At 59.4% G+C, this 113,924-nt stretch carries 112 protein-coding genes (1 of these 112 running past the window's edge); 62 read left to right on the top strand and 50 right to left on the bottom strand.

Annotation, left to right across the window (positions count from 1 at the left end; all coding sequences use genetic code 11):
- Positions 1–1,244: the 5' portion of an ABC-F family ATP-binding cassette domain-containing protein gene (locus LQ215_RS03065; protein ID WP_230147377.1), read on the bottom strand. The gene continues 340 nt to the left of window position 1, outside the view; 1,244 of the gene's 1,584 nt are visible here — the first part of the coding sequence; it begins with the start codon at positions 1,242–1,244; the stop codon falls past the left edge of the window.
- Between the two features lie 283 nt (positions 1,245–1,527).
- On the opposite strand from LQ215_RS03065, the gene LQ215_RS03060 reads away from it, so the two are divergent.
- From LQ215_RS03060 to LQ215_RS03050, 3 genes are read left to right on the top strand one after another with little or no spacing between them, the layout of a single operon-like run.
- Positions 1,528–2,772 carry an exonuclease SbcCD subunit D C-terminal domain-containing protein gene (locus LQ215_RS03060; RefSeq protein ID WP_230147376.1) on the top strand — a complete coding sequence of 415 codons (1,245 nt, stop codon included), beginning with the start codon at positions 1,528–1,530 and terminating at the stop codon, positions 2,770–2,772.
- Positions 2,769–6,410 carry an SbcC/MukB-like Walker B domain-containing protein gene (locus LQ215_RS03055; RefSeq protein ID WP_230147375.1) on the top strand — a complete coding sequence of 1,214 codons (3,642 nt, stop codon included), beginning with the start codon at positions 2,769–2,771 and terminating at the stop codon, positions 6,408–6,410. Before LQ215_RS03060 ends, LQ215_RS03055 begins: the two co-directional genes overlap by 4 nt.
- Positions 6,407–7,009 carry a glutathione S-transferase gene (locus tag LQ215_RS03050; protein ID WP_230147374.1) on the top strand — a complete coding sequence of 201 codons (603 nt, stop codon included), beginning with the start codon at positions 6,407–6,409 and terminating at the stop codon, positions 7,007–7,009. The genes LQ215_RS03055 and LQ215_RS03050 overlap by 4 nt, the downstream gene beginning before the upstream one ends.
- 171 nt (positions 7,010–7,180) lie before the next feature.
- Here the strand turns inward: LQ215_RS03050 and LQ215_RS29480 are convergent, their stop codons facing one another.
- The 7 genes from LQ215_RS29480 to LQ215_RS03020 form a co-directional block, all read right to left on the bottom strand.
- Positions 7,181–7,306 carry a hypothetical protein gene (locus LQ215_RS29480; protein ID WP_003180680.1) on the bottom strand — a complete coding sequence of 42 codons (126 nt, stop codon included), beginning with the start codon at positions 7,304–7,306 and terminating at the stop codon, positions 7,181–7,183.
- A 173-nt stretch (positions 7,307–7,479) separates the two neighbouring features.
- Positions 7,480–7,659: a hypothetical protein gene (locus LQ215_RS03045; RefSeq protein ID WP_003202673.1), complete on the bottom strand. Its 180-nt coding sequence runs from the start codon at positions 7,657–7,659 to the stop codon at positions 7,480–7,482.
- A gap of 156 nt (positions 7,660–7,815) precedes the next feature.
- On the bottom strand, positions 7,816–8,991 hold the full coding sequence (locus LQ215_RS03040) for a lactonase family protein (protein ID WP_230147373.1): 1,176 nt from the start codon (positions 8,989–8,991) through the stop codon (positions 7,816–7,818).
- Positions 8,978–9,274 carry a DUF5629 family protein gene (locus tag LQ215_RS03035; protein WP_230147372.1) on the bottom strand — a complete coding sequence of 99 codons (297 nt, stop codon included), beginning with the start codon at positions 9,272–9,274 and terminating at the stop codon, positions 8,978–8,980. The genes LQ215_RS03040 and LQ215_RS03035 overlap by 14 nt, the downstream gene beginning before the upstream one ends.
- 237 nt (positions 9,275–9,511) lie before the next feature.
- Complete coding sequence (locus LQ215_RS03030; protein WP_230147371.1) at positions 9,512–11,092, bottom strand: aldehyde dehydrogenase (NADP(+)); 1,581 nt, start codon at positions 11,090–11,092, stop codon at positions 9,512–9,514.
- Between the two features lie 12 nt (positions 11,093–11,104).
- A complete protein-coding gene (gene araD1, locus LQ215_RS03025) occupies positions 11,105–12,097 on the bottom strand; it encodes an AraD1 family protein (RefSeq protein ID WP_230147370.1) in 993 nt (330 codons plus the stop codon).
- Positions 12,098–12,312: 215 nt separating this feature from the next.
- On the bottom strand, positions 12,313–13,635 hold the full coding sequence (locus LQ215_RS03020; protein WP_230147369.1) for an MFS transporter: 1,323 nt from the start codon (positions 13,633–13,635) through the stop codon (positions 12,313–12,315).
- 193 nt (positions 13,636–13,828) lie between these two features.
- On the opposite strand from LQ215_RS03020, the gene LQ215_RS03015 reads away from it, so the two are divergent.
- The 3 genes from LQ215_RS03015 (at position 13,829) to LQ215_RS03005 (ending at position 21,354) form a co-directional block, all read left to right on the top strand.
- Positions 13,829–15,565: an IlvD/Edd family dehydratase gene (locus tag LQ215_RS03015; RefSeq protein WP_230147368.1), complete on the top strand. Its 1,737-nt coding sequence runs from the start codon at positions 13,829–13,831 to the stop codon at positions 15,563–15,565.
- Positions 15,566–15,819: 254 nt separating this feature from the next.
- A complete protein-coding gene (locus tag LQ215_RS03010) occupies positions 15,820–16,539 on the top strand; it encodes a FadR/GntR family transcriptional regulator (RefSeq protein WP_230147367.1) in 720 nt (239 codons plus the stop codon).
- Between the two features lie 138 nt (positions 16,540–16,677).
- On the top strand, positions 16,678–21,354 hold the full coding sequence (locus tag LQ215_RS03005; protein WP_230147366.1) for a dermonecrotic toxin domain-containing protein: 4,677 nt from the start codon (positions 16,678–16,680) through the stop codon (positions 21,352–21,354).
- A gap of 197 nt (positions 21,355–21,551) precedes the next feature.
- Here the strand turns inward: LQ215_RS03005 and LQ215_RS03000 are convergent, their stop codons facing one another.
- From LQ215_RS03000 to LQ215_RS02965, 8 genes are all read right to left on the bottom strand, one after another.
- Positions 21,552–23,927 (bottom strand): efflux RND transporter permease subunit, encoded by a 2,376-nt coding sequence (locus LQ215_RS03000; protein WP_230147365.1) that lies wholly within the window; start codon positions 23,925–23,927, stop codon positions 21,552–21,554.
- Positions 23,928–23,970: 43 nt separating this feature from the next.
- Positions 23,971–25,023 carry a WD40/YVTN/BNR-like repeat-containing protein gene (locus LQ215_RS02995; RefSeq protein WP_230147364.1) on the bottom strand — a complete coding sequence of 351 codons (1,053 nt, stop codon included), beginning with the start codon at positions 25,021–25,023 and terminating at the stop codon, positions 23,971–23,973.
- A gap of 405 nt (positions 25,024–25,428) precedes the next feature.
- A complete protein-coding gene (pepN, locus tag LQ215_RS02990; protein ID WP_230147363.1) occupies positions 25,429–28,086 on the bottom strand; it encodes an aminopeptidase N in 2,658 nt (885 codons plus the stop codon).
- A 13-nt stretch (positions 28,087–28,099) separates the two neighbouring features.
- Entirely contained in the window at positions 28,100–28,930 is an 831-nt protein-coding gene (locus LQ215_RS02985; RefSeq protein ID WP_230147362.1) for a DUF2797 domain-containing protein, read from the bottom strand.
- On the bottom strand, positions 28,927–29,187 hold the full coding sequence (locus tag LQ215_RS02980) for a YeaC family protein (protein ID WP_003202701.1): 261 nt from the start codon (positions 29,185–29,187) through the stop codon (positions 28,927–28,929). Before LQ215_RS02980 ends, LQ215_RS02985 begins: the two co-directional genes overlap by 4 nt.
- 46 nt (positions 29,188–29,233) lie before the next feature.
- On the bottom strand, positions 29,234–30,106 hold the full coding sequence (locus LQ215_RS02975) for a rhomboid family intramembrane serine protease (protein WP_230147361.1): 873 nt from the start codon (positions 30,104–30,106) through the stop codon (positions 29,234–29,236).
- Entirely contained in the window at positions 30,103–31,077 is a 975-nt protein-coding gene (locus LQ215_RS02970) for a metallophosphoesterase (RefSeq protein WP_172436021.1), read from the bottom strand. The genes LQ215_RS02975 and LQ215_RS02970 overlap by 4 nt, the downstream gene beginning before the upstream one ends.
- On the bottom strand, positions 31,074–31,964 hold the full coding sequence (locus LQ215_RS02965) for an NAD(+) kinase (RefSeq protein ID WP_003202709.1): 891 nt from the start codon (positions 31,962–31,964) through the stop codon (positions 31,074–31,076). The genes LQ215_RS02970 and LQ215_RS02965 overlap by 4 nt, the downstream gene beginning before the upstream one ends.
- A gap of 105 nt (positions 31,965–32,069) precedes the next feature.
- Here LQ215_RS02965 and LQ215_RS02960 point away from each other — a divergent pair, with 105 nt between their 5' ends.
- Positions 32,070–33,038: a DUF1853 family protein gene (locus LQ215_RS02960; RefSeq protein ID WP_230147360.1), complete on the top strand. Its 969-nt coding sequence runs from the start codon at positions 32,070–32,072 to the stop codon at positions 33,036–33,038.
- Positions 33,039–33,159: 121 nt separating this feature from the next.
- On the opposite strand, the gene LQ215_RS02955 is transcribed toward LQ215_RS02960, so the two are convergent.
- Entirely contained in the window at positions 33,160–34,443 is a 1,284-nt protein-coding gene (locus LQ215_RS02955; RefSeq protein WP_230147359.1) for an arsenic transporter, read from the bottom strand.
- Between the two features lie 282 nt (positions 34,444–34,725).
- Complete coding sequence (locus LQ215_RS02950) at positions 34,726–35,283, bottom strand: NADPH-dependent FMN reductase (RefSeq protein ID WP_230147358.1); 558 nt, start codon at positions 35,281–35,283, stop codon at positions 34,726–34,728.
- A gap of 185 nt (positions 35,284–35,468) precedes the next feature.
- Between LQ215_RS02950 and LQ215_RS02945 the strand changes: the two genes are divergently transcribed.
- Together LQ215_RS02945 and LQ215_RS02940 are read left to right on the top strand one after the other, a co-directional pair.
- Positions 35,469–35,732: a hypothetical protein gene (locus LQ215_RS02945; RefSeq protein WP_230147357.1), complete on the top strand. Its 264-nt coding sequence runs from the start codon at positions 35,469–35,471 to the stop codon at positions 35,730–35,732.
- 87 nt (positions 35,733–35,819) lie between these two features.
- Positions 35,820–36,713, top strand: a complete 894-nt coding sequence (locus LQ215_RS02940) for a LysR family transcriptional regulator (RefSeq protein ID WP_230147356.1) — start codon at positions 35,820–35,822, stop codon at positions 36,711–36,713.
- Here the strand turns inward: LQ215_RS02940 and LQ215_RS02935 are convergent.
- The 4 genes from LQ215_RS02935 to LQ215_RS02920 all read right to left on the bottom strand — a co-directional run bounded on the left by LQ215_RS02935 (position 36,679) and on the right by LQ215_RS02920 (position 39,906).
- Positions 36,679–37,293 (bottom strand): GNAT family N-acetyltransferase, encoded by a 615-nt coding sequence (locus LQ215_RS02935; protein WP_230147355.1) that lies wholly within the window; start codon positions 37,291–37,293, stop codon positions 36,679–36,681. The two genes, LQ215_RS02940 and LQ215_RS02935, sit on opposite strands and share 35 nt — an antisense overlap.
- 330 nt (positions 37,294–37,623) lie before the next feature.
- Positions 37,624–38,385: a DNA polymerase III subunit epsilon gene (dnaQ, locus tag LQ215_RS02930; protein ID WP_230147354.1), complete on the bottom strand. Its 762-nt coding sequence runs from the start codon at positions 38,383–38,385 to the stop codon at positions 37,624–37,626.
- A gap of 224 nt (positions 38,386–38,609) precedes the next feature.
- Positions 38,610–39,062, bottom strand: coding sequence for a ribonuclease HI (gene rnhA, locus LQ215_RS02925; RefSeq protein ID WP_058544565.1), 453 nt, complete (start codon positions 39,060–39,062; stop codon positions 38,610–38,612).
- A gap of 85 nt (positions 39,063–39,147) precedes the next feature.
- Positions 39,148–39,906 carry a class I SAM-dependent methyltransferase gene (locus tag LQ215_RS02920; RefSeq protein WP_230147353.1) on the bottom strand — a complete coding sequence of 253 codons (759 nt, stop codon included), beginning with the start codon at positions 39,904–39,906 and terminating at the stop codon, positions 39,148–39,150.
- Positions 39,907–39,971: 65 nt separating this feature from the next.
- Here LQ215_RS02920 and gloB point away from each other — a divergent pair, with 65 nt between their 5' ends.
- The 8 genes from gloB to fabI all read left to right on the top strand — a co-directional run bounded on the left by gloB (position 39,972) and on the right by fabI (position 50,775).
- Positions 39,972–40,739, top strand: coding sequence for a hydroxyacylglutathione hydrolase (gloB, locus tag LQ215_RS02915; protein WP_230147352.1), 768 nt, complete (start codon positions 39,972–39,974; stop codon positions 40,737–40,739).
- A 99-nt stretch (positions 40,740–40,838) separates the two neighbouring features.
- Entirely contained in the window at positions 40,839–42,287 is a 1,449-nt protein-coding gene (locus LQ215_RS02910) for a transglycosylase SLT domain-containing protein (protein ID WP_230147351.1), read from the top strand.
- 280 nt (positions 42,288–42,567) lie between these two features.
- Positions 42,568–44,400: an extracellular solute-binding protein gene (locus tag LQ215_RS02905; protein ID WP_436839554.1), complete on the top strand. Its 1,833-nt coding sequence runs from the start codon at positions 42,568–42,570 to the stop codon at positions 44,398–44,400.
- The gene (locus LQ215_RS02900; RefSeq protein ID WP_230147350.1) at positions 44,397–46,250 is read left to right on the top strand and encodes an extracellular solute-binding protein; all 1,854 of its coding nucleotides are present in this window, start codon (positions 44,397–44,399) and stop codon (positions 46,248–46,250) included. Before LQ215_RS02905 ends, LQ215_RS02900 begins: the two co-directional genes overlap by 4 nt.
- A 4-nt stretch (positions 46,251–46,254) precedes the next feature.
- A complete protein-coding gene (locus tag LQ215_RS02895) occupies positions 46,255–47,328 on the top strand; it encodes a microcin C ABC transporter permease YejB (RefSeq protein ID WP_230147349.1) in 1,074 nt (357 codons plus the stop codon).
- A 1-nt stretch (position 47,329) separates the two neighbouring features.
- Entirely contained in the window at positions 47,330–48,349 is a 1,020-nt protein-coding gene (locus LQ215_RS02890; protein WP_046062782.1) for an ABC transporter permease, read from the top strand.
- A gap of 1 nt (position 48,350) precedes the next feature.
- Positions 48,351–49,961: an ABC transporter ATP-binding protein gene (locus tag LQ215_RS02885; protein WP_230147348.1), complete on the top strand. Its 1,611-nt coding sequence runs from the start codon at positions 48,351–48,353 to the stop codon at positions 49,959–49,961.
- A 19-nt stretch (positions 49,962–49,980) separates the two neighbouring features.
- Positions 49,981–50,775, top strand: coding sequence for an enoyl-ACP reductase FabI (fabI, locus tag LQ215_RS02880; RefSeq protein ID WP_025213267.1), 795 nt, complete (start codon positions 49,981–49,983; stop codon positions 50,773–50,775).
- A 195-nt stretch (positions 50,776–50,970) separates the two neighbouring features.
- Here fabI and LQ215_RS02875 read toward each other — a convergent pair whose 3' ends face one another.
- Entirely contained in the window at positions 50,971–51,933 is a 963-nt protein-coding gene (locus LQ215_RS02875) for a sensor domain-containing diguanylate cyclase (RefSeq protein ID WP_230147347.1), read from the bottom strand.
- 137 nt (positions 51,934–52,070) lie between these two features.
- On the opposite strand from LQ215_RS02875, the gene LQ215_RS02870 reads away from it, so the two are divergent.
- Complete coding sequence (locus LQ215_RS02870; RefSeq protein WP_230147346.1) at positions 52,071–52,895, top strand: helix-turn-helix transcriptional regulator; 825 nt, start codon at positions 52,071–52,073, stop codon at positions 52,893–52,895.
- 171 nt (positions 52,896–53,066) lie between these two features.
- Here LQ215_RS02870 and LQ215_RS02865 read toward each other — a convergent pair whose 3' ends face one another.
- Complete coding sequence (locus tag LQ215_RS02865) at positions 53,067–53,654, bottom strand: LysE family translocator (RefSeq protein ID WP_230147345.1); 588 nt, start codon at positions 53,652–53,654, stop codon at positions 53,067–53,069.
- 142 nt (positions 53,655–53,796) lie between these two features.
- Here LQ215_RS02865 and LQ215_RS02860 point away from each other — a divergent pair, with 142 nt between their 5' ends.
- Entirely contained in the window at positions 53,797–55,251 is a 1,455-nt protein-coding gene (locus tag LQ215_RS02860; protein ID WP_230147344.1) for a TrkH family potassium uptake protein, read from the top strand.
- Positions 55,252–55,329: 78 nt separating this feature from the next.
- Here LQ215_RS02860 and LQ215_RS02855 read toward each other — a convergent pair whose 3' ends face one another.
- Complete coding sequence (locus LQ215_RS02855) at positions 55,330–55,827, bottom strand: hypothetical protein (RefSeq protein WP_230147343.1); 498 nt, start codon at positions 55,825–55,827, stop codon at positions 55,330–55,332.
- A gap of 145 nt (positions 55,828–55,972) precedes the next feature.
- Between LQ215_RS02855 and LQ215_RS02850 the strand changes: the two genes are divergently transcribed.
- The 3 genes from LQ215_RS02850 (at position 55,973) to LQ215_RS02840 (ending at position 58,383) form a co-directional block, all read left to right on the top strand.
- Positions 55,973–57,055 carry a bifunctional transcriptional activator/DNA repair enzyme AdaA gene (locus LQ215_RS02850; protein WP_230147342.1) on the top strand — a complete coding sequence of 361 codons (1,083 nt, stop codon included), beginning with the start codon at positions 55,973–55,975 and terminating at the stop codon, positions 57,053–57,055.
- 23 nt (positions 57,056–57,078) lie between these two features.
- Positions 57,079–57,696 carry a DNA-3-methyladenine glycosylase family protein gene (locus tag LQ215_RS02845; RefSeq protein ID WP_230147341.1) on the top strand — a complete coding sequence of 206 codons (618 nt, stop codon included), beginning with the start codon at positions 57,079–57,081 and terminating at the stop codon, positions 57,694–57,696.
- Between the two features lie 198 nt (positions 57,697–57,894).
- A complete protein-coding gene (locus tag LQ215_RS02840; RefSeq protein ID WP_230147340.1) occupies positions 57,895–58,383 on the top strand; it encodes a GFA family protein in 489 nt (162 codons plus the stop codon).
- 130 nt (positions 58,384–58,513) lie between these two features.
- Here LQ215_RS02840 and LQ215_RS02835 read toward each other — a convergent pair whose 3' ends face one another.
- A complete protein-coding gene (locus LQ215_RS02835) occupies positions 58,514–59,119 on the bottom strand; it encodes a tRNA-(ms[2]io[6]A)-hydroxylase (RefSeq protein ID WP_230147339.1) in 606 nt (201 codons plus the stop codon).
- A gap of 178 nt (positions 59,120–59,297) precedes the next feature.
- Here LQ215_RS02835 and LQ215_RS02830 point away from each other — a divergent pair, with 178 nt between their 5' ends.
- A complete protein-coding gene (locus LQ215_RS02830; protein ID WP_230147338.1) occupies positions 59,298–60,161 on the top strand; it encodes a universal stress protein in 864 nt (287 codons plus the stop codon).
- Positions 60,162–60,240: 79 nt separating this feature from the next.
- On the opposite strand, the gene LQ215_RS02825 is transcribed toward LQ215_RS02830, so the two are convergent.
- Complete coding sequence (locus LQ215_RS02825) at positions 60,241–60,711, bottom strand: DUF1289 domain-containing protein (RefSeq protein ID WP_230147337.1); 471 nt, start codon at positions 60,709–60,711, stop codon at positions 60,241–60,243.
- Between the two features lie 408 nt (positions 60,712–61,119).
- Between LQ215_RS02825 and acnB the strand changes: the two genes are divergently transcribed.
- Positions 61,120–63,729: a bifunctional aconitate hydratase 2/2-methylisocitrate dehydratase gene (acnB, locus tag LQ215_RS02820; RefSeq protein WP_230147399.1), complete on the top strand. Its 2,610-nt coding sequence runs from the start codon at positions 61,120–61,122 to the stop codon at positions 63,727–63,729.
- A 208-nt stretch (positions 63,730–63,937) separates the two neighbouring features.
- Entirely contained in the window at positions 63,938–64,063 is a 126-nt protein-coding gene (locus tag LQ215_RS29475; RefSeq protein WP_256211728.1) for a hypothetical protein, read from the top strand.
- Between the two features lie 1,297 nt (positions 64,064–65,360).
- Here the strand turns inward: LQ215_RS29475 and LQ215_RS02815 are convergent.
- From LQ215_RS02815 to LQ215_RS02775, 9 genes are all read right to left on the bottom strand, one after another.
- Positions 65,361–66,641 (bottom strand): serine/threonine transporter, encoded by a 1,281-nt coding sequence (locus tag LQ215_RS02815; protein WP_230147336.1) that lies wholly within the window; start codon positions 66,639–66,641, stop codon positions 65,361–65,363.
- A gap of 829 nt (positions 66,642–67,470) precedes the next feature.
- Positions 67,471–67,833, bottom strand: coding sequence for a Mor transcription activator family protein (locus LQ215_RS02810; RefSeq protein WP_230147335.1), 363 nt, complete (start codon positions 67,831–67,833; stop codon positions 67,471–67,473).
- 31 nt (positions 67,834–67,864) lie between these two features.
- Positions 67,865–68,185, bottom strand: coding sequence for a hypothetical protein (locus tag LQ215_RS02805; RefSeq protein WP_230147334.1), 321 nt, complete (start codon positions 68,183–68,185; stop codon positions 67,865–67,867).
- 1 nt (position 68,186) lies between these two features.
- Positions 68,187–69,368 carry an ExeA family protein gene (locus LQ215_RS02800; protein ID WP_230147333.1) on the bottom strand — a complete coding sequence of 394 codons (1,182 nt, stop codon included), beginning with the start codon at positions 69,366–69,368 and terminating at the stop codon, positions 68,187–68,189.
- Complete coding sequence (locus LQ215_RS02795) at positions 69,368–70,519, bottom strand: hypothetical protein (protein WP_230147332.1); 1,152 nt, start codon at positions 70,517–70,519, stop codon at positions 69,368–69,370. Before LQ215_RS02795 ends, LQ215_RS02800 begins: the two co-directional genes overlap by 1 nt.
- Before the next feature lie 6 nt (positions 70,520–70,525).
- Positions 70,526–71,122, bottom strand: coding sequence for a hypothetical protein (locus LQ215_RS02790; protein ID WP_230147331.1), 597 nt, complete (start codon positions 71,120–71,122; stop codon positions 70,526–70,528).
- A gap of 3 nt (positions 71,123–71,125) precedes the next feature.
- Entirely contained in the window at positions 71,126–72,052 is a 927-nt protein-coding gene (locus LQ215_RS02785; RefSeq protein WP_230147330.1) for a hypothetical protein, read from the bottom strand.
- Between the two features lie 9 nt (positions 72,053–72,061).
- Entirely contained in the window at positions 72,062–72,364 is a 303-nt protein-coding gene (locus tag LQ215_RS02780; RefSeq protein WP_186642575.1) for a helix-turn-helix domain-containing protein, read from the bottom strand.
- Between the two features lie 217 nt (positions 72,365–72,581).
- The gene (locus tag LQ215_RS02775) at positions 72,582–72,818 is read right to left on the bottom strand and encodes a DNA-binding protein (protein WP_204126644.1); all 237 of its coding nucleotides are present in this window, start codon (positions 72,816–72,818) and stop codon (positions 72,582–72,584) included.
- A 97-nt stretch (positions 72,819–72,915) separates the two neighbouring features.
- On the opposite strand from LQ215_RS02775, the gene LQ215_RS02770 reads away from it, so the two are divergent.
- The 3 genes from LQ215_RS02770 (at position 72,916) to LQ215_RS02760 (ending at position 74,509) form a co-directional block, all read left to right on the top strand.
- Positions 72,916–73,359: a helix-turn-helix domain-containing protein gene (locus tag LQ215_RS02770; protein ID WP_230147329.1), complete on the top strand. Its 444-nt coding sequence runs from the start codon at positions 72,916–72,918 to the stop codon at positions 73,357–73,359.
- A 16-nt stretch (positions 73,360–73,375) separates the two neighbouring features.
- Positions 73,376–73,783, top strand: a complete 408-nt coding sequence (locus LQ215_RS02765; protein WP_230147328.1) for a hypothetical protein — start codon at positions 73,376–73,378, stop codon at positions 73,781–73,783.
- A gap of 75 nt (positions 73,784–73,858) precedes the next feature.
- Positions 73,859–74,509 carry a hypothetical protein gene (locus tag LQ215_RS02760; protein ID WP_230147327.1) on the top strand — a complete coding sequence of 217 codons (651 nt, stop codon included), beginning with the start codon at positions 73,859–73,861 and terminating at the stop codon, positions 74,507–74,509.
- 48 nt (positions 74,510–74,557) lie between these two features.
- Here LQ215_RS02760 and LQ215_RS02755 read toward each other — a convergent pair whose 3' ends face one another.
- Positions 74,558–74,965, bottom strand: coding sequence for a DUF6896 domain-containing protein (locus LQ215_RS02755; protein WP_230147326.1), 408 nt, complete (start codon positions 74,963–74,965; stop codon positions 74,558–74,560).
- A 279-nt stretch (positions 74,966–75,244) separates the two neighbouring features.
- Between LQ215_RS02755 and LQ215_RS02750 the strand changes: the two genes are divergently transcribed.
- Positions 75,245–76,099, top strand: coding sequence for a hypothetical protein (locus tag LQ215_RS02750; protein WP_230147325.1), 855 nt, complete (start codon positions 75,245–75,247; stop codon positions 76,097–76,099).
- A gap of 200 nt (positions 76,100–76,299) precedes the next feature.
- Here the strand turns inward: LQ215_RS02750 and LQ215_RS02745 are convergent, their stop codons facing one another.
- A complete protein-coding gene (locus LQ215_RS02745) occupies positions 76,300–76,896 on the bottom strand; it encodes a hypothetical protein (RefSeq protein ID WP_230147324.1) in 597 nt (198 codons plus the stop codon).
- 232 nt (positions 76,897–77,128) lie between these two features.
- Between LQ215_RS02745 and LQ215_RS02740 the strand changes: the two genes are divergently transcribed.
- The 9 genes from LQ215_RS02740 (at position 77,129) to LQ215_RS02700 (ending at position 83,375) form a co-directional block, all read left to right on the top strand.
- A complete protein-coding gene (locus LQ215_RS02740; protein WP_230147323.1) occupies positions 77,129–77,629 on the top strand; it encodes a structural protein in 501 nt (166 codons plus the stop codon).
- Entirely contained in the window at positions 77,626–77,832 is a 207-nt protein-coding gene (locus tag LQ215_RS02735; RefSeq protein ID WP_230147322.1) for a hypothetical protein, read from the top strand. Before LQ215_RS02740 ends, LQ215_RS02735 begins: the two co-directional genes overlap by 4 nt.
- Positions 77,833–77,858: 26 nt before the next feature.
- Positions 77,859–78,164, top strand: coding sequence for a DUF2730 domain-containing protein (locus tag LQ215_RS02730; RefSeq protein WP_186642568.1), 306 nt, complete (start codon positions 77,859–77,861; stop codon positions 78,162–78,164).
- Positions 78,161–78,454: a VpaChn25_0724 family phage protein gene (locus tag LQ215_RS02725; RefSeq protein WP_230147321.1), complete on the top strand. Its 294-nt coding sequence runs from the start codon at positions 78,161–78,163 to the stop codon at positions 78,452–78,454. The genes LQ215_RS02730 and LQ215_RS02725 overlap by 4 nt, the downstream gene beginning before the upstream one ends.
- Positions 78,455–78,456: 2 nt before the next feature.
- A complete protein-coding gene (locus tag LQ215_RS02720; RefSeq protein WP_230147320.1) occupies positions 78,457–79,008 on the top strand; it encodes a phage protein Gp27 family protein in 552 nt (183 codons plus the stop codon).
- Complete coding sequence (locus LQ215_RS02715) at positions 79,005–80,609, top strand: hypothetical protein (protein WP_230147319.1); 1,605 nt, start codon at positions 79,005–79,007, stop codon at positions 80,607–80,609. The genes LQ215_RS02720 and LQ215_RS02715 overlap by 4 nt, the downstream gene beginning before the upstream one ends.
- Positions 80,606–81,988 (top strand): DUF935 domain-containing protein, encoded by a 1,383-nt coding sequence (locus tag LQ215_RS02710; protein ID WP_230147318.1) that lies wholly within the window; start codon positions 80,606–80,608, stop codon positions 81,986–81,988. The genes LQ215_RS02715 and LQ215_RS02710 overlap by 4 nt, the downstream gene beginning before the upstream one ends.
- Before the next feature lies 1 nt (position 81,989).
- On the top strand, positions 81,990–82,790 hold the full coding sequence (locus LQ215_RS02705) for a phage head morphogenesis protein (RefSeq protein ID WP_230147317.1): 801 nt from the start codon (positions 81,990–81,992) through the stop codon (positions 82,788–82,790).
- A gap of 108 nt (positions 82,791–82,898) precedes the next feature.
- Positions 82,899–83,375 carry a phage virion morphogenesis protein gene (locus LQ215_RS02700; protein ID WP_230147316.1) on the top strand — a complete coding sequence of 159 codons (477 nt, stop codon included), beginning with the start codon at positions 82,899–82,901 and terminating at the stop codon, positions 83,373–83,375.
- An 87-nt stretch (positions 83,376–83,462) separates the two neighbouring features.
- On the opposite strand, the gene LQ215_RS02695 is transcribed toward LQ215_RS02700, so the two are convergent.
- The 3 genes from LQ215_RS02695 to LQ215_RS02685 form a co-directional block, all read right to left on the bottom strand.
- Positions 83,463–84,506, bottom strand: coding sequence for a DUF4238 domain-containing protein (locus tag LQ215_RS02695; protein ID WP_230147315.1), 1,044 nt, complete (start codon positions 84,504–84,506; stop codon positions 83,463–83,465).
- A 142-nt stretch (positions 84,507–84,648) separates the two neighbouring features.
- Positions 84,649–85,686: a hypothetical protein gene (locus LQ215_RS02690; protein WP_230147314.1), complete on the bottom strand. Its 1,038-nt coding sequence runs from the start codon at positions 85,684–85,686 to the stop codon at positions 84,649–84,651.
- Positions 85,687–85,865: 179 nt separating this feature from the next.
- Positions 85,866–86,750 (bottom strand): pentapeptide repeat-containing protein, encoded by an 885-nt coding sequence (locus LQ215_RS02685; RefSeq protein WP_230147313.1) that lies wholly within the window; start codon positions 86,748–86,750, stop codon positions 85,866–85,868.
- Positions 86,751–87,116: 366 nt separating this feature from the next.
- Here LQ215_RS02685 and LQ215_RS02680 point away from each other — a divergent pair, with 366 nt between their 5' ends.
- Positions 87,117–89,090 (top strand): restriction endonuclease, encoded by a 1,974-nt coding sequence (locus tag LQ215_RS02680; RefSeq protein ID WP_230147312.1) that lies wholly within the window; start codon positions 87,117–87,119, stop codon positions 89,088–89,090.
- A gap of 130 nt (positions 89,091–89,220) precedes the next feature.
- Here the strand turns inward: LQ215_RS02680 and LQ215_RS02675 are convergent, their stop codons facing one another.
- The 3 genes from LQ215_RS02675 to LQ215_RS02665 are packed head-to-tail and all read right to left on the bottom strand — an operon-like array spanning position 89,221 to position 90,715.
- Positions 89,221–90,054 (bottom strand): hypothetical protein, encoded by an 834-nt coding sequence (locus LQ215_RS02675; protein ID WP_230147311.1) that lies wholly within the window; start codon positions 90,052–90,054, stop codon positions 89,221–89,223.
- Positions 90,042–90,323: a hypothetical protein gene (locus tag LQ215_RS02670; RefSeq protein WP_230147310.1), complete on the bottom strand. Its 282-nt coding sequence runs from the start codon at positions 90,321–90,323 to the stop codon at positions 90,042–90,044. Before LQ215_RS02670 ends, LQ215_RS02675 begins: the two co-directional genes overlap by 13 nt.
- A gap of 14 nt (positions 90,324–90,337) precedes the next feature.
- A complete protein-coding gene (locus LQ215_RS02665; protein ID WP_230147309.1) occupies positions 90,338–90,715 on the bottom strand; it encodes a hypothetical protein in 378 nt (125 codons plus the stop codon).
- Positions 90,716–91,163: 448 nt separating this feature from the next.
- Between LQ215_RS02665 and LQ215_RS02660 the strand changes: the two genes are divergently transcribed.
- From LQ215_RS02660 to LQ215_RS02625, 8 genes are read left to right on the top strand one after another with little or no spacing between them, the layout of a single operon-like run.
- Positions 91,164–91,991: a phage protease gene (locus LQ215_RS02660; protein WP_230147308.1), complete on the top strand. Its 828-nt coding sequence runs from the start codon at positions 91,164–91,166 to the stop codon at positions 91,989–91,991.
- A gap of 8 nt (positions 91,992–91,999) precedes the next feature.
- Positions 92,000–92,368 (top strand): head decoration protein, encoded by a 369-nt coding sequence (locus tag LQ215_RS02655; RefSeq protein WP_230147307.1) that lies wholly within the window; start codon positions 92,000–92,002, stop codon positions 92,366–92,368.
- 12 nt (positions 92,369–92,380) lie between these two features.
- Positions 92,381–93,361 carry a major capsid protein gene (locus LQ215_RS02650; RefSeq protein ID WP_230147306.1) on the top strand — a complete coding sequence of 327 codons (981 nt, stop codon included), beginning with the start codon at positions 92,381–92,383 and terminating at the stop codon, positions 93,359–93,361.
- Positions 93,362–93,364: 3 nt separating this feature from the next.
- The gene (locus tag LQ215_RS02645) at positions 93,365–93,796 is read left to right on the top strand and encodes a gp436 family protein (protein ID WP_230147305.1); all 432 of its coding nucleotides are present in this window, start codon (positions 93,365–93,367) and stop codon (positions 93,794–93,796) included.
- Positions 93,796–94,278, top strand: a complete 483-nt coding sequence (locus LQ215_RS02640) for a Gp37 family protein (RefSeq protein WP_230147304.1) — start codon at positions 93,796–93,798, stop codon at positions 94,276–94,278. Before LQ215_RS02645 ends, LQ215_RS02640 begins: the two co-directional genes overlap by 1 nt.
- The gene (locus LQ215_RS02635; RefSeq protein ID WP_230147303.1) at positions 94,275–94,517 is read left to right on the top strand and encodes a hypothetical protein; all 243 of its coding nucleotides are present in this window, start codon (positions 94,275–94,277) and stop codon (positions 94,515–94,517) included. Before LQ215_RS02640 ends, LQ215_RS02635 begins: the two co-directional genes overlap by 4 nt.
- A gap of 3 nt (positions 94,518–94,520) precedes the next feature.
- The gene (locus tag LQ215_RS02630; RefSeq protein ID WP_230147302.1) at positions 94,521–95,942 is read left to right on the top strand and encodes a phage tail sheath subtilisin-like domain-containing protein; all 1,422 of its coding nucleotides are present in this window, start codon (positions 94,521–94,523) and stop codon (positions 95,940–95,942) included.
- On the top strand, positions 95,943–96,467 hold the full coding sequence (locus LQ215_RS02625; protein WP_230147301.1) for a phage major tail tube protein: 525 nt from the start codon (positions 95,943–95,945) through the stop codon (positions 96,465–96,467).
- Positions 96,468–96,684: 217 nt separating this feature from the next.
- On the opposite strand, the gene LQ215_RS02620 is transcribed toward LQ215_RS02625, so the two are convergent.
- Positions 96,685–97,392 (bottom strand): hypothetical protein, encoded by a 708-nt coding sequence (locus tag LQ215_RS02620; protein WP_230147300.1) that lies wholly within the window; start codon positions 97,390–97,392, stop codon positions 96,685–96,687.
- 83 nt (positions 97,393–97,475) lie between these two features.
- Complete coding sequence (locus LQ215_RS02615; protein WP_230147299.1) at positions 97,476–98,201, bottom strand: HNH endonuclease; 726 nt, start codon at positions 98,199–98,201, stop codon at positions 97,476–97,478.
- A gap of 179 nt (positions 98,202–98,380) precedes the next feature.
- Between LQ215_RS02615 and LQ215_RS02610 the strand changes: the two genes are divergently transcribed.
- Positions 98,381–99,130: a hypothetical protein gene (locus LQ215_RS02610; RefSeq protein WP_230147298.1), complete on the top strand. Its 750-nt coding sequence runs from the start codon at positions 98,381–98,383 to the stop codon at positions 99,128–99,130.
- 119 nt (positions 99,131–99,249) lie between these two features.
- Here LQ215_RS02610 and LQ215_RS02605 read toward each other — a convergent pair whose 3' ends face one another.
- Positions 99,250–100,314, bottom strand: coding sequence for a hypothetical protein (locus LQ215_RS02605; protein WP_230147297.1), 1,065 nt, complete (start codon positions 100,312–100,314; stop codon positions 99,250–99,252).
- A gap of 1,159 nt (positions 100,315–101,473) precedes the next feature.
- Here LQ215_RS02605 and LQ215_RS02600 point away from each other — a divergent pair.
- Entirely contained in the window at positions 101,474–101,839 is a 366-nt protein-coding gene (locus tag LQ215_RS02600; RefSeq protein ID WP_192261387.1) for a DUF6124 family protein, read from the top strand.
- A gap of 328 nt (positions 101,840–102,167) precedes the next feature.
- Here LQ215_RS02600 and LQ215_RS02595 read toward each other — a convergent pair whose 3' ends face one another.
- Positions 102,168–102,455, bottom strand: coding sequence for a hypothetical protein (locus LQ215_RS02595; RefSeq protein ID WP_230147296.1), 288 nt, complete (start codon positions 102,453–102,455; stop codon positions 102,168–102,170).
- 159 nt (positions 102,456–102,614) lie between these two features.
- Here LQ215_RS02595 and LQ215_RS02590 point away from each other — a divergent pair, with 159 nt between their 5' ends.
- Complete coding sequence (locus LQ215_RS02590; protein ID WP_230147295.1) at positions 102,615–102,929, top strand: phage tail assembly protein; 315 nt, start codon at positions 102,615–102,617, stop codon at positions 102,927–102,929.
- A gap of 59 nt (positions 102,930–102,988) precedes the next feature.
- Here LQ215_RS02590 and LQ215_RS02585 read toward each other — a convergent pair whose 3' ends face one another.
- Positions 102,989–103,249 (bottom strand): hypothetical protein, encoded by a 261-nt coding sequence (locus LQ215_RS02585; RefSeq protein ID WP_230147294.1) that lies wholly within the window; start codon positions 103,247–103,249, stop codon positions 102,989–102,991.
- Positions 103,250–103,270: 21 nt separating this feature from the next.
- Here LQ215_RS02585 and LQ215_RS02580 point away from each other — a divergent pair, with 21 nt between their 5' ends.
- The 5 genes from LQ215_RS02580 to LQ215_RS02560 are packed head-to-tail and all read left to right on the top strand — an operon-like array spanning position 103,271 to position 108,462.
- A complete protein-coding gene (locus LQ215_RS02580) occupies positions 103,271–105,787 on the top strand; it encodes a phage tail tape measure protein (RefSeq protein WP_230147293.1) in 2,517 nt (838 codons plus the stop codon).
- Entirely contained in the window at positions 105,787–106,668 is an 882-nt protein-coding gene (locus LQ215_RS02575) for a phage tail protein (RefSeq protein ID WP_230147292.1), read from the top strand. Before LQ215_RS02580 ends, LQ215_RS02575 begins: the two co-directional genes overlap by 1 nt.
- Positions 106,668–106,874, top strand: coding sequence for a tail protein X (locus LQ215_RS02570; protein WP_030132023.1), 207 nt, complete (start codon positions 106,668–106,670; stop codon positions 106,872–106,874). Before LQ215_RS02575 ends, LQ215_RS02570 begins: the two co-directional genes overlap by 1 nt.
- Positions 106,862–107,914 (top strand): phage late control D family protein, encoded by a 1,053-nt coding sequence (locus LQ215_RS02565; RefSeq protein ID WP_230147291.1) that lies wholly within the window; start codon positions 106,862–106,864, stop codon positions 107,912–107,914. Before LQ215_RS02570 ends, LQ215_RS02565 begins: the two co-directional genes overlap by 13 nt.
- Positions 107,911–108,462 (top strand): phage baseplate assembly protein V, encoded by a 552-nt coding sequence (locus LQ215_RS02560; protein ID WP_230147290.1) that lies wholly within the window; start codon positions 107,911–107,913, stop codon positions 108,460–108,462. The genes LQ215_RS02565 and LQ215_RS02560 overlap by 4 nt, the downstream gene beginning before the upstream one ends.
- Before the next feature lie 9 nt (positions 108,463–108,471).
- On the opposite strand, the gene LQ215_RS02555 is transcribed toward LQ215_RS02560, so the two are convergent.
- Positions 108,472–109,101, bottom strand: a complete 630-nt coding sequence (locus LQ215_RS02555) for a hypothetical protein (protein WP_230147289.1) — start codon at positions 109,099–109,101, stop codon at positions 108,472–108,474.
- A gap of 189 nt (positions 109,102–109,290) precedes the next feature.
- Here LQ215_RS02555 and LQ215_RS02550 point away from each other — a divergent pair, with 189 nt between their 5' ends.
- The 7 genes from LQ215_RS02550 (at position 109,291) to LQ215_RS02520 (ending at position 113,773) form a co-directional block, all read left to right on the top strand.
- Positions 109,291–109,668 (top strand): GPW/gp25 family protein, encoded by a 378-nt coding sequence (locus LQ215_RS02550; RefSeq protein ID WP_230147288.1) that lies wholly within the window; start codon positions 109,291–109,293, stop codon positions 109,666–109,668.
- Complete coding sequence (locus LQ215_RS02545; RefSeq protein ID WP_230147287.1) at positions 109,652–110,806, top strand: baseplate assembly protein; 1,155 nt, start codon at positions 109,652–109,654, stop codon at positions 110,804–110,806. Before LQ215_RS02550 ends, LQ215_RS02545 begins: the two co-directional genes overlap by 17 nt.
- Complete coding sequence (locus LQ215_RS02540) at positions 110,766–111,311, top strand: phage tail protein I (RefSeq protein ID WP_230147286.1); 546 nt, start codon at positions 110,766–110,768, stop codon at positions 111,309–111,311. Before LQ215_RS02545 ends, LQ215_RS02540 begins: the two co-directional genes overlap by 41 nt.
- Positions 111,311–112,255, top strand: coding sequence for a glycine-rich domain-containing protein (locus LQ215_RS02535; RefSeq protein WP_230147403.1), 945 nt, complete (start codon positions 111,311–111,313; stop codon positions 112,253–112,255). Before LQ215_RS02540 ends, LQ215_RS02535 begins: the two co-directional genes overlap by 1 nt.
- Before the next feature lie 119 nt (positions 112,256–112,374).
- Positions 112,375–112,758, top strand: a complete 384-nt coding sequence (locus LQ215_RS02530) for a DUF4376 domain-containing protein (protein ID WP_230147285.1) — start codon at positions 112,375–112,377, stop codon at positions 112,756–112,758.
- Between the two features lie 2 nt (positions 112,759–112,760).
- A complete protein-coding gene (locus tag LQ215_RS02525) occupies positions 112,761–112,961 on the top strand; it encodes a Com family DNA-binding transcriptional regulator (RefSeq protein ID WP_230147284.1) in 201 nt (66 codons plus the stop codon).
- The gene (locus LQ215_RS02520; RefSeq protein ID WP_230147283.1) at positions 112,922–113,773 is read left to right on the top strand and encodes a DNA cytosine methyltransferase; all 852 of its coding nucleotides are present in this window, start codon (positions 112,922–112,924) and stop codon (positions 113,771–113,773) included. The genes LQ215_RS02525 and LQ215_RS02520 overlap by 40 nt, the downstream gene beginning before the upstream one ends.
- Positions 113,774–113,924: the final 151 nt, after the last annotated feature.

Here is a 113,924-nt window from a genome sequence, read left to right as displayed (position 1 = left end):
GTGCGGTCGGGGTACTGCAATCCAGCGTGTTGATCCAGCCACCCGATAGCGCAACTGCGTATCAGCTCACCTTGCTGCGCCGGCAGTTGCCCGGCGATGACCCGCAGCAGGGTTGATTTCCCGCTGCCATTGGCGCCCAGAACCGCCAGACGCATCGGCCCCGTCAACGTCAGATTGACAGGCGTAGCGCAACCAAACGGCAACACGACGTCATTGAGCTGCAATATCAGCTTGCCGTTAGGCACCGTGCTTTCCGGCGACAGCATCATGCGCTGAATCTCCGGCGCACACCGCGCACGGGCCTCGGCAATCCGTCGCTGCTGCTGCTCACGGGCAACCTGTTGATTGAGGCGCAATTTCCCCTGACTGTTTTCACTGCGCTCTTTCTGGGCGTTGGTAATCAGCTTGGTCTGATTGCCTTCACGGGTCTGACGGTCGCCGCGGGCATTGCGCCGTTGCTGACGCTCCATCTGCACGACCATCTCACGCTGCTCACGCTTGGCCTGCGCCCGCTCCCCTTGCAACGCCGACTGGAACGACTGCTGCTCCTGCTCGCGTGCCGCCGCATACTGACTGTAGCTGCCGCCATAAACCGCCAACCCCAACGGTGACAGCTCGACAATTTCGTTCACGTGCTCCAGAAGTCCGCGGTCGTGGCTGATCAGCACCAGGCCGTTGGGCCAGCGATCGATCTGCTGCGCAAGCTTGTGTTGCTGATCACTATCCAGATGGTTGCTGGGCTCATCCAGAATGAGCCAGTCAGCCCTGGATAACCACGCCCCCAGCAGCGCCACCCGTTGCCGTTCGCCACCACTGAGTGCATCGGTACATGCGTGGGCATTCAAGTGTCCTAGGCCGATCTGCTGCAGTTGCGTCTCAAGGCGTGCTGCGCAATCCCATTGGTCGACCACTAACAAATGGTCGTCATCATCGACACTGCCTTGGGCAATACGATCCAGTGCCGCCAGGATGTGGTCGACCCCGGCCAGCGCGGCGACGCTGGGATAGCGCTCAGGTTCCAGTAATTGCGCCACAGCGTAAACCCGTCCTTCTCGACGGATGTTGCCACTGGTGGGCCGTTGTTCCCCCGCCAGCAGCCGACCAAGCAACGACTTGCCGCAGCCATTGGCACCCACGATGCCTGTGGCTCTGGCGCTGAAGGTATGGTTCAAGTGATCGAACAGAACACGCCCGTCGGGCAGATTGAACGACACTTGGTCAAGTTGGAGTAATCGTTGGATCATGAAGCCTCCTTAAACATCCCTCCAGATGGGCACTGAATCACTCCGTGAGCGTGCGCAACAACGTCTGGAAGATGGACAACAACCGTGGAAGCGGCACCTGCCCATAGTTGGAACATTCTTCAAACATCAGTCAAACATCATGCAGGATAGACAAACGTCAAGAGATGTTGTGTCAGCCGATCTTTCAAGGCCTTCAGCATCGTCAGGCTTTTCCCAGTAAACTCTCCCTCTTTTAGCCGCCCTTCTCTTCACTGCGGCCATCATCTGTTTCCTGGAGTTCACCTTGCGTCTGTTTCACACCTCCGACTGGCACCTGGGGCAAAACCTGCACGGCCAGGAACGCGATTTCGAACACGCCTGCTTCCTCGACTGGCTGCTGCGTCAGCTGACCCACGAAAAGCCCGATGTGCTGCTGATTGCCGGCGACATCTTCGACACCGTCAACCCACCGGTCAAAGCCCAGGAGCGGCTGTACGACTTCATCGTCAGCGCCCATGAACAAAACGCCAACCTGACCATCGTGATGATCGCCGGCAACCACGACTCCGGCTCGCGTATCGAATTGCCTGCGCCGCTGATGCGACGCTTGCGCACCCACGCCCTGGGCAGGGTGCTGTGGCTGGACGACGGCCAATTGGACGTCGAGCGCCTGTTGTTGCCGTTGCCCGATGCCAAGGGCAAGGTCAAGGCGTGGTGCCTGGCCCTGCCGTTTCTGCGCCCTGCCGAAGTCACTGGTGCGCAGCTGGGCGACGATTACCTGCGGGGCATCGGCCAGGTGCATGAATGGCTGATCGCCGCGGCCAACAGCAAGCGCAAGAAGGGCCAGGCGCTGATTGCCATCAGCCATGCGCACATGGCCGGCGGTTTGGTGTCCGAGGATTCCGAGCGCAGCCTGATCATCGGCAACGCCGAGGCCCTGCCCGCCAGCCTGTTCGGCCCGAGCATCAGCTACGTCGCCCTCGGCCACTTGCACAAGCCGCAGAAGGTCAACGGTGAAGAGCGTATCCGCTACAGCGGTTCGCCGATCCCGCTGTCATTTTCGGAGATCGGCTATCAGCATCAAATTCTCGACATCACCCTGGACGGCGAAACCCTGGTCAAGGTCGAGCCTCGCCTGATCCCACGGGCCGTCAACCTGCAACGCCTGGGCCCGGCGCCGCTGGCCGATCTCCTGGTGCAACTCAAGGAGCTGCCCGACATCGACCTGCTGGCCGATGTCCAGCGCCAACCCTGGCTGGAAGTGCGGGTGCGCCTTGATGAACCGCAGCCGGACCTGCGTCACCAGGTGGAAACCGCACTGCAAGGCAAGGCCGTACGCCTGGTGCGGATCGGCGCCGAATACGCCGGCAACGGCGGCGTCGGCAGTGCCGATGATGGCAGCGCGCTGGTGGAGCTGGATCAACTCAGCCCGCAGGAGTTGTTCAGCCGCGCCTGGCAGGACACCTACGGCAACGAAGTGGACGAACAGACCCTCAAGGACTTTGCCGTGCTGTTGCAAGACGTGCAGATGGAGAGCGAGCAGCCATGAAGATCCTCGCGATCCGCCTCAAGAACCTGGCGTCCCTGGCCGGGCCTTTCGAAATCGATTTCACCGCCGAACCCTTGGCCAGCGCCGGCCTTTTCGCCATTACCGGCCCCACGGGCGCCGGCAAGAGCACGCTGCTCGACGCCTTGTGCCTGGCGCTGTTTGGCGCCGTGCCGCGCCTCAATAACACCGGGCGCGACGCCAAGGTGCCGGACGTCGATGGCGACATTGCCACGGGCGATCCGCGCACGTTGTTGCGCCGTGGTACTGGCGATGGCTATGCCGAAGTGGATTTTCGCGGCATCGACGGACGCCGCTATCGGGCTCGCTGGGAAGCCAATCGCGCCCGGGAAAAGGCCGGCGGCAAGTTGCAAGCCAGCCGCCAGAGCCTGCGGGACCTGGACAACGATCAACTGCTGGCGAGCCAGAAAGGCGAATACAAGACTCAGCTCGAAGCGGCCCTGGGCCTGAACTTCGAACAGTTCACTCGTGCCGTGCTGCTGGCCCAGAGCGAGTTCAGCGCATTCCTCAAGGCCGATGACAACGATCGCAGTGAACTGCTGGAAAAACTCACCGACACCGCTCTTTATACCCGCCTCGGTCGCCGCGCCTTCGACAAGGCCAAGCAAGCCAAGGACAGCCACCGGCAGTTGCAAGACCAGGCCACCGGCGTTACACCGCTGGCCCCCGAGGCCAGGGCCGAGCTGGACCAGCGCTTCAACGACGCCCAGCAACAACTCAAGGCCCAACAGGCGCAACTCAAGCAACTCGAGCAGCAACACACCTGGCTGCGCGACCTGGGCCTATTGCAGGATGAACACGCCAGCGCCGCCGAACAGCTGCAACAGGCCCAGGCCGATTGGAACGCCCTGGCCGACGAGCGCCTGAAACTGGTTCGCCTGGAGCAACTGGCGCCCCAGCGCCATCAGTTCATTCGCCAGGCCGAACTGAGCCGACAGCTCGACCCCTTGGCCGCGCAGATCCAGCAACTCACCCAGCAGCAGATCGACCTCCATGAACAACAGGCCGAACTGGAAAAAGGCCTGGGCGCCGCGCAACTGGCGCTGGCCGCAGCCCGGCAACACAGCAGCGACAGCGCGCCGTTGCTGCGCCAGGCCTTTGAAGAGCAAAGCACCCTGGCCCGCCTCGCCAGCGACGCCAGCCAGGGCGCCGAGCGCCAGGAACAGGCGCAACAGGCCTGCACCGAAGGCCAGCGCACCATCGACACCTTGCTCGAACAGCAACGGCAGGTGGCCGAGCGCTTGCAGCGCATCGCTGGCGCGTTGGAACAAAGCACGCACCTGGCCCCACTGAGCGATGCCTGGAACGCCTATCGCGATCGCCTGCAACAGCTGATGCTGATCGGCAATCGCCTGAACCAGGGCCAGGCCGAACTCGCCACACTGGAACAAGGCGCCACCCGCGCCGCCGAGGAACTGGCCACCCGCCGGCAAGACCTTGAAGTGCTCTACAAGGAAGCCGGCGCCGAGCCGGAGGCAGTGGCCGAGCAGATCCAGTTGCTCGGCACCCTGCTGCAAGACAACCGCAAGCAATTGCGTGCTTTCGAAGACCTGACCCGGCTGTGGGCCAGTCAGCAAGAGCTGGACAAACGCGGCGCCGAGCTTGAACAACGCCAGCAACGGGCGTTGCAGGAACGTGACCGGTTGGTGCGTGAGGGCGGCGAAGCCAAGGCCGAACTGACCATCGCCGAACAGACCCTGACCGTTACCCGCGAACTGCTGGAGCGCCAGCGCCTGGCCCGCAGCGAAAGCGTCGAGCAACTGCGCGCACAGTTGCAGGATGAACAGCCCTGCCCCGTGTGTGGCAGTGTCGAGCATCCTTATCATCAGCCCGAAGCCCTGCTGGAAAACCTCGGGCGCTTTGACGAAACCGAAGAAGCCAACGCCCGCAAGGCCGTCGACTTGCTCAATGAAAAAGTCATCGACTTGCGGGCGCAATACAGCGGGGTCATCGCCCAGCTCAAGGAACTCAAACAGCAGCAGGAACAGCTCGCCAGCCAGCAACAGAGCCTGGCGCCCAGCCTTGAAGCCCACCCGTTGTCGGCGCAATTGCTGGCCCAGGATGCAAACAAGCGCGACGCCTGGCTGACTCAGCAGAACAGCCAACTGAACCTGCGCATCAGCCAGGACGAACAACGGCAAACCGCCCTGCTGACCCTGCAGCAAGACGCCGCGCGCATGGCGCAGCGGCTGCGGGAAGCCGAGGCAGCCAGCCAACAGGCGTCACAGCACCTGGGCAACCAGCAGCAGGAGCTGGCCCGCGACCGCCAGCGCCTGGACGAGGAACTGAGCCACTTCAGCGCCCTGCTACCCGCTGACACCTTGCAGGCCTTGCGCAACGAACCGGCCGCAACCTTCTTGCAGCTTGACCAGCAGATCGCCCAGCGCCTGGAGCAACTGGAACAGCAGCGCGACGAACTGGGCGAACAGCTCCAGCGCCAGCAGACCCTGGAGAAAGAACAGGACCGCCAGCAGACCCGCCTCCAGCACCTGGAAGCGGCCCGCCTGCAATTCAGCGCCCTGAGCGAGCAACAACAGGCCTGCCAGGAGAAACTCACGCAACTGCTCGGCGAGCACACCAGCGCCGAACACTGGCAGCAACAACTCGACCAGCGCCTGGAACAGACGCGGGATGCCGAGGCGACGGCCAATCAGCAGTTGCAGCAATTGCGCAACGACCTGGTGCAACTGGCCGCCGAACTCAAGGCCCGCCAGGAACAGGCCCAAGCCCTGGACCACGAACTTCAGGCGCTGACCACAGGTATCGCGCAGTGGCGCACCGGACATCCTGAACTGGACGATGCCGCCCTCGAGGCCCTGCTCGGCCTGGACGAGCAACACGTCAGCCAGCTGCGCCAGCGCTTGCTCAACAGCGAAAAAGCCATCGAACAAGCCCGCGTCCTGCTCACCGAACGCGAACAGCGCCTGCAAAACCACCAAGCCCAGCACAACGGCAACCTGACGCCCGAGCAACTCACTCAAGCCCTCACCGAACTGCAGGGCCAATTCGCCGCCAGCGAACAGCGCTGTGCCGAACTGCGCGCCGAACAGGCCGAGGACCAGCGCCGGCAGAACGCCAACCAGGCCCTGGCCCAGCAGATCGAACAGGCCTACGCCGAATACCAGCGCTGGGCACGCCTCGATGCCCTGATCGGCTCGGCCACCGGCGACCGCTTCCGCAAGCTGGCCCAGGCCTACAACCTCGATTTGCTGGTGCACCACGCCAACGCCCAACTGCGGCAACTGGTGCGCCGCTACCGGCTCAAGCGCGGCGGCAGCATGCTCGGGCTGCTGGTGATGGACACGGAAATGGGCGATGAACTGCGCTCGGTACATTCGTTGTCCGGCGGCGAAACCTTCCTGGTTTCCCTCGCCCTGGCATTGGGCCTGGCCTCGATGGCGTCCAGCACACTGAAGATCGAATCGCTGTTCATCGACGAAGGCTTCGGCAGCCTCGACCCCGAATCACTGCAACTGGCGATGGACGCCCTCGACGGCCTCCAGGCCCAGGGCCGCAAGGTCGCGGTGATTTCCCACGTGCAGGAAATGCACGAGCGGATCCCGGTGCAGATCCAGGTGCGTCGCCAGGGCAACGGCTTGAGCACGGTGGAGGTGAAATGAGCCACGCCACCCTCTATTCCTTCCGTCGCTGTCCCTACGCGATGCGGGCGCGCATGGCCTTGCGCTACAGCGCGGTCGAGGTGGCGATTGTCGAAGTCAGCCTGAAGGCCAAGCCAGCCGAGATGCTCGCGCTTTCCAGCAAAGGCACGGTGCCGGTGTTGCAGGTCGATGGCCGGGTGATCGATGAAAGCCTGGAGATCATGAACTGGGCCTTGGCCCAGCACGATCCGCAAGACTGGAGACTACGGGACGACCCTGAAGGCCAGGCGCTGACGGCGGCGCTGATCGAAGAAAACGACCAGGTGTTCAAGCTGCACTTGAATCGCTACAAATACCCCGAACGCCATCCCGAGTACCCAAAGGAACATTACCGTAGCGAGGGTGAACGCTTTCTGCGCAGGCTGGAGGCCTTGCTTGAAACCCGGCCGTTTCTGGCGGCGCATCATCCGAGTCTCGCCGACATAGCAGTAATGCCCTTCATACGGCAGTTCGCCCACGTCGACCGCGACTGGTTTGCCCAGGCGCCCTACCCTCGGCTACAGGATTGGTTGCAGAGGTTTCTGGGGTCCGAGTTGTTCGTGGCGATCATGGCCAAGTAACCATTGCTTTGCGAGCACGCTTTTTTTGCGGCTAAAGACGCTTTTGTGGCGAGGGAGCTTGCTCCCGCTCGATTGCGCAGCAATCGCAAAAAAGGGTCCGCTGCGCGGCCCAGCGGGAGCAAGCTCCCTCGCCACAAAGTAACCATGCAACCCCATTGTTGCCCAATCCGATCAGTCGCTAAGCAAACTCAACAATCGCTCACGCGCCACCTCAAGCTCGCCGGAATCCGGCTGCGCCGCAGAGACAATCGGGGTGGAATAGAGAAACAGCAACATCACTGCCAGACGCATCGCCATGGTTCGATCCTTATCGGCAAAGGAGTCAATTTGTCAGCGTCAAATTTAAACACATGGCCAAGTGATATTACAGCGGGATTTCTCCAGAAACGGCGAAGCCTGCGATCTTTTCTCTTGCACCTGTGGGTCGGTGAAGATGAAAAGATCGCAGGCTTCGGTCGTTGCGCGAGATTTCAGTGTTGGGTCTTGTGGTCCAGCGCCGCATAGAAGTTGGCGCTTTGTTGCAGGTATTTCTCGGTGTAGCTCTGGGTGCGATTTTTCTTGTCGCTGATCTCGACGCTGGCACTGGCGGGCAACGCCACGGTGGCAGAGATAGCGGAAGCGGCGATCACGGAAAACAGATTCAGATTCATGGCGGTAGACCTCGGATTCAGTTGGCTGACTTGCCCGGTTGGGCCGTGAAGCAAACTTACGCGCCGAGGCGTCCTGCGTTGAAATGCTTTACATCACTTGCGAATATCAGTCTCGTTGATACAACGGCGCAGGCCCCGAAAAACGGGGCCTGCGCTCTATTGCCGGACGATGAACTTCAAATCGCTGGGCGCATCCATCGGCATTTTCTGCACGGTTTTACCCAGCAGGCCGGTCTTCGGGTCGCGCTCGATCACCACGATCTGGTTGCTCTTCTGGTTGGCAACCAGCAGGAATTTCCCGCTCGGGTCGAGGCTGAATTCCCGTGGATGATCGCCTTCCACCGAGCGCCGCTGCAGCTCTTTGAGCGTGCCTGCGGCCGGGTCGATGGCGAACACCAGCACTTCGTTGGTGGTGCCACGGTTGCTGACGTAAAGGAATTTGCCATCCCTGGACGCATGCAGCGCAGCCGCCGCCCTGCCCGGCTGCGGCTTGCCGGCCGCCAGGTCGACCAGTTGACGCTGGGTCAATCGCCCGTCCTGATAGTCGAACACTGCCACTTGCGCGCTCATTTCCATGGTCAGCCAGGCGTGCTTGCCATCAGCGCTGAACAGCAGGTGACGCGGGCCGCTGCCAGGCGGCAACTGTACGAAGGCTGGATCGGCGGCGGTCAATGGCAGCTCTGGATTGGCCTTGGGGTCGTAGCGGTAGATGAACACCTTGTCCGCCCCCAGGTCGTTGGCGAACACGTACTTGCCATCGGGCGAGGACACTGCGGCGTGCACATGGGCCGACATCTGCCGCTCGGGGTTGACCTTGCTCGGCTGGTGACTGCTCAACTGCACCACGGGAGCCAGCTTGCCATCGGCGTCCACCGGCAATACCGCCAGGGCGCCGCCCGGGTCTTCCACCACCGAGTAGTTGCTGACCAGCAGATGCCGGCCATCACCGCTGAGGCTGGAATGGGTCGGCTCGTTGCCCAGGGACTGCACCTGGTTGATCAGGCTCAGTTCATGGGTCTTGGGGTCGATGGCGTAGCTGCTGACCTTGCCCACCGGGTCTTTCTGGCCCGGCCCGTTTTCGTTGACCACGAACAGCCGGGTCATGTCCTTGGAAAGGGTCAGCCACGACGGGTTGTCGGTCTTGATCACTTGCAACGGCTTGGCATCGAGCTGGCCGGTGCGGCTGTCGAATTGCATCCGGTAGATGCCCTGGCTCTGGCCGGCGGTGTAGGAACCCACCAGCAGTTGATGGCGCTCATCGGTGCCTGCCTGGACGCCCATGGCGCCCACGCTGCCGGCCATCAGCAACGGCCAGAGACTACGCATTTTCATCTTCGTCGTCCTCATCGTCGTGGCCGCTGGTGGCTTCCACGCACTCCAAGTGGTGATCGCCCGAATCGCTGGTGATGATCCAGTGGTTCAGGGTTTTATCGAATGTCGCGACCTGCATCTGCACTGGCGTGAAACGCCAGTGCTCGAGGGTGCGGCCGTTCATGCACTCGACGTGCAATTGGTCCTGCTCATCGAGAGAGAAATCGAATGCGTGCAGCCCGTCGATAATCAACATGTCGCAGGATTCGAGGGCTAGCAGCAGGGTGTCGGTTACGGCAGTCATGGTGATCAGTCGGTCGTTGGGAAAGTCGTCATGATAACCCAATGTGGGCGTGGGCCTTGGGCCATAAGGTTCGAAAGCGATTTCGGCTGGAAGATCGCCATCGCGAGCAAGCTCGCTCCCACAGTTGGATTTTCAGCGAACACAAATTCTGTACTCACCAAAGCCCCCTGTGGGAGCGAGCTTGCTCGCGATGAGGCCGGCACATTCAACTTGAATGCAACGGCCTCACCGAAACCCTCAGAGCGCCTCGCGCCCCGGCACGCCATCCACCAACCGCAGGAGCCCCAACGGGTTGGCGTTCTTCAGCGGCTCGGGCAGCAGGCTGTCCGGGTAGTTCTGGAAACATACCGGACGCAGGAAACGATCGATCGCCAGGGTGCCCACCGACGTACCACGGGCATCGGACGTCGCCGGATAAGGCCCGCCGTGCACCATCGAATCACACACCTCCACCCCGGTCGGATAACCGTTGAGCAGGATGCGGCCAACCTTCTGCTCCAGCAGCGGCGTCAGTTCGCTGAACCGTTCGAAGTCCGCCGGCTCACCGATCATCGTTGCCGTCAGTTGGCCGTGCAGGCCGTTCAGCGCGGCGGTCAGTTGCGCCTGGTCCGCGACTTCGACAAACACCGTGGTCGGACCGAACACTTCTTCCTGCAACGCCTCGTCACCGTTGATCAGCAGGCTGGCGTCGGCCTTGAACAACTGCGGCTGGGCCTGGTTGCCCTGCTGCTCGCGCCCGGCCAAATGCTCGATGCCCGGGTGAGCCAGCAACTTTTGCAGGCCCTTGCCGTAGCTTTGCAGCGTGCCGGCGTTGAGCATGGTTTGGGGCGCCTGGTCGCCAATCAACGCCGCCACCTGCTGGGTGAAGGCGGTGAACTGCGGCGAACGAATCCCGATCACCAGGCCAGGGTTGGTGCAGAACTGACCGCAGCCCTGCACCACCGAGGCGGTCAGGTCACGCGCGACGCTCTCGGCGCGGGTTTGCAGCGCCTGCGGCAACACGATCACCGGGTTGATGCTCGACATCTCGGCAAACACCGGGATCGGCTGCGGCCGTGCGGCGGCCATGTCGCACAGGGCACGCCCGCCCTTGAGGGAACCGGTGAAACCCACGGCCTGGATCGCCGGATGCTTGACCAGCCATTCGCCAACGCCACCGCCGTAGATCATGTTGAACACACCCGCCGGCATCGCGGTCTTTTCAGCCGCACGGATGATCGCATCGGCCACGTGCTCGGCGGTCGCCATGTGGCCGCTGTGGGCCTTGAACACCACCGGGCAACCGGCCGCCAGGGCCGACGCCGTGTCGCCACCGGCGGTGGAAAACGCCAGGGGGAAGTTACTGGCGCCAAACACCGCCACCGGCCCCAGGCCGATGCGGTACTGACGCAAGTCCGGACGCGGCAACGGCGTGCGCTCAGGCAGCGCACGGTCGATGCGCGCACCGTAGAAATCACCACGGCGCAAGACCTTGGCGAACAAACGCATCTGGCCGCTGGTGCGACCGCGCTCGCCCTGGATCCGTGCCGCCGGCAACGCGGTTTCACGGCAGACCACGGCCACGAACGCATCGCCCAAGGCGTCCAGCTCATCGGCAATGGCCTCGAGGAACTCGGCCCGGCGCACCGCACTCAGGCTGCGGTAGGCCGGATAAGCCGCCGCAGCGGCCTTGGCGGCGGCGTCGACTTCTTCGGCCGTGGCCTGGACGAAGTCGTGGGGCAAGGCCTCGCCGGTACTGGCGTCGACGCTCTGCAGGCGCGTCTGGCCGGCCGCGCTGCGCGCCCCGCCGATGTAGTTGTGGCCAAGGATCTGGTTCATCGCAAGTCTCCTTTAAAGTGTGCCGATAGTACCCGGGTTGAACACCGCGTCCACCGGGGCAATGCCATTGACCAGCGGCGCGCCGAATTCAGCCTGGCTGATTTCGAACACATCCCCCGGCTGCGTGCGGATGCCATCGGCGAACGACAGGGTCGCGGTGCCGAAGAAGTGAACATGGACATCCCCCGGGCGCAGGAACTGACTGTACTTGAAATGGTGGAACTCCAGGTTTTCGAGGCTGTGGCACATGTTCGCCTCGCCGCTGAGGAATTCGTTCTGCCACAGCACTTCGCCGTTGCGCAGGATACGACTGGTCCCGGACAGATGTTGAGGCAGTTCACCCACGCGAAGTTCCGGGCCAAAACTGCAACTGCGCAATTTCGAATGGGCCAGGTACAGGTAATTCTTGCGTTCCATCACGTGGTCGGAAAACTCGTTGCCCACGGCAAAGCCCAGGCGATAGGGCTTGGCGTCGTGGCCGATGACATACAGGCCGCTGATTTCAGGCTCTTCGCCAGCATCTTCGGCAAAGGGCGGCAACGGGAACGGATGGCCCGGGCGGACCACGATGCTGCCGTCGCCCTTGTAGAACCATTCCGGTTGCACGCCAGCCTGCCCGGCCTGGGGTTTGCCGCCCTCCACGCCCCACTTGAAGATGCGCATGGTGTCGGTCATGGCCGCTTCGTCGCCCGCCTGCTGGTGCATCTTGTCCCGGGCCGAGGCGCTGCCCAGGTGGGTCAGGCCGGTGCCGCTGACCAACAGGTGCGCCGGGTCCGGGTGGTCCAGTGGCGGCAAGATGCGCAGCTCACCGAGCAACCGAGCGTAGTCATGGCTCGCCCCCAGGCCCAGGCTGTCGACCTGTTGCTCAAGCTTCACGCCCGCTTCGATAGCCGCCAGCGCCAGCTCGCGTACGGTGCGAGCGCCCTGCACTTCGCGCACCTGATCGCCCTCGACCACGCCGACGCGGCGTTCGCCGTTACTCAATTCGAACTGAACTAAACGCATATCTTTCTCCTTGTAAGCAAAACTTGAATAGGCGTAGCAGGCTTTTGTGGTGTAGGAGCTGCCGAAGGCTGCGATCTTTTGATCTTTCGCTCAGGACTCAATTGTCTGGAACAAGATCGCAGCCTCGTTGCACTCGACAGCTCCTACACAGCTCCTACACGCAGTCGAGCGGGAGCAAGATCCCTTGCCACAAAAAGCTCGCTCCCACAGTGACCTCAGGTACGTGTCGCCCCGCGGGCGCTGGCCGCGAACTGGTCCGCCGGCAGCACGTGCTTGCGCTCCAGCAGGCGATAGACCACGCCGGTCAACACCAGGCCGAATACCATCACACACGACAGGAAATACAGCCCCGAGGCCAGGTTGCCGGTGTACTCCTTCAGCGCACCGATCACGAACGGGCCGATGTAGCCGCCCAGGTTGCCCACCGAGTTGATCAACGCGATGCCCGCCGCCGCACTGGCGCCGGCAAAGAAGCGCCCCGGCAAGGTCCAGAACACCGCCGTGCAGGAAAACAGCGCGAACGCCACCAGGCACAGCGCCGCCAATTGCAACACCGGCACCGACAACCAGGCGCTGAGGAACAGGCCGATGGCGCCCAGCACGTACAACACGGCCAGGTGACCGTAGCGGTCGTTCAAGCGGTCGGAGCTGCGGGGAATGATCAGCAAACCGACGATGCCGAAGATGTAGGGCACCGACGACACGAAACCGGTCACCAGGTCGCTGCCGCCGAACTGCTTGATCAGCGTCGGCAACCACAGGCCCAGGCCGTAGATACTCAAGGTCACCGGCAGGTAGAACAGCGCCAGCAACAAGACGCGTTTGTCTTTCAGGGCATGCAGCGGATTGCCGTGACGGGTCTGGCCGTATTCCTGCAGGTCTTTATTCAGTTCACCGGTCAGCCAGTCCTTCTCGGCCTGGTCCATCCATTTCACTTGTTGCGGGCCGTCCGGCAGGTAGCGCAGCACCGGCCAGGTCAACAGCACCGCGGGCAGGCCGATGACGATGAACAGCCACTGCCAGCCGTGCAGGCCAAGGATGCCGTCCATGCCCAGCAAACCACCGGACACGGGACCGGTGATCATCATCGCGATGGGTTGGGAAAGAATGAACAGGCCCAGGATCTTGCCGCGATGGCGCACCGGGAACCACTGGGTGATGTAGTACAGCACGCCCGGGAAGAACCCGGCTTCAGCCGCGCCGAGCAAAAAGCGCATCACATAGAAGCTATGCGGGCCTTGTACGAACGCCATGCCAATGGTGATGGCGCCCCAGGTGATCATGATCCGGGCGAACCAGCGCCGGGCACCGAAGCGTTCCAACATCAAGTTGCTGGGGATCTCCAGCAGGAAATAACCGATGAAAAACAACCCTGCACCCAGGCCGTAGGCGGCGTCGCCGATACCCAGGTCGGCACCCATGTGCAGCTTGGCAAAGCCCACCGCAGAGCGGTCCACATAGGCGATCAGGTACAGCAGGATCAGGAAGGGAATCAGTTTCAGCGTGATGCGACGTATAAGCCGCAATTCCTGGCTCATGGGACCGGTCTCCGATTGTTGTTGTTATGGAACCTCGGGGGATTTCTCTCGCGAATGACCGCCAGGACAATCCCTCCATCGAATTGGACTATATAGTAATACTATTTACCCAACAACACTTCCAAACCGCACAAATTGCGCTTATGTTACGCTTCAGCTAGAACAATATAGTCATACAATAAGAGAATCGATCATGTCTGATAAGAAACCCTCCCTGCGCTCGGCCCAATGGTTTGGCACCGCCGACAAGAACGGCTTCATGTACCGCAGCTGGATGAAAAATCAGGGCATCGCCGACCATCAGTTCCATGGCAAGCCGATCATCGGCATCTGCAACACCTGGTCGGAGCTGACGCCGTGCAACGCGCACTTCCGGCAAATCGCCGAACACGTCAAGCGCGGTGTGATCGAGGCCGGGGGCTTCCCGGTGGAATTCCCGGTGTTCTCCAACGGCGAATCGAACCTGCGCCCCACCGCCATGCTGACCCGCAACCTGGCGAGCATGGACGTGGAAGAGGCGATTCGCGGCAACCCGATTGACGGCGTGGTGCTGCTCACCGGTTGCGACAAGACCACCCCCGCCCTGCTGATGGGTGCCGCCAGTTGTGACGTACCGGCCATCGTCGTGACCGGTGGGCCGATGCTCAATGGCAAGCACAAGGGCCAGGACATCGGCTCCGGCACGGTGGTCTGGCAATTGAGCGAACAGGTCAAGGCCGGCACTATCACCATTGACGATTTCCTCGCGGCCGAGGGCGGCATGTCCCGTTCGGCCGGCACCTGCAACACCATGGGCACCGCCTCGACCATGGCCTGCATGGCCGAAGCCCTCGGTACTTCGCTGCCGCACAACGCAGCGATTCCGGCCGTGGACGCACGGCGTTATGTGCTGGCCCATATGTCCGGCATGCGCGCCGTGGAAATGGTCCGTGAAGACCTGAAACTGTCGAAGATCCTGACCAAGGAAGCCTTCGAAAACGCCATCCGCGTCAATGCGGCCATCGGCGGTTCGACCAACGCGGTGATCCACCTCAAGGCCATTGCCGGCCGCATCGGTGTGCAATTGGACCTGGACGACTGGACCCGCATCGGTCGCGGCATGCCGACCATCGTCGACCTGCAGCCGTCCGGGCGCTTCCTGATGGAAGAGTTCTACTACGCCGGCGGCCTGCCCGCCGTGCTGCGCCGCCTCGGCGAAGCCAACCTGATTCCCCATCCGAACGCCTTGACCGTCAACGGCAAGAGCCTCGGCGAGAACACCAAGGACGCACCGATCTACGGCCAGGATGAAGTCATCCGCACCCTGGACAACCCGATCCGCGCCGACGGCGGTATCTGCGTACTGCGCGGCAACCTGGCGCCACTGGGCGCAGTGCTCAAGCCGTCCGCCGCCACCGCCGAACTGATGCAGCATCGCGGACGTGCGGTGGTGTTCGAGAATTTCGACGAGTACAAGGCACGGATCAACGACCCGGAACTGGACGTGGACGCCGACTCGATCCTGGTGATGAAAAACTGCGGGCCGAAGGGTTATCCAGGCATGGCCGAAGTCGGCAACATGGGCTTGCCGGCCAAGCTGCTGGCCCAGGGTGTGACGGACATGGTGCGGATTTCCGACGCCCGCATGAGCGGCACCGCCTACGGCACGGTGGTGCTGCACGTGGCACCGGAAGCCGCCGCCGGCGGACCTCTGGCGGCAGTGAAGGAAGGCGACTGGATCGAACTCGATTGCGCCAGCGGCCGCCTGCACCTGGACATCCCGGACGCCGAACTCGCGGCGCGCCTGGCCGACCTGCCGCCACCGCAGAACCTGTTGGTGGGCGGTTACCGGCAGTTGTACATCGACCACGTGCTGCAAGCGGACCAGGGCTGTGACTTCGACTTCCTGGTCGGTTGCCGCGGTGCCGAGGTGCCGCGTCACTCTCATTAACCCTACCCATCCCCTTGCGGGTACCCCCTGCGGGAGCAAGCTTTTGTGGGAGCTGAGCTTGCTCGCGATAGCGGTGTAACAGACAACAGAGATGTTGACTGCAAGTGCCTCATCGCGAGCAAGCTCAGCTCCCACAAAAAAGCCCGCTCCCACAATGGGTCTGCATCCAAATCAAAAATCGCATTAGCGACCCGCCATCGCTGCGCCTGCTATGATGCGCAGCACTCCCTCCGCACAGGATCGCGCCACGCCCCATGGATTACCGCAAACCCTCCGACCGCAAAAGCATGCACGCGCGCATCGTCCAGGAACTGGGCATGCAGATCGTTTCCGGGCGCTTCAAACCGGACGATAAACTGCCCGCTGAAGCCTTGCTATGCGAAGAGTATGCGGTCAGCCGCCCGGTGCTGCGCGAAGCCACGCGAGTGCTGGTCGCCAAGGGCCTGGTGTATTCGCGCCCGCGCGTGGGCACGGTGGTCAAGCCCCGGCGGGAATGGCACATGCTCGACCCGGATGTGCTGCATTGGCTGATGCAGAGCAGCCCGCAAAATGAATTTTTCAACCTGCTGACCAGCGTGCGCAGCATCATCGAGCCGGCGGCCGCTGCCCTGGCCGCACAGTTCGCCAACGAGGACGACATCGCTTCCATCCGCGAGGCCTACCAGCGCATGGAAGCGGCCCCGACCCCCGAGGCCGTGCTGCAACCGGACCTGGACTTCCACAGCCGCATCGCCGACGCCACCCACAACGACCTGCTCGCCAACCTCTGCAACATGTTGTCAGTGGCCATCGCCGAGGCGCTCAAGCATTCCAACCAACGGCCCAACCTGCATGAACTGGCGATGCCGCGACACAAGGCGATCCTCACCGCCATCGAGAACCGCGATGCCCTCGGTGCCCGCCATGCCACGCTGGTGCAGCTGGACGATGCCCGCAGCGCGCTGAATGTAGTGCTGGGCAGCGATCCAGCCTGATACTTCCCGTTGCCAGTCGCCTCGCCAAGACTCGCGCTCAACAGTGCGGTAACTATGTACCGCACAGCGCATTGAAGAAATTCCGAAACTGGCGTGGTCGTCATCCCGATGACCACGACCCCAGGAAAAGGATTTCTTATGACCTCTCCCTCTCCGGCTGACAGCCCTTGCGCATTTTCGCAAAACATCAGCCAGCGATTTGCCGGACGCCCGACGTTCGAGCAGGTCGCGCAACAAACACTGCAACAGGCGATCCAGAAAAAATTTCCCACCCTGAACATCGACCTGTCCAAAACCAAACTGGCAACCCCGGATGTGGCCGCTCGCGGTTGGCGCTTTCAGCCTTTCATGCGCCTAGTGCTCGATTACCTGAGCCTTGGCACCCCCCTGGACTTCAAGCCACGAGGGAACTTCGACTGTTATCTTTCCGATGCCCCGCCGCGCCGCCTTAAATCAGGCGGTTACAGCCTGGACATGAAGGTTATCGAAAAGCTCGTGCTTGAACTGCCCTTGACGGTACCGATCGAGCTGGAAGATGCCCTGACCCGCTATTGGAACACCGACATTGATGACGCCACCCAATCCGATGCCGGCTTGTCCACCAACCGCTGGCAATGGCTCAGCGACACCCTGCGCAACATGCTGCATATCCAAGGGCTGCAACAAACCGGATTGAGTGAGCCGGTGCGCAACGCCCTGGACCAGATCGTCCGTTGGCCCGACCGCGAACAGCGTTTCAAAGACAATGTCCCGCCCGTCTACGCTTACAGCTTGCAAAGCGCCGTCACCTACGGTGCCTCCACGGCGCAATTGCCAAGCAGCGAGATCCTGCTGTTGCATTACACCCCCGACGGCCTGGTCATCATGCTTTGCAGCCCTGACAGCGCCGTGCGGACCTTCGATTCACTGGAGGCCTTCAATGAAGATTGGGCCGAGCGGATTGCCAACGCCTACCTCGTCGACAGCGTTACCTGCCAACGCTACGAAATAGGCGGCAACGCCTTCGATACCCAGGCGCAACTGATTCTGGAACAGCAACTGGCGGACCTGAGGGCTGTGCAATTGCCCTCGCGGATCGGCCCGCAGAAGCTGGGGATGCTCTATAGCGAGCTGAGCGATCCGGCTCGCGCCATGGACGGGGCCACATGCCTGGCGCCGCAGGCAGCGGCACAACTGCGGCCGATACTGCCCGCCTGGCTCAAAACAGCGGCCAGCGTCGACCAGGCGAGGTTCCAGCGCTACAGCCTGGCGATGGCCAGCGTCAAGAGACGCAGCCAAGTGCGGCTCCCTTTGAGCGACATCAGGGCTTTCGCGGCTGACGCGTTGCTCAGCCAGATGAGTAAGACCAACGACAATGACAAGGCCAAGGCTGAGCCCAACCGCTTCCAACCGGACGATGTGGAACTGATCTTCACGGTCTCCGCCGGGTATCCCGGGGCTGTCGGCATCAGCGAGAAAAGGACAATGAGCCTGACGCAACTGGCCATCGACAACCTCATTGCGCGCCCCAGTGGAAACCTGGTGCTCAGCCATCGCCGCGGTTTGACACTGCCTGCATGGTTGACGCCGGACTACATCACCCGTCGGGGTGGGCTGATCGAACAAGTCGACATTGGCACGACCTACCCTCGCTACCTGCAACAGGAGTTGTTGGGCGACTCGCCTCAAGCGCTTGACTACCAACGGATCTTTGCGGAACAGGTCCCGGCGCAGCTACCGCTCGAAGCGCTGCAGCAAGTACTCGGCAACGAAAACGGCATGACCCGTCAAGGGCTGCGCCTGATTGAGGCGCTGCTGCAACCCGACGCAAGCGACCAGCAGGTCAATGGTCGCCCCGTGGCCATCCAACACTTGGCCTTCCTGAGCAAGCCCCTGGCCCGGCCCGACATCGTGAGCAATATGTTCATTATCGAGGCGCAGGACACCCGCGCCGGTCCGCACGTGTTGTATCGCCCCCTGTATACGCCCGTACTGATGGAGTTCCCGACGCGTCAGGCGCTGTTGCAGTCTGTCGTCAGCGACACCGAACTGCAGAAAAGCGTCCTGACCTGGATGTCCGACGACGCCCGCCCGGTGTACGCCAATGGCGGCTTCCTGCAGCCGCACATCGTGCACTTTTTCCAGGGCGACGAGTTCAGCGTTCCTGAAGTGCCCGCCCCCGCGACGCTCGCCATCCAGGCCGATAGCGATGAACTGCTGCAATACCTGCGCAACGGCAAGCTGATGCAATACCTGTATGGCTGCAACGCCCAAGCCTTGATCACCCAGGCCGACCGCGCTTCGGTTTCCAACAGCGAAAGCCGCTGGGCGGCGCTGCTCAAGGGTGGGAGCCTGTTGTTCAATACGTTGCTGTTCCCATTGCTACGCGGTCCGACCATGACCGTCGCTTGGCTATGGAGCCTGATGGCCGCCGCCAGCCATGACATTCCGGACCTGGGCAGTGCCGATCCCGTGACGCGGGAACTGGCCGCTGTCGATTTGCTGGTCAACCTTGCCATGTTGGTGACCCAGTTTCCTTCCATCCAGGCACCTGTTCGCCCTTCCGTGCCCATATCGATCAAGGAACAAGCGATGCACGCCCCCGCGCCGCGCCTCGTTGCACAGCAATGGCCCGCACCCGACCTGCCGAGGATCCGCCAGGGATCCATTGGCTTGCCTGGCGCCCCCCCCAACACCTTCCTCGATTTCAGCTTCAGCAATCCCCAGAACCGGCTGACGCAGGAACAACGCACCCGTATCCAGCGCATGCAGGTACCACGCCCCGCATCATTGCCTACGCCGATCCCGTACGGGCCGTTAAAGGGTTTGTATTTGATCGCCGGAAAGTGGCATGCGTTGGTCCAGGACGGCCTGTATCGAGTCGACTCGGATCCGGAAGGCCAGGTCACGATTATCGACCCGCTTGATCCGGCACGGACGGGCCCCGCCCTGCGAGCAGATCCCGATGGCAACTGGTCCCTGGACCTGCGCTTGCGCCTGCTCGGGGGCGCACCGCCCAAACGCATGGCCGACCTCCGTCGCCAGAATGCCCGCAGAACCGACGAGCTGACCCAAGAACTGAACAATTTCGTCACCCAGCAGGTCGACCAACAACGCGCCATCGACGTTGCCCAACAGGTGATGACCCTGTTCCAGGAAGGAAGCCGCTATTCCGAAGAACAACGCGCGCCGAAGCGAAAAATTTATTACGAGCTGCTCAATGAACAGACCGCCATTTATCTAAAGCTGTTGGACAGCGCAGAGGAGCGCGCGCGGCTGAAAATTGAGCTCCCGTCTGTAATGCGGCGCGCGCTGATGGAAAATGTGATCAACAATGCCCGCAAATCTGCCGCGGTCATCGAGACGGATATGGATGCCATCATTGCCGCCAATCCAGGGTTTGGGCTAAAGCCTGTGGAAGAAGTGGTGACCAGAGATATGGAGGGCTATATGAGGTACCTGAATGTCCTCTGTGAACTCAATGATCGCGCCATTCATTGGCTGGAACTCAAGGACGGCTATCTGGAGAAGCTGCTGAACCTGGATTCCGCCGGAGTGCAAGCGTTCGAACGCCTGACCAGCGACCGACTGGGAGAAAAAAACGCAATAGGCGTCAAGGCCTTTCAGCTGTCCTTGCTCACGTTGCTGGCGATCAAGAGGCTCGGAACCAGCTTATCGAATAGTTTGTATCTCGTCGTCAAACGACTGGACGAGTCGATGCGCTCCCATTCGAACCTGCAATTGTACGAACTGTCCCCCTCAGACCAGCTTGAGGTGTTGACCAGTCTGACCGAGCATTATGGTGAAGCACTGGACGCCCTGCAGGGCATGAAAACCCTCTATGCCGACGACATCCAGGAAGCCAACTTCGACAGGTTGATCAAACTGGTTGAGAGCATGTATCAGGATACGTCCGGCAAATTGGCAGCAGAAGTCAAACCGGAACCGACACCACGCAAACGTGCGCCCAGGCGTACGAAAGCGCCCAGCGGCCAGCCTCAGAAAAAAGTGATCAAGACTCGAAAGAATGGCGTGCTGATCGGCGATCTGAAACCGGCCGGCACCTCACTGCCGATTGAAGTTGTCGAGTTGCGTTCCCAGGTCGACGATAAGGTGATTGCCACCTATTCGCAGCATGGCGAAGTGTGGGACCCCGTCGACGTACGCCGGCCGACACCCGCGCCAAAAACCCGGTCGGTCAATGCCATCAAGCGCGACGCAAAAGAGTTGCTCGACCAACTGGACGTCCGTCTGCGCCGTGCCGAAGGCTACAAGAGTCGCTGCCGTCACCCTCAGGAAATCGAAGAGATCATGAACAATGAGGCGAGTCGCTTTCGCACGATCTCGGAAGAACTCGACAGGGCCTACGCTGCCAGGCAAACCGAACGGACCCAGGCGGATCAAGCCTTGAGTCAAAGCCTTTCAGAGGCCATTTCCACGCTCACAGCCAAGGGCACTGCCTTGCGCATCGAACTGAGCATGCGACTGCCGCCTACCGACGGCAACCTTAGCTACCTGTTCGACAAAAATCTCATCCAGGTCGCGCGGCTCGGCGGGCGCAAGGCACTGAAAGGGACTCGAAAGGATTTTCTGCAGGAATACGCCGTCAACGACCGTAACGGGGCTGCCCTGTGGTATGCCCATTTCCACTACGAAAAAATCGATACGCCGAAGGCTAACTACAGCGTCGCGCATCTGAAAACCAAGGAACAGCGTCGAGAAGACTATTATTCCCTGCTCTCCAAGGCTAATAGCCCTTATGCGGTAGTGAATGTGCATCGAGGGACAATCGGCAAGCCCCTGGCGCAAAGCAAATTCTTGCCGTTGGCGACCTGATTACAACACAAGCGCAAGGATAGTGATGCCGCTCCCCCGGCTCCCGCTGGCTGTGGAGCTGTGTAGGAGCTGACGAGTGCAACGAGGCTGCGATCTTTCCCTTGACCATTGAGTCGAAAGTGAAAGATCAAGATCAAGATCAAAAGATCGCAGGCTTCGCCAGCTCCTACAGGGGCCAGGGGGAGCAAGCTACCCAATCAATGAGCAAACAACGAATTGCCCTTCTGCCCCGCCAGTTTCTCAGGCTTGATCAGGAACCGCGCCAGCGCTGGCAGCAGCCACAACGCGCCGAACATGTTCCACAGCAACATGAACGTCAGCATCAGGCCCATGTCGGCCTGGAACTTGATGGCCGAGAAGATCCAGGTGCACACACCAATGGCCAGGCACAAACCGGTGAACAGCACCGCCTTGCCGGTGGACTTCAGCGTCTGGTAGTACGCTTCCTGCAACGGCAGCCCGGCGCGCAGGAAACTCTCCAGACGACTGTAGATATAAATCCCGTAGTCCACGCCAATCCCCACGCCCAGGGCCACCACCGGCAAGGTCGCGACCTTCACGCCAATGCCCATGAACGCCATCAGGGCGTTGCCCAGCACCGAGGTCAGCACCAGCGGCAGCACGATGCACAGCGTCGCCGCCCAGGAGCGGAAGGTGATCATGCACATGGTTGCCACGCAGATGTACACCAGGATCAGGATGGTCAGCTCCGATGCCTTGATCACTTCGTTGGTGGCCGCTTCGATACCAGCGTTACCGGCGGCAAGGATGAACTCCAGGCCATCGCGGTTGTTTTGCTTGGCGAAATCCTGCACCGCCTTCACCGCGCGGTCCAACGTCTCGGCCTTGTGGTCGTTGAGGAACACCAGCACCGGTGCCAGGGAGCAACTGTTGTTGTACAGGCCATCGGCCCGGGCGATGGAGTTGTTCAGCACGTCAGGGTTGCGCGACAGGGTTTCCCATTTCAGGTTGCCCTCGTTCATGCCCTTGATCATTTGCTTGGACACGGTCACCAGGGAAATCGCCGACTGCACGCCCTCGGTGTTCTGCATCTTCCACATCAACTCATCGATGGGGGCCATGGCTTCATAGCGCGAACAGCCTTCGGCCTTGGTCTTGACCATCACCACCAGTACATCGGAGCTGGTGGAGTAATTGCTGATGATGAAGTTGTTGTCCTGGTTGTAGCGCGAGTCCGGACGCAGTTCCGGCGCGCCCTGGTCCAGGTCGCCGATCTTCAGGTTCTGGCTGTACCAGAGGCCACCGCCAAAGGCGATCACCGCCAGGGCAATGGACACCGGCGCGACCTTGGCGCTGGCGAAGTTCGACAGCAGGCGCCAGAACGGATGTTCGCGGGTCGCGTCTTTCTTGCTGCGCTCGACCGCACGCTTGCTGATGCCGGCGTAGGAGATCGCCACCGGTAGCAGGATCAGGTTGGTGAACACGATCACCGCCACGCCGATGGAGGCGCCAATGGCCAGTTCGCGGATCACGCCGATGTCGATGATCAGCAGGGTGATGAAACCCACGGCGTCCGCCAGGATCGCGATCATCCCCGGCAGGAACAACTGCCGGAAGGTTCGCCGCGCCGCCGTCAGGGCATTGTCCGCATCGCTGGACTGCAAGGCGATGCCGTTGATTTTCTGCACCCCATGGGAAATGCCGATGGCGAAGATCAGGAACGGCACCAGCATCGAGTACGGATCCAGGCCGAAACCGGCCGCGTGCATCAGCCCCAACTGCCAGACCACCGCCACCAGGGTGGTGGTCAAGACCGCGACGGTACTGCGCATGCAGTGGGTGAACCAGTACAGCAGGATCAGGGTGATGACGAAAGCCACGCCGAAGAACAGCACCACCATGACCAAGCCGTCGATCAGGTCGCCGACCTTCTTGGCGAAACCGACGATATGGATCTGCACGTTGGGGTTCTGTGCTTCGAACTTGTTGCGGATCTTGTCTTCAAGCTCGTGGGAAAACTTCCGGTAGTCGAGGGCGAGCAACTTGCCCTGGTCCTGCGGGTCGGGATAGGACTCCAGCAGCGGGATGTCGATGATGCTCGACTTGAAGTCGTTGGCCACCAGGCGCCCGACCTGGCCGGACTTGAGCACGTTGTTGCGCAGCAGGTCGAGGCTGTCGGCCGAACCGTTATAGCTCTGGGGAATCACCTCGCCGCCGGCAAAGCCCTCCTCCGTCACTTCGGTCCAGCGCACGCTCGGGCTCCACAACGACTTGAGCCCGGAACGGTCGACACCGGAAATGTAGAACACCTCGTCGTGGATCTGGCGCAGGGTCTCCATGTATTCCTTGGAGAAAATGTCGCCGTTGGTGGCTTCCACGGAAATGCGCACCGTGTTGCCCAGGTTCGCCAGGTCGTTGCGGTGTTCGAGCATCTTCTGGATGAAGGGGTGCTCAAGCGGGATCATTTTTTCGAAACTGGTGGACGGCCGGATCAGCGTGGCCTGCCAGAACAGGAAAATGCTGACCAGCAGGCAAATGATGATCACTGCCGGGCGGTTGTTGAAAATCAGGCGCTCGAGGAACGTCGCCTTGTCTTGGTGATGACTGCTCATGGGGTCCGCCTTCTTGTTTTTGTGCCCGTCTTGCAGGCGTGACTCATTTGCTCAGTTCGGCGCCGGTGGACGTGGTGGCACGAACGCCGCCTTGCCCCGCCAGAATCAGGTTGCCGTTGCCTGCCGCCGTGACGGCGGCCACGGAAATTCGGTCCGGGCGGTTGAACACGCTGAAGGTCTCGCCGTCGTCGGTACTGCGCACGACGCTGCCGCCGTTGCCGACAATCACGATGGAACCGTCCGCCAGCAGCGTGGCGCCTGAGAGGCCGAACTCCAGGGCTCCGCGCGCGGCCTTGAGCTCGACCTGATCCCAAGTGCCGCCGAAGTCGGTGGAACGATAGAGGTTGCCGCGCAAGCCATAGGCCAACAGCGTCGAGGGCTGGGCAGTGCCGACGACGCCGAACAGCGAGCCTTCGTACGGGCCTTCGAGCTTTTCCCAGGTCTGGCCCCAATCGGCGGAGCGGAACATGCTGCCGGCCTCGCCGACGATGAACAGCCCGGCATCTTTCACGGCGGCTATCGCATTGAGGTGGAACTGGTCTTCGTTTTCGAGGCGGTCGCTGGCGTCTTCCCAGTGCTTGCCGCCGTCGGTGGTTTCCAGCAGTGCGCCGTAGGCGCCCACGGCGAAACCGTTGCTGGCATCCTTGAACCAGACGTCCAGCAGGGGTGCTTCGCGGGTGAGGTCTTCGAATTGCTTGGTCCAGGTGCTGCCGCCGTCATCGCTGGCGAGGATCTGCGCGTCGTGCCCCACGGCCCAGCCGTGTTTATCATCGACGAAAAATACCGCCGTGAGCAGTTGGCGAGTCGGCACCTTGGCCTGGGTCCAGGACTTGCCCTGGTCGTCCGAATAGACAATGTGCCCGCGGTCACCGACCGCCACCAGGCGCTGGCCGGCGTGGACCACATCGAGCATCAGGCTTTTGCTGGCCTTGGCCGACTCGACGGAATAGATGACATCGGACGTCGACGCCGCAACGGCCATCACCGGTGCCGACAACAGCGCAGAGCCCAGCAGCGAGAGCGCCGAAGCCAGCAACGCGACCCTGCGCAGCATCGGCGGCCGGCAGCGGCCCACAGCCATGACAGGCTCATTCATAGACCTTTCCCCCATTATTATTGTTATGGCTTGGTACGTTGCCAGTCCTGGAGCATAGTCCTGAAACCTGCAATCTAGAGCCACTTCGGAAGCAGACCTATCCTATCGGGCTTTCGAAAGGTCTGACAATCGACGCCGCGTTATCTTTTGTTAACCGGGGGGATATCGGCCAAGGGTGAATCAGAAGACATTCGTGAGGGTGATGAATGTGGCGAGGGACCTTGCTCCCGCTGGCCTCTGTAGGAGCTGGCGAAGCCTGCGATCTTTTGATCTTTCGCTTGAGATTCAAGTGTCTGGGGAAAGATCGCAGCCTCGTTTCACTCGACAGCTCCTACACAGCTCCTACACAGCTCCTACAGCCAGCGGGAGCAAGCTTCCTCGCCACAAAGGTAAGGCAGTGCCTGTTTATGCCAGGCTCTTGCTCACCACCTCGAAGACATCGGCGGACAGCCCGCCGGACGCCAGGATGCGTTCCAGCTCGGCTTTCATCAGCGCCTGGCGGGCGCTGTCGTATTTGCGCCAGCGAGTCAGCGGGGCCAGTTGCCGGGAGGCGATCTGCGGGTTGAAGCCATTGAGCTGGATGACCAGGTCCGCGAGGAAGCGATAACCCGAACCGTCGGCGGCGTGGAAGTTGATCAGGTTCTGCCCGGCAAACGCCCCCACCAGCGCCCGCACCTTGTTCGGGTTCTTGATATTGAACGCCGGGTGCTCCATCAATGCCTTGACCCGCGCCAGGCCACCCGGCAACGGGCTGCCGGCCTGGACGCTGAACCATTGGTCCATGACCAGTGGGTTGCCCTTGAAGTTCTCCGCAAACACTTGCAGCGCCTTGGCCTTCTCGGCTTCGAATGGCGAGTTGACCAGCACCGCCAGCGCGGTCAGGCGCTCGGTCATGTTGTCGGCGGTGTCGAACTGCTCCAGGGTCGCGCTCAGCACCTCAGGCTTGCCGGTGAGCATCAGGTACGACAGCGCGATGTTCTGCAACGCGCGACGAGCGAAATGCTCGGCCTCGGCCACGTAAGGGGTCTTCTTCGACAGGTCGCGGTTGGCTGCGTAACGCAGCCACAGGGCTTCGAACAGGTTGTCGGCCAACTGCTGGCGGGCGAACTCACGAGCGGCATGGATCGCCTCGACGTCAGCCACTTCGCTGATTTCCGTCAGGTAGGCTTCGCTTGGCAGCGAGAGCATTTCGGCGACCATGGCCTGGTCCAGGGACTCATCCGTCAGCACGCTGCGCAGCGCACTGACCAGGCGCGGATCCAGCGCGAGCTTGGCGCCCTGCTGATGTTGGGCGATCAGTTCCTGCAACACCTGCACCGACAGCTGCTGGCCGGCATCCCAGCGGTTGAAGCCGTCGCTGTCGTGTTGCATGAGGAACATCAACTGGTCGCGGTTGTACGGGAAGCTCAGCTTCACCGGCGCCGAGAAACCCCGCAGCAACGAAGGCAGCGGCTGTTCGGCGATGTCGACAAAGGTGAAGGTCTGCTCGGCTTCGGTCACCGAGATCACTCGGGACGTGCCGTCTGCCGCGGCTTCACCGGCCAGGCGCAGAGGGATTTCAGCACCCTGGCTGTCCAGCAGGCCGAGCTCCACGGGAATCACGAATGGCAGTTTTTCCTGCTTGTCCGGGGTCGGCGGGCAGCTCTGGCTGAACGTCAGGCTGTAGGTCTTGGCGGCGGCGTCGTAAGACTCGCTCACCGCCAGCCGTGGTGTACCGGCCTGGCTGTACCAACGCTTGAACTGGGTCAGGTCGACGCCATTGGCATCTTCCATGGCCTTGATGAAGTCATCACAGGTCACAGCCTGGCCGTCGTGGCGTTCGAAGTACAGGTCACTGCCCTTGCGGAAACCCTCAGCCCCCAGCAGGGTGTGGATCATGCCGACCACTTCCGAGCCCTTTTCGTACACGGTCAGGGTGTAGAAGTTGGAGATCTCGATAAAACTGTCCGGACGCACCGGATGCGCCATGGGGCCGGCGTCTTCGGCGAACTGGTGGGTACGCAGATACGCCACGTCCTGGATACGCTTGACCGTGGCGGAGTTCATGTCGGCCGAGAACCCGGCGTCGCGGAACACCGTGAAACCTTCCTTGAGCGACAGCTGGAACCAGTCGCGGCAGGTCACGCGGTTGCCCGACCAGTTATGGAAGTATTCGTGGGCAACGATCGCCTCGACCCGCTGGTGCGCGGCATCGGTGGCGGTTTCGGCGCGGGCCAGCACGGCGCTGGAGTTGAAGATATTGAGGCCCTTGTTCTCCATGGCGCCCATGTTGAAATCGTTGACCGCGACAATCATGAAGATGTCCAGGTCGTACTCGCGCCCGTATACCTCTTCGTCCCAGCGCATCGACTTCTTCAGGCTGGTCATGGCGTGCTGGCATTTGTCGATGTTTTCCGGCTCGACATAGATGCGCAGCGCCACAGTGCGCTCGCTCAGCGTGGTGAAAGTGTCTTCGACGCACCACAGGTCGCCGGCCACCAGGGCAAACAGGTAGGCCGGCTTCTTGAACGGGTCTTCCCAGGTCGCCCAGTGCCGGCCCTCTTCGCCGGGGCCGCTGGCAATCGGGTTGCCGTTGGACAGCAGCACCGGATAGCTGTGCTGCTCGGCCACCACGGTGGTGGTGAACTTGCTCATCACATCCGGGCGGTCGAGGTAATAGGTGATCTTGCGGAAACCCTCGGCCTCGCACTGGGTGCAGAACATGCTGCCGGACTTGTACAAACCTTCCAGGGCGGTGTTGGTTTCCGGGTGGATCCGCACGGTGGTGTCGACCGTGAAGGCCTGGGCCTTGGGGTGCAGGGTCAGGTGGCTGTCGTCCAGCTGATAGTCGCCCTGCCCCAGGTCGGCATCATCGAGCTTGAGCGAGATCAGCTCCAGGTGCTGGCCATCGAGCACCAGCGGCGGCAGCCCGGCGCCACGCTCAGGGTTGCGGCGCATCACCAGTTGCGCATGGACCAGGCTGTGGTCCTCGAACAACTCGAAGGTCAGGTGCGTCTCATCGATCAGGTACTCGGGCGCCTGATAGTCCTTCAGGTAAATCATCTTCGGTTGTTCGGTGCGCATGGGTCGAATCCTTCTACTGATGCACGGCGAGCTGGTAGGCCGTGTATTTACGAATGTTGATCACGCCGGTGTCAAAAATCAGGTACTGGCCCTTGATCCCCAGCAGCGTGCCTTCGGCGATCGGGTCCTTGTCCAGGTTGAAGCTGACGATCTTGGCCGGGTACTGCTCCACCGGATAACGGATCTCGATGGGCTCGACGTCCGCTATGGTCTGGATCGCTTGCAGGCCGAATCGTTCCTGCAAGCCCTGCAATCCCTGGGCGCAGCTTTCGAACAGCGCGTCGCGGATCGCCGGCAGGTCCACCGCCACGGCGTCGCCCTTGAGCAAGGCGCGCCAGTTGGTCTTGTCCGCCACCTGGCTGCGGAACAGGTCTTCGACAAACCCCGATTGCTGGCGGGTGGCGACCCGCAGGATCGGCAGCGCCTGGCTGGCGCCCTGGTCCAGCCAACGGGTCGGCAATTGCGTGGCGCGGGTGATGCCGACTTTCACGCCCGAGGAGTTGGCCAGGTAGACCACATGATCGGTCATGCAGAATTGCTCGCCCCAGGCCGGGTCGCGGCAGGTGCCCGCCTCGTAATGGCAACGCTCGGGGCTCATGATGCACAGGTCGCACTGGGCCAGCTTGGTCATGCAGGGGTAGCAATAACCCTGGCTGAAGCTGGTCTTGGTCCGGCGTCCGCAGTGGGTGCAATGGATTGCGCCGAGGTACTCCAGGCGCACCGTGCTGCCGATCAACGGATTGACCGGCACCTCGACATCGCCCAGGCGAAAGGCGTATTGAACGGTCGGCCCGTCAAGGCGTGCCGACATCTTGCTGATTGCACCGCGGCCAATCTCGATCAATGGATGGCGTCCGACTTGAACAGGATATTCGGCACTTCAGTGGACTTCGAATGACATTCCTGCGCGCCCATGTAACCGGTACGCTCCTCTTCGGGCAGGTTCTGGATTTCCCAGGCGATCATCGCCTGCAGCGACAGCTCGCGCTGCTCGGCGGTGAGCTTGTTGCCGTCGGCCCATTTACCGATTTCCACCGCCAGCTTCAGGCTCCGGTAGATGTCGGGGGTGATGTTCTGGATCATTTCGTTGAAGGAAGACATGGGTTCTCCGCGCAAATCGCGCATTCTCAAAAGACACAGGTGCCGGTCAAAGGGCCATTTTACGGCGAGCGAACAGCCCGCCCAACAAACCCGTGAAGCAGCCGACGAGCAGCCCGCCGACGTGGGCCGCATTGGCGATTTCACCGAAACCGATCAGCGAAACCAGCCCGGACAGGCACAGCAGCAACCACACCAGCATCATCACCAACACCCCGCGGGGCAAGTGATAGGCCGGGTTCGGTGCGAGCAATTGGTAGATCCAGCAATGGCCCAGCAAACCGTACAACACCCCCGACAAGCCGCCGAACAGCGTCGGGCCGCTGAAAAAGTACTGGGCAAAATTGGAGACGAGGCTGAACAGCAGCGTCAGCCCCAACAGGTTGATACCGCCCTGGCGCGCTTCGATCCGCCGTCCCAGTTCCCAGTACCACATGCCATTCATGGCGATGTGCAGGAAGCCGAAGTGGATCAGCATCGGCGTCACCAGGCGCCACCACTGCCCCGCCGCCAGGCTATCGGCCAGCGGCGTGAACTGGATGTAGTCGCCAACGACGCGGAACTCGAGGAAGGTCAGCCAGCGCAGGGTCTCAAGATTCTCCCCCAGCAGGGTGACCGCGCTGACGATCAGGCTCAGCAACAACACCACGGCCGTCACTGGACTGCGCCTCAGTTGCTGGACAAACCCCGCTCGCCGGGACGTACTGCCGGTGTCCGGCAGTGCCAGTTGTTGCTCGGGATCGCCAGCGGGGAAACGTGCGTACAACGAACGCACGTCCTCACTGATTTCATCCGGCACCCAAAGCACCTGTTCGCCCGCCTCTTCGCTGACACGATGGGGCACCTGCATGCGTTGCAGCAGCTTGACGAAGCCGCTCAGGTCCACTGCCAGGGGCAGGCGCAAAACCGCGACGACGCTCATTGCACCACCTCCGGCCGCTCGACATCGACCCAGACGAACTTGTGCGGGTCCAGGCGGGTTTCCTGGTCGAGGCGATAGGCGACCAGCTTGCCGTAGAGCACCGCGCTGTAATCCAGGCAGGCCAGGTTCGGGCGAATGGGCGCGGGTTTGCCGCTGCGCCAATAGTGGCCGACGAACAGCAACGGTTCATGGACGCCATAGCGCAGCAGGTTGTTTTTTTCATCCGGCGACAGCGGCGTGCGGGCCACCGGTTCCGGCAAGGCGTCGGGCTGGAACACGATGTCGCCATAGGTCTGCGGGTTGTCTTCCCAGAACTTGGTGCGGAAAAACGAACGGGTCAGGCCATCGCCACCGGTCAGCGTCAGGCCATGAGGCAGGCGCATGTCCGTGCCACGCAGCAAACGATCGAACACCGTGCAGGCAAAACTGCCCGGTTGCGCCGAGGCCTGGAGGAAATGCTCGTCGACACAACCGTCCGGGAACAGGCCACGCAGCGGTTCGATCAGGCCTGCATCCCAACAGGCATGCACCACCCGGAACCGGCCGGCGTCGACAAACAGCGGCAGCTCGTAGAACCACTTGAGAAAGTCATGCCAGTCGCCGGGATGCTGCTCGAACTGGGTCAGGGTCTCGTTGAGCAGGCGGGCATGGCGCGGCGTGTGCTCGCGCACGTAGCGCTGGCCGCTGCCGGGCAATGCCGGTGTGCTCCAGCCCAGGGCGTTGAACTCGTGGTTGCCCATGATGCACAGCGCCTGGCCGGCCACGACCATGTCGTGGACGATGTGCAGCGCCTCGCGAATCCGCGGGCCACGGTCGATGATGTCCCCCAGGAACACGGCCATGCGCGACGGATGCCGCCAGACCCCGCCCTGCTTGTGGTAACCGAGTCGGTCCAGCAGGTGTTCCAGGGTCAGGGCGCATCCGTGCACGTCACCGATCAAATCGTAACTGCGCGCAGGATCGAGCATCAGTCGCCTCCACCCCCCAACCGACTGCCCCAGCCGAGCTTGGTCCGGCAGACTTCGTAGTAATTGTGATCCAGCGGATGGATCAGGCGCAGCTTCTGCGCTTTCTTGCTGACGGTGATGGTGTCACCCGGCGCGCAGGTGAAATGGTTCTGGCCGTCACAGGACACTTGCGGGTAGATCTGCATATCCTTGGACACGACGATTTTCAGCTCACTGTTGCCATCGACCACAATCGGTCGCCCAGACAAGGTATGGGGGTACATGGGCACAATCACAATAGCGTCGAGCTTGGGGTGCATGATCGGCCCACCGGCCGACAGCGCGTAGGCCGTGGAACCGGTGGGTGTGGCGACGATCAGGCCGTCGGCCTTCTGGCTGCAGACGAACTGGCCGTCGATGTACAGCTCGAATTCGATCATGCGCGTGGATTTGCCGGGGTGCAGCACCACGTCATTGAGAGCATCGCCCTGGCCGATGGCCTCGGCGTGACGACGGACCTCGGCTTGCAGCAGGAAGCGGTTTTCCACCAGGTAGTGGCCGTCCAGCACCTCGGCGACCTTGGTTTCCAGCTCGTCAGGGCGGATATCGGTGAGGAACCCCAGGCTGCCCCGGTTGATCCCCAGCACCGGGATATTGTGCCGCGCCAGGGCCCGCGCGGCCCCCAGCAGGCTGCCGTCGCCGCCGACCACGATCACCATGTCGCAGACCTCGCCCAGCATCTTGCGCGACGACGTCTGCAGGCCATGGCCCGGCAAGACTTCGGCGATGGTATCTTCGAGGATCACATGCAGGTGTCGCTCCAGGAGGAAACGTTTGAGACGGCGAACGGTGTCCAACACCTGCGAACTGCCCAGGCGACCGATGATGCCGATATTGCGAAATTGCTCCATGAGGCTCCTGCGAGGGTCTGCGACGGGCGAAAACCACGATTATGGGCGAAAGCGCTCCATAGACAAAATCCTTTAAGCCTTCGTCGCAGCAGCTATGCTCGCAAAATGATCCTGTTCCCTGAATTGCTGGACTTGCCCCGCCGCCTTCGCCATCCCGAAGTGCGCGACCTCGCGTGGGTGATCATCGCCCCGCCGATGCTCATCGACACGCCCTGGCCCCAGCGCCATCCCCTGGCCGGCAGTGACTGGGTGCAGGCGCCGGGTCAGCTGGAGCATTGGCTGCGACAACTGGACCGTGACAGCTACCCACTGCTGCACTGCCTGTCCCTGGGACGCACGCGTCGCCTGGGCCTGTATTACGAAAGGCTGTGGCAGTTTGCCGTGCAGCACGCCCCGGGCATCGAGCTGATTGCCGCGAACCTGCCGATCCGCCACGAAGGCCATACCCTGGGTGAACTGGACCTGCTGCTGCGCGATCGTGACGGTGTCCATCATCTGGAGTTGGCGATCAAGCTGTACCTCGGCCCGCAGGAAGGCGATGGCCGGGACACCGCGCAGTGGCTCGGGCCGGGTTGCCATGACCGACTCGACCGCAAGCTGACGCATCTGCGCGAACACCAATTGCCCATCTCGGCCCGCCCGGAAAGCCGTGAGGCCCTGGCGGCATTGGGTATCGAGCCTTCAGGCATCGAGCTGTTTCGTTCCGAACTCTGGCTGGGCGGGTATTTGCTGTATCCCTGGCCGGGCCAGGCCGAACCGCCGGCCGGCGCGCACCCCCGGCATTTGCGAGGCAGTTGGCTGCATCAGCGGGATTGGCCTGCATTCGTCGCCCAGCGCCCACCTGGGCGCTGGCAACCCCTGCCCCGCGCCGCCTGGCTGGCCCCGGCGCATTATCCGGCGGAGCAAACCTGGAGCACGGCGCAATTGGACGCTTGGCGGCTGGACCTTGACCCGATGGCGCCGGCGCAGTTGATGGTGCGCCTGACTGAAAATGCCGAGGGGGAGTGGGAAGAAGCTGAGCGGCTATTCCTGGTGGCCGATCTTTGGCCGGATGTGCCGGGCCAAAACAGCTGAGTTTTGGAGTGTCTGCCAGGGCCTCATCGCGAGCAAGCTCGCTCCCACAGGGGAGCACATTCATAGAGGAGAATGCATTCCAATGTGGGAGCGAGCCTGCTCGCGATGAAGCCAACTCGGTCTAGAAGGACAACCGCACAGCCAAAGCCGCCAACGTCACCAACAGCACCGGCACCGTCAGCACGATCCCGACCTTGAAGTAATACCCCCAGCCGATCTGGATGTTCTTGCGCGCCAATACATGCAGCCACAGCAAAGTCGCCAGGCTGCCGATCGGGGTGATTTTCGGGCCCAGGTCGCTGCCGATGACGTTGGCGTAGATCATCGCCTCCTTCACCACCCCGGTGGCCTGGCTGGCATCGATGGACAAGGCGCCGACCAGCACCGTCGGCAGATTGTTCATGGCCGACGAGAGCAACGCCGTCAGTATGCCGGTGCCCATGGCCGCACCCCACACGCCATATTCGGCGAAGCCGTCGAGCCAATGGGCCAGGTAGCCGGTCAGCCCGGCATTGCGCAGGCCATAGACCACCAGGTACATGCCGAGGGAGAAAATCACGATCTGCCACGGCGCTTCCTTCATCACCTTGCGGGTGGAAATCTTGTGGCCGCGGGCCGCGACAGCCAGCAGCAACGCGGCACAGACCGCCGAAATCGCGCTGATGGGGATCCCCAGCGGCTCCAGCGCAAAGCAGCCCAGCAGCAGGATCACCAGCACCGCCCAGCCGGCATAAAACGTTGCCTTGTCATGGATCGCCGTCGCCGGATCGTCCAGTTGATGCGGGTCGTAGTCGCGCGGGATGTCGCGACGAAAGAACCACAGCAAGATCGCCAGGCTGGCCGCCACGCTGACCAGGTTCACCGGCACCATGACCGCCGCATAGCGGTTGAAGCCAATGCCGAAGAAGTCCGCCGAGACGATGTTCACCAGGTTCGACACCACCAGCGGCAGGCTCGCGGAGTCGGCAATGAAGCCGGCGCCCATCACGAAGGCCAGGGTCGCCGCCGGGGAAAACCGCAACGCCAGCAGCATCGAAATCACGATGGGCGTCAGGATCAACGCCGCCCCGTCATTGGCAAACAACGCCGAGACCAGCGCCCCCAGCAGCACCATGAACGCAAACAACTTGCGCCCGCTGCCCTTTCCCCAACGGGCCACGTGCAAGGCCGCCCAGGCGAAGAAGCCGGCCTCGTCCAGCAGCAGGCTGATGATGATCAACGCGACAAATGTACCGGTGGCGTTCCAGATGATCTGCCAGACCAGCGCAATGTCACCGACCTGCACCACCCCGCTCAACAACGCCAGCAGCGCGCCGAGCGTCGCGCTCCAGCCGACGCCAAGCCCCTTGGGCTGCCAGATCACCAACGTAATGGTCAGCAGGAAAATCAACGACGCGATCAGCATGCGCAACAGCCTTGGAAGGAGGATTGAAAAGAGGGAGTCAAACGAAGAACGGCCTGGTGGTGCGAAGGGGCGAATATATGGAAATTCGAATATCCAGTAAAGCGCAGATGAGTTGCCGATGTCGCGAGAGAGGGTTATCCCACCGTGGGAGCAAGGCTTGCCCGCGATGAACGATATCGCGGTTGAGCTGGTAAACCGCGCTGCGGCCATCGCGGGCAAGCCTTGCTCCCACAGGAAATCACTTCGCCACAAAGGTGCTTGGCTTGAAGTGCCAGAGGGGTATCAAGCCTTCTTGTGTTGCTCGACCCACTTGCCGTAGGCATTGATGAACGTTTGCAGGAACGGCCGTACCGACTCCGATAGGTTGCCCGCCTCGTCAAACGCCGTCCCGGCACCGCTCAGGTAGGCTTCCGGCTGTTGCATGCAGGGAACGTCAAGAAATACCAGCGACTGGCGCAAATGATGGTTGGCACCAAAACCCCCGATGGCACCCGGCGAAGCGCTGATCACCGCGCCCGGCTTGCCGCTCAGGCAACTCTGGCCGTAGGGGCGCGAGCCGACGTCGATGGCATTTTTCAACGGCGCCGGTACCGATCGGTTGTATTCAGGCGTGACGAACAACAAAGCGTCGGCCGCGCCCACCTGCTGACGGAAAGTGCTGTAGGCTGCCGGAGGGGAAACATCGATGTCTTCGTTGTAGAGCGGCAACTCGCCGATCTCGATGATCGTCAGCTTGAGGTTGGCTGGCGCCAGGTCAGCCAGTGCCAGCGCGACCTTGCGGTTGATCGATGCCTTGCGCAGGCTGCCCACCAAAACGGCCACTGTGTAGACATTACTCATGAGAGGCTTCTCGACTGTCGGCTCAAAGGAGCCTGTAGTTATAGATGATCGGGGTGACAATTGGACCAGTGGAGCGACGAAAACCCGTCGGCTGGACTATTTTTTTCATGTAGGAAAACTTACCGCGCTTGACCAAGGTCTACAGAACCGCAAATCGAGTGATTTATTTCCAGAGGTTCTAAGCAATGGCAGCAGTACTTGTCGGACAATTTCATGCGCGGGACGCCGAAGGTCGCGTCTATTCGGTGCATGAGTTCCAGGAATCGACCCCGTCGCCCGACGGAAACGGCAAGGAGCCTGTCACCACTTATAAGCTGGCCATCGGTGATCGAGTCAATAAACTCGAAGACGGCAAATTTATGCTGGTGCAATCTCAAATCGAATTGACGCGCGAACCGGAAACGCCACTGCAGGCGCAAACACCCACTGAAACGCAAATCGCGCTGTAACCAATTGGTTATGAGCAGAAGTCATGCCCGGACTTGGGTTAGGATTCAGCCACTCAATGGCTCACCCGCCGAACATGGACTTCTTGCATGCGTTTACGCCACATCGAAGTGATCCAGGCGCTGCTGCAAACCGGCCACCTCGGCACGGCGGCCGAATGGCTGCAACTGCCGGTGGCAGAGGTCGAGGCGATCCTGCGCGATGCCGAGGCCCAGTTGGGCTTCATGCTATTTGCCAGCGTGCGCGGGCGTTTGCAGGCCACCCGGGAAACCCTTGAATTGCGCGACGGCATCACGCGGGTGTACGACACCCTCGAACCCGTGCAGCGCCTGGCCAGCAGCCTGAAACACTATCAGGCGCCGCCCTTGCGCGTTATCTGCACGCCGCCGCTGGCCCAGCAGTTGTTGCCCCAGAGCATCGCCGCCTTGCGTCGCCGCCATCCGGATGCGCCCTGCACCCTCCTCAGCCAACCGACCCGCGACATCGTCCACAGCCTGCTGTTGCGTGAAAGCGACCTGGGGCTGAGCTTGCACGACCCCGAACACCCCGACATCCATTGCCAGATGATCGCCCAGGGCAAGCTGCAATTGCTCGCACCTCACGGCTGGCTGCAACCACGACAGAAATACATTTCGCTCCAGGACCTGGCGGGCCAGCCGTTGGTAGGCCTGGACGGCCATGACCCGCTGAGCCCGGCGTTCGAGCATAAACTGGCGGCGCTGCGTCCGGCGCCGATGATCCAGATCCGCGTCCAGACCCATCAGATGATGCGCGCCATGGTCGAGGCCGGCGAAGGCCTTGCCATCGTCGACCCGTTCACCGCTTCGGGTGCCAAGGGCAGCGGCCTGGACGTCTGCCCGGTATCGCCCGCCATTGCGATTGGCCTCTATGCGTTGAGCCTGAACGGCACGCAGCCCTCACCCACCGTCCAATCGCTGCTGGAACGGATTACGGAACAAGCCGAGGCGTTGCTGAGCCACTGATCGACATGCCCAGCGGATCGTCGAACAGCCGGTACCAGAACAACGCCACTTCGGCGGTATGCCGGTCAATGCCGCGATAGCGCAGGTGATCGATACCGCCAAGCACGTAGCCGCAACGCTCATAGAGCCGGCAGGCACCCAGATTGTTGTTCTGGGTCTCGAGCATGATGCCCGGCAGTTTTTTCTTGCGACTCCAGAACTGGGCGACATCCAGCAATGCCTTGGCCACCCCGTGGCGACGGGCCGGGGCGTGTACCGCCAACTCGTCGATGTGGGCATAGCCATTCCAGTTGGTACTGACCACCAGATGCCCCACGGGCTGGTCGTCGAGATAAGCCATGAAGATCTCGCTGTCCGGGGCATCGCGGAAGCTGCTGAACTCCTCGGGATCGATGCCATAGCACTTGCGATAGGGAACAATGGGGGTCACCGGCCACTGGCTGACAGGACGACCGATCTGCGCCGTCGCGTAGTCGCTGACTTCGAAACTGAAGTCACTGCCCCAGATATAAGCGGCAAAGCCGTCATCGACGACGCGCACCGACAACCCGGGGTGCTTGGGATTCATGACCGGTTGCATACTGGGGAAGGTCCTCATTCCTTGAGGCAACCAACGGCGTGGTGCCATCCATTGCCCTTGTCTTTCAAATCTTCACACATCAAGCGGGATCCGTAGCCTGCCCGTTACCTCAGGTTAGAAGGTCGTGGCGATTGTGGCGAGAAATGGACGATGGATGCAGTGGTTCACACAAGGATTGCCTGGATTATTGTGGCGAGGGAGCTTGCTCCCGCTGGGCTGCGAAGCGGCCCCAAAATCTTGCGGTCGCTACGCAACCGAGCGGGAGCAAGCTCCCTCGCCACAGGTTCTTTTCTTACCTTGAATGAACAGCATGGCTCTCACAGGGTTTCATCAGTGCGAAGCGGCCTGCGACTCGGCCAACTGCGTCCACAATGCCGGAGCACCTGCAGACTTGGCGATGGCTTCCAGACGCGCGGCATGTTCGGCCAGGTCGCTTTCGCTGGCGCGGATAATCCGCGATGGCTGGCGGTCGGCGGGCAAACGCCGGATTTCCGTGGCCTGGTTGCCAGAGCCTTCCCCCGTACCGTTGCCGTCCGAGGCGTTACCGGCCAGGGACAGGCTGGTCTGGCCGCCGGTCATGGTCAGGTAGACGTCGGCCAGGATCTCGGAGTCGAGCAAGGCGCCGTGCAGCTCACGACCGGAGTTGTCGACCCCGTAGCGCTTGCACAAGGCGTCAAGGCTGTTGCGCTGCCCAGGGTGACGTTCCCGGGCCATCATCAGGGTATCGAGGATGGTGCAATGCTGGGTAATGTCAGCCCGGTCGTGCTGGCCCATCAGGGCGAATTCGTTGTTGATGAACCCGACGTCGAACGCCGCGTTATGGATGATCAGCTGCGCGCCCTGGATGAATTCGAAGAACTCATCGGCCACTTCGGCGAAACGCGGCTTGCCCACCAGAAATTCGTTGGTGATGCCGTGCACGCCGATGGCGCCTTCGTCACTTTCGCGATCCGGTTGCAGGTAAACGTGGAAATGGCGACCGGTCAGGCGCCGGCCGATCAGCTCGACACAACCGATTTCAATAATCCGGTGACCATCGGTCACCGGCATGCCGGTGGTTTCGGTATCCAGCACTACAGATCTGTTGGCCATCAGTGTTCAGCTCTCAACGGGCAGTCTTGCAAAAGCGCGGATGTTAACACGCTCATGCGAAGAATTAGCCGGAGACTGCTTTTGTGGCGAGGGAGCTTGCTCGCGCTCGGTTGCGCAGCGACCGCCCCAGGGGCCTGCTTCGCAGTCCAGCGGGAGCAAGCTCCCTCGCCACAAAAGCTCCCGCACCACAGGTGTCATCCTGTGCAGATCCTGACTATGCCCTATCAAGCCTGCTTGTAGCCCCGCACCTCATCGACCCCACGATTGGCCAACTGGTCGGCCCGTTCGTTGCCGTGGTGGCCGATGTGGCCACGTACCCATTTCCAGGTGACATTGTGGCGGTTGACCTGTTCATCCAGCAGCTTCCAGAGGTCGGCGTTTTTTACCGGTTCCTTCGCCGCCGTCTTCCAGCCGCGCTTCTTCCAGTTGGCCATCCACTCGTTGATGCCTTTCATGACGTACTGCGAGTCGGTCACCAGTAGCACATCGCAGGGCCGCTTGAGTTCTTCCAGGCCACGGATGGCGCCCATCAGTTCCATGCGATTGTTGGTGGTATTGGTTTCGCCGCCCCAGAGTTCCTTCTCCACGCCCTTGCACACCAGCAACGCGCCCCAGCCGCCCGGACCGGGGTTGCCCTTGCAGGCGCCATCAGTGAAGAGTTCTACGCTATCGCTCATGCCAATCTATCCAGAAAAAATGCAAAGGCCCGCCGATCGGGCCCGACAACACCCGCTGCCCGATACCGGCAAACCATCGAAAAGGTTACAGCTCTATGTGGCGACGATTGACCTTGGCCATTGGCAAGGGAATCAGCTTGCCCATCGGCTCGCGTCGCACCTGGCGCACTGGGCGCAGCCCGACCGCGATCTTGCGCGCCACCAACAGGTAGAAACCGCCGCCGGACAGCTGCCAGTCACCGGCCTTGCGCTCCCAGCCGGCCAGGCGCGCCTGCCACTTGGGCGACGCAAGCGGCGGACGATAGCACCCGAAGCGGCGTTTCTCCAGCGCAAAGCCCAGCAGGTTGAGCCAGTCGCCGACCCTCGACGCCGAGATGCAACGGGCCTGGCGCAAGGCGTCGTGGGCAAACACATGACGCAAGCCCCAAGCGCTCCAGGGGTTGATGCCGATGATCAACAGGTGCCCGCCGGGGCGTACGCTGCTGGCGGCTTCACGCAACAAGCCGTGGGGCGACAGGCAGAAATCCAGGCCGTGCTGCATGACCACCACGTCGGCGGCGTGCTCGCTCAACGGCCAGGCCTGCTCCTCGCAGACGATTTCCACCCCGGGCAACGGTGCCCCCAGGCGCACGTTGCGCTGGACTTGCGGTGCCGACGGCGGCGTTTGCGCCGAAGGCCCGTAGTGCACCAGGTAGCCGCCGAAGAACCGGCTCAACTCGTCTTCGAGCATGCGCCGTTCTTCTTCCAGCAAAAACTGCCCGACAGGGCCGGACAGCCATTCACGGGCGGCGCTGATCAACGCCAGCCAGTCAGGATCAGCCTGAGCGAACGCTTCATCGGTCATTGCATTCTCCAACGCGTCAGGAAGTTCTAAGATGCGCCTTTGTTTTCCGCTTGGCGAATTCCACGATGATACAGATCAGTGCCCTGCCCGCATTCACCGATAACTACATCTGGTTGTTACAGGACCACGCCACCCAGCGCTGCGCCGTGGTCGACCCGGGTGACGCCGCGCCGGTGCAAGCCTGGCTCGAGGCCCATCCGGACTGGGTCCTGAGCGACATCCTGATCACCCACCATCACCATGATCACGTCGGCGGCGTCCAGGCGCTGAAGACTGCGACGAACGCCACCGTTTACGGCCCGGCCAGCGAAAACATCCCGGCACGGGACAAGGCCCTGCATGACAACGACAAGGTCAGCGTGCTCGGCTGGGACTTCGATGTCTACGCCGTGCCTGGCCATACCCTGGGGCACATCGCCTACTACCACCATGGCCTGCTGTTCTGTGGCGACACCCTGTTCGCCGCCGGTTGCGGCCGGCTCTTCGAAGGCACGCCTGCACAAATGCACCATTCGCTCAGTCGCCTCGCCGCCCTGCCTGAAGATACGCTGGTCTACTGCACCCATGAATATACCCTCAGCAACCTGAAGTTCGCGGCCGCCGTGGAGCCCGGCAACCCGGACATCGCCGCCCGCCTGGAAAAAGTCAGCCGCCAACGCAGCGAAGACATCATGACGCTGCCCTCGACCCTGGCCCTGGAAAAACTCACCAACCCGTTCCTGCGCACGACTGAAACATCTGTTAAACAAAAAGCAGACGAACGGAACGGCCAGCGAAACCAGACGCCGAGTGAGGTTTTTGCGGCCTTGAGGGCTTGGAAAGATACGTTCTAAGGCAGCCATCGATTGATACAAAAATTCTGAAAGGTTGACCTGTTGGGGTGCGCTTCCTAGAATCGGCCGACATTTTTGCCCGGAACTTACTTCCAGCCAATGTCGTCATCTATACGCAGGTCCGTCCAGTCAGACACATTGACCCGCTTGGCTCAAGCCATTGCGGTGGCCGTGTCCGCCACATTGGCGGGCTGCCAGAGCACGAGCCAGCTGCCCCAGACCGACGCGGCGCACACGCCGAATATCGCCGCTCGCGCCAAGCAGAAGCCGGTATGGCTCAGTGAGAAACCCAGCCCCCAAGTGCCCCAGGATGTCTGGGAGCGCATGCGCCAGGGTTTCCAGTTGCAGGAAACGGCCGGCGTCAACCCGCGTATCGAGCAACAGCGCCTGTGGTTCGCTAGCAACCCTTCCTTCATGGAAAACGCCGGTGAGCGCGGCAGCCTGTACATCCATTACATCGTCGAACGCCTCGAAGAGCGCAACATGCCGCTGGAGCTGGCGTTGCTGCCGGTGATCGAGAGTGCCTACAACCCCATGGCCTATTCCCGGGCCAACGCCGTGGGCCTGTGGCAATTCATCCCGTCCACGGGGCGTTACTTCAACCTGCGCCAGACCCGCTTCTATGACGGGCGCCGCGACATCACCGCCTCCACCACGGCCGCCCTGGACTACCTGACGCGCCTGCACGACATGTTCAACGGCGATTGGTTGCTGGCGCTGGCCGCCTACAACGCCGGCGAGGGCACGGTCAGCCGCGCCATCGAGCGCAACGAGAAGCTCGGCCTGCCTACCGACTACTGGAACCTGCCGCTGCCCAGCGAGACCCAGGCCTACGTGCCGAAGTTGCTGGCGCTGTCCCAAGTGGTGCTCTCGCCCGATGCCTATGGCGTGAACCTCAACCCGATCGCCAACGAACCCTATTTCCAGGTCGTCGAGATCAACCAGCGCATGGACCTGTCCAAGGTCGCGGCGGTGGCCAACATCGACGAAGACGAGCTGTTCCAGCTCAACCCGGCCTTCAAGCAGCGCACCACCATCGACGGCCCCCAGCACCTGCTGGTGCCCACGTCCAAGGCCCAGTTGCTGACCGCCAGCCTGTCGACCATGCGCCCCGAAGAGTTGATCAGCCAGCGCCCGCTCAAGCCGGTGTTTGAGACAGCCGACGACAGCGACGTGGAGGGCGCCCGGCGCACCTACCGTGTCAAGCGCGGCGACAACCTCGCCCAGATCGCCAAGGCCAATAACGTCCAGACCAAAGACCTGCAACGCTGGAACAAGCTCAGCGGCAACAAGCTCAAGGTCGGCCAGACCCTGGTGATGCAAGACGCCAAGGCCAGCAAGGCCACTGGCAAGCGCATCAGTACCGTGGTGGCTGCCAATAGCAAGAACCAGAAGAAGCAGACCCAATACAAGGTCAAGCAAGGTGACTCGCTGTACGTCGTCGCCAAGCGCTTCAACGTCGAAATGCAGCACCTCAAGCGCTGGAACCCGCGGATGGGCAAGGCACTCAAGCCTGGGCAGATGCTGACGGTCTATTCCCCGCACTAAGCCCCATCAATGGCTGAAGCGCTTTTTGTGGCGAGGGAGCTTGCTCCCGCTGGGTTGCGAAGCAACCCTGAACCTGGCGCCTCGGTGTGACAGGTGGATTGAGTCTTTGCTTTTGGGGCCGCTTCGCAGCCCAGCGGGAGCAAGCTCCCTCGCCACAAAAGCACTCTCGCCCCGGTTTCGAGTAATCTGAGACGCTTTGGCCCACCGCCTTTTTCCTGCCGATACAAGCTGTTACTGTACAGGCCATAAAAGCCCAAGCCGCCTGGATCGGATCTCAGACTTGATACGTCCCCTCCTCTTGCTCCTGATCAGCCTGGCCTTGAGCTCTCCCGCCAGCGCAACCATCAGCGAAAGCCATGGCTATGCGCAGTTCGGCACGCTCAAGTACCCGGCCAGATTCACCCACTTCGACTGGGTCAACCCGCAAGCGCCCAAGGGCGGTGTCTTGCGAGTGATGGCATTCGGCACCTTCGATACGCTCAATCCCTACACGTTCAAGGGCAGCAGCCCGGTTTCCACACCCAATTTCCTGCAATACGGCATCAATGAGCTGAACGAACCACTGATGGTCGGCACCGGCCAGTACGCACCGTCCGGTGATGAACCGACGTCGAGCTACGGCCTGATCGCCCAGTCGGTGGAATACAGCGAAGACCGCAGTTGGGTGGTGTTCAACCTGCGCCCCGAAGCGCGGTTTCACGATGGCGTGCCCATCACCGCCTATGACGTGGCGTTCTCCTACAGGACGCTGCTCAAGGACGGCCACCCGCAATACCGCACCAACCTGCAGGAAGTGCTGCGGGTCGACATTCTCAACCCGTTGAGAATCCGCTTTGTCTTCAAGCGCGCGGGCAATCCGCTGCTGATCCTGCGCCTGGGTGAACTCCCGGTGTTGCCCCAGCATTACTGGAAAGGCCGCGATTTCAAGGCGACGACCTTCGAACCGCCCCTGGGTAGCGGGCCTTACCGCATCACCAAAGTGCAGCCAGGCCGCCAGCTGGTGTTCGAGCGGGTCAAGGATTACTGGGGCAAGGACCTGCCGGTCAATCGCGGCAAGTACAACTACGACCGCATGGACGTGGAGTTCTATCGTGACAGCGAAGTCGCCTTCGAAGCCTTCAAGGCCGGTGAGTTCGACATCTACATCGAACACCAGGCCAAGAACTGGGCCAACGGCTATGACTTTCCGGCGATCAAGCGCGGCGACGTGATCAAGGCGCAGATTCCCCACCAGATCCCGACCCAGACCCAAGGCCTGTTCATGAACACCCGGCGCGGCACGTTTGCCGAGGTCAAGGTGCGTGAAGCCCTGGGGTTGATGTTCGATTTCGAGTGGACCAACCGCACCCTGTTCAGCGGCGCCTACAAGCGCACCCTCAGCTATTACCCCAACAGTGAGTTTTCCGCCACCGGCCTGCCGGTGGGCCATGAATGGCTGCTGCTCAAGCCGTACCGGGAACAACTGCCGCCCAAACTGCTCACCGAACCCTTCAGCTTGCCCAAGACCGACGGTCGCGGCATCCCGCGGGAAACCTTGCGCAAGGCCCTGGGCCTCTTGAAGGAAGCCGGCTGGAACCTTAACGGCCAGCGCCTGCTCAATGCCGACAGCCAGCCCCTGAGTTTCGAAATCCTGCTGGTGAACCCGAACCTGGAGCGTATCCTGCAGCCCTACGTCGAAAACCTCGCCAGCATCGGCATCCAGGCCCGGCTGCGCACGGTGGACCGCGCCCAGTACAAGCAGCGCCTGGATCAGTTCGACTTCGATATGATCCTGCTGACCTTGAACCAGACCCTCAGCCCGGGCCTCGAGCAATGGCAGTACTTCCACTCCAGCCAGGTCGGGGTCAAGGGCAGCAAGAACTACGCCGGGATCGCCAACCCAGTGGTCGACCATCTGCTGGAAAAACTGCTCGCCGCCCAGACCCGCGACGAACAGGTCGCCGCCGGCAAGGCCCTGGATCGCGTGCTGCTGTGGCAGCATTACTGCATTCCCAACTGGTATCTCAATTATCATCGCCTGGCATACCGCAGCCGGTTCGCCTTCGTCACCACGCCGCCCTACACCCTGGGCCTGAGCGCATGGTGGCTGAAATCTTCGGAGAAAGATCAATGAAGCCTTTACGCGCCCTGCTCCTGCAGGCCAGCAGCCTGTTATTCGCCGGGCTGGCCTGCGCCGCGCCGCAGCATGCCGTGACCTTGTACAACGAGCCGCCGAAGTACCCGGCGAACTTCAAGCATTTCGACTACGTCAACCCGGATGCGCCCAAAGGCGGGATCTTCCGCCAGGGTGGTTTTGGCGGCTTCGACAGCCTCAACCCGTTCATCAGCAAAGGTGTACCGGCCGACGACATCGGCCTGATCTACGACACCCTGGCCAAGCAGGGCCTGGACGAACCGTTCACCGAATATGGCCTGATCGCCGAAAAAATCGAGAAAGCCCCGGACAATGGCTGGGTGCGTTTCTACCTGCGCCCCGAAGCCCGTTTCAACGATGGTCATCCGGTGCGCGCCGAGGACGTGGTCTTCAGTTTCCAGACCCTGACCAAGGACGGCGCGCCGATGTTCCGCGGCTACTACAACGACGTCGCCGACGTCATCGCCGAAGACCCGCTCAAAGTCCTGTTCAAGTTCAAGCACACCAACAATCGTGAACTGCCGTTGATCCTCGGCCAACTGCCGGTATTGCCGAAACACTGGTGGGTCGAGCGCGACTTCAGCAAGGGCAACCTGGAGATCCCCCTGGGCAGCGGTCCCTACAAGGTCGCCGAGGTGAAGGCCGGACGCTCGATCCGCTATGAGCGGGTGAAGGATTACTGGGGCAAGGATCTGCCGGTCAATCGCGGCTTCTATAATTTCGACGTACTGACTACCGACTACTACCGCGACAACACCGTCGCGGTCGAGGCGTTGAAAGCCGGGCAGTTCGATTTCTGGCTGGAAATGACCGCCAAGAATTGGGCCAACGCCTACAACATCCCGGCCGTGACCGAAGGCCGGCTGATCAAGGAACAGATCCCCAACGGCAACCCCACCGGCATGCAGGGTTTTGTCTACAACCTGCGCCGGCCGATCTTCCAGGACGTACGGGTGCGCAAGGCCTTGAGCCTGCTGCTGGACTTCGAATGGACCAACAAGCAGCTATTCAACGGCGCCTACGCCCGCACCCGCAGCTATTTCGAGAATTCGGAAATGGCCGCCACCGGCCTGCCCGGCGACGACGAGCTGAAGATTCTCGAGCCCCTTCGCGGCAAGATTCCCGAGCAGGTCTTCACTGACGCCTTCCAGCCATCGGTGTGCGACGGCAGCGGCATGATTCGCGACCAGCAGCGCAAGGCCTATCAATTGCTGCAAGAAGCCGGCTGGCGCATCGTTGACGACAAGATGGTCGATGGCCAAGGCAAACCGGTGGTACTGGAGTTCCTGCTGGCCCAGACCGAGTTCGAGCGGATACTGCTGCCGTTCAAGCGCAACCTGAGCGACCTGGGCATCGAACTGGTGATCCGCCGGGTGGACGTGTCCCAGTACATCAACCGCGTGCGTTCCCGGGACTTCGACCTGGTGGTGGGCAGCTTCCCGCAATCCAGTTCGCCGGGTAACGAACAGCGCGAATTCTGGATGTCCGCCGCCGCCGACAAGCCCGGCAGCCGCAACACCATGGGCCTCAAGGACCCGGCCGTGGACCAGTTGGTGGAACAACTGATCAACGCCGATTCGCGCCAGAGCCTGGTGGCCCACGCCCGGGCGCTGGATCGGGTGTTGCAATGGGGCTACTACGTGATCCCGAACTGGCACATCAAGACCTGGCGCGTGGCCTACTGGAACCACATCGGCCACCCGAAAATCACGCCAACCTATGACATCGGCACCACCACCTGGTGGGTCAAGCCGGAGGTCAAGCCGGCCGATGAAGTAGAGAAGCAGGTCATCGAGCAGCAAATCGCCGCCCCTGCGAGCGTGGAGTAACGAAATGCTGGCTTATATTTTTCGGCGACTGCTGCTGATCATCCCGACCCTGTTCGGCATTCTGCTGATCAACTTCGTCATCATCCAGGCCGCGCCCGGCGGGCCGGTGGAACAGATGATCGCCAAGCTCGAGGGCTTCGAGGGCGCCACCAGCCGCATTGCCGGCGGCGGTGCCGAAGTGTCGGTGGCCGGCTCCTCCTACCGCGGCGCCCAGGGCCTGGACCCGGGGCTGGTCAAGGAAATCGAGCGCATGTACGGCTTTGACAAGTCGGCACCCGAACGCCTGTGGATCATGATCAAGAACTACGCCCACCTGGACTTCGGCGACAGTTTCTTCCGCGACGCCAAGGTTATCGACCTGATCAAGGAAAAAATGCCGGTGTCCATCTCCCTCGGGTTGTGGAGCACGCTGATCATGTACCTGGTGTCGATCCCGCTGGGGATCGCCAAGGCCACGCGGCACGGCAGCCATTTCGATGTCTGGACCAGCTCGGCCATCATCGTCGGCTACGCGATCCCGTCATTCCTGTTCGCCATCCTGCTGATCGTGGTGTTTGCCGGCGGCAGTTATTTCGACTGGTTCCCCTTGCGCGGGCTGACCTCCAACAACTTCGACCAATTGAGCATGGGCGGCAAAATCCTCGATTATTTCTGGCACCTGGCCTTGCCCGTGACCGCCCTGGTGATCGGCAACTTCGCCACCATGACCCTGCTGACCAAGAACAGCTTCCTCGACGAAATCAACAAGCAATACGTGGTCACCGCCAAGGCCAAGGGCCTGACCCGCCATCGGGTGCTCTACGGCCACGTATTCCGCAACGCCATGCTGCTGGTGATCGCCGGCTTTCCTTCGGCCTTCATCGGGATCTTCTTCACCGGCTCCCTGCTGGTGGAAGTGATCTTCTCCCTCGACGGCCTGGGCCTGATGAGTTTCGAAGCGGCCATCAACCGCGATTACCCGGTGGTGTTCGGCACCCTGTTCATCTTCACCTTGCTGGGGCTGGTGGTGAAGCTGATTGGCGATTTGACCTACACCTTTGTCGATCCGCGCATCGACTTCGAAAGCCGGGAGCATTGAGATGAACCTGTCCCCTCTCAATCGCCGCCGCTTCGAACTGTTCAAGGCCAACAAGCGTGGCTGGTGGTCGCTGTGGCTGTTCCTGATCCTGTTCGGGCTGAGCCTGGGCGCCGAGTTGATCGCCAACGACAAGCCGCTGGTGGTGCATTACGACGACGGCTGGTACTTCCCGGCCCTCAAGCGCTACCCGGAAACCACCTTCGGCGGCGAGTTCCCGCTGGAAGCCAACTACAAGAGTCCCTATATCCGCGAACTGCTGGCGGCCAAGGACGCCTGGGTGCTGTGGGCACCGATTCCGTTCAGCTACCAGAGCATCAACTACGACCTGAAAGTCCCGGCCCCGGCGCCGCCCTCTTCCGTGAACTGGCTGGGCACTGACGACCAAGGGCGCGATGTCCTGGCCCGGGTCATCTATGGCTTTCGCATCTCGGTCCTGTTTGCCCTGACGCTGACCGTGCTCAGCTCGATCATCGGCGTGATCGCCGGCGCGCTGCAGGGCTTCTATGGCGGCTGGGTGGACCTGGCCGGCCAACGTTTCCTGGAGATCTGGTCCGGGTTGCCGGTGCTGTACCTGTTGATCATCCTGGCCAGTTTCGTCCAGCCCAACTTCTGGTGGCTGCTGGGCATCATGTTGCTGTTTTCCTGGATGAGCCTGGTGGATGTGGTCCGCGCCGAGTTCCTGCGCGGGCGCAACCTGGAATACGTGCGCGCCGCCCGGGCGCTGGGCATGCAGAACGGCGCGATCATGTTCCGCCACATCCTGCCCAACGCGATGGTCTCGACCATGACGTTCATGCCGTTCATCCTCACCGGCGCCATCGGCACCCTCACCGCCCTGGACTTCCTCGGCTTTGGCCTGCCGCCCGGCGCGCCGTCCCTCGGCGAGCTGGTGGCCCAGGGCAAATCCAACCTCCAGGCGCCATGGCTGGGCATCAGCGCGTTCGCCGTGCTGGCCCTGATGTTGAGCCTGTTGGTGTTCATCGGCGAGTCCGCTCGCGATGCCTTCGATCCGAGGAAGTAAAATGAACCAGGATAATCTGATCGAAGTGCGCGACCTGGCAGTGGAGTTCATTGTCGGCGAACGCCGCCAGCGTGTGGTCGAGGGGGTCAGCTTCGACATCAAGCGCGGCGAAACCCTGGCCCTGGTGGGTGAAAGCGGCTCGGGCAAATCGGTTACCGCCCATTCGATCCTGCGATTGCTGCCCTACCCGCTGGCCCATCACCCCACCGGGACCATCCAGTACGCCGGCCAGAATCTACTGGGGCTGAAGGAAAAAACCATCCGCCATATCCGCGGCAACCGGATCGCGATGATCTTCCAGGAGCCGATGACGTCCCTCAACCCGCTGCACTGCATTGAAAAACAGATCAATGAAGTGCTCGGCATCCACAAGGGCCTGAGCGGCAAGGTCGCGACCCGCCGGACCCTTGAGTTGCTGGAACTGGTCGGCATTCCCGAGCCCCACAAACGCCTCAAGGCCCTGCCCCATGAGCTGTCCGGCGGCCAGCGCCAGCGGGTGATGATCGCCATGGCCCTGGCCAACGAGCCGGAACTGCTGATCGCCGACGAGCCGACCACCGCGCTGGATGTCACCGTCCAGCTGAAAATCCTCCAATTGCTCAAGGAACTGCAGGCGCGATTGGGCATGTCGCTGCTGCTGATCAGCCACGATTTGAACCTGGTGCGAAGAATTGCACATCGCGTATGTGTCATGCAGCGCGGTTGCATCGTCGAACAGGCATCGTGCGAAGAGTTGTTCCGCGCACCGCAGCATCCGTACACTCGGGAACTGTTGGGCGCCGAACCCAGCGGCACCCCAGCGAGCAATGTCGTCGGCCCGCCGCTGTTGCAGGTCGAGAACCTGAAAGTCTGGTTCCCGATCAAGAAAGGCCTGTTCAAGCGCACGGTAGACTACATCAAGGCCGTGGACGGGATCCGCTTCAGCCTGCCCCAGGGCCAGACCCTGGGCATCGTCGGCGAAAGTGGTTCGGGCAAATCCACCCTGGGGCTGGCAATCCTGCGGTTGATCGGCAGCCAAGGCGGGATCCGTTTTGAAGGCAAGCAGCTGGACAGCCTGACGCAGCAACAGGTCCGGCCGCTACGCCGGGAGATGCAAGTGGTGTTTCAGGACCCGTTTGGCAGCCTGAGCCCACGGATGTGTGTGAGCCAGATCGTCGGCGAAGGCCTGCGGATCCACAAGATCGGCACCGCAGCCGAACAGGAACAAGCGATAATCGCGGCATTGAAGGAGGTAGGCCTGGACCCGGAAACCCGGAACCGCTACCCCCATGAATTTTCCGGAGGGCAACGGCAGCGTATCGCCATTGCCCGGGCCCTGGTGCTCAAGCCGGCGTTGATTCTGCTGGATGAACCGACGTCGGCCCTGGACCGTACCGTGCAACGCCAAGTGGTGGAGCTGTTGCGGTCGTTGCAAACCAAGTACAACCTGACGTACCTGTTTATCAGCCATGATCTGGCTGTCGTCAAAGCGCTGAGCCACCAGTTGATGGTGGTCAAGCATGGCCAAGTGGTCGAACAAGGTGATGCCCGCAGCATATTCGCCGCGCCGCAGCACCCCTATACACAGCAGTTGCTGGAGGCCGCCTTCCTGGCCCCAACAACTGCCGAATAACCTGAAAGAGGAGCAACACATGGGTTTTCTCGCCGGTAAGCGCGTACTGATCGTCGGTGTCGCCAGCAAGCTGTCCATCGCATCCGGCATCGCCGCCGCCATGCATCGCGAGGGCGCTGAGCTTGCCTTCACTTATCAGAACGACAAACTCAAGGGTCGTGTCGAAGAGTTCGCGCAAGGCTGGGGTTCGAGCCCTGAGCTGTGCTTCCCGTGCGACGTGGCCAGCGATGAAGAAATCGCCAAGGTCTTCGAAGCACTGAGCAAGAAGTGGGATGGCCTGGACTGCATCGTGCACTCCGTGGGCTTCGCCCCGGGCGACCAGCTGGACGGCGACTTCACCGAAGCCACCACCCGCGAAGGTTTCCGCATTGCCCACGACATCAGCGCCTACAGCTTCGTGGCCCTGGCCAAGGCCGGTCGCGAAATGATGAAAGGCCGCAACGGCAGCCTGCTGACCCTGTCGTACCTGGGCGCCGAGCGCACCATGCCGAACTACAACGTCATGGGCATGGCCAAGGCTTCCCTGGAAGCCGGCGTCCGTTACCTGGCCGGCTCCCTGGGCCCGGACGGCACCCGCGTCAACTGCGTATCGGCCGGGCCCATCCGCACCCTCGCTGCTTCCGGCATCAAGAACTTCCGCAAGATGCTGGCCGCCAACGAAGCGCAAACCCCGCTGCGTCGCAACGTCACCATCGAAGAAGTCGGCAACGCCGGCGCCTTCCTGTGCTCGGACCTGGCGTCGGGCATCAGCGGTGAAATCATGTACGTGGACGGCGGTTTCAACACCACGGCCATGGGCAACCTCGAAGAGTAATCTTTACGTTGCAGCAAAAACGCCGCTTGCCCTGGAAAGGCCAAGCGGCGTTTTTATTCTCTCACTACAAATCCCCTTGTGGGAGCGAGCCTGCTCGCGATTGCGGTGGGTCAGTTGACATAAATGTTGAGTGTGACTCAGTCATCGCGAGCAGGCTCGCTCCCACAGGGATAGGCGGTGGCTGATCAGCTTGTACTAGCTGCGTAGCGCCTGCTTCTGCGCGTACATCGCCGCATCGGCGTCAGCCAGTAGCATGTCGATCGACTGATGACGCTGGGGGTCGTACTCGATCTGGCCGACACTGAAACGAATGTCATAGCCACGCTGCAACATCGCATTACGCTCATCGAGGATTTCCTTGAGCCGCGCCATGATTGCCGCTGTCTCGACATGGGAAGAACCGGTGAGCAACGCCACGAATTCGTCACCACCGAGGCGGCCGATCACATCACTTTCGCGAAAGGCGATACGCAGCACATCAGCGAAGGTTTTTAGCGCGTTGTCGCCCTCGGCGTGCCCGTAACGGTCGTTGATCGGCTTGAAGTCGTTCAGATCGAAGAACAGCAGCGTCGCCGGGCGCGACAAGCGATCACACACATCCAACGCATGCTGGGCCAGCATCCGGAAGCCACGCCGATTGGACAGCAGCGTCAGCTCGTCCATGCTCGCCATCTGCACCGCGACCATTTCCTGCTCGGCCATGCGGGCCAAGTCGCGCAGCAGTTCGCGCTCTTCGTCATTGAGTTTGCGCGGCTTGGTGTCGAGCAGGCACAACGTGCCGAGCTTGCTGCCGTCCTCCAGCCCCAGCGGATGACCCGCGTAGAAGCGAATGCCAGGTTTGTCCGTGACCAGTGGGTTGTCGTGGAAGCGTTCGTCCTGTTGCGCGTCGCAAATCTCCAGGATCTGATCCTGCAAAATCGCATGCCCACAGAAGGAAATCTCCCGCGGGGTTTCGCTGGCATCCAGGCCCGCGCTGGACTTGAACCACTGCCGGTTGGCGTCCACCAGCGACACTAGCGCAATGGGCACGTCAAACAGGCGTCGGGCAAGGCGGGTCAGGCGGTCAAACCGCTCTTCGGGGGCGGTATCCAGCAGCTTGAGCGAGTGCAGACTCTTGAGGCGAGCGGCTTCGTCGTCCGGTTTGCGTGGCGCAAGCATCGGAAACTCCATTGGCAAGACTTCATGAAGTCTAGTCCAGGACCCCAGCCCTTCAAACCGACGGGCTAAATCCGATGGGCATTTGCCGGTCAGGACTAATACACTGCCATTCAGGTTCAAGACGAGGACGCAGACCGATGAAGCACGCCCCCCATGACGACGCCCCACGCTTCTGGCGCGACGCGGCCCTGCCCTTCATTGAAGCCCGGGCCATCTGCGATGGGCGCAAGGTCTGCTATTCGCGCCATTCCCATGACCACTTTTCCATCGGCGCGATCACCGCCGGGCGCAGCACCTACATTCACGAACGCTCGAGTTTCCAAGTGGAAAGCGGCACGGTGGTGCTGATGAACCCCGGCGACGTCCACGCGTGCAACCCGATCGACGATCAGCCGTGGTCCTACGTGATGTTGTACGTCGACACCCAGTGGCTCAGGGACTTGCAGCGCCGTATCGGCTTTGACGAAAGCCTGGAGTTCCAGGGCTTCGCCACCACGCACAGCCGCGACCTGGAACTGTTTACCGCATTGGGAAGGTTGTATGAGCAATTGGTGGATGAGCAGCTCGACACGCGCCACAAGCACGCCGCCGCCGAGGCATTTTTCATTGACCTGCAACAACGGCTCAACCCGGCCGGTCGCCCGGACCGGGGCAGCCATCCGGGCCTGATGCGGGCGGCGCAGTTTATCCACGACCATTGCAGCGAAGCCTTGAAGCTGGAAGACATCTGCACCGCCGCGCAACTGTCGCCGTCCTACCTGAGCCGAGCCTTCAAGCGCCATTACGGGATGACGCCCCACGCCTTCCTGGTCAACCGCCGAATCCAGTTTGCCCGCCGCCAATTGCGCGAAGGCAAGCTGATCGCCGACGTGGCGCTGGACAGCGGGTTTGCCGACCAGGCGCATTTCCAGCGTGCCTTCAAGCAACACCTGGCGGCTACGCCCGGGCAATATCGCGGTTGAGCTTGCTCCGGCCGGGCTCTGTAGGAGCTGGCGAAGGCTCGGGCCGCGTTCGGACGATCTTTTGATCTTTTGATCTTTCGCTTGAGATTCAATTGCCTGGGGAAAGATCGCAGCCTCGTTGCACTCGACAGCTCCTACACAGTTCTTATACCCAACAGCTAAACGTATGGCTCAAGGCAACAACAGATACACCGCACTGGCCACCAACAACGCGGCCATCGCCCGATTGAACAGGCGCATGGTCGCCGGATGACCCAACCAGGTGCGCAGGAAACTGCCGGCGTAGGCCCAGCAGCCCACCGAGAGGTAGCAGATCACCAGGTAGATCGCCGCAAACTGCCACACCAGCCGCGCCTCGCCATCGGCCACGAATGCCCCCATCCCCGCCACGCAGGCCAGCCACGCCTTGGGGTTGAGCCATTGCATCAGCGCGCCATGGAACATCGAAGGCGCCCGCCCCTCGTCTTCGCCACCCAGGTGCCCGTTATCCATCGCCAGTTTCCAGGCCATGAACAACAGAAACGCCACGCCGCCCAGTTGCACCCCCCGTGTGAGGCCAGGCCAGCGTTGCAACACTTCATGCAAGCCCAGCCCCATCAGCACCAGCAGCAAGACAAACCCCAGGGTTGCACCGCCCACATGGCGCAACGTCGCACGAAACCCGTACCGCGCCCCGGAGCTGAGGGCGACGATATTGACCGGACCGGGTGTAATGGAGGCGACCAGGGCAAACGCCGCCATGGAAAGAATCAAACTCATCGCATACCTTCTTCATATCAGTGAGGTGGCGATCAAGGTAAATTGCCCATCGCGGGCGGTATTGAACAAAACTGCCCAAGGGGCTACCCATCAGCCCACCACAAAAACAATACTGTGCGGCTAATTCACTCAGGCGCGTTCTATGTCCATTGCGGTTGTGCGGTTTATTGGTTTCATCCTCGGTATTTTCCTGATCACCCTGGCTGCCAGCATGGCAATCCCGCTTTTAACGCTGGTGATGTACGAGCGCAACGATGACCTCTCGGCGTTTTTGTGGTCGAGCCTGATCACCTTCGTCTGCGGCGTCGCGCTGGTGGCGCGCGGTCGGCCAGCACACACCCAGATGCGCCCGCGGGACATGTATCTGCTGACCACCGCCAGTTGGGTCATCGTCTGCAGCTTCGCCGCCCTGCCCATGGTGTTCATCCAGCACATCAGCTACACCGATGCCTTTTTCGAGACTATGTCGGGCATCACCACCACTGGCTCGACCGTCCTGACCGGCCTGGACACCGCCTCCCCTGGCCTGTTGATCTGGCGCTCGATGCTGCACTGGCTCGGCGGGATCGGCTTCATCGGCATGGCCGTGGCGATCCTGCCATTGCTGCGGGTCGGCGGCATGCGGCTGTTCCAGACCGAGTCGTCGGACTGGTCGGAGAAAGTCACACCACGCTCCCATGTCGCGGCGAACTACATCCTGTGGATCTACGTCGGCTTGACCGCCCTCGCCACCCTGGCCTTGTGGCTGGCCGGCATGACGCCCTTCGAAGCGATCAACCACGCGATGTCGTTGATTTCCACGGGGGGCTTTTCCACATCGGATTCCTCCCTGGGGCATTGGCCCCAACCGGCCATTCACTGGGTATCGGTGGTGGTCATGATGGCAGGCGCGCTGCCCTTCACCTTGTATGTCGCCACCTTGCGCGGCCACAAACGCGCGCTGCTCAAGGACCAGCAAGTCAGGGGATTCGTCGGATTCCTGGTCGTCACCTGGCTCATCGTGGGGACTTGGCTGAGCCTGAACAGCGACTACAGCTGGTGGGACGCGGTCCGTATCGTGGCCGTCAACGTGACGTCGGTGGTCACCACCACGGGCGTGGCGCTGGGCGACTACACCCTATGGGGCAGCTTTGCCTTACTGCTGTTCTTCTATTTGACGTTCGTTGGCGGTTGCTCGGGATCGACGGCCGGCGGACTGAAGATCTTCCGCTTCCAGGTAGCCGGCGAGTTACTGATGGGCAGCCTGAAACAACTGATCCATCCCCGGGCGGTGATCCAGAAAAAATACAACAACCACCCCATCGACGAAGAGATTGTCCGTTCGCTGCTGACGTTTTCGTTTTTCTTCACCATCACCATCGGCGCCATTGCCCTGGGGCTGGCGCTGATCGGCCTGGACTGGACGACCGCCCTGACCGGCGCGGCCACCGCCGTGTGCAACGTGGGCCCCGGGTTGGGCACGATCATCGGCCCAGCCGGCAACTTCTCGACCTTGCCGGATTCGGCGAAATGGCTGCTGACCATTGGCATGCTCCTGGGTCGGCTGGAGATCCTGACGGTGCTGGTGTTGTTCACGCCGGTGTTCTGGAAGTATTGAACAGGTTGGGTCAGGCAAAACAGACAAACAAAAAAGCCGCGACGCCATGCACAGGCGTCGCGGCTTTTTTTCAAGCGATCAGCGGTCGTTCTTGATCGAAGAGCTGGTTGCGTTGGTCAGGCCCTTGGTGTTGTGGGTACCGGGTGTAGCGGTGGAAATCGCCGATGCCTTGGTCAGGCCACGGGTATCACGGTCGTTGGCGATGCTCGAGGTCAGCGAAGCCTTGCTGGTGCGGTCGGTGCGGGTGGTACCCGTGTGCTTGCCGCTCAGGCCATGATCGCGGGTGCGGGTCCCAGTGTGGTCGCTGGCCAATCCTTTGCCAAGGCCGCTGGAATCACCAGACTTGTCATGGTCCTGGCCACCGCCAGTGCCGCCACCAATGCCACCACCGTGGCCACCGCCATTGCCACCACCATTGCCGCCGCCGTTTCCTCCACCGTGGCCGCCACCACCCCCATTGCCGCCTGCGGCATAGCTCGAACCGATAGGCGAAAACTCAGCAGGCAGCAAGGCCGAGGCACCGAACGCCAAGGCACAGACAGCAACGGCGATGAGGGATTTCTTATGTTTGGACATGATGTCTCCGAAAGACAAAAACAACGGTTGAACCTTTAAGACTCGCAGGTTCAATTTTTGTTCGTGACCGTCTGACCAAGTGAACGGAAATTCACTGTCGATTTTTCGGTGGAGTCGTTCCGGACACAGTTCTATGCTCAGGCCCATGAACCTACACGACTCGCTGCTCCCGCCCCATGCCGAGATGGTCCGCGCCATGCTCGAACGAGACACCGCCTACGAGGGGGTGTTCTTCACTGCGGTCAAGACCACCGGTATTTTCTGTCGCCCCAGTTGCACCGCGCGCAAGCCGAAACCGGAGAACGTGGAGTTCTTCGCCCATGCCGACGAAGCCATGTCGGCCGGCTACCGGGCCTGCCTGCGCTGCAAGCCGCTGGACGCCGCGGCCATCGCGCCGGACTGGATCCAGACCCTGCTCAAAAACGTGGACGCCGAACCCGACCTGCGCTGGACCGATGCCCTGCTGCTGGAACAAGGTATCGAGCCGCTGAAACTGCGCCGCTGGTTCAAGCAACATTTCGGCATGACCTTTCACGCCTACCTGCGCACCCGCCGCCTGGGCATTGCCTTGGGCGGTATCAAGGACGGCAGCTCCATCGACAATGCCGCGTTCGATTCCGGTTATGAGTCATTGAGCGGCTTTCGTGACGCCTTCGTGAAGTCCTTCCACATCACGCCGGGCCGCGCGGCCCTCAGCGAACCCTTGCTGTTCACCCGCCTGACCACACCGTTGGGCCCCATGCTGGCCATGGCCGAACGACGAGGCCTGGTGCTGCTGGAATTCCTCGACCGCCCGGCCCTGACCAAGGAGTTGGAAGAACTGCAGCAACGCTACGGCTACACCGTCGCACCGGGGCACAACGCTCATCTGCAACAGATCGAAACCGAACTGGCCGACTATTTCGCCGGCAAGCTCACGACGTTCAATGTCCCGCTGCACATGCCCGGCAGCGCCTTCGCCGTACGGGTATGGGCGCAGTTGCAAAAGATTCCCTATGGCGAAACCCGCAGCTACGGCAGCGTCGCCACAGCCCTTGGCAGCCCCGGTGCCAGCCGCGCCGTGGGCCTGGCCAACGGGCAGAATCGCCTGGCCATCGTCATTCCCTGCCACCGGGTGATCGGTGCGGACGGCTCGTTGACCGGTTATGGTGGCGGCCAGCCGCGCAAGGCGTTTCTGTTGCGGCTGGAACAAGCCGCGGTGCAGGTTTCACTGCCCCTGGCGTTTTGAACGCCCCGGAGAATGAACACCTGATGCCTGTGCCCTACCACGACGCCAGCGCCTTGCTGGCAAGTCTCGATGAAGACTGGCGACGTCACGTCGAGACGATCGGCCCCTGCCTGCTGCAACCCAAGCCGGCCCGCGATCCCTATGAGGCCCTGGTGCGGGCGATTGCCTACCAGCAACTGCACGCCAAGGCCGGCGATGCCATCCTCGGTCGGCTGCTGGCGCTGTTCCCGGCGCAGCCCTTCCCCAGGCCCGGGCAGATCCTGGCGACAGACGTTGCGCAGCTGCGCGGCTGTGGGTTTTCCGCCAGCAAGATCGCGACGATCCAGGGCATCGCCCAGGCGACGCTGGACGGCATCGTGCCGGATTACGCCACAGCGCGGGCGATGGACGATGAGGCGTTGATCGAGCGCCTGGTCAGCCTGCGCGGCGTCGGGCGCTGGACCGTGGAAATGTTGCTGATCTACAGCCTGGAACGACCAGACATCCTGCCGGCCGACGACTTTGGCGTACGCGAAGGTTATCGACGGCTCAAGGGGTTGGAGCAACAGCCCAGCCGCAAGCAGATGGTTGAGATCGGCCAGGCCTGGAGCCCTTATCGGACGGTGGCGGCGTGGTATTTGTGGCGGGTGCCCGGTCGCTAGACCATGTCATCGTTCATCGCGAGCAAGCTCGCTCCCACAGTTGATCTTCAGTGTCCACAAATTGTATCTACACAGAAAATCCCCTGTGAGAGCGAGCTTGCTCGCGAAGGCGGTCGCATGGTCACCTTCAATTCAACTGTCAAGACACAAACTGTCTAGGCTGTACTGAGTCATTTCCAATCCCACTGGAGGTTCCCCATGCAACTCGAAGGATCCTGCCACTGCGGCGCGGTGTCGTTCACCCTCGACAGTGCTCACCCCTACCCTTATCAGCGCTGCTACTGCTCGATCTGCCGCAAGACCCAGGGCGGCGGCGGTTTTGCGATCAACTTGGGGGGCGATGCCCAGAGCCTGAAGGTGCGTGGTCGCAAGCACATCTCGATCTATCACGCACGACTCAAGGACGAAGGCGATCAACGCGCCCACCGCAGCAGTGCCGAACGGCATTTCTGTTCCTTGTGCGGTTCGGGATTATGGCTGTTCAGCCCCGAATGGCCTGACTTGATTCACCCGTTTGCCTCGGCCATCGACACACCGCTGCCGGTTCCGCCGGAGCACACCCACCTGATGCTGGGTTCCAAGGCATCCTGGGTGGAAGTCGAGGCGCATAAGGGCGATCAGCAGTTCGAAGTCTATCCCGAGGAGTCCATTGCCCAGTGGCATGAACGACTGGGGCTGGCCGAATGAGAGGCAGCGCTGCATAAGGCGCTATCGCGAGCAGGCTCGCTCCCACATAGGACTTGGGAAATCCACAAATCCCTGTGGGAGCGAGCTTGCTCCGGGCGGCGTTCCGACGATGGCGTCAGGACAAACAGCCCTATGCCGCGGGCACACCGCTGTGAAAGCGAAACTCCACATCCGGTGATTCGATCAGGTCCCGCTCGGCGTCACGGACCTTGTCGATCACCTGGGCAATGTCCTTGGCGTCGCCGTACTGGTAAGCCAGTTTCAGGTAGCCCTGGAAATGCCGGGCTTCGCTTTTCAGCAAGCCGAAATAGAACTTGCCCAGTTCCTCGTCCAGATGCGGCACCAAGGCCTCGAAGCGCTCGCAACTGCGGGCTTCGATGAAGGCGCCGACCACCAAGGTGTCCACCAGCTTGACCGGTTCGTGACTGCGTACCACCTTGCGCAGTCCCGAGGCATAACGCCCGGCGGAGAGCTGGCGCAAGCCGATCTTGCGCTTTTTCATCAGGCGCATGACCTGCTCGTGATGCACCAGCTCTTCCCGGGCCAGGCGCGACATCAGATTGATCAGGTCGATGTGGGAATGGTATTTGGCGATCAGGCTCAGGGCGGTGCTGGCCGCCTTGAACTCGCAGTTCTTGTGGTCGATCAGCAACGTTTCCTGGTCAGCAAGAGCAGCCTGGACCCAGGCATCGGGGGTGCGGCAACCAAGGAATTCGTGAATTTCGGGAAGATTCATGGGGCTCACGGGAAAAGGTAGTCGAGCGAAGGGCGCCGATTATACCGGCCTGCCCCCAGACCACCAGCCACCGCCGTTGATATGCATCAAGTCGACGACTCACCCACAACAACTAGACTGCCCCACAACAACTATAGTTGAGCAACACCAGCCCTTTCATCGCAGGAGAACGCCGATCATGCAAGCCATTCGCAGCATCCTGGTGGTCATTGAGCCCGAACATTCGGAAAGCCTGGCGCTCAAGCGCGCCAAACTGATCGCCGGGGTGACCCAGGCCCACTTGCACCTGCTCGTGTGCGACAAAAAACATGACCATGCCGGCCTGCTCAGCGTGCTCAAGGCCGCACTGCTGGCTGACGGCTACAGCGTCACCACCGAGCAGGCCTGGAACGAAAGCCTCCACGAAACCATTATCGACGTGCAGCAGGCGGAAGGTTGCGGGCTGGTGATCAAGCAGCACTTCCCCGACAGCCCGCTGAAAAAAGCCCTGCTGACCCCGGCGGACTGGAAGCTGCTACGCCATTGCCCAACCCCGGTGCTGCTGGTGAAAACCGCCGGTTCCTGGAAAGACAAGGTGATCCTCGCTGCCGTCGACGTTGGCAATGCCGACGGCGAGCATCGCCACCTGCATTCCACCATCATCGATCACGGCTATGACATCGCCCTCCTCGCCAAGGCGCACCTGCATGTGATCAGCGCCCACCCCTCGCCGATGCTCTCGTCCGCCGACCCGACGTTCCAGCTCAAGGAAACCATCGAGGCCAAGTACCGTGAACAGTGTCGGGCGTTCCAGGCTGAGTTCGACATCGACGACCAACACCTGCACATCGAAGAAGGTCCGGCGGACGTCCTGATCCCGTTCATGGCGCGCAAGCTGCAGGCGGCGGTGACGGTGATTGGCACTGTGGCCCGTTCGGGGTTGTCCGGGGTCCTGATCGGCAACACCGCCGAGGCTGTGCTCGATATGCTGGAAAGCGATGTGCTGGTGCTCAAGCCCCAGGAGGTCGAGGATCACCTGGTGGAGTTGGCGGTCAAGGAGTGAAGATCAAAAGATCGCAGGCTTCGCCAGCTCCTACGGTATGGCGCGATCCTTGTAGGAGCTGCCGAAGGCTGCGATCTTTTCAGCCGCCAATCGCATCCTTCAGGAACCCCGGCGCGATATAGCGCTGGTAATGGGCTTCGGACAAAAGGAAAAACTCCCGATCAATGGCATCGCGCAGGTCCGGCAGATCCCAGTCGCGAAACTCCGGCATCAGCACCATGCCGTAGGCCTCCAGGTTGTTGATCACCCGTGCGCCTCGGGCGATCAACTGATAGGCCCAGCAATATTCCGACTGGTGCGGCACAAAGCGGATCTTGCGCGACTCCAGTTGCTGGCGCAGCAATACCGGGTCGAAAACCTCCAACTTTGCCACCATCACCTGCACCAACAGCTGCTCGAGCCGCATCCACACCGCGCGTTTTTCTTCCTCGTTGTAGCCGTTCCAATGAATCACTTCATGGTGGAACCGCTTGCAGCCACGGCACACCAGGTCACCGTAGACAGTGGAGCAAAGGCCGACGCAGGGGGTCTTGATGAGCTGGTTGGGCATAAGGAAACGCACACGCAAAAGCAGGACAGGCCGGCATGTTAGCCCTTTGTCTAAGATTGATCACCCCTCAAACTTCCAGCCCCAACTTACCTTTAATTTTTTTTTCCCGTAGAATCAGCCAGCCTTTTAAGGCGCCAATGTCCGTTAGAAGCTGTTTTCAAAGCGTCACGAGCACAGTCGTTCCTTCAGAGCGGTGTTGGCGAAGGGTCTTTCCAGCGGGGAAAGCCCAACGCCAACCCTCATCAGCTCCCCGTTCTGCAGGCGTAAAACTTTGAAAGCAGCTTCTGTGAGGAACGTGCGGAAACTCTGGCGTGGTGGCTCAAAAAGCCGCCGACGCGCATGAGTACCGTGGGTTCCTGGATGAGCGTCCCGGACACCCATTTGGGACCACTGATGAGGGTAATAACTGTGCTTGAAGCCTACCGCAAACATATCGAAGAGCGCGCAGCCCTGGGTATCGTTCCCCAGCCGCTTAACGCCGAACAAACCGCAGGCCTGATCGAGCTGCTGAAGAATCCTCCGGCTGGCGAAGAAGCTTTCCTCGTTGACCTGATCACCAATCGCGTTCCGCCTGGAGTCGACGAGGCTGCCTACGTCAAGGCCGGCTTCCTGTCCGCCCTCGCCAAGGGCCAGGCCCAATCCCCTCTGCTGGACAAGAAGCGTGCCGTTGAACTGCTCGGCACCATGCAGGGCGGCTATAACATCGTGACCCTGGTGGAGCTGCTGGACGACGCCGAGCTGGCGCCGGTAGCCGCCAAGGAACTCAAGCACACCCTGCTGATGTTCGATGCCTTCCACGACGTGGCTGAAAAAGCCAAGAACGGCAACGTTCACGCCAAGGCCGTGCTGCAATCCTGGGCCGACGGCGAGTGGTTCAAGAACCGCCCGGTGCTGGCCGACAAGATCAGCCTGCGCGTGTTCAAGGTCACCGGCGAAACCAACACCGACGACCTGTCCCCTGCTCCAGACGCCTGGTCGCGTCCTGATATCCCGCTGCACGCCCTGGCCATGCTGAAAATGGCTCGTGACGGCATCGTTCCGGACGAGCAAGGCAAGACCGGCCCGATGAAGCAGATCGAAGAAATGCGCGGCCAGGGTTTCCCTATCGCCTACGTCGGTGACGTGGTCGGTACCGGTTCCTCGCGTAAATCGGCGACCAACTCGGTGCTGTGGTTCTTCGGCGACGACGTTCCTTTCGTCCCGAACAAGCGCGCCGGTGGTTTCTGCTTCGGCAGCAAAATCGCTCCAATCTTCTACAACACCATGGAAGATGCCGGCGCACTGCCAATCGAGTTCGACGTTTCGAACATGAACATGGGCGACGTGATCGACCTGTACCCGCATGCCGGCAAAGTCTGCAAGCACGGTACCGACGAAGTCATCACCACCTTCGAAATGAAGACCCCCGTGCTGTTGGACGAAGTCCGTGCCGGCGGTCGTATTCCGCTGATCATTGGCCGTGGCCTGACCGAGAAGGCTCGCGCCGAGCTGGGTCTGCCACCGTTCGACCTGTTCAAGAAGCCTGAAGCGCCCGCTGAAAGCACCAAGGGTTTCACCCTGGCGCAGAAGATGGTCGGCAAGGCTTGCGGTCTGGCAGAAGGCCAAGGCGTACGTCCTGGTACCTACTGCGAACCGAAAATGACCACCGTGGGCTCCCAGGACACCACCGGTCCCATGACCCGTGACGAACTGAAAGACCTGGCGTGCCTGGGCTTCTCGGCTGACCTGGTAATGCAGTCCTTCTGCCACACCGCGGCCTATCCAAAGCCGATCGACGTCACCACCCACCACACCCTGCCTGACTTCATCATGACCCGCGGCGGCGTTTCCCTGCGTCCGGGCGACGGCATCATCCACTCGTGGCTGAACCGCATGCTGCTGCCAGACACCGTGGGCACCGGTGGCGACTCGCACACCCGTTTCCCGATGGGCATCTCGTTCCCAGCCGGTTCCGGCCTGGTCGCGTTCGCCGCCGCCACCGGCGTCATGCCGCTGGACATGCCGGAATCGATCCTGGTGCGCTTCAAGGGCAAAATGAAGCCTGGCATCACCCTGCGTGACCTGGTTCATGCCATTCCGTACTTCGCCATCCAGAACGGCCTGCTGACCGTCGAGAAGAAAGGCAAGAAAAACGCCTTCTCCGGCCGCATCCTGGAAATCGAAGGCCTGGAAGGCTTGACCCTGGAACAGGCTTTCGAATTGTCCGACGCCTCGGCCGAACGTTCGGCTGCCGGTTGCACCATCAAGCTGTCGAAAGAGTCGATCACCGAGTACCTGCAATCGAACATCACCCTGCTGCGCTGGATGATCGGCGAAGGCTACGGTGATGCACGTACCCTGGAACGTCGCGCCCAAGCGATGGAAGCCTGGATCGCTAACCCGCAACTGATGGAAGCCGATGCCGACGCCGAATACGCCGAAGTCATCGAAATCGACCTGGCCGACATCAGCGAGCCTGTGCTCTGCGCGCCGAACGATCCGGACGACGCCCGTCTGCTGTCCAGCGTTGCTGGCGAGAAGATCGACGAAGTGTTCATCGGTTCGTGCATGACCAACATCGGTCACTTCCGCGCTGCCGGTAAACTGCTGGAGCAGGTCAAGGGTCAGCTGCCAACCCGTCTGTGGCTGTCGCCGCCGACCAAGATGGACGCTCACCAGCTCACCGAAGAAGGCTACTACGGCATCTACGGCAAGGCCGGTGCACGGATGGAAATGCCAGGCTGCTCGCTGTGCATGGGTAACCAGGCACGCGTCGAGCCGAACTCCACCGTGGTGTCGACTTCGACCCGTAACTTCCCGAACCGTCTGGGTGACGGCGCGAACGTCTACCTGGCTTCGGCCGAACTGGCGTCCGTAGCTTCCATCCTGGGTCGCCTGCCGACCGTCGAGGAGTACATGGAATACGCTGGCAAGATCGACAGCATGGCAGCGGACGTGTACCGCTACCTGAGCTTCGACCAGATCGCCGAGTTCCGTGAAGCGGCTGCAAACGCCAACATCCCGGTCGTTCAAGCCTAAAGCTTAAAACGCCCGACTAAAGACGCCGCCCTTCTTGCGAGGGGCGGCGTTTTTCTATTTCAGGGAATGCCTTTTTGTTGGGGACATATCCGTTTCTTCGGTAACGGCGGCTTATGGTTCCGCTCTTACAGCGGGTCACTTTTGGAAAAGCGCCAAAAGTAACCAAAAGCGCTTTGCCCCACCACTCGGTGCCTCGCTTAGGCTCGGCATGCCCTCACTCCGGCATTGCTCCGTGGGCCGCCGCGAAGGGCCATCCATGGCCCAGCGCGGCTATCCCGGCATCCATGCCGGGATGCCCACTGCGCAATGCCTGCGTTCGGCCAGCGTGGTTTAACGGGGCGCCGAGATCAAGATCAAGATCAAGATCCAAAGCAAGAGCAAGAGCAAGAGCAAGAGCAAGAGCGGGATACATGCCAGCATCTATGTGTCTGAACCTCCGCTATCGCGAGCAAGCTCGCTCCCACAGGGGATCTTCAGCAGACACAAAACCCATATACACCACAAAACCTGTGGGAGCGGGCTTGCCCGCGAAGAGGCCGGCCCATCCAACATCTTCATCGACTATGACACCGCCTTCGCGAGCAGGCTCGCTCCCACAATGGTCCTGCGGTGAACACAAGACTCATGAACACCCAAGATCACCTGTGGGAGCGAGCCTGCTCGCGAAGAGGCCAGCACATCCAACATCACCGCAAACTGACCCACCGCCTTCGCGAGCAAGCCCGCTCCCACAATGGTCCTGCGGTGAACACAAGACTCAGAACACCCAAGGTCACCTGTGGGAGCGAGCTTGCTCGCGATGAGGCCGATACATCCAACATCATCAAAAACTGATACACCGCCTTCGCGAGCAAGCCCGCTCCCACAATGGTCCTGCTGTGAACACAAGACTCATGAACACCCAAGGTCACCTGTGGGAGCGAGCCTGCTCGCGATGAGGCCGATACATCCAACATCATCAAAAACTGATACACCGCCTTCGCGAGCAAGCCCGCTCCCACAATGGTCCTGCGGTGAACACAAGACTCAGAACACCCAAGGTCACCTGTGGGAGCGAGCTTGCTCGCGATGAGGCCGATACATCCAACATCATCAAAAACTGATACACCGCCTTCGCGATCAAGCCCGCTCCCACAATGGTCCTGCGGTGAACACAAGACTCAGAACACCCAAGGTCACCTGTGGGAGCGAGCTTGCTCGCGATGAGGCCGATACATCCAACATCATCAAAAACTGACACACCGCCTTCGCGATCAAGCCCGCTCCCACAAGAGAAACACGGTCCCACCAAGAACCAGGTCGGCTGTTAGGCCGCCTCGCGGTGGACGTTGATCTCGGCGCCCCGTTAACCACGATGGCCGAACGCAGGCATTGTGGAGTGGGCATCCCGGCATGGATGCCGGGATAGCCGCGCTGGGCCATGGATGGCCCTTCGCGGCGGGCCCACGGAGCAATGCCGGAGTGAGGGCATGCCGAGCCCTAGCGAGGCACCGAGTGGTGGGGCATGGAGCGTTTTGGTTACTTTTGCGCTTTTCAAAAGTGACCCGCCGTCAGGGCGGAACCCTAAGTGGCCGTTACCGCAGCAACGGATATACACACCAACCTCAAAATCCCACCCCCACAGGAAAAACCTACGCCAAGAGAGAGTAAACCAACGCCGTAATCGCCACCAACCCCACCAACGTAACGAAGACATTCGAAGCCTGGCCGCGATAACGGGCCATGGCCGGAACCTTGCGAATGGCATACATCGGCATCAGGAACAGGATGGCTGCGATGACCGGCCCGCCCAGGGTTTCAATCATCCCCAGGATGCTCGGGTTGAGGGTAGCGACGATCCAGCACACCACCAGCATGAACGCCGCGGTGAGGCGGTCCAGGGTCTTGGGCGCCGGGCGCCGGCCGCTCTTGACGATCAGACCCTTGAGGCCTTCGCTGGCGCCGATGTAGTGCCCCAGGAACGACTTGGAGATGGCGACAAACGCAATCAACGGCGCGGCAAAGGCGATGGTCGGGTTACTGAAGTGGTTGGCCAGGTACGACAGGATCGACAGGTTCTGCGCCTTGGCTTCGGCCAGTTGCGCCGGGGTCAGGGTCAGCACGCAGCTGAACACGAAGAACAGCACCATCACCACCATCAGCACATGGGCGCGGGACAGGATCTGTGAACTGCGCGCCTCGGCGTTATCGCCGTAGCGACGTTTCTGGTCTACCGCAAAGGCCGAGATGATCGGCGAGTGGTTGAACGAGAACACCATCACCGGGATCGCCAGCCACAAGGTATGCAACAACGCCGAAGGTGCAGGCGGCGTCGACGCCGTGGTCAGGATGCCGCCGCTCCAGTGGGGAATCAGGAACACCGCCAGGAACAGCAGCGCAACGATGAACGGGTAGACCATCAGGCTCATGGCCTTGACGATCGCCTGCTCGCCACAGCGGACCACCGCCAGCAAGCCCAGGATCAGCACCAGGGACAGCACCACCCGGGGAGGCGGTTGGATATGCAACTGATGCTCCAGAAAACTGCCCACCGTGTTGGTCAACGCCACGCTGTAGATCAACAGGATCGGGAAAATGGCAAAGAAGTACAACAGCGTGATCAGCGCACCGGCCTTGAGGCCGAAATGTTCTTCCACCACCTCGGTGATGTCCGCGCCGTCGCGACCGGATAACACAAAACGGGTCAGGCCCCGGTGGGCGTAGAACGTCATGGGGAACGCCAGCACCGCCAGGATCAGCAGCGGCCAGAAGCCGCCCAGGCCTGCATTGATGGGTAAAAACAGAGTACCTGCACCGATGGCGGTGCCAAACAGGCCCAGCATCCACGTGGTGTCCTGGCGACTCCATTGGCTGAGGGTAGCTGGGACAGTCGTTTCAAAGCGCTCTTCGACGCTATTGGCCTGATCATTCATCCGGGCGGATCTCCGTATTCCGGTCACATGCACCCGGCCGGGACGAGTCGGAAAAACCCGACAGGCAGCGCCCTGGCCGAAACAGGGGCGCGATTGTCCGGGATTAGTAAGTAGAAGCAAAGACTTAGCTGAGGAGCGGTTATGCGGATCAGATCATTGCCATGGAATTAACCCTGCATTCCCTGTGGGAGCGAGCTTGCTCGCGATAGCGGTGGGCAGCTTGCACCAGCACTGAATGTACCGCCGCCTTCGCGAGTAAGCTCGCTCCCACAGGTGGATCGAGTAGAGCCGCCAGAGCCAGGCCGGCTGTCAGGCCGCCCCGCGAGCAAGCTTTGCTCCCACAGGTCCTGCTCAAACAAGTCTGATGGGTACGACCGCAAGAGCCAGGTCGGCTACTAGGCCGCCTCGGCGTGGACGTTGATCTCGGCGCCCCGTTAACCACGCTGGCCGAACGCAGGCATTGCGCAGTGGGCATCCCGGCATGGATGCCGGGATAGCCGCGCTGGGCCATGGATGGCCCTTCGCGGCGGCCCACGGAGCAATGCCGGAGTGAGGGCATGCCGAGCCTAAGCGAGGCACCAAGTGGTGGGGCAAAAGCGTTTTGCTTACTTTTGCGCTCTTCAAAAGTGAGCCGCTGTAAGAGCGGAACCCTAAGCAGCCGTGACCGCAGCAATGGATATGTACTCACTGCTACGACCGAAATGTGTTGAGGGTTGAGATAAATCCTATCGCATAAGCGAGATAAATCCGGGCTATTCCGGGCTAGGCTGGCACAAACTGGGACAGCCTATGCAATACCGTTGCATCCAGTGCAATGAAAACACCCCGCTCAGTCATCGACTGGCGGGGCGAACATATCGGCTTGGCGACGCGCGATCTCATCCTTTCGAACCGCCTTAACGATCTTATAGATCCACTGAAGCGACACCCCCCACTTGCGCGCCAGGTCGCTTTGATTGGTGCCGTTGAATTCCTCGTAGATCTGCCGATCCCGACGGCTCAGCTTGCCCGCCAGCCCCATGGGAAAATAGACATTCTGCCCGCCCCAATGCGCCGCCATCCGATCAGCGACCTCTTTGGCCACATGGCGAGCGGCCTCATCATCCATCGACACCAACTCGCCAAGTGCAGCCGCAACGTGTTCCGTCAGATCAACCAGCAGTTCCGGCCCCTTGCTTCGGAAGTCACTCATACAGCAGTCACCGCAGCATCAAGGGCCAGACTCATTGTTCCTGCTCCTTCACCGGCGTGAACCAAGCCACATCGACGCCCCGAACGGTCACGGTGTTACAGGTCAGAGGTCCCGCAGGCGAATAGCGAATCCCCCGTAGCTGAGATCCAAACCGGCGAATGAACAGTTCAAGACTGTCCTGCTCGATAAAGATCCTATTGTCCAAGAACACCAAAAGCATGATCGAAACCCCAGCTTCACGGATGTCACGAGTCAACTCATTGAACGCGGCCAGTTGCGCCGGAAACGCCTCCGTCAAAATACTCAACGGCTTGGCCGGCGCTGCATCCCTCACCAGATCCAGAGAATCCATCTCAAACCCCCTTAACAACATCGGCGGTTACCTTCGGCACACCCAACTGAGCCGCCAAGTTCATCGCCGCAATCACCAAGTTGCCAATCGCCAATGGATAAAGCAGCGAAACAGTCCCATCACGCCCCCCATGGCGAGTCGGCTGAGACAACCGCGCCGCAATCGCCTCAATGGCCCCCTCATCAATGACATCCCCCAGCACCTTGCCCACCCGATCAAAGCGGAACGTCAAAAACTCCCCCAAACGTGAATGCCCAACCGGCATCAGCTTGACCCGCTCACAGCGCTGCACCACCTCACGCACATCTGCGTTGCGCTCACTCAATTTCACCCCCAGCTCGGGCTGACCGATCATGATGATGCTCACCAACTTAGTGAACCCGACCTCCAACTCCAGGATGCGCTTAAGGTGCTTCAACGTCGGAACCGGCAAACTGTGCGCCTCCTCAAGCACCAGGCAATGGCGATACCCAGCTGCATGCGACTCCTTCAACGCCTTATGGACCTGAGCGAAACGTGCCTCAGGACTACTTTTTGGCTTCGATAACGGCGCAATAGCCGCCATCATCGACTCCGCGATATGCGTGCTCTTCAACGACTTGCCCTTGGCGTCGTTATCCTCGGAAGCCAACACATACGGCTCAATAATCATCACCGGATCATTGTTCTCGGCAATGCGGTTCACCAAATCCCGGCGAAGCGTACTTTTGCCGGCCCCCGATTCCCCCTCAACCGCCAGAAACCCACCGTGCCGGGCCGTCTGATACATCGCCTCACGCACATAACGAATCTCCGGGCTGACCCACATATCCTGCGCACACTGCAACTCATCAAACGGATCACGAAACAAACCAAACGCCTTGCGAGTGGCTGGCTGCAGTGCTTGTTTAGGCAATAACATCGATTCCTCCTCCCCGGACGGCCCCTTCACAAGGGCCGAACCTGCCGTATTGGCGTACGGCCGATCCACTTCATCAAAAGCATCAGCAATAGCGGCATCATTGACGCCGGACTCCGCCAAGAACCCCCGAATGCGCCCCCGCAAAACCTCACCATCAAGACGGCGAGGCCAAAGGTTATGGTTCACCAACTGCGCAATCGTTGCGCTACTCAAATTCAGCGACTGGGCCAACGCCGCCTGTGGCCGCCCCACATCCTGCAAAATCCTTTTCAGCTTCAACATCACTCAACTCCAATCGAATGGCGCATGACCTTAGCGGGCCGTTTCAACTCAGCCTCAACCGCCTCAATCTGTTCTTGGGGAACACCCTCTGGAAACCGCGTCAGCAACCAACCAAACATCTGAGCCGACCAAAGATTGCCCAAACGCGGACGCAGAAGCTTCGCCGCCTCAACATGACTCAGCGGGGCAATCTCAACAGTGGGAGCGTTAAAATCCAGATGCGTACCGCGCCGCGGCAGATAAGCCGGCAACACGGTGTCATTGACATGTTTATGCGGATCGATCAGCCCACCAAACGGCACGGCCTTCGATTTGCGGGCGGCCTGCGCATCGGCCTGATTGCTCGTACCCGTTGCAATCTGCTCCAACACCTTGCGCGACACCTGGGCCGGCGTCTCAGCGTGGCGCTTATACCGCTCACCGAGCATCGCAGACGACTCGGCAAACCCAAACGCATCCACCCCAACGCGCTCAATCACGTGATAGCACTCACGCCCGTCATCGCCCACCAGCACCGCAATCGCCGAGTCCTTATCGCGCCAGCAATTGCGAGTGATCAGCAACTGATCACCCACCATCACATCCGGCACTGAACTCACATCAAATTGCGAGCCCCGAAACGAAACCCTCAGCAAATTGCTCACCTTGCGGTTCTCCGGCGTACTCACCGCCAGCTCCCGGCACACCTCAACACTGGGCGCCAGGCGCAACTGCTCCGGCTTAATCAACTGCCAAACGCCATACCGGGTACGCCGCGTGCGGGTATGAATCGACGTCCCATTGAAATACCGCATCCACTGACCGGCCCATGCATTGATCTGCTCCAGACTCGTGGCGGCCTGAAACTTCAGAGCGCTCTCAAACTCACGCTCGACAATATTGTGGGCCTGCTCAACCTGGCCCTTGGCCCGCGCATTCCCGGGCCTATGAATCATCAAATCAACCGACAGAACACGGCAAAGATTGCGAAAAATACCACTCGTCATCGCCGCCCCAGGGTCCGTCATCAACACCCAAGGCACCCCATGAAAAGGGTCCGACTCACTGCGCTTCTGCATTGCATTAATCAACACACTGCACAGATTCTCAGCCGACTCAGCCCCCAACACATACTCCACATACAGCGTGCCGCTCGTATGATCGGTAATCACATACCGTCACAGCCGCTGGCGTTCGATCTTCCTCAGATTCGCGGGTTTACCGTCATAGAACTCGGCCTTGTTCATCACCCGAGCCCCATCATCGGCCAGATAAAACTGCGTCGAGATCGAAGCATCAATCTGCCAAACATGATTGGGATGCTGACTCGCCAACGACACCGCCGGCGCGTCCTGCAAAAGTTGTTCGGGATGCAACTTATAAGCGCGCAACGCCCGGCTAATCGCACTGCGACTCAACGGTCGAAACTCACCCGTGGCCTCATCCAACCGGCCAGCCATCACCAAGTTATTACTGCGCAAGCGCTCGACGGCTCGCTCAATCGTCGACAACTGCTTATTGTTCGCCCGGATGGACTCCAACAACACCGCCGAAATCAACCGCGCTTCCTCAAGCGGCAACGCACTGCAACCCGCGTCACTGCGCCGCTTACGCGGCTTCGCCAAACGCACCGCCTTCAACTGGCGCTGTAGGGTAGAAATCGAAACCCCTAGAGCCAGCGCCCCAGCTTCATAAATAGCCGTACGCTCACCATGCACAGCCGCATCAGCGCGCCGTGCGACCTGCATCAACTGCTCAATGTGAACTGGATTCATCAATCAGGCCTCCGCAGGCGTCATCCACGCCACGCCATTCGCCTGATCTGGCAAGTTGAACTCACTGCGAACCGCCCCCAGCGTAATCTCCAACTGCCGAATCAAACCGGCCCTAAAGACACGGTGGTCCTCACCACTAACAGCCAACGCCTCCAACTTCGCAAACCCCTCGCGCAGCGGCCCCAACACACTGGCCTCGGCCTCATAAGCGATCGCCGACACTTCCGCACGCAAAGCCTTCGCCGCTTCATCGGCAGGCATCGCCTGAATCCGCTTGCGAGCCAACTCCAACTCCCGCCGAGCCTTATCCAACTCACCGGTCTTTTTCGCCATCACCTCGCTTTGCGCGGCATAATCGGCCTTCGCCTCATCAAGGCGCCGGCCCAGCGTCTCTTTCTCCTTGGTGTGCTTGGCAATCATCTCCTCGGCCAGATCAACAAACGCCTCCTTATCGCCAGCTTTCGCCACCTCAACCAGCGCCGCCTGCTGGTCCTGCGGCAATCGCCGATATTGGCGCAACTCCCGGTAACCAATCCCCATACGCGACATCGAGTCCAGCGCCTCTTCACCGAAGGCCCGCAGATTCGCGATATCCCGATCCACCTGATCAACCGAGCGCCCCAACAACCCACAAAACTCATCCCACGTACCGCTCAACGTCCCCGCACCGTGCGGACTCTTACGCCCGGCCAACCCTCGATACAGCTTGTTCTCCTTCACAAACGCCAACTTCGACGTCCGCACCGTGCGGGAAAACGCCTCAAACACCCCGGCCATTTGCGCCTGCCCCAGCAACTGATTCACCGTGTCGCACTCTTCACTGTGCGAGGCCTGCAGCGCAGCCATCGCATTCTGATCAGCCGTCAACATCACCCCATCCAACACAGGCAACGCCAGTGCTTCCGCGGGTACGCTCTTGCTCCGTGCCATACAACCTCCTTAAACAATCGACCCAGCGGCAATACGCTGATTGATTTCCTGCATGCGGCCCGTCAAACGAGCCATGTGCTCGGCATGCGCCTGCGCGATCTGCAACACCCCCACCGAGTGAGCAAAGCGGCCGTTATCCAGCTTCACCGCTAAACCTTCCTCAATCAGTGTTTGCATCGCTCGCGTGATATTGCTGGGACTGTCCTGCGTCAGATGGGCCAACTCCGCATTACTCAACCCCGTCACCGTGTGGCCCTTCAACGCCTTCAGCGCACGCAAAACACGTGCGGCCGCCGACACCGAGCGATTCATAACCTCGCCTCCGGCATAAACATTTCAGGTAAATTGACAACCTCAACCCCCTTGGCCCCGACTCGCGGTGGGGTCCGGCAGGTGTTGAAAACAACGAAAAAGGTGTGAATTGGTGGCTTTTTTGTAGGAAGTTTCTTTTTTTGCTCTGCGTACCCACGCGGCCTAGGTTTTAAAGCGGTAGATTCCAAATTACCGATATGATTTTTCATCACGAGCCTCACGCCACAAAACGGTTGAGCTCAAGGGCCGCCGCCGGATCAGTACAAATCTCTCCGGCCTTAAGACCCAACTTGATTGCGATCTGATGGGCCTGACCCCGTACACATTTTTTGCGACCACCCAACACCTCGAACACCAGGTTGGGTGAGAAACGATTCGCGATTGCCCATTGGGTAATCGAGATACCTTTGGCCTTAAGCTCAGCTCGGGCCTGATCTGCTGTACGTAGCTCCATGGGTTCACTCCGGGGGCTGATGGCGCCACTTGGGTGCCGACTAAGTTGCCGTTCGTGGTCGGACGGTGTGAATTGATAATGGAACCAATCGGTTCCCATGCAAAGGCTTTTTGGCAACCGAATGGTTTCTTTTTGTGAGCGGCTGCGCGCCGAACGAACACGACTTGGCCTCAACCAGACCGACTTCGCGGCACTGGCCGGCGTGACGAAAAAAACGCAGATGCTCTACGAAGCAGGCGAACGCGTGCCTGATGCCAACTACATGAGCGCCATCACCAAAGCGGGCGCAGACATGTACTTCATCATCACTGGACAAAAAATCGCCGCCACGCCGCCCGTCACGCCCTGGACGCCCATCGACGGCGAAAAGCTCTGCCGCATCATCGAAATGCTAGAGGCGGCCGCCAAACAAGCCGGTCGACGCTGGCCGGCAAAGAAATTGGCCGAAGTGGCCGCCGAGGTCTACAACGCGCTGGGTGACAATCAAGGGTTTGATGAACCGCGCGTTGAGCGAATATTGAAGTTGGTAGTGAATCGCTAAATAGCAAAGGAGTTCTATGCGAAGAGAGGATGAATACCTGGTAAAAAATCTGTCGGCCAGGCTTTCTGAGGAAATCGAAAACCTCCCCAAGGAAGGAAAAGATCACCAGCTCACCATCAAAATCAAAGGTAACCGGGGGCACATCAACCTCGGCCATCAGACCTTTGACATAAAGACCATCAAAGAACCCCCACCAGAAGGCAGCGACCGCGCCCGAGAATGCCCGCAATGCCAACGTAACACCTGGCGTTACACGCAGCTGTGCATGCATTGTGATTACAACTTTCACCGCCATGACGAAGTCGAGGAACACAAAAAAGAACAGGCCCGCCGAGAACGAAAGCACCTACAAGTTCTGAAAATCTGTATCTGCTGCGTAGGCATAGCAACCTTGAGCATTTGCATCAGGGATTTTCTGCCTTAAGCGTTAAGACGTTGGGTCGTGGCCCAACTCGCAACCGGTCAGGGACGACCACAAACACTCTAAAAGGAAGTTTCAATGCCCGAAAAACAAAACATCCCCTGGAAAGACCGACCCACCGCCGAAAAAACCGCACTGATCATTGGCTGGTGTGCCATCGCAATCCTCATGGTGTACTGGGTTCTACCGAACAAACCCGAACCGACCGTTCCCCCAGACAGCATCAAATCTGAAGTACAACGCCCCACGGCTCGCTACACCCGCGCCAGTGCACAAGCACTGGCCGATGCAACCCAGTACCTGTCAAAACTGGACAGCGCCATGGCTCAGAGCGCTCAAATGCTCGAAGCCAACAACCTGGCTGAGCTGTCAGCTCACAGCCGAGTATTCAAATCATTACTTGAAGACGGCCGCGCACAGTTCGGTCATTCCGTATTCCAGCCATTAGGCCGGTGCAGCTCAGCCGCCATTTTTGCCAACAGCTGGTGGCAGGCTCAAGTCAGTGCTGCTCGACAAGGGGGCAAAGAAACAACTCCCGGCGCGATCCAAAGCAACCTGGACGAGTACAACGCCAACCGAGCCGAATGCCTGAAAAGCGCAACCCCCTCCATCGACAACGCCACAACGCACGACCAAAATGCCGACGGCGGTGAATGCCTTACATCCTTCACCGTTGATTCCAAAACCAAGGAAGAGCTGTTGACCTGTCCTGAGTTAAGCCAGTCCTGATCTCGGTCTGGCATTTGGTTTAAAGGGGACGAAGAATGGACTATTTCGTCATGAGGTGGCGTCCGCTAAGTAGTAGAGGATGTACCCGGAATACATTAGAGAACCGACCGCAACTTCTGCTTCGAAGCACTCTTTGAGTGCATTTTCGCCAGCAAAACCATACTCGGACAGCTTGTCGCCGGCAAAACTAGCAAGTCGCCATACGTCGAAGCCACCGATTTCACCATGGGCCCCAAAGTCAAAATCTACTGTGCCTGTTGGGAGGCTAACCGCGCAGCCATAGCCGTGCTTGAAGTAACGAACTCCGCCTTCAAGCTCTCCGTGCTGAGGAATGTCAGTTCCCACCCAATCGCTATTAGTCGAGGGTCGCGGGATACCAGACCGCTGCATCATGTCCATGGCAGCGCCGACGCTTGCTTGGTAGTCGCGAATCAAAATGGCGAGTTGGTTGTTCATACACTCTCACGTTATGAATAAACAGCACTGAGTCCAGAGAGCGCAGAGAGTAGCAGTCGAAGCAACTGATAGGCAGCCTTTGGCCGGTCGCTGCCCCTTCTGACAGGCAGCAATCGGCCAAAGCGGACGTTCAAGGCCAACCTTTTCGACCCTTTGCAGCCGTTCGCGGTGTCTACGAAACCAGGGGCGATTCAGATCAACCACTCCAGCCCTGGGAATTCTCTGCTCATTCGTGACATTCTAAAACCAGCCACCTTCCAAGACTCAAGAGAACTCTGAATGTCGCTACCGACCAAAACGCCCCTTCGCAACGTTCACATGCGAGCATTAGCGAGCGTCAACGACCAATTGTGCCTCACCCTGTTTATGCACGAAGATGTCGCTGCGCGATGGCAGGAGTTAGCGACGTTGCGCCCGACTGAATTCACGAGCGAAGTGTTCCCTGACAACGAGTTCGCCGAGCGAATACACGTTCCTATGACACGCCTGTTGTCGTTTCGTGATGCTCAACTCAATACATCACTGGGAGTGAGCTTCGCTTTCGCAGTCGAGCAATTGCTTATCTTCATCGAGGCTGCTTTACGGCACTGGGGAGATATAGCTGAAATCCCCATTACACTGGCTGATCCCATTGATGAGACCTTGAGTCAGCATTTGGTGACGCATACTGCGCCAATAGAGCCCTCATTGCTGAGGACGGTTAAATACCTGAGATTAAGGCGAAACCACGTAATCCACGGGGCGACTGAGCTTTCGAGCGAGTACTCTAAGCTCCTGAAGCACGACGCACCAGGTCTTCAGAGATTCTGGGAGGCACGCTCATCCATTCCCGGCCTGATTTTCGGAGACAAATCTCCAACAACCTTTTCTCCGAGTGAGACGATTACGTTGGTCAAGCTCGTCAGGGTGTGCCTTGAAGAGATTGATACTAGCGTTGCTGGTCAGCTGCGGCCAAATTGGATCTTCAGATCAATCAATGCGGGGCTTTTGAAGGATCGTCATGAACTACGCGTGAGAAATCCGGTGGTGGTGGGCCGAAGAATCCGAAAGATCAAACATCATTCGGGTTCGATGTATGGTCTGCACGTTCAAGCTTCAGATATTGCGAGCGCTCTGGGAGAGTCACTCCAATAGATAAGTCAATACGATGCAAAGGTCTGTCATATCGATTCCGCTGACAGACCGCTTTTGGCCGATACCAGCCTGTCACGAGGATAGCCCTCGGCCATAAGCTGACATGATGGTCCATATGTCTGGGACTCTGAAGGCGTGTTGATGGTACCCGCAGATGGGGACGTGATACCCGTGAGGGCGCAGTCCTATCTATTTTGTCTTTAAGTTGCAGGAGTTCCTTCCAGATATGTGTGGAGTTGCGACAAGAACCTGCAGTGGCCCTTGATTTTAGCCAGCTCCGTCATCAGCAGATCAATTCGGAAAACCATCAGCTTCACTTTGCCACCTTCCAGCGCAATACCATCGCGCTTTTTTGCGTCTGGCGCGCTTCTCGAGAGAGCCACCAGATGCTTCCCATCCGAATACCGTTTAACGACCCAGTGCGAGAATGTGTGTCGGAACATCCTGTGCATCTCAAACGTCTCCACTGCGGAGATGATGCCGGCCTTGTCGATATTAAGGGCGGTCTCACGAGCTTCTTTTTTGGTGTGGAGTAGGACGTCGGTATCGTTCAGTGAGTATGCCGAATCACTTGTAGTACCGAGCCGATGCTCTTGAAGCATAGCGATGAGCCCACGACACAATGCGTCTGCCACGCAGTACATCTGGATAAGTTCGCCGATCAGGGCGAGATCCTCCTTACCGACGCCCAACAGGAGTCGTGACAACTCACTAGTACCTTCAGCGCCCTCCAGTAGACGCATAATCACGCGCATCTCTTCATCGACCGGTCCAACCATCGAATTGTCAGCTTCCATTTTTTGACCTCGTGATGCCGGAGCTAGCGATAGACCTAGGCGGGTGTTGTGCAATGGCTACGTACTCGGGTGCTGGTTTGCAGCTTACCTCAACAGAATCTCTTTGTTGTCTATTCGGCTAACCATCTCCTTAAACCCGATTAAAAGCCCCTCCAGCCCACGCCGCCCACCATAGCGGCGTGAGCACATCCAGCGTCCCAACCCCAGGGGCGCCACGACTGGAGGCACCCCCTTGCGACCCCAACACCCCCGCGGCATCCGCAACTACAACCCCGGCAACATCCGCCACGCCCAAGGCATCCGCTGGCAAGGCACAGCCCCCAACCAGAGCGACAACCAATACGTCCAATTCATCAATCCACGCTGGGGCATCCGCGCCATTGCCCGCGTCCTCATCACCTACCAAGACAAACGCCGCGCCGCCGACGGCAGCCCCATCGACACCGTGCGCGAAATCATTGAACGCTGGGCGCCCCCCTCAGAAAACAACACCGACGCCTACGTCATCAGCGTCGCGCGCGCCCTGGGCCTGGACCCCGACGTAGCCAGCGTCGACGTCTACGACTTCGAAATCATGCGCGCCCTGGTCACCGTCATCATCCGCCACGAAAACGGCGCGGGCCCCTTACCAGGCGGCCGCTGGTACGGCGACACCATCATCGCCGACGGCCTAGCACTGGCCGGCATAGAACGCGGCATCGTCCACGGCCAATTCAAGGGTGCGGCAGCATGAGACTGATCAGCGATTGGCGCCAAGGCTACAGACTCTACAGCCTCCAAATCAGCCTGGTCATCGCCCTGGTAGCGTTCACCCAACTGGACCTATTGCCGCTCTGGCAACCCCAGCTGTCACCCAAAGCCTACGCCACCCTCAACAGCGCACTGGCCATCCTCCTGTTCGTCGCACGCCTGATCAAACAAGGCCCAGGGCGCTAAGCCAACCTCAAGACCCGGAGCCTTGAATGAACCTCAACGAACTCAACTTCGGCTTCCAAACCGTCCAGTGGCTGGTCCTGACCGTACTCGCCCTCTACACCTGGATCACCAAACGCCAAACCGCCAGCACCCAAGAACTGCTCGAACTGCGCACCCGCATCGTCGCCCTAGAAGAGCACGTCCGGCACCTGCCAGACCCGTCGGCCATCGCCGACCTTTTGGGCGACATGAAAGCCATCCGCGCCGAACTCTCCGGCGTCAAAGACGCCCTCAGCCCCTTGGCCCGGTCGCTGGACCGCATCAACGACTACCTGCTGCGAGAAAAAACATGACCCCCTACGCCGACTACCTGCGCCACGACATGCGCCTGGTCATCCTGCGGCTGCTGGTTGAAATGCCGGGCTACCGCGCCAACAGCTCCGTCCTCAACACAGCCCTCGACAACTTCGGCCACACCGCCAGCCGCGACCAAATCAAAACCGAACTGCACTGGCTCACCGAACAGGGCGCCGTCACCCTGGCCGACATCGGCCCGGTACTGGTCGCCACCCTCACCGAACGCGGCCAAGACATCGCCGCCGGTCGCGCCCGCGTGCCCGGCATCAAACGTCCGGGAGCCTGACCATGGCCGGCAAATCCTCCATCAACCGCCTGCCGCCCATCGTCAAGGCCTACATACAAAAGCTCTTGCGCGAAGACCGTCTGACCCTCGACGACATGCTCGCCGACATCCAACGGCGCTTCCCCAACGAAAAGCCCCCCAGCCGCAGCGCCCTGGGCCGCTTCAAAGTCGGCTTCGACGAACTCATCGACAAAGCCCGCCAGCAACGCGAAATGGCCGAAGCCTTCGTCGGCGCCTTCGGTGAAGACGCCACCGACAAAACCGGCGCCTTACTTGTCGAAGCCATCTCAACCCTGACCTACCAAGCCGCCATGGGAGCCCACGAAAAAGACGACGTCACCGTCGCCGAAGTCTCCGCGCTGGCCCGCGCCGCCAAAGCCACCATGGAAGCCCGCACCCTCAGCGTCAAAGAACGCCAAACCATCGAAAAAGCCACCCGCGAACGCCTGCTCCAAGAACAAGCCGCCGAACTCGACAACGCCGTCAAAGCCCAAGGCATGACCGAAAACCAAGCCCTGTTCTGGCGCCAGAAGTTCCTCGGCGTCAAACCATGAAGCCGTCCTCCAGCACACTGCGCGTCATTGAATGGGACGAGCTGCCGCCCAGCGTTCGCCAGATCCCCGAGGGCTACGACCCGCTGGCCGAAGGCATTCTCATGGCCCACCAATCGCAATGGCTGGCCATCGACGCCCACATCAAGCTCTGTGAAAAGGGCCGCCGCACCGGCATCACCTTCGCCGAAGCGCTGGACTGCGTCATCACCGCCGCCTCGCAAAAAATAGCCGGCGGCATGGACTGCTTCTACATCGGCGACACCAAAGAAAAGGGCTTGGAATTCATCGGCTACTGCGCCAAATTCAGCCGCGTCATCGCCGAAGCCCAAGCCTCCGGCGTCAGCCAGATCGAAGAATTCCTCTTCCAGGACCAAGACGACGCCGGCAACACCCGCCACATCAACGCCTACCGCATCCGCTACGCCTCAGGCTTCAAAATCGTCGCGCTCTCCAGCAACCCGGCCGGCGTTCGCGGCCTGCAAGGCAAAGTCATCATCGACGAGGCCGCCTTTCACCGCGACGTCTCGGCCGTGCTCGACGCCGCTACCGCGCTGCTCATCTGGGGCGGTCGCATCGTCATCATCAGCACCCACAACGGCAAAGCCAACGCCTTCAACCAAATGGTCAGCGACATCCGCGACCAGCGCTACGGCAGCAGCGCCCAGGTCTTTCGCGCCACCTTCGACGACGCCGTCGCCAACGGCCTGTTTGAACGCGTGTGCTTCATGGCCGGCAAGCTCGTCACGGCCCAAGACAAAGAAGCCTGGTACAAACAAATCCGCAACGCCTACGGCCCGCGCAAAGCACAGATGCGCGAAGAACTCGACGCCATCCCCCGTGACGGCAACGGCGTCTGCATCCCCGGCATCTGGATCGAAGAAGCCATGCGCACCGGTCGCACCGTCCTACGCCTGGCCTTGGATGACGACTTCACCCAACAGCCGGTCTACCGGCGCGAGGCCTACGTCGACGACTGGATCGAGCGCTACCTGGCGCCATTACTGCAACCGCTCAACCCCGAGCACCGCCACTTCCTCGGCATGGACTACGCCCGGCACCGCGACTTCTCCATCATCTGCCCGATGTCCGTTGACCAAGCACGACATCGCGACGTCCCGTTCGTGGTCGAAATGCACAAAGTGCCCACCCGGCAACAACAGCAAATCCTCTTCTACATCCTGCGCCGACTGCCGCGTTTCGTCGGTGCGGCCCTGGACGCCACCGGCAGCGGCGAAACACTCGCCGAAGACACCGCCGACGCGTTCGGTCACAACCGCATCCAACAAGTCAAAATCACCCGCGCCTGGTACGGCGCCTGGATGCCCAAATTCGTGCAACTGTTCGAAGACGCGACCCTAACGCTGCCCAAAGATGACTCGCTGCACCAAGACATCCGCGCCATCGAAACCGTCGACGGCATCCCCATGATCGTCAAAGCCCGCAAACAAGACCTCAAAGACCCCGACCTCTACCGCCACGGCGACTTTGCCGGCGCCGGCGTGCTGGCCAACTTCGCCACGCTGGAGGTCGCCAGTGGCCCGGTCACCGTCAAATCACGCCGCCCACGCCAGGGCCAACGCCTCACCCAGGGGTACGCATGAACACAACCGGTGTGTGGGTCAGCCCCACCGAATTCATAAGCTTTGCAGAGACCAAACGCGGGCCCTCGCTCAAACAGCACATAGCCACCCGTGGCCGCGCACAGGCCAGCGACTTCAGCAGCCACTTGCCCAACCCCGACCCCATCCTCAAAGCCCAGGGTAAAGACATCGCCGTCTACCGTGACCTGCGCAGCTCAGCCCTGGTTGGCGGCAACATCCGCCGCCGCAAGGCCGCGGTTCTGTCACTGGAACGAGGCCTGCAACGCGAACAAACCGCCCGTAACGTTGAACGTTTCATCACCGACTGGCTCGCCGACCTCGACCTGGACCGCATCATCCGCGAAATGCTTGACGCCCCCTTGTTCGGCTACCAACCCATCGAACTGCTATGGCAGCCCGTGGGCAGCTACTGGGTACCGCAAGACCTGCTCGGCAAACCGGCTGAATGGTTCTTCTACGACAAAGACAACGCGCTGCGCTTCCGCGCCAAAGACACCGGTCCAGATGGCGAGCTCTGCGACCCCCAACGCTTTATCGTGGCCCGCCAAGACGCGACCTACGCCAACCCCTACGGTTTCCCAGACCTGAGCATGTGCTTCTGGCCGGCCACCTTCATGAAAGGCGGCCTCAAGTTCTGGGTACAGTTCACCGAAAAGTACGGCAGCCCCTGGGTCATCGGCCAACACCCACGCGGTGCCACCGACGGCGAAACCGAACTGCTGCTCGACAGCCTTGAAGCCATGGTCCAAGACGCCGTCGCCGCCATCCCCGACGACGCCAGCGTGCAAATCATCGAAGCCGCCGGCAAAGCCGGCAGCGCCGACGTCTACCGCCAACTGCTCGAATACTGCCGCAGCGAAATCAACGTCGCCATGCTCGGGCAAAACCAGACCACCGAAAAAGACACCAACCACGCCAGCGCCACCGCCGGTGCCGAAGTCACCCAAGACATCCGCGACGGCGACGCCGCCATCGTCGCCACCGCGCTCAACGCCTGCATCCGCCACGTCGTAGACCTCAACTTCGGCCCACACGTCGTCGCACCGCGCTATGCGCTGTGGCAACAAGAAGAAATCGACAAATCCCTGGCCCAGCGCGACAAGGCCCTGACCGAGTCCGGGGTAAGGTTCACCAACGCCTATTGGCAGCGCACCTACAACCTGCAGGACGGCGACCTACAACAAGCACCGATCCAAGGGGGCAAACCCGCATTCGCCGAGACCACACAACACCGGGCGCCGGATCAAGCAACCCTCGACCAAGCCCTCGATAGCCTGCCAGCCGAGTCTTTAAACCAACTGACTGAAAACCTCGCCAACCTCATGTTTATGGCCGACACCTGGGGCCGCCTAAGCGCAACCGCAAACCGGGAAGACTGACATGGGCAGCCCCGCAAAGCAGCTCGACCCTGCGGACCTGAAGATCATCTTCGGCCTCGAACCCGCCAACGCCATCGCCTACCTGAAAGCCAAGGGCTACACCATCACCTGGCATTGGCAAGACATCCTCGACCAGGCCCACAACCACGCGTTCACCGTCGCCAAAGCCATGCGCCTGGACCTACTCACCGACATCCGCGCCGCCCTGGAAACCGCCCTCCAACAGGGCCAAACCCTTCAGCAATTCACCGCCAACCTCAAACCCGTCCTACAAGCCCAAGGCTGGTGGGGCAAACAAGTAATCGTCGACAGCCAAGGCACCGCCGAAACCGTCCAATTGGGTAGCCCGCGACGCCTGAAAACCATCTACCAAACCAACCTGCAAAGCGCCTACATGGCTGGCCGCAAAGCCGCCATGGAACAGACCACCGAGACCCACCCGTACTGGATGTACATCGCCATCCTCGACGGCAAAACCCGCAGCAGCCACCGCGCCATGCACGGCCAGGTCTTCCGCCACGATGACCCCATCTGGTCAACCATCTTCCCGCCAAACGGCTTCAACTGCCGCTGCCGCGTCATTGCCCTGAGCGAAGCCGCCGTCAAACGCCGCGGGCTCACCGTAGTCTCCAGCCAGGGAAAGACCTTCACCGAAACCGTCGAGACCGGCACCGACAAACGCACCGGGGAAATCAGAACAGCAACCGTGGGAGGCATCCGAATCACCAACGCCCAAGGCCACAGCGTCACATTCCGCACCGACCCAGGCTTCAACCACGCCCCGGGCACCGGCCTGAATTAATGTGCCCCCCGTGGCGAGGGAGCTTGCTCCCGCTGGGCTGCACAGCAGCCCCAACCCAGCCCCACCAATACTTCCTGACCCACCGCAAACCAAAATGGAAGGCATCCCATGTTCATCATCGAGCTAGACCACCAACACCTACAACAAATCCTAAGCAAAGTGGAACAGTCCATCAGCGACCTAACGCCACTCATGCACAGCCTGGCCGCCGAACTCGCCAGCCAAACCGAAGAAAACTTCGAACATGAAGGCCGCCCCCAATGGCCCGAGCTTTCCGGCGTCACCACAGGACGCCGAGCCGAAACCGGCCTTTGGCCTGGAAAAATGCTGCAAGTCAGCGCTGCCGGTTTGGCTGCCTCGATCACCACCCAAGCGACAGATAGATCGGCGCTGGTGGGTAGTAACAAGCCTTATGCGGCGATGATGCAGTTCGGTGGGGACCAAGCGGATTTTCCGCAGCTATGGGGCGATATCCCAGGCCGACCTTACTTGCCCTTGGATGCTGAAGGTGGCCTGCAGCCTGAGGCGGAAAAGGCTATTCTCGAGATGGCGTTAGTTCATTTGAAAGATACAGCACATCTCTAGGAGATAGATAACCATCATACAAATTTTACCAGCTACACCGATCGCCATCTAACCAATCCAGAGAAGGCTTAAGTGCAGTAGGATGTTTTAATATTCACACAGTATTTTTTCTAGAGAGTCAGCGAATATTTGGTGTATATCTTGTGGTCGTAACCAGTGTGAATTTTCTCCAATTTCAGACTGATAGCTTTTAGCCTGATCATCATTTCTGCTTGAGATAAAATAGGCAAATGAACAGCGCGCGACCTCTAAGGCTAGACTTGGATACTGCACGGTTTTCGACTCGGACGTTGAGCCAATTAAATACTGATTCGGAGACAGCGGCAGGATTGCCGAAATTAATTTATCCTCTTTGTCAAGGAAGGGCTTGAACTTTCTTTCGCCATTAACATGAAATAATGTCATTGAATCTCCGAGGGGTAGGTCATTGGCCGGATAATTCTGGAGGGAATATTTTAGGTTCGTGTACCGGCTCGCTCTTTTTTCAGGAGAAATGGATTGGTTGAGTAACCGAATATGGCCATCTTTTATAGCCTTCGCAATCAAATCCGGCATCGTGTTTCGTCGTTCATATATTGCCTTGGATACGCCGCGAGCCATATTTTCCTTAAGGCCTTTCAATCCTTCCGGGTTTGACTTTGATATTTGCCTATAGAGGTCTTTTGATATTCCTGCTTCAAGTAGCGCCTTCTGAAAAATCGGAGAGTCGGGGGAAAGAATTTTTGTAAGAGTATCCTGTAAGAAGTCCAAGCTTGAAAACGTATTAAGCAATGTGCCCATCAACTCTGAAAATAATACGTTTGCGCTAGATCTGAAGTGCTGACTCCGAACCTCAAGGTGAGCTAACATGGCAGAAATGTTTATTGAGTCATCTTCACCAACCGAGTTTGCGCGAAGCTTGTCAATTAACGGTGAAAAATTATGCTCTTCCTCTTTTGAGATTACGTCATCTAGCTCGGTCTCTGACGAAATTGAGTAGAATAACGACTCAATGCCGACGTTCTTTATATTTGGTTGAAAAGCTTTGGCGCCTTTCGGGAAGCACCAGCAATAAACGTCTGTGCTAGTGCTCCTACTTGAAAAGCCTTTCTGTAGAAATTTTGGAATGAAATGGTGCCGTGAGCCTGACATTTTTTACCTCTGACATCAGAGATGTTCAGTCTATGTTAATGTTCTACTGCGAGCCAGCTCGCAACTTTTTGTATTCCTTAGACATTTTTTGTTATCGCTAAAGCTTGGCCTTCAATGGATTGATTGTCTTTTAGTTAGCTAGTCAGTCGTCGCGCATGAATTTCTCATAAGTATGAGCGTGATAGGAACACAATCCATCGTTGCCCTGATCCTCTTGCCCTAGGCTCTCTTCACACATCTCACATTCCGTATATTCAAGCTCCGCAGCGCACCACAGGCAGGACTGTTCAGGAATTAGAAACGTACTTCTGCCGCATTGATTGCAGCGTTCAACACTGGGTTCACCCCCGTCGCGCGGATCGTAACTATAGGCTTTCTCCAGCGCGTCGATCATGAGAGGGGCTATCAATACCGTATATCCACAGGCGATACAGGTAGTCTTGAAGCGATTTTCGTTCTGTTCGACCGTATCGCCTTCGTCCAAATTTTCTGGCGCAGGCGCTAACAAAGTTGAAGCGCACTCTGGACACCTACATTCCTTTCGCCATGGTTCCATCCCTTCTGGCACGCAGGCCTCAGCCCAAGCCTCTTCACACTGATTAGTCATGTCCACAAAAAACTGGTGGTGCAACAGCATGAGTTGCCAAGCATCGCCGAGGATTGCTGCTGGCGACTCTCCTAGTTCCTTCTGAATGAAATCTTGGAGCACTGGAAATAGTTCCGCAACGAAATCAGCGACTTCACCCAACGTGTGAGCAGGGTGTAGGTGTTCCAGATGATTGCGGCACGCCTGTAGTTTTTCGATGACAGCCCAGTCGACGTCAATCTCAAAAGCTTCGAAGCGCTTTTGGATCGTTCCGACGTCAATAGTGGTGGCCTTGAATTTGCCTACCGGTACCCAGTCGATACCACCATCACCATCCGAATGGGGCAAAACCTCCGGTGGATTGAAGATCAGAGCCGCAGCATCGGCGGGGTCTTCGACACACGTAGCGATCTTATACTTGAACAGGAGCAGTACTCCTGCGAAGAGATTCCGGATTGCCGAGAGTGCCCGCGTGGGGTCTCCATCGGGATGCCTGCATCGCTCGAAGTCCTCAACCCCTAACCGAATGGAGGTGAGTGCATTTTCACGAAGCTTGGCGGCGTCAAGCTTCGGAATCGGATAGTAGGCAGCCATATGGTGATTTTCCTAGGTCTGATAGGCCCGTCAAACGATAACGTCAGAATTGTACGATGCAGACATATTTGCCGATGTACTTCCAAAAAATTTGATTTTCGGCAATTCTGTTGCTAGATTCGCGTTTCGGTGGCTGGATGTGGGTCAGCCTTGATAAAAGGTGATAGGGTTCAATTCCCTTACGGCCGGAATCTTTTAGCCTGATACTTCATATCAGGTCGCAATGTAATTAGCTGAAAAAGTAACTCATCATTAATTGCAATATGATCAAGTGTAGCTGCCTTGCTGAGCTCGCTCACATCAATATCAATGGCTGATTTGAAGCTGCTGTTAGATAAATTCGCCCCTTCAAATTTCACCCCTTTTAAGCTTACCCCATCAAACACAGTGCCAGGCATGTCACAGTGCGTGAATTCTGTTTTTTCTATCCGAACGTCCTTAAACATAACCTGTCTAAGCTTAGCACCTTCAAATTTGCATCTATAGAGACTCCCACCTGCAAAAGTTACGTTTTTCATTTTGCATTGCACAAAGTTACTAGATCGTGCATCGACAGCTTCAAATCTTGATTTTTCAAGTTTCCCACCATTGATTTTTAAACCTATCAAATTCCAGCCGGACACGTTTATATCTGATAAACTTCGTCCGGAAAGATGTAGGTAGCGGGCGTCCAGATTAACTTCATTAGCCGACACAAGTGTCTTTAGAGCGCCAATTTTTTTCAGATGAGACTCAGGGAAGTCTAAAGTTGCGTAATTTTTTAGATCTTCCCTACACTGAGCGAGTTCTTTATTTTTGCCGCGCCGCCCATCCAGCCAAAGCAGAAGAATACCGACTACGGCGAGCTCTACCACCATACCATGCATTTCAACCAGCACATTCTCCCAAAAGCCTCTGCTATATAGACCTAGCGTAGTGTCTGGGAGTATATTTGTGCTGACCCACTCCCAATTAGCAGTTATTAAAAAAGCAGCAAAAGCGGCTAGAAAAAATATTAATATAGCCGTTTTTATTGGGTTGTCCAGTACGCTCGACGAGCGTTTCGCTTCTCTTTCAGCTGACACAGCAAGTCCTCAAATGCGTTTTTATTAAGCATAAATCCTTATATCAACCGGATCAATACGTTATTTTTTTGTTAAATATGGATCTATGCATTTCACAGTCTAATTCGTCATGCCGGCAGCCGAGATTCCTCCTCTCCCCTGAAATCCTTTTATCGAGCTAGTACTCTGGTTTCCTAGAATGGTGGAACAATAGTCGATAGGTCATATCTCCACGAAGGATGGTTACAGGTCGATTGCAGCCGTCACCTAAAGACGGCAGCCCCACGCCAGAGCCCATAAAGCTCCGACGGTAACTGCAGAGGGTTGGCTTGATCCCTCTCCAGCGTGCGTGGTTCCCTTGACCTTTACCCAAACGATCCAGGTCCCATGAGCAATCACGAAGAATTCCCACAGCAGTGGGGCGAGCATCTCCACGCTGAAGCCCCGATTACCGCACAAGAATACGTACCGCCTAAGACATCTAGCGCACTGCGGCTTGAGGACATGTACCCCGAGCCATTCGAGCAACTGTGCTGGTGGCTGCTTCAGAAAGATCACACGCTCACCGGATGTCAGCGCCTTGGCAACAAAGGAAAGGTTTCCCAGCACGGTATCGATTTGTTCGCATTCGACCGTCTGAGCAAGGACCGCTTATTAGTATTCGAATGCAAGTGTTGGAAGGATTTCACTGGCCGCGACCTCACCATTGCGGTGGACCGATTCCTAGCCGGTAAGTGGGCAGAGTCCGCAGGACGCTTCACGCTGATCGTGGCACAAAATACCATCCGATCTCTTGACGGACATTGGGTTGAAGCCCAGCGCAAATTATCAGCGCGTGGGATCGAAGCAGATTTATGGACCGCCGAGCACCTAACGGAAAAGCTCAAGAGCGCCCCGGACGTGCTCACTCGTTTTTTCTCCGGGCCCCATGTCGATCAGTTCTGCAATCAGTGGATGCAACGAGTGGGTTTTCAAGAGAGGTTGTTGAAAGCGATCAAAGATCCGAGAACAGAAGTTTCAGCGTTGGCACATGAGTTTCTGAGCAGCGGAGCGTTTGACAGGGAAGACCTCACCGTTCGTAGGGTGCACGGTCGATATTGGGCTTTGAGGAAACCACGGATCGATGTCACGGCAATGCTCCCCACACCTGAGGACTATCCGGGCTCGGCGGTCATTTCGATCACCATGCCTGACACTGAAGGTGTAATGGTGACGCTGGACCAACCCTGGCTGCTGAACAATCTATTGGGTAACGAGGGTGAACCGCTCCTGGCGGCATGCCGCCCTTTTTTCCAAGGCGTAACCACTCAACCACCCAATAACCACATCGTCGACTTGAAAAATTGCCGGTTCCTCCTTCCTGAAGCAGCAGTGCAAGAGGTGGTCGAGGTCGCGGATGAGTTCTCAGAACAGTACATACACAACCTGAAGCAAATCGAGACGCAATGGGAGGCGCAAAATTTTCCAGTCGTGAAATGGGCGGGGACGCGAGTCGCGTTATGCAGAGTCGATGCTTGGGTATGGGAGCTGATGCTTGAGTTCGCCAATGCCCACGACACCGATAATGGCAACTCCGAATGGCACATGTTCCACAATGCATCGAATAGACTCATGCCGGTTTCAAGCACGGGCTACCATGGCGTTATCTTTGGAGCCGACATTGACGGCCTTTGCCACACGGATCAGATTGCGATCCTGTGGGAACCGCCCACTTATCATGCTTACAGTGAACCCCGATGGTCGTGTATGGAGACCTATCGGTGGCTGACTAACGATTTGCTCCCTGCAATAGGACGTTGGCGGGCGGGTCAAATGCGCCGATATTGGCGGAACTGGCTGCATCCGTTTGCAACGCGGGCAAAAATAACCCGTGCCACCGAATTTTGGAGTAGCACCGAAGCTTACAGCGACGTGCGGAAAATGCCGTTGCTGGAGGAAAATCGATACATCAAACTAGGGATAGTGGAAACATTGCAGACGCTTCAGCAATTTTACAATAGTGATCGAAGCAAGCGCGCTTGGGTTACGACAGACCAGCGTGCAGGCTTACATCAAGCCCTGCTGGTGTTACTCAAAGGCGGTAAGGGATTTACCGGTTACATCGGCTCAAACCTAGGTATCCGCTCGGCAGAGACCCATGAGGACCTGATTGAAGCCATCAGTGACAGGTTGAAACAAGCCCATTTTGTTCCGCTCAGTGGCAACACCGACTACGTGATGAGGGCCATGTTGGAAGCAACCGGTCGCGACGCAGATTGGATCGGCACAAATGATCGCGAACAAATCTTCCAGGCACTGCTCCCATACATACAGATTTATGATCGCCAGTTGCTTATCGAACGGCATAGCCGCTATCTGTGATCCTGCAAAGTCTGGCGGCGCGAGATTCGGTGTAGCTGCCATTGATGAAACATAGGCTGTTGACCGATCACTGCCATTAACACTAACGGCGATCGGATACTCCCAATCCTAGGCTTCAGAGGTTCACCTGCTACCTCGTTTTGAACCAGAACAGACTGATGCAAACCGCTAGGATTGCCGCGGCGGTCACCAGTCCTCTACTCTGGTTATACAGCCTTTTTATGGCCCAGCGAAACGGCCTCGCTTCCGCATTTTTCTGTTTCTCGCGCAAACACACATAGGCGTGGTTGAGTGCTGCCAACTTCGCCTGTGCTGACTCTACTGCGTCCAAGCGCTCCGCCAAGTGGTCGAACATCGTGTGTTCGAAGATATTCTTCTTCCATGTCTCAACCACGTTTAGCGCCCGAACCTGAATTGGGCGTGACAGGCCTTCGCGCTTTCCCGAATCAAGGTAATCAAATCTCAAGCCAAACTGCTCGTAGAACCGGTTACGTCGCGCCTTATTATCGGCGCGTGCCTGTCCCATCCGCAGTTCAATCGGGTTAACGGCGGCGTCAGGCCACTGCTGCACCCATTCAACGACGACGTTCATCAAATAAGTGCCAATCCGTTGCCCATGCAATTCTGGCAGTCCGAGGTATACCGAACCAGCGGCCATTGAAGAAGACGTAAGGGAGACCGCATTGAAAAAGCGCGAATAGCTGCCGTCAAATTGGCCATGTCCGCTCTCGTAAGAAGGGTGCTTGCCCGTGATTCTTCGATACGACAAGCGGATTGAGGCACTGCAGATTTCATCGTTAGAATCACGTTCGTACTTTTCTTCGCGCTCGACTACGATCCAGCAAAGTGGCGACTCTTCAACGCGATCTTTATCTCTGATCTCCAGCACCAAAATGCGAGGCTTCATGCCTTTTCGCTCAGGCCAAGCTCTATCAAAAGAAGGCAGAGCCATCAGTTCGTCCATTTCTGGTTGTCGGAGAGAGGGAAAAAAAGCTCATCTACTGTTGTAGTGATGCGCCCCACAATAGGCGTCAGCTCTTGCGCGAGCGATCTAATCGCGTCAGCGGTATCGCCCATCCCTAGCTGGCCGGCCATGAACTCTACGCCGTCGTTAAACAGTTGGTCAGATTTCTCATCAGGGAACTCTTCGCCGTCCTTCTGAGCACGCTCTGCATGGCTCATCAAAAGTACTCGAGCGTATTGAAGGGCTTGCTCATAATCGCGGTTGTTCATTTCGATCGAGGCAATTAAGCCCTTGCGCGCAAATAGAATTGAACGACATCCTTTGCCAGCTCTCGTGGCAAAAGGTTTAATGCTGGCGGCCCCGAGTCGAAAATAGGGAACGGATTTTTCCCAATTGGCAATAAATACAAGAAAGGCGCGCCCTCAGCGCACGTCGACAACTCATCGCCGCATTCTTCCTTGAACAGCTCCCATGCACTGGCGATCTCGGTACGCAACAGCATTAACGTCGTAATCATCCTCTCTCTGTCCGCCGCTTCCTCTTTCTTCAGCGCAAATTTATGAGCATTAGTCGCCGCCTTCAACGTAAAGAAACCGCCAATACATGCCCCTACAAGGCCTGAGACCAAACTGATGTAAACGTCAGGGCTTCCCAAATTCATACGTTTCTTGCTCCAATTCTCATGCATAGGGTGCCGGTTGTAGAAGCTCAACCTCGCTGCGTTCGCCAGTTGTCCTCACGTCGAGTCGCGCTGAAACAGTCAGCAAATCGTAAATGCTTTATAAAACCTCACGGTGGCATTGCACATCGATAGATCCCCTCGTGATGTCAAGCCTACCTCAATCGGGCAATAATTCGGTCATCTCACTAAACTTCGTGAGAGCGGAATCGCGCCGGTAGACCATAGCGCTTAACTAGAAACCAGGCGGTTTAGCGTTGTTAGTCGACCCGAGATGAGTGGCCTCGACAGAGTCACTTTTTTCCACTAGGCAAGGTTGGCCCAACCCAAGCGATCACTCGCTGCTACATCGACTCTCTAAACCCGATTAAAAGCCTGACCACATACCCCATTCCAAGCTGTGCGCACCATTTCCAACAAAGTGCACAACATGAACCCACTCCACATCTTCAAAACCGGCACCCACACCGCCCAATGCGGCACCACCTACAACTTCACCGAAGCCGACCTAGCCGCCACCGTCGCCGCCTACAACCCATCGCTCCACGAAGCCCCCCTAGTCATCGGCCACCCCCAACACGACGCCCCAGCCGCCGGCTGGGTCAAATCCCTGTCCGCCACCACCCACGGGCTCATCGCCGAACCCCAACAAATCGACGCCTCCTTCGCCGAGCAAATCGCCAAGGGCAGCTACAAAAAAATCTCCGCGTCCTTCTACCACCCCACCGCAGCCAACAACCCCGTGCCCGGCGTCTACTACCTGCGCCATGTCGGCTTCCTCGGCGCACAACCGCCAGCCGTCAAAGGCCTGCGTCCCATCGAACTGGCCGAAGGTGAACCCGGCGTCATCGAATTCAGCGAAGGCGGCCTACAGCCCACGTCCAGCGCCAGTGCATTAGAAGCAGAAAACAAACGCCTCAAAGCCGAACTCGCCCAACGCGACAACGCCACCCAAAAAAACCTCCACACCGCCAGCGTCGCCTACGCCGAACAACTGGTCGCCGCCGGCATGAAGCCGCTGCACGCCCCAGTCGTCATAGCCGCCCTCGACGCCGTGCAGTCCGGGACAACCCCCTTGGAATTCGGCGAAGGCGACCAACGCCAGCCCCTAAGCGCTGGCCTCAAGACCCTATTCAAAGACCTGACCAACCCCGTCAGCTTCACCGAAGTCGCCACCAAGGCCCGCACCGGTCAAGCCGATATCGCACTACCCACCAACCTCTTACTCGCCGATGCCGCAGCCCGCGCCCAACGCTAGGAACCCCCATGGCCACCTTCAACCAACCCAAAGACCTGGGCGACTTACTGCTGCTCCAAGTCAGCCCTGGCTGGACCAAAAGCAACGTCACCTTACTCGCCGGCACCGACTACCCACTTGGTCAAGTGCTCGCCAAAGTCGCCGGCAAATACCAAGCCCTCGATCCCGCCGGCAGCGGCACCGGCAAAAAAGCCGCCGCCGTGCTGGCCGAGCGCGTAGACGCCACGGCTGGCGACCAACCCGGCGTGGTCATCGCCCGCGGCGCAGTCCTCGCCATAGCCCACCTGGTCTGGCCCGCCGACATCACCCCAGCCCAGCAAACCGCCGCCCTCGACGAACTCAATGCCCTGGGCATCGTCGCCCGCGCAACCCTCTAACCGGAGCCAGCCATGAACCTGCCAGACCTGTTCAGCGTCGCCAACCTCACCGCCGCCGTGAACAAACTCCCGGCCATCCCCGGCAAAGTCGGCGCCATGGGCCTGTTCGACGAAAAAGGCGTCACCAGCACCAGCGTCATCATCGACGAACGCGAAGGCCGCCTGGTGCTCGTGCCCAACACCTCTCGCAACGACGACCCGGCGCCGCTCGAAGGCCGCAAACGCAAACGCCGCACCTTCGAAACCCTGCACCTGCCGGTCAGCAGTTCCATCCTGCCCAGCCAGCTACAAGGCATCGCCGCCTTCGGCCAAGAAAGCGCCACCGCGCCCGTCGTCACCGTCGTCAACGACCACCTGCAAGAACTCAAAAACAGCATCGAAGCCACCCGCGAATTCCAACGCGTCGGCGCACTGCGCGGCCAACTGCTGGACGCCGACGGCTCGCTGCTGACCAACCTCTTTGATGAATTCAACGTCAAACAAAAGAAGGTCACCGTCGCCCTCAGCAACCCCGACACCAACGTGCGCAAAGCCTGCCTCGACGCCAAGCGCTACGCCGAATCCAAACTCGGCGGCGTCATGGTCACCCGCTTTCGCGCTTTTTGTGGGCCAGACTGGTTCGACGCCTTCACCGACCACGCCAAGGTCAAAGAAGCCTTCGCCCACTACCAGGCGGCCCAAGATCGTCTCGGCGGTGACATGCGCTCGGGCTTCACCTTCGGCGGCATCGAATACATCGAATACGACGTCACCGTCAGCGGCCAACGCTTCATTCCGGCCGACATCGCCCAGGTCTTTCCCGTGGCCCGCGGTGTGTTCCGGCTGTTCAACGCCCCGGCCAACTACAACGAGACCGTCAACACCCTGGGCCAGGCCTTCTACAGCAAAGCCGAGCCACGCAAGATGGGCAAAGGCTGGGACCTGGAAGCCCAGGCCAACCCCTTGGCCATGTGCTTGTTTCCCGAAGCCCTCGTCGAACTGAAGGCGGGCTGAGCCATGCGCTACTGCACCCGCGCCGACCTTGGCAACGCCATCCCATTGATGACGCTCACCCAGCTGTCCAACGACGACCCAGCCGCCACCGCGCCGAACGAAAGCGTCATCGACGACGGCGTGCGTCAGGCCGAGGAACTGGTCGAAGGCTACCTGCGCGGCCGCTATCAACTGCCGCTCGACCCGGTGCCCACCGTCCTGCGCGATGCCGTGGTCTACCTGGCCCGGCACTGGCTCTACCAACGCCGCCCCGAGGGCGCCTTGCCAGACGCCGTGAAGGACAGCCGCAAAGACACCCTCAAGCTGCTGGAAAACATCCGCGACGGCGTCATCACCCTCGGCACGCCCACCGGCCAGGCCGTGCCAGAACCCGGCGAGATCCGCGTGCGCGCTCGCCCACAACAATTCGGCGCCCAACAGTGGGACAGCTATTAATGACACCGGCCAAAACCCAAACCGAACAACTGCTCGACGCCATGCTCGCCCGGCTACAAGCCGACCTCGGCAACGAACTGATGATTGAGCTGTTTCCCGAAAACCCATTGCAATATCGGCTCAACCATCCCCGCGGTGCCGTCTTGCTCGCCTACGGCAAATCCACGTTCGGCCAGTCAGAAAGCACAGACGCCTGCGTCCAGGCACGTCACCTGGTGCTGCGCCTCACGTTGGTTTTCCGCCAACTCAATGGCCAAGACGGCATCGTCAGTCACCTTGACCGCATCCGCGCCTGCCTCACCGGCTGGTACCCACCGCACGCCAACCAGGTCTGCCGTCCCGTCTCCGAACACTTTATCGGGCACCACAACGGCCTCTGGCAGTACGCCCAAGACTTCGCCGCCGGCATCCCACACCTGCAAACCCAGGTCCCCGAAAGCGGACCAAAACTGACCTCCGTCCAGCTTCAGGAGCACCCATGAAACTCACCACCTACCGCTACGCCGGGCCACCCAGTTGCGCCTCGCTGCGCGTCGGCAAAACCGGCGAACGCCTAGAAGTCCTCCTGCACCCCGGCCAACCGGTCAGCATGCCCGCCGACCACGAATACACCCGCGTCTTACTGGCTCTCAAACACCTGCATCCACTACACGCTAGCCCTCTGCCAACGGGCTTACCCGTAAAGGCAGCAGCACGATCAATAGCCGCCGCTAAGGAATAACCCATGCCCGCCAACTACCTACACGGCATCGAAACCACCGAAGTCGAGCGCGGCCCCAGGTCCATCCGCGTGGTCAAATCCGCCGTCATCGCCGTGATCGGCACGGCGCCCACTGGCCCCATCAACGAACTGACCCTATGCCTTAACGACACCCACGCTGCACAGTTCGGCCCGCACATCACAGGCTTCTCCATCCCCGAAGCCCTGCAAGGCGTCTTCGACTTCGGCGCCGGCACCGTACTGGTCGTCAACGTGCTCGATCCCGCCATCCACAGCACCACCGTGGACGAGCAAGACAAACAGTTCGCCCCCAACGATCTATTGCAACTGGAACACGGCGCCCTGCAAACGCTGCAAATAAAGTCCGCCGACGGATTGGTCACCTACCAAGAAAGTACCGACTACAAAGTCGACATGCCCACCGGCCACATTAGGCGCCTGCCGACCGGCAACGTTGCCGCCAATGCCCAGATCAAAGTGGACTACACCCACGCCGATCCCAGCAAAGTCACCGCGACGGACATCATCGGCGCTGTCAACGCTGCAGGGCGGCGCACCGGCCTGAAAGCCTTCCAAGACAGCTACAACCAACTGGGCTTCTTCCCTAAGATCTTCATTGCCCCAGGCTTCAGCACCTTGAAAGAAGTGACCGCCGAACTGGGCGCCTCGGCCGGCCAAGTTGGCGGCATCGCCTACATCGACGCGCCCATCGGCACCACCGTGCAACAGGTACTGGCTGGGCGCGGGCCAGCGGGCGCCATCAACTTCAATACCAGCAGCGACCGTGTTCGGTTGTGCTATCCGCACATCAAAGTCCACGACGCCGCCAACGGCGAACGCCTGCAACCGTTGTCCATTCGCGCTGCCGGCCTGCGCGCCAAAGTCGATAACGACCACGGTTATTGGTGGAGCAGTTCCAACCAGGAACTGATCGGCGTCATCGGCCTGGAGCGACCGCTAACCGCCCGGGTCGACGACTCAAACAGCGAAGTCAACCTACTCAACGAAAACGGCATCACCACCGTCTTCAACGCCTTCGGCACCGGCCTGCGCCTGTGGGGCAACCGCACCGCGGCCTGGCCCAGCGTCACCCACATGCGCAACTTCGAAAACGTGCGCCGCACCAAAGACGTCGTCGACGAATCCATCCGCTACAGCGCGCTGCAGTTCGTCGATCAACCGCTCACCACCTCGCTCATCACCAGCATCACCGAAAGCGTCAACCTGTTCCTGCGCAAACTCATCGGCGACGGCGCCTTACTCGGCGGCGAATGCTGGTACGACCCAGCCCGCAACCCTCAAACCGAACTGGAACAAGGCCACGCACTGTTCAGCTACAAACTCACCGTACCGCCGCCCTTTGAACGCGGCACCTTCGAAACCGAAATCACCGGGCAATATCTGGTCAACTTGGGAGCTGCATAAATGACAGGCTTTAGCGCACACCGTATTTCCAATGCCAACGTCTACCTCGATGGCACCAGCTTCTTTGGCAAGTGCGAAGAGATAGACCTGGGCAGCATCAAAACCGTGGCGAGCGACTTTCAGGGGCTGGGCATGGTCGGGCTGATCGAACTGCCGGATGGCATCGACAAGCTGGAAGGCAAAATCACATGGAACAGCCTGTACTTTGAGGCGGCCAAGAAGCTGGTCACGCCGTTCAAGAGTGTGCAGTTGCAATGCCGTTCTAACGTTCAGGTGTTCAACAATGGGGGGCTGGTGAACGAGATTCCACTGGTCACGACCATGACCATTACTGGCAAGGAGTATCAGTTGGGTACGCACAAACCGCGTGATCCGACCAAGTACGAGACGCCGTTTTCAGCGACCTACGTGCGGCAGATGATCAATGGGGATGAGGTGGTGTTGTTGGATTATTTGGCGAATATTTGTCGGGTGGGTGGGGAGGATCAGTTGGCTAGGTATCGGCAGAATATCGGGCAGGCATAGCATTCGGGAATAACCTGTACCCGCCCGTTAGCGAAGATAGCGGATGGTCTGGCATAAACCTGAGAACTGATTTCAATCGTAATCCTATCGAAGACTGTGAATTTCCGTTGATACTCTGCGATGTTGAAAACGCAACAATCAAACATCACAGGCTTCGCTAACGTCAGATCAGGACTAAGCAATAATCGAGAGGCGCGCTGTAAAGCTTCCGTAATACCTAGAGCCTATCAAGCACCTTAAATTGGCCTTGAATAAGCACCTCAATACGCGGTATTTCATTCATTTCTTGACGCCAGTAACGGCAGACTTCCGGTCTTGCCTGTGCGTAGTTGGTAGTTTCATTTATGTTATCCAAGATAGTCATGTCCGCCTCAAAGGCAACGCGACGCTCAGTGACTTTTATTCGGCAAGTTAATTCTCCCAGGCCGTGAGCCTTTTGATACCAGGCAGCGGTCTCCTCATCTTTAAATACAAAAAATGACTTTAGCCGCTTTGGCCGATCAGGAAATTCTTCAGCGCGAACTTTCTCATAAAGATGCTCCCAAAAACGGCAAGCTACAGTTTCTTGCGGACTTCCTAGATCCGCACGCATTGCTAGATTAATAACGGTACGTAACTGACTGGCTTCGACCAGGCGCCCCGACGGCTTGAACTCCTCAGCTAGGAGCAGATCTACAGCATCCCCTTTTACGATTGACTCATTTACCTGGGCGGGTAGGGACTTCCTATTAGCTTTTATTGCAAAGGCGACGAGAAGCCCAAAGCCGGTATCTGTCGCCCTTGAAATATCGATCAGTAGGTCGAAGAGATTACTATCGACTCGATTTTCAATTCCTGCAGATTTTGAATAGTTGTAGTTATTGGTATTGTGGACCAGACCTGCGCGGTAGCGTTCACGGGACATGGTTTTTATGAAAATGGTCATGCGGTCTTGCCTTCGCTGGAGTATGTTAGGAATAATGAGCAAATGTCCGCGCATTGAGAAAGCACAATGAGCCTAGCTTGCTTTTATTGGCGCACAATAGAAGTAATGGGGCCCATAATACCGCAGCCATACTCATGCTGTAATCTGTACAAAGCCCTGCCTGCACGGACCCGAAGAACTTCAATGTAGGAGTTCAAACCATATGGATCGCGTGAAGTGTCGTTCATCACCACGCGAAATTCGGTTATCAAACCTTCGCAGATTTCTCTGAGCCTAGTATCAAGATCAATCTGTTTTAAGCATCTTTGAAGTTTGCGCCTTATATGTTCGATCGCTTTGATTGCAGCCGCCGGATCTTCCATAACATATGGTTGATACATCACACCATGGTGCGCAAGCGTATCAACCATGTCTTGCGCTACCTTTGCATTAGAACTGAATCGACGGATCAGTGGAAGGGGGCTCTGATGCGTCCTGAGGAGCACCACCATCAACTCTTCGTGCTTGCGCTTCCACTCGAAGAGCTGTGTGTCCTCATAATCTACCCCGTTGTTCTTGTCGATGAGCGTGTGGCAAGCCACACAAAGCCAAATCCCATTGCTGTCACTTTCCACCTGCGTTTTACCAATATCTTTGTAGCGTGCAGCCCCCGGTTTTTCCCCCACAATATGAGCTGCTTCTCCTTTCTTAGTTTTAAGCGTTGGATCGGACGTCGAGGGACCTATCGTGAGCACATTGCACTCTGGATTGTTGCAGATATAGCCGGAACGGTAGGCTAAAAGGGTTGCGATTTTTGGTGAAAAAGCCATGGAATATCCTGATATTGTTTGATCGAACAATTTTCATCAGCTAGATAGCTATACATCTGGTGACTTATTAAACCTTAAATGTTGTACGCTTCAGGTCTTTTTGTCGGCCCTAGCAGTTAGCGGTGGACTCGATGGATTTTATCACAATTGATTTTTCTTAACAGAGCATGAGGATAGATATGCAAGGAACTTTGGAGCATTACCGATCAACGCTGGGCGGGGCCGGATGGTTCATCCCGCCTTACCTCACCATGGGCTTCCTGGGCGGTGTGTGCTCAGAGATTCGCAGAAAAGGTAATTTGTTCACTCAGGATGATCTGGAAGAGGTATTAGCTTTCGCATACTCCCCGGTAAATTTAGCGGCGATGGTCACCGAGAGATACCCAATTACGCCATTCATTCAGGACTATAAAATAATCATTTCTGAGGCGGTACAAGCCCACTTTATGGGCCTTGATCACATCGCAGTAGGTGGGCTGATGCCAGTAATCGAAGGTGCAGCTAAAAGGATTGCTGCTGACCGAGGGGTGGCCTTCGGAAACATTCGACCCGGATTCAAGGCCCTGGCTGATAATTGCAAGCACGACGCTATAACCAACAGCATGGGCGCCGTGGGCGAACTGATCTCGATGATGGATTCGTTCTCCGATTTTACCGACCGGAATCTGTACATTGGATCAGAAAAATATCCACATCCAGATATGACGAATAGACATGGAATCCTTCACGGGGCGTACGACGATGAGGCTTATGGAAAGCCAATCAATTTTTACAAATCCATCGCCGCAATCGATTTTTTATGTCTGATTTCAGCGTTTAAAGCCCATGTCTCTTGGATGTCTCCCAATTCTACTACCGCTTCGAATAACCTCGCGCTTTTCTACCTGGTGTGCCAGCAACTGTCTAAGCGAAACCCACTGAAAATGTAACCACCCCAGTCGCCTTAATTTCAACGTAGGATAACTGCACTCTGATATTCCTATGTTAGTACTGGAGACGCCACGGCATCCTCTCTGTACGACATCTACTCGGCAATCTAGTTTATCACTCAAGGTGCCGAGAGTGCCGGGGCTGACTGTGGAGTATCTGTTATTACTTTAATGGCCTTTGAAACTTGCTCTAGGCCGCTAGGTGTTTTTATAAGTTGAAGAGTTGTTGGGCTTGAAAGGTATTCTGTTTTTAACCCAAAACTTGATGCCTCGGCACTAAGACGCTCCTTGACGTAGGTTTCACATGCTTTCTCCAGCGGGGTGAAATCCGTATTTGCAGCAGTTCCACTAGCAGCTCGTTCAGCTTTATCCCGAAAGGACGATGTTTGGAGTATGTCCGTGCAAACGAACATTGAGTTTACATTCTCGGTATTGTGGTTGGTTTCCGCGACCAGACTGACAATTGCTTCGGTTATTATCTTAACATTTTGGCCTGTCAAATTAGTTGAGTCTGATGAGCGGCTTTCCTCAACTTCAACATCACCTTGGGCCTTTACGCTTCCTCGCTGCGACGCCTTAAGATCCTTCTTTAAAGCATCAAGAGTAGCCTTTAACTCCTTGGCCTTCTCGGAATTCTTGTCTTGAATCTCCAAAAGGCTAGATTCCACATCCGTTATCTGTTGTTGCTTTTTTACAAGACTTGACGAGTATGAATCGGCAGTGGTTGTTAGCTTTATGTTTGGCGCTTTCAACACTCCGGTTAATTGCTCAATCGCCATCAGGGCAATCGTATTCTGCTGATTCTTGGCCAGAAGAGTTTGATATGTATAAGGGGAGACTCCTTGGTTTGCATATGCTTGGCATATGCTGTAGAGCTGGTCGCGTAATAGTTGAATTGACTGGGTTCTCAATCCGATACTGGCTGCATTTTCGGAGTATGCCGCGGCAAGGTTGACCCCGGCTTTAGTTTCACCGCTCAAGCTCGCTGCCAGGGCAGTAAGGGCGTCGGGGCTAGGTTCGGAACAGGTAATTCTTCGAGTGAGCTCTTTGTCTCCAGAAAACTCTTTTCTTTCGGTGACGATGGCGAGTCGTTTGTCAGCTTCAAGCTCCTTGTAGTACGTGAATTGGTTGCAACCAGAGATTAGAGTGCAGAGAAGGAGCATCGAGAGCGGCGTAGAGTTCATGTGTCCGTCCTTGATTCAGCGAGGTTTGGAGCCTCGCGAGAGCTACTCGGGGAGAAATGATGTCAATACGATGGCAAGTATTGTTGAATTTTTCATAAGCGCAAGCGGAGGGGCAGTGAAAGTTCTCTGCATGAAAAAAGATGTCATAGCCACGTCAGCATCCGTTATGACGAACCTCCTGGAAGCCGTACATCACCTGGCGCCATTACTTACAACCACCACAGAATTCCCCGGCAGCGCATCCACAGCCCCACCGGTATCTTATCCCCCGTCACCACTCACGGTGACCGGGCGGAGCAGCCTGCGGTCGTACTTAGGTACCTCTCATGAAGGAACAGGTCGCTCCGCCCGATGTTTGATGGCGCTGTACGCCGGGCCCCCTGGGCACTCCGGCATTGCAAATCCCCGGTCCACACCGGCGTACAGTGCCATCTTTTTCACCGCCAGAGCTTTATGGTAGCTGTGCGAGGTTCAACCCACTGCATTGAGTGCGATCTTTCAGCCGGTGACCTCGTACAGCCGCCTCCCTCAGCCAAGCATCCTTCAAAGCCCATCAAATGCGATCGAAGGCGAAGCCAGTCGCCCAAGACAATCGCCTCCAACCTCAAACCCTCTGCCGAGAAAGCACGTCGTTGCTGCGGTCAGATGTAGGCAAATTCCCCAAAGCATCCGCCAGCGTATTATCTACGGCCTGATCTCGTTTAATATCGATAATCCCGAAGCGTCTCATACGACACTGTATTTACAACAATACAGCCTCAAGAAACACGAAGAAAAGTTCGACCCGTTTAATTGCCGTAAACATATCCAGCGCGACACGTTTAAATACACTCCACATTACGCCCTAAAGGCTACGAGACCTTGCGTCCTTACTTACGCATGCGTCAGAATCCGCTGGCTTGTGCGCTTTGCCCCTGGCCTCTATCGTTTACCTGCCACTGCCCATCAGTGGTCGGGTTTAGTAGCCCGGAAGGTGTTAGTAAGGTGCATAAGTACCATTCAGTCAGGGCATTCTATGCCTGCATCTGATGGTGGTTGTGCGCAGGGCGCCCTTGGGCGCGCCGGTTTTACTAATTCCGCCGGTCTACTAACCTGCGTACAGCCGCCACCCTTCTTTTAGTAGGGAACGGTTGCGGCCCTAGCTGAGGGAATTAGTTATATGTTCAAGGTTACTCCCAACCCCCCGGATATCGATTCGGTACTCTACGGCGACTCTCTCGACCCCGAAAAGTTGAAAGAGGCGGCAGACCGCGCGCTTAAGCACTACCTGAACCCCGGGGCAACGAAAACGCAGATACAGCCCCGCAAGCCCAGCACGATCTTCACCATCGACGCAGCGGTGGATGACGAAACGTTACTCGTTGAGGCGTGCGAATCCTTGGCATCCGCCAGCGTGATGGTCAGCGACCTCACCGACTTGACGGACGGCCCACGACGCCAAACGATGCTGGTGCTGCAACGGGTCATCATGCTGGGTGAGTTAGCGGTCAATCGAGTACTGGATAACCACAAGCTACCTGGGTAGTCGCCAGGTAATGTTGCGGGGGCGCCGCAAGCGCCCTCACAACAAAAGAAACAGCAAGAACTACAACGTCCCTTGCTTCTTCTGTCCAGCAACACGGCCAATGTAAGCACGCAGGTGAACCCTCGCGGCACTGACTGGGCTAAGCCCACGAAGCTCCGTGGAACGTTGGCTTCCGTCAGGCAGCGACACCGTCAAGGTGTCATTGAATACGCTGTACAAAGCGGTGTGCTGCACACCGTCAACTTCAAGTGTGATTTCCTCTTCCATCCGGTCTCCGGTCGTAGCAAGGGTTAGTCATTCCCGTAGCAATGGGAACGGTCTCTGGTCATCAACGCATGTTCAGGCAGGCGGGCAGGCTATCGAACACTTCCAGGCCATGACCCGTCACCACGTATTCGGAATCTCCGCGGATAAGCTCTTCATCTTTGAGCCACCGAATGCAGTCGTTCAGAAATGACTCCTCTGGGGTTTCAGCGTAAGACAGCGACTCCACACGGCCTACTGGAAGGCCAAAGTCTTCCGCACCCAGGCCTATAGGCATAGGACAAGCATCGATCAGCTTGCTCATTATTTGAGCAATCAAATCATTAAATTTTTCTTTGTTCGACTCACTCATAATTCCATTTCTCCTTGTGCATCGGGTCTGGTTACCGTCTTCCAAAGCAGCCTGAATCCTCTCTTTAAATCCGATTAAAAGCCAGTATCCAAGCGCACCGCCATCATCAGGGCTCAACCAAAGAGCAACCGATCTCACCGATCGACCTGGAGCAAGACGATGGCCGATGCACTGACCTTTACCCTCAATTTCCCGTTCACCAGCGCCAGCGGCGAACAGATATCGACGCTGCCCATCAAACGCCTCAAACGCAAAGACATCACCGCGGCGCAAGCAGTGACCAAAGACGAAGGCGCCATGGAAGATCAACTGGTGGCCAAGATGCTGGGCATCACTCTCGAAGACCTGGGCGAATTCGACATCGCCGACTCCCGACTAGCCACCGAGGTGTTGCGGGAAATGGCAGCCGCACGTGACCTTGCTGCACTCCTGGGACGAAGCGCTGTTGCTGGTACTCAGGATGCAGCCCTCTGAGATCGCCCAGCTCGACATGCTGGAGTACTGGCGCTGGGTAGAGGTGTGTCAGCGCGAGATTAATCGCCGGCTCGAACTGGCCGACAAAGCCAGTGGCTGATCAGCGCCACAACACCCACCGCCAGCCCCGCCAGCAACGCGCCGCCCGCCGCCAAAGGGGCGGCGGCCAAGGCCAGCAGCGGCAGTCCAAAACAGAACGCCAATACCGCCGCCCACAACGGCAAATGCACCAGGCACAGCCAGGCAAGCCAGATCACACCGGCGCCGAGGGCCAGTGCGTAAACGATGTGGGCGGTGCGTAGCGCGATTTTTTCTAACATGCCCAAAGCGTAGCAAGATCGATGGCGAATGAAGTCCTATTGGGGTTAAAAATCGGCGGGGTTGTTTCAGGCAGTTTCAACGCGGCCTTCGGCACAGCCAAATCCACCGTGCAGCAACTCGGTCGCGCCACTGATAGCCTTGCTGTTAAGCAGCAGGCCGTCGGTAACGCGCTATCGGCGTCCTTAGCACGTGGCGGCACCGGTCTTGTGCAGTTGCGCCGCCAGTACGATGCGCTGGGCAACACCATCGACCAACTCAAAGCCAAGCAAGACCGCCTCACGGCCAGCATCGAACGCGGTGCGACCCTAAAGAACCAACGGCGTGAGCTGCGTGGTCAGGCCATGGAGGTCATCGGGACCGGCGTTGCGTTGGGCGCTCCCGTGCTGCGGTCATTCAATACCGCCGTCGATTTCCAGGACCAGACCCGCGACATCGCCATCACCGGCGGCTTCAACCCGGCGCAAGAACAGCGCCTAAGTTTGGCCATGCGCGGTGCGGCGCTCAGATGGAACCAGACCCAAACCGAGGTCGCCAACGGCACCGCCATACTCATCGCAGGCGGTATCGACAGCCTGAAAGAACTCACCGCGTACGCCCCGGTCATGGCTAAAACCGCCACCGCGACCCGCGCCAGCATGAAAGACCTGGGTTCGGTCGCCATCGCGCTCAACGACAACTTGGGCATTGGCGCCGCAGGCCTTGAGCGCTCCATGAACATGCTGGCCTTTGCCGGTAAAAGCGGTCAGTTCGAACTCGCCGACATGGCCAAGTGGCTGCCGCAACTCACGCCCCAGTTCGCAGCCTTGGGCATTACCGGCGAGCGCGCCGTAGCAGAGATCGGCGCCGCCTTGCAGATCGCTCGTCGCGGTGCCGGCAGCAACGATGAAGCCGCCAACAACTACAAGAACTTCCTCTCAAAAATCACTGCGCCAGAAACGCTCAAAGCCTTTGAAAAATCCGGCATCGATCTCAAGGGCAGCATGAAAAACCTGGTCAGCGAAGGCCTGTCCCCGGCACAGGCCATGCTCAACATCCTCACCGCGCACTTGGGCAAAAAGGCCCCGACCGCGGCGGCCGAGTACGGCAAGGCGCTGGACATCAAGGATGAGCAAGAACGGGCCATGGCCCTGGCTCGGCTCGACGAAGCCTATAAGCTCGGCGCCTTGTTCGCCGACCAACAGGTCCTGTCCTTTGTTCGGCCGGCATTGGCCAATCAAAAGGATCTGGCCAGCATCGAACAAGGCAGCAAAAGCGCCGCCGACCAAGGCGTGCTGGATCAGGACTGGGCCAAGCGCATGGGCAGCTCCAAAGAGCAATTGAAAGAGCTGCGCAATAACCTGACCGACGTTGGCCTTTCGGTCGGTAGCGCGCTGCTGCCCGCCATCGTCGACGTCAGCCGCGCAATGGTGCCGCTCATGCGTTCGTTCTCGGCTTGGGCAGAGCAGCACCCGGGCCTCATTCGCGGCGTGGTCGGCCTGGTCGGTGGTTTGTTGCTCGGCAAACTGGCCTTCATCGGCGTGGCCTATGGCGCCCACCTGGTCATGGCACCGTTCGTGGCCCTGACCACGACCGTCACCACGCTGTCGGCCAAGTGGGCGATGCTTCGCGCCATGTGGCAGATGGGTAAGTTCACGCCGCTCATCACAGGGTTACGCCGTTCCGGCGCGGGCCTGCTCAAGGTCACCCGTGGTGCGCTGCACCTGGGCAAGATGCTGGGCGGTACGTTGTGGGTTGGGTTGAAGCTTGTCGGACAAGCCGTCCTTTGGCTCGGCCGTGCCCTGATGCTCAACCCCATTGGGTTGGCGATCACCGGCATCGCCCTGGCGGTCTACTTGATCTATCGCTATTGGGCACCGATCAAAACCTTCTTTACCGGCCTCTGGAACGAAGTTCGCGCAGGCTTCGACGGCGGCCTGTCCGGCATTCTCGCGGTACTGCTCAACTTCTCGCCGCTGGGGTTGTTTTACCGGGCCTTCGCCGGCGTGATGAACTACTTCGGCATTGAGCTACCGGGCACGTTCACTGAGTTCGGCGTCCTGCTCGTCACGGGGCTGGTCAACGGCATCGGCAACATGGCCGGCGCCCTCAAAGAAAGCGTCGTAGGCATTGGCGCATCCGTTAAAGATTGGTTCACCGAAACCCTGGGCATTGAGTCGCCCAGCCGGGTCTTCATCGGTTACGGCGCCAACATCAGCGAAGGCGCGGCCCTGGGCATCAAGGCTCAGTCGGGATTGGTCCGCCAGGCGGCGCTGAGCATGGCCGCACAAAGCGCGGTCGACATGGCGCCGCCCAATCCGGCGCAGGTGACCCGGGCCAGCATGCTGGGCGCCACTGGCGCAAGGTCCGCCGCCTCTGAGTCCGCAGGGCCCATGACCTTCCATTTCTCGCCCCAAATCAACGTGCCCAGCGGTGCCGGCATGGAGCAAATCAACCAGGGGTTACACGCCAGTTATGCCGAATGGGTGCGGTTAATGGAGCGCTACTTACACGACAAGCGCCGCCACAGCTACGGCCCCGCCAATGAGGTCACCGCCTAATGTTTGCCATCTTGGGCGATATCGAATTCACCGTTGCGGGCGGCATCAGCGGCATAGAACACAGCGGCTCGGCCGACTGGGCCGAACATGCGCGCATCCAAGGCAAGCCATTATTGGAATGGATGGGTGAAGGCCTGGATGAATACCACCTGACCATCGAGTTACACCCAGTACTCGGCGACCCTGAAGAGCGTCTACGAGCGTTGCGTTTAGCCAAAAGCCAACACCAGCCGTTGGCGTTCGTCATGGGCAGCGGTGAATACCTGGGGGCCTATGTCATCAGCAACATCAGCCACACACTTCGGCGCGCCACGGCCACCGGGCAGGTCAAAGCCGCCACTGTGCAACTCAGCCTGAAGGAATACACCGGCGCCTTCACGCGCAAAGCCCTGCGCCCCGGCTTACTCGACGACGCCCTTAGCGGTACGTCAGCCGCCACCATCGGCTCACCGGGTTTGATCTCTCACATGAAGCCATCGCCCAGCGCCCTGCAGAAAGTGGTCGCTCATGCGAAAACCGCCGCCACGGTGCTCAAGGCAGGCCAAAACGTTTACCACACGATCCAAAGCGGTAACGCCACCCTGATTCTGGAACAGGTCCCGCAGCTACTCGGTAAAACAGCGCAGGCCATTGAGCCGCTGCAAGGGTTAGCCACTGCCGCAGGACTGCTTCACAACGGCGCCGACTTATCGCGCCTGGGTGAACAGGTGCTTGGCGATGTCATGGGCGCACGCGCCAGCCTGAACCCCGTGGACCTGAGCAACCTCGTCGAGCGTTTTTCCGCATCCCGAGACGCCCTGGACCAAGCCGTCAGCCAAATGGACGGTGCCAACACCCGACTGGCGACCTTGGCCGCACAGATCCTGACCCGGAGAGGCTGATGTTCATTGCGCATATCACCACCGAAGGCGAACGCTGGGACCAACTGGCCTGGCGGTATTACGGCGACGCTCACCGTTATTTACCCATCGTCCAGGCCAACCCCCACGTTCCCATCAGCGCCACTTTGCCGGCGGGGCTGACACTCGCCATCCCCGTATTGCAACCGCTGCCCACCACAGAAGACCTCCCGCCATGGATGCGATGATTCCCCAGCAGGTGCCACAGGCGCGCTTTGTGCTGACCTATCAGCAGCGCAACATCACCCGTAACGTCAGCCAGCACTTGCTGTCCTTGTCTTACACCGATTTTCTCACCGGCAAAGCCGACAGCTTGGCGGTCGAGTTGGAAGACACCCAAGGCAAATGGCGCGATCAATGGTACCCAGGCCACGGCGACAGCTTGGCGCTGTCCATTGGCTGGGAAGGCCAGCCCCTGCGCGCCCTCGGCCGTTTCGAGATCGACGAACTCGAACTCAACTGCCCACCCTCAACCATCACGCTGCATGGCTTGGCCACCGGCATCAAAGCAGCGCTACGCACCACCCACCATCACGCCTACGAAAACACCACACTGGCCGCCATCGCCCAACAGATCGCCACGCGCCAAGGCTTACAGCTGATCGGCAACATCCAACCGATCCCGCTCGACCGTATAACCCAGCAAGACGCCGACCTGACCTTCCTGCGTAACCTGGCTGCCGAGTACGACTATGCCTTCAAGATCAACGGCCAGCGCATGGTCTTCCATGCCATCAGCGAACTGACCAACACCGCGCCAGTAGCCACGCTGATACTCCAGGACTTAAGCCATGTGAACCTGCGCGACCAAATAAAAGACGTCCCCCAGGCCATCGAGCTCAAACACCAAGACCCCACCAGCAAACAACTGATCACCTACAAAATCGAGAACGGCGAAACCGTCGCCGCGCCCAGCAGCCTCAGCAAAACCACCACCAGCGGCGACACCCAAAAAAGCCGCAAACGCAGCGCCTCGACCGAAGCGGCCAAAGCCAAAGCCAACGCCGAACGTGCCAAAGCCAACCGCGAACGCACCACCGGTAGCTGGACGGCCATGGGCCAACCCAACCTGGTCAGCGGCAACGTCATCGTCCTGGCCGCAGCCGGCCAACTCGCCGGCCACTACCTCATCACCTCATCCCACCACCGCATCATCCGTACCGGCGGCTACACCGTCGACAAACACGTCTGCCGCGTCCGCACACCCCATCAAGAGCCAACCCCATGAGCACCGAACTGGCCTACGGCGAAGTCAGCGCCATCGACTACTTAAGCTGCCGCATCCGCGTCCGCCTGGACGACCGCGATGGCCTGCAGACCTATTGGCTCAACATCCCCCAACGCAATACCCAAGGCACGAAGCGCCGCCCACTCATGCCTGAACTGGGTGAGCAGGTCGCGGTGTTGCTGGATGCGGATGGGGTGGGTGGTGTGTACCTGGGCGGTATTTATTCAACTGCTGAACCGCCACCGGTTGTGGATGAAGACACCGATTTTGTGCGGTTTAGTGATGGGACGGTTTCGACTTATGACCGCAAGGCTGGGGTGATGGGGCTGGAATGCGTGGGGGCTTTGGTTGTGAAGTGTGGGCGCAACATCACCGTTGAGTCGGGTGAGCCGGTGGTGGTGAAAGCGCCTTCGGCGCTGTTCGATATTCCGCAGATCGTGTTAAAGGGCGACCTGCGGTTGAGCGGGGATTTGAATGTTGATGGCTCCGTTGACGTAAAAGGTACTGTCATGGACGCGGGTGGAAATTCAAACCATCACGATCATTGAAACTGGGCCCTAGAGGGCCTTTGCCATTCTCTCGAGATCATCAGCCACAAAACTGAAGCCAAAAAAGTTGGTTGGCCGCTCATATGAAAATGCGCCTTGGTTTTCAGATTCATAGTTTGGTAACCGACTAAGCAGTTCGTCGCGTAACATTGTTGCTTCAATTTTGAACCGACGGTCATACTCATCGTTGCGTTCGTATGTACTGTTGAGCACCATACGGGTGTATTCATCCCACCTCCAACGCTGCTCCTGCTCTGAACCCTCTTGATTGGCACTAAACCATCGACTATCAAGGGCTGAGGTCTCAAGACGCCGAAAGCGTCCGATAAACTCCCTGAGATCAGCCACCAGTCTTAGCGTCCTATCCCTTAACTCCGTCTCCCCAGAGTCGACGACCTCCGCAAGCTTTTCATCGTACTTGGCCGCTTTCTCTCGGTAAGCCTCAGTCTGCTCTGAGCGCAGGTGCAGGCGCTCCTTGAGTGTTTCGCTGGTGGCTTTCACCTGCTCGATAACCGCCGTGTACCGCCAACAGGCTATGAAATAGGCAGCTCCAAACATCAAGGCCGCTAGAATCAGAAAGGAGAAGGGAGCCATAGCGATGACCGCCCATTCAGCTTTGATTACTTTCAGTAATTCCATAGATACCGATCCTAAAACTGTGATCCCAAGACCCGATGGGCCTATCCTGAAAGAAATTCTACAGGCGAGTGCAGATGAAAGGTGCTGGTGAAGAGTCGATAGCTTGAGAAGCTTGTCTATTGGCGGCCCGCACCGCATCTTTAAATCCGATTAAAAGCGGCCATCCATTAGATCCTCCACCATGGGCTCATGACCAAGCCCATTCCCCACACCAGCATCACCGCCGCCCACTGGCAGCCCGCCCTTGGAACCTCCGGCGAGGTGGTCCAGGGCCTGCGCGACATCGACCAGGCCATCCGCATCATCCTCTGCACGCCCAAAGGCAGCGATCCCCATCGCCCAGAGTTTGGCAGCAACCTGCACCTGTACCTCGATTGGCCCACTAACCGCGTCACACCGCACCTGGTGCGCGAAGCCGTCGACGCGATTCGCCAATGGGAACCCCGCGTCTCGGTAGTCCAGGTGCAAATCCAGATCCACACGGCGCAAATCACCGTACGCGTGCAATGGCGCGTAGCCGGCGAAATACAGCAGTTGACCGAGGTCCCTTATGCGCGAGTTGCCTAAACCCGAGTTCATCAAAATAGACCCCGCCGCGCTGGAAGCTCAGCTAATCGCCCGTTATGAACAGAAGTCGCGCAAAACCTTGTACCCCGCCCAAATCGAGCGGTTGTACATCGACCAGATTGCCTACGCGGTGTCCCGGTTGCAGATGAGCATCCAGCATGCCGGTGAACAACTGCTGGTGCGATTCGCCCGCGGCCCGATCCTCGACTATCTCGGTGAACTGGTCGCCACGCCCAGGTTGCTCGCCCAGGCCGCCCGCTGCACCGTGCGCTTCACCATGCCAGCAGCCGTAACGCAGCCGCTACTGATCCCACTCGGCACTCGGGTCAGCACGCAAGATGCCAAGCTCACTTTCATCACTGATCGAGACGTGGTGATAGCTGTCGGTCAAAGCCAAGTCACCGTCACCGCAACCAGCACGACCGTCGGCGAACACGGCAACGGCTGGACCGCCGGACAAATCAGCGTCCTCGGCAACTCACCAGCGCCGGGCCTGACCGCAAGCAACACGACAGTCACCGCCCACGGTGCCCAAGATGAAGATGATGACCGCTACCGCGAGCGCATCATCCTGGCCCCCGAAGCCTTCAGCAACGCGGGCAGCCGCGCAGCCTACCGCTACCACACCCTGGCCGTTCACCAGTCCATCGTCGATGTCGCCGTGCAAGGCCCAGATGAAGGTCAGCCAGACGGCCATGTCGCACTGTTCCCGCTGACCGCCTCGGGCCTGCCAACAGACGATCTACTCCGGCGCATCGAGAGCCAGATCAGCGGCGAAAAACTCCGCCCTCTGTGCGACACGGTCAGCGCGCTGTCACCCGTCGAGGTCGCCTATCAGATCAAGGCCAACCTCACTTTTTATGCCCACGCTGACAGAAGTGTCGCCATGGCCACCGCCCAGGCCGCCGCACGGGCCTATGCAGACGAATGCCGCGCCAGTCTCGGCCGCGATCTGGTGCCAGAACAACTCACCGCATTGCTTCAAGTCACCGGCGTATATCGCGCCCATGTGTTGCTACCGACCGATCTGCGTGAGTTGCAGGGCAACGAGTGGGCAAACTGTACCGCCATTCATTTGATCGATGCCGGGGTGGCCCATGACAGAACAGCCGCTGCCGCCGGCATTGGCCGGCGATGAACGTTTTGCACTGCTGTGTGAACTGCTTAACCAAGCCTTGGATGATCTCGACCTCAACGTAATGTTGGTCTACCTGATCGATCTGGTGAAACCCTCGTTGCTTCCAATCCTGGCCGACCAGTTCTCACTCTTAGACGAAGCAGCCTGGCAATTGGCTGAATCCGAAGAAGCCAAACGCAAGCTGGTTAAGGGGGCCGGTGAACTGCACCGCTTCAAAGGCACGCCCTGGGCGATCCGCGAAGTCATTCGTCTGCTGGGCTTCGGCGAAGTCACCCTCCAAGAAGGAATACACGCGCAGCCAACCAGCGAGCCTTCCATCTGGTCGCTATACCGGGTCGTTTTAAAGCGCGTCATCACCAACGACCAGGCGGTGCTCTTGCGACGCCTACTTCTTTCCGTCGCCCCGGCGCGCTGTCGCCTGGTGTCGCTCGATTATCAATCCGTCGCCATCCGCTACAACGCTGTGGCGTGCTACGACGGCCAATACAACCATGGGAGCAGCTAATGGCCGATTTACCCGAGTCTCAAGAATGGGCGCCAGGTGTTTACCAGCTCGAAACCTCCGATCCCGTTCTAGGCGGGCCAGAGGGTATATCCAATCAACAAGCCAAACAGCTGGCGAACCGAACGAGCTGGCTAAAGAAAAAAATAGAATCTTTCCTCGACGGCTCCGGCATTAGCTTTGCGAGCCTACGGGATGCAGAAAAAGGAACCGATACCAAAAAACCGATGAATGCGCTCAGAGTATTCCAAGCGATCAGCGCCAAAGTGGTTCAAGCAACGATAGTTACCCCAGGCATTGCACGGATTGCCACTCACGATACGGTCTTAGAAGGGACCGATTACCGCTCAATGGTGACGCCACACGTTCTCAGGGAGGTGTTCCCGTTTCGTGGCCGGCAGGTCTATAAAGTGCCGGGGGTATTTACTTGGAAAGTCCCCCCGGGGGTAAGCAAAGTCTGGGTGGAGGTCATCGGCGGTGGCGGCGGTGGGGCTCGATCTAAAACACTCCCAGGTCCCTCCGGTGGTGCTGGTGGAGGGATAGCCCGAAAACTTCATGAACTCAGGGGCCAAACCACAGTGACAGTCACCGTTGGCGCGGGCGGCATTGGCGCTTTGGTTGACGGGGGGGCCGGCACCGCGGGTGGGACTTCATCATTTGGCAACGCCGTAGCGGCCACGGGCGGTGGTGGTGGTTTGATTACTAGCCACGCCCCCTTTGGTGGACACGGTATGGGAGGCGACGAGAATCATAGCCTTGGACCGGCCGGTCACCCCATCGGTCGTGCCGAGAATAATGGCTTCTACGGAGGTGCTGGCGGAGGGGGCGAGTCAGTCTCCACTTCAGATGACACCCGCAAACCTTCAGCACCAGGACAAGGAGGTGGCGGGCGCGTATCCGACGCCGCCCCTGATGGCGCAGGTGGACAGGTAATTATTCAATGGTGACAAGCATGTGGGCACGCATAGAAAACGCAACAGTCGCTGAGATGACAAGCATCGACCCGCAAGGCCGGTTCCCCCCGTCACTAATCTGGATAGCATGTCCTGACGACACACAGCCAGGCATGCAATACACGGATGGAATATTTACAGTAAAACCAAAAGCGCCAATCGACCATGCCGCACAAATTGCCAATCGGCGCTACCAACACGAAACAGCAGGCATCACCGTAGACGGTGTCACTATCGATACCAACCGCGACAGCCAAGCGTTGATCACAGCGGCGGCGTTATCTGCCGTCATGGACCCGACCTACGTGTGTGTTTGGAAAGCGCTAAGCGGGCCGGTCAAACTAACAGCAGCCCAGATAATCAATATCGCTACCGCCGTACGTGCCCATGTCCAGGCCTGTTTTGATCGGGAGTGTCAGCTACTTACGGCACTGGCCGAGGGGACCTATACAGCCGGCATGCTTGACCACGGCTGGCCGGCGGTCCAAGGGACATAACCATGCAGGAAATTCGCTGTGGCGAGTGCCACCGCAAACTCGCCAACGTCCGCAGTTTCAGAGACCTACAAATCAAGTGCCCGCGCTGCCGGACACTCAATCACCTGAAGGCCCCGAGCCTCCTATCCGAATGCCCTGAGCATCTGCCCACAAAAGAGCAGACATGCCCCAGCCCACCATTGGAAGCCTGTTCGCAGGCATAGGAGGTTTTGATGTCGGATTCGAAAACGCAGGCTACCGAACCGCCTGGCAAGTGGAACTCAACCCCACCAACCGGGCTGTCCTTGCCGATCGATTTCCTCGCGCCACCCAGTTCGAAGACGTCCGCCACTGCGGTGCCCACAACCTCAGCCCCGTCAACGTCCTCACCGCCGGATTTCCCTGCCAAGACATCAGCATCGCCGGCTCAAGACCCAACAACAAAGACACCCGAGGCCTACGCGGCCAACGAAGCGGCCTGTTCTGGGAAGTCATACGAATCCTCAAAGAGACACAACCTCGCTGGGTGGTGCTTGAGAATGTCGTTAACCTGCTCGCTATCAACGATAGCCAAGACTTTGAAACAGTCATCGGGGCCCTTGCGCAATGCGGGTATGTGGGATGCTGGCGAGTGCTTAATGCTCAATATTTCGGAGTCCCCCAGCAACGTCGTCGCATATTCCTGGTCGCAGGTCATCGACGAATGCCCCCCATCGAGCTGCTGGCTGACGCCGCGCCAGTGGAAGCAATACCTCCAGCGTCTGGCAAGATCCCGTGGCCACGGCCTGCGGATGCATGGGCTGCCAATACTCTATTGGCAAACAAAGCAGGCTCACAAATCGCTATGGGCTGTACAACTTTCATCGCTCACCCGCACCGATGGCATCAGATGGCTGAGCGGCAGCGAACGTCTGAAGATGATGGGATTTGCCTCGGACTGGATGCGGCCAACCTTGCAGAGGCTTTCGCTGCCGGAAACGCCGTCGTTACGCAAATCGCGCAATGGATTGCCGAAAAGCTAATCAAGGCAGGCTAACGACCAAGGCAGCGGGAATATAGTCCCCGCTGCCAACCCCCACCTCAACTTCCGAAATTCCCTTGCACCACACGCAAAAAACCTAAACCCTATTTACCTCGCCCCAGCGCCCAGACTTTTCGCGCTCGGCATCAGAAATGCACATAAAAAG

The sequence above is a fragment of the Pseudomonas brassicacearum genome, assembly GCF_918698105.1.
Lineage (GTDB): Bacteria > Pseudomonadota > Gammaproteobacteria > Pseudomonadales > Pseudomonadaceae > Aquipseudomonas > Aquipseudomonas brassicacearum_F.
Note: the sequence above shows the minus strand (reverse complement) of the source record. Positions and strands in the feature narration are given on the sequence as shown.

Bases quoted from the DNA above. Each gene is read 5' to 3' on its own strand.
- LQ215_RS03055 (WP_230147375.1), top strand. From the start codon at position 2,769: ATGAAGATCCTCGCGATCCGCCTCAAGAACCTGGCGTCCCTGGCCGGG.
- LQ215_RS03050 (WP_230147374.1), top strand. From the start codon at position 6,407: ATGAGCCACGCCACCCTCTATTCCTTCCGTCGCTGTCCCTACGCGATG.
- LQ215_RS29480 (WP_003180680.1), bottom strand. From the start codon at position 7,306: ATGGCGATGCGTCTGGCAGTGATGTTGCTGTTTCTCTATTCCACCCCG.
- LQ215_RS03045 (WP_003202673.1), bottom strand. From the start codon at position 7,659: ATGAATCTGAATCTGTTTTCCGTGATCGCCGCTTCCGCTATCTCTGCC.
- LQ215_RS03040 (WP_230147373.1), bottom strand. From the start codon at position 8,991: ATGAAAATGCGTAGTCTCTGGCCGTTGCTGATGGCCGGCAGCGTGGGC.
- LQ215_RS03035 (WP_230147372.1), bottom strand. From the start codon at position 9,274: ATGACTGCCGTAACCGACACCCTGCTGCTAGCCCTCGAATCCTGCGAC.
- LQ215_RS03030 (WP_230147371.1), bottom strand. From the start codon at position 11,092: ATGAACCAGATCCTTGGCCACAACTACATCGGCGGGGCGCGCAGCGCG.
- araD1 (WP_230147370.1), bottom strand. From the start codon at position 12,097: ATGCGTTTAGTTCAGTTCGAATTGAGTAACGGCGAACGCCGCGTCGGC.
- LQ215_RS03020 (WP_230147369.1), bottom strand. From the start codon at position 13,635: ATGAGCCAGGAATTGCGGCTTATACGTCGCATCACGCTGAAACTGATT.
- LQ215_RS03015 (WP_230147368.1), top strand. From the start codon at position 13,829: ATGTCTGATAAGAAACCCTCCCTGCGCTCGGCCCAATGGTTTGGCACC.
- LQ215_RS03010 (WP_230147367.1), top strand. From the start codon at position 15,820: ATGGATTACCGCAAACCCTCCGACCGCAAAAGCATGCACGCGCGCATC.
- LQ215_RS03005 (WP_230147366.1), top strand. From the start codon at position 16,678: ATGACCTCTCCCTCTCCGGCTGACAGCCCTTGCGCATTTTCGCAAAAC.
- LQ215_RS03000 (WP_230147365.1), bottom strand. From the start codon at position 23,927: ATGAGCAGTCATCACCAAGACAAGGCGACGTTCCTCGAGCGCCTGATT.
- LQ215_RS02995 (WP_230147364.1), bottom strand. From the start codon at position 25,023: ATGAATGAGCCTGTCATGGCTGTGGGCCGCTGCCGGCCGCCGATGCTG.
- pepN (WP_230147363.1), bottom strand. From the start codon at position 28,086: ATGCGCACCGAACAACCGAAGATGATTTACCTGAAGGACTATCAGGCG.
- LQ215_RS02980 (WP_003202701.1), bottom strand. From the start codon at position 29,187: ATGTCTTCCTTCAACGAAATGATCCAGAACATCACCCCCGACATCTAC.
- LQ215_RS02975 (WP_230147361.1), bottom strand. From the start codon at position 30,106: ATGAGCGTCGTCGCGGTTTTGCGCCTGCCCCTGGCAGTGGACCTGAGC.
- LQ215_RS02965 (WP_003202709.1), bottom strand. From the start codon at position 31,964: ATGGAGCAATTTCGCAATATCGGCATCATCGGTCGCCTGGGCAGTTCG.
- LQ215_RS02960 (WP_230147360.1), top strand. From the start codon at position 32,070: ATGATCCTGTTCCCTGAATTGCTGGACTTGCCCCGCCGCCTTCGCCAT.
- LQ215_RS02955 (WP_230147359.1), bottom strand. From the start codon at position 34,443: ATGCTGATCGCGTCGTTGATTTTCCTGCTGACCATTACGTTGGTGATC.
- LQ215_RS02950 (WP_230147358.1), bottom strand. From the start codon at position 35,283: ATGAGTAATGTCTACACAGTGGCCGTTTTGGTGGGCAGCCTGCGCAAG.
- LQ215_RS02945 (WP_230147357.1), top strand. From the start codon at position 35,469: ATGGCAGCAGTACTTGTCGGACAATTTCATGCGCGGGACGCCGAAGGT.
- LQ215_RS02940 (WP_230147356.1), top strand. From the start codon at position 35,820: ATGCGTTTACGCCACATCGAAGTGATCCAGGCGCTGCTGCAAACCGGC.
- LQ215_RS02935 (WP_230147355.1), bottom strand. From the start codon at position 37,293: ATGCAACCGGTCATGAATCCCAAGCACCCCGGGTTGTCGGTGCGCGTC.
- dnaQ (WP_230147354.1), bottom strand. From the start codon at position 38,385: ATGGCCAACAGATCTGTAGTGCTGGATACCGAAACCACCGGCATGCCG.
- rnhA (WP_058544565.1), bottom strand. From the start codon at position 39,062: ATGAGCGATAGCGTAGAACTCTTCACTGATGGCGCCTGCAAGGGCAAC.
- LQ215_RS02920 (WP_230147353.1), bottom strand. From the start codon at position 39,906: ATGACCGATGAAGCGTTCGCTCAGGCTGATCCTGACTGGCTGGCGTTG.
- gloB (WP_230147352.1), top strand. From the start codon at position 39,972: ATGATACAGATCAGTGCCCTGCCCGCATTCACCGATAACTACATCTGG.
- LQ215_RS02910 (WP_230147351.1), top strand. From the start codon at position 40,839: ATGTCGTCATCTATACGCAGGTCCGTCCAGTCAGACACATTGACCCGC.
- LQ215_RS02900 (WP_230147350.1), top strand. From the start codon at position 44,397: ATGAAGCCTTTACGCGCCCTGCTCCTGCAGGCCAGCAGCCTGTTATTC.
- LQ215_RS02895 (WP_230147349.1), top strand. From the start codon at position 46,255: ATGCTGGCTTATATTTTTCGGCGACTGCTGCTGATCATCCCGACCCTG.
- LQ215_RS02890 (WP_046062782.1), top strand. From the start codon at position 47,330: ATGAACCTGTCCCCTCTCAATCGCCGCCGCTTCGAACTGTTCAAGGCC.
- LQ215_RS02885 (WP_230147348.1), top strand. From the start codon at position 48,351: ATGAACCAGGATAATCTGATCGAAGTGCGCGACCTGGCAGTGGAGTTC.
- fabI (WP_025213267.1), top strand. From the start codon at position 49,981: ATGGGTTTTCTCGCCGGTAAGCGCGTACTGATCGTCGGTGTCGCCAGC.
- LQ215_RS02875 (WP_230147347.1), bottom strand. From the start codon at position 51,933: ATGCTTGCGCCACGCAAACCGGACGACGAAGCCGCTCGCCTCAAGAGT.
- LQ215_RS02870 (WP_230147346.1), top strand. From the start codon at position 52,071: ATGAAGCACGCCCCCCATGACGACGCCCCACGCTTCTGGCGCGACGCG.
- LQ215_RS02865 (WP_230147345.1), bottom strand. From the start codon at position 53,654: ATGAGTTTGATTCTTTCCATGGCGGCGTTTGCCCTGGTCGCCTCCATT.
- LQ215_RS02860 (WP_230147344.1), top strand. From the start codon at position 53,797: ATGTCCATTGCGGTTGTGCGGTTTATTGGTTTCATCCTCGGTATTTTC.
- LQ215_RS02855 (WP_230147343.1), bottom strand. From the start codon at position 55,827: ATGTCCAAACATAAGAAATCCCTCATCGCCGTTGCTGTCTGTGCCTTG.
- LQ215_RS02850 (WP_230147342.1), top strand. From the start codon at position 55,973: ATGAACCTACACGACTCGCTGCTCCCGCCCCATGCCGAGATGGTCCGC.
- LQ215_RS02845 (WP_230147341.1), top strand. From the start codon at position 57,079: ATGCCTGTGCCCTACCACGACGCCAGCGCCTTGCTGGCAAGTCTCGAT.
- LQ215_RS02840 (WP_230147340.1), top strand. From the start codon at position 57,895: ATGCAACTCGAAGGATCCTGCCACTGCGGCGCGGTGTCGTTCACCCTC.
- LQ215_RS02835 (WP_230147339.1), bottom strand. From the start codon at position 59,119: ATGAATCTTCCCGAAATTCACGAATTCCTTGGTTGCCGCACCCCCGAT.
- LQ215_RS02830 (WP_230147338.1), top strand. From the start codon at position 59,298: ATGCAAGCCATTCGCAGCATCCTGGTGGTCATTGAGCCCGAACATTCG.
- LQ215_RS02825 (WP_230147337.1), bottom strand. From the start codon at position 60,711: ATGCCCAACCAGCTCATCAAGACCCCCTGCGTCGGCCTTTGCTCCACT.
- LQ215_RS29475 (WP_256211728.1), top strand. From the start codon at position 63,938: ATGCCCTCACTCCGGCATTGCTCCGTGGGCCGCCGCGAAGGGCCATCC.
- LQ215_RS02815 (WP_230147336.1), bottom strand. From the start codon at position 66,641: ATGAATGATCAGGCCAATAGCGTCGAAGAGCGCTTTGAAACGACTGTC.
- LQ215_RS02810 (WP_230147335.1), bottom strand. From the start codon at position 67,833: ATGAGTGACTTCCGAAGCAAGGGGCCGGAACTGCTGGTTGATCTGACG.
- LQ215_RS02805 (WP_230147334.1), bottom strand. From the start codon at position 68,185: ATGGATTCTCTGGATCTGGTGAGGGATGCAGCGCCGGCCAAGCCGTTG.
- LQ215_RS02800 (WP_230147333.1), bottom strand. From the start codon at position 69,368: ATGTTGAAGCTGAAAAGGATTTTGCAGGATGTGGGGCGGCCACAGGCG.
- LQ215_RS02790 (WP_230147331.1), bottom strand. From the start codon at position 71,122: ATGAATCCAGTTCACATTGAGCAGTTGATGCAGGTCGCACGGCGCGCT.
- LQ215_RS02785 (WP_230147330.1), bottom strand. From the start codon at position 72,052: ATGGCACGGAGCAAGAGCGTACCCGCGGAAGCACTGGCGTTGCCTGTG.
- LQ215_RS02780 (WP_186642575.1), bottom strand. From the start codon at position 72,364: ATGAATCGCTCGGTGTCGGCGGCCGCACGTGTTTTGCGTGCGCTGAAG.
- LQ215_RS02775 (WP_204126644.1), bottom strand. From the start codon at position 72,818: ATGGAGCTACGTACAGCAGATCAGGCCCGAGCTGAGCTTAAGGCCAAA.
- LQ215_RS02770 (WP_230147329.1), top strand. From the start codon at position 72,916: ATGCAAAGGCTTTTTGGCAACCGAATGGTTTCTTTTTGTGAGCGGCTG.
- LQ215_RS02765 (WP_230147328.1), top strand. From the start codon at position 73,376: ATGCGAAGAGAGGATGAATACCTGGTAAAAAATCTGTCGGCCAGGCTT.
- LQ215_RS02760 (WP_230147327.1), top strand. From the start codon at position 73,859: ATGCCCGAAAAACAAAACATCCCCTGGAAAGACCGACCCACCGCCGAA.
- LQ215_RS02755 (WP_230147326.1), bottom strand. From the start codon at position 74,965: ATGAACAACCAACTCGCCATTTTGATTCGCGACTACCAAGCAAGCGTC.
- LQ215_RS02750 (WP_230147325.1), top strand. From the start codon at position 75,245: ATGTCGCTACCGACCAAAACGCCCCTTCGCAACGTTCACATGCGAGCA.
- LQ215_RS02745 (WP_230147324.1), bottom strand. From the start codon at position 76,896: ATGGAAGCTGACAATTCGATGGTTGGACCGGTCGATGAAGAGATGCGC.
- LQ215_RS02735 (WP_230147322.1), top strand. From the start codon at position 77,626: ATGAGACTGATCAGCGATTGGCGCCAAGGCTACAGACTCTACAGCCTC.
- LQ215_RS02730 (WP_186642568.1), top strand. From the start codon at position 77,859: ATGAACCTCAACGAACTCAACTTCGGCTTCCAAACCGTCCAGTGGCTG.
- LQ215_RS02725 (WP_230147321.1), top strand. From the start codon at position 78,161: ATGACCCCCTACGCCGACTACCTGCGCCACGACATGCGCCTGGTCATC.
- LQ215_RS02720 (WP_230147320.1), top strand. From the start codon at position 78,457: ATGGCCGGCAAATCCTCCATCAACCGCCTGCCGCCCATCGTCAAGGCC.
- LQ215_RS02715 (WP_230147319.1), top strand. From the start codon at position 79,005: ATGAAGCCGTCCTCCAGCACACTGCGCGTCATTGAATGGGACGAGCTG.
- LQ215_RS02710 (WP_230147318.1), top strand. From the start codon at position 80,606: ATGAACACAACCGGTGTGTGGGTCAGCCCCACCGAATTCATAAGCTTT.
- LQ215_RS02705 (WP_230147317.1), top strand. From the start codon at position 81,990: ATGGGCAGCCCCGCAAAGCAGCTCGACCCTGCGGACCTGAAGATCATC.
- LQ215_RS02700 (WP_230147316.1), top strand. From the start codon at position 82,899: ATGTTCATCATCGAGCTAGACCACCAACACCTACAACAAATCCTAAGC.
- LQ215_RS02695 (WP_230147315.1), bottom strand. From the start codon at position 84,506: ATGTCAGGCTCACGGCACCATTTCATTCCAAAATTTCTACAGAAAGGC.
- LQ215_RS02690 (WP_230147314.1), bottom strand. From the start codon at position 85,686: ATGGCTGCCTACTATCCGATTCCGAAGCTTGACGCCGCCAAGCTTCGT.
- LQ215_RS02680 (WP_230147312.1), top strand. From the start codon at position 87,117: ATGAGCAATCACGAAGAATTCCCACAGCAGTGGGGCGAGCATCTCCAC.
- LQ215_RS02675 (WP_230147311.1), bottom strand. From the start codon at position 90,054: ATGGACGAACTGATGGCTCTGCCTTCTTTTGATAGAGCTTGGCCTGAG.
- LQ215_RS02670 (WP_230147310.1), bottom strand. From the start codon at position 90,323: ATGAACAACCGCGATTATGAGCAAGCCCTTCAATACGCTCGAGTACTT.
- LQ215_RS02665 (WP_230147309.1), bottom strand. From the start codon at position 90,715: ATGAATTTGGGAAGCCCTGACGTTTACATCAGTTTGGTCTCAGGCCTT.
- LQ215_RS02660 (WP_230147308.1), top strand. From the start codon at position 91,164: ATGAACCCACTCCACATCTTCAAAACCGGCACCCACACCGCCCAATGC.
- LQ215_RS02655 (WP_230147307.1), top strand. From the start codon at position 92,000: ATGGCCACCTTCAACCAACCCAAAGACCTGGGCGACTTACTGCTGCTC.
- LQ215_RS02650 (WP_230147306.1), top strand. From the start codon at position 92,381: ATGAACCTGCCAGACCTGTTCAGCGTCGCCAACCTCACCGCCGCCGTG.
- LQ215_RS02645 (WP_230147305.1), top strand. From the start codon at position 93,365: ATGCGCTACTGCACCCGCGCCGACCTTGGCAACGCCATCCCATTGATG.
- LQ215_RS02640 (WP_230147304.1), top strand. From the start codon at position 93,796: ATGACACCGGCCAAAACCCAAACCGAACAACTGCTCGACGCCATGCTC.
- LQ215_RS02635 (WP_230147303.1), top strand. From the start codon at position 94,275: ATGAAACTCACCACCTACCGCTACGCCGGGCCACCCAGTTGCGCCTCG.
- LQ215_RS02630 (WP_230147302.1), top strand. From the start codon at position 94,521: ATGCCCGCCAACTACCTACACGGCATCGAAACCACCGAAGTCGAGCGC.
- LQ215_RS02625 (WP_230147301.1), top strand. From the start codon at position 95,943: ATGACAGGCTTTAGCGCACACCGTATTTCCAATGCCAACGTCTACCTC.
- LQ215_RS02620 (WP_230147300.1), bottom strand. From the start codon at position 97,392: ATGACCATTTTCATAAAAACCATGTCCCGTGAACGCTACCGCGCAGGT.
- LQ215_RS02615 (WP_230147299.1), bottom strand. From the start codon at position 98,201: ATGGCTTTTTCACCAAAAATCGCAACCCTTTTAGCCTACCGTTCCGGC.
- LQ215_RS02610 (WP_230147298.1), top strand. From the start codon at position 98,381: ATGCAAGGAACTTTGGAGCATTACCGATCAACGCTGGGCGGGGCCGGA.
- LQ215_RS02605 (WP_230147297.1), bottom strand. From the start codon at position 100,314: ATGAACTCTACGCCGCTCTCGATGCTCCTTCTCTGCACTCTAATCTCT.
- LQ215_RS02600 (WP_192261387.1), top strand. From the start codon at position 101,474: ATGTTCAAGGTTACTCCCAACCCCCCGGATATCGATTCGGTACTCTAC.
- LQ215_RS02595 (WP_230147296.1), bottom strand. From the start codon at position 102,455: ATGAGTGAGTCGAACAAAGAAAAATTTAATGATTTGATTGCTCAAATA.
- LQ215_RS02590 (WP_230147295.1), top strand. From the start codon at position 102,615: ATGGCCGATGCACTGACCTTTACCCTCAATTTCCCGTTCACCAGCGCC.
- LQ215_RS02585 (WP_230147294.1), bottom strand. From the start codon at position 103,249: ATGTTAGAAAAAATCGCGCTACGCACCGCCCACATCGTTTACGCACTG.
- LQ215_RS02580 (WP_230147293.1), top strand. From the start codon at position 103,271: ATGGCGAATGAAGTCCTATTGGGGTTAAAAATCGGCGGGGTTGTTTCA.
- LQ215_RS02575 (WP_230147292.1), top strand. From the start codon at position 105,787: ATGTTTGCCATCTTGGGCGATATCGAATTCACCGTTGCGGGCGGCATC.
- LQ215_RS02570 (WP_030132023.1), top strand. From the start codon at position 106,668: ATGTTCATTGCGCATATCACCACCGAAGGCGAACGCTGGGACCAACTG.
- LQ215_RS02565 (WP_230147291.1), top strand. From the start codon at position 106,862: ATGGATGCGATGATTCCCCAGCAGGTGCCACAGGCGCGCTTTGTGCTG.
- LQ215_RS02560 (WP_230147290.1), top strand. From the start codon at position 107,911: ATGAGCACCGAACTGGCCTACGGCGAAGTCAGCGCCATCGACTACTTA.
- LQ215_RS02555 (WP_230147289.1), bottom strand. From the start codon at position 109,101: ATGGAATTACTGAAAGTAATCAAAGCTGAATGGGCGGTCATCGCTATG.
- LQ215_RS02550 (WP_230147288.1), top strand. From the start codon at position 109,291: ATGACCAAGCCCATTCCCCACACCAGCATCACCGCCGCCCACTGGCAG.
- LQ215_RS02545 (WP_230147287.1), top strand. From the start codon at position 109,652: ATGCGCGAGTTGCCTAAACCCGAGTTCATCAAAATAGACCCCGCCGCG.
- LQ215_RS02540 (WP_230147286.1), top strand. From the start codon at position 110,766: ATGACAGAACAGCCGCTGCCGCCGGCATTGGCCGGCGATGAACGTTTT.
- LQ215_RS02535 (WP_230147403.1), top strand. From the start codon at position 111,311: ATGGCCGATTTACCCGAGTCTCAAGAATGGGCGCCAGGTGTTTACCAG.
- LQ215_RS02530 (WP_230147285.1), top strand. From the start codon at position 112,375: ATGCAATACACGGATGGAATATTTACAGTAAAACCAAAAGCGCCAATC.
- LQ215_RS02525 (WP_230147284.1), top strand. From the start codon at position 112,761: ATGCAGGAAATTCGCTGTGGCGAGTGCCACCGCAAACTCGCCAACGTC.
- LQ215_RS02520 (WP_230147283.1), top strand. From the start codon at position 112,922: ATGCCCCAGCCCACCATTGGAAGCCTGTTCGCAGGCATAGGAGGTTTT.